The sequence below is a fragment of the Streptomyces sp. NBC_01092 genome (assembly GCF_045039535.1).
Classification (GTDB): domain Bacteria; phylum Actinomycetota; class Actinomycetes; order Streptomycetales; family Streptomycetaceae; genus Streptomyces.
The window spans coordinates 6,086,994-6,200,990 of record NZ_CP108659.1; the positions used below are offsets into that span (position 1 = coordinate 6,086,994).

The 113,997-nt window shown below is 70.1% G+C and carries 104 protein-coding genes and 3 rRNA genes (2 of these 107 running past the window's edge); 64 read left to right on the top strand and 43 right to left on the bottom strand.

Annotated elements, in window-relative coordinates; translation table 11 throughout:
• Both folE and OG254_RS27785 read left to right on the top strand, forming a co-directional pair.
• Positions 1-397 carry the 3' portion of a GTP cyclohydrolase I FolE gene (gene folE / locus OG254_RS27780; protein ID WP_147994920.1) on the top strand. Its footprint begins 209 nt before the window's first position, so 397 of the gene's 606 nt are visible here — the last part of the coding sequence; its start codon lies off the left edge, out of view; it ends in the stop codon at positions 395-397.
• 179 nt (positions 398-576) lie between these two features.
• On the top strand, positions 577-1,458 hold the full coding sequence (locus tag OG254_RS27785; protein ID WP_405586825.1) for a hypothetical protein: 882 nt from the start codon (positions 577-579) through the stop codon (positions 1,456-1,458).
• Between the two features lie 10 nt (positions 1,459-1,468).
• On the opposite strand, the gene OG254_RS27790 is transcribed toward OG254_RS27785, so the two are convergent.
• The 6 genes from OG254_RS27790 to OG254_RS27815 all read right to left on the bottom strand — a co-directional run bounded on the left by OG254_RS27790 (position 1,469) and on the right by OG254_RS27815 (position 6,621).
• Positions 1,469-1,957, bottom strand: coding sequence for a DUF3180 domain-containing protein (locus OG254_RS27790; RefSeq protein ID WP_405586828.1), 489 nt, complete (start codon positions 1,955-1,957; stop codon positions 1,469-1,471).
• A 57-nt stretch (positions 1,958-2,014) separates the two neighbouring features.
• Positions 2,015-2,626, bottom strand: a complete 612-nt coding sequence (gene folK, locus OG254_RS27795; protein ID WP_405586831.1) for a 2-amino-4-hydroxy-6-hydroxymethyldihydropteridine diphosphokinase — start codon at positions 2,624-2,626, stop codon at positions 2,015-2,017.
• The gene (gene folB / locus OG254_RS27800; protein ID WP_405586833.1) at positions 2,623-2,982 is read right to left on the bottom strand and encodes a dihydroneopterin aldolase; all 360 of its coding nucleotides are present in this window, start codon (positions 2,980-2,982) and stop codon (positions 2,623-2,625) included. Before folB ends, folK begins: the two co-directional genes overlap by 4 nt.
• A 304-nt stretch (positions 2,983-3,286) precedes the next feature.
• Positions 3,287-3,790: a nuclear transport factor 2 family protein gene (locus OG254_RS27805; RefSeq protein ID WP_405586836.1), complete on the bottom strand. Its 504-nt coding sequence runs from the start codon at positions 3,788-3,790 to the stop codon at positions 3,287-3,289.
• Positions 3,787-4,689 (bottom strand): dihydropteroate synthase, encoded by a 903-nt coding sequence (gene folP, locus OG254_RS27810; protein ID WP_351198978.1) that lies wholly within the window; start codon positions 4,687-4,689, stop codon positions 3,787-3,789. The genes OG254_RS27805 and folP overlap by 4 nt, the downstream gene beginning before the upstream one ends.
• A gap of 102 nt (positions 4,690-4,791) precedes the next feature.
• A complete protein-coding gene (locus OG254_RS27815; RefSeq protein WP_351198980.1) occupies positions 4,792-6,621 on the bottom strand; it encodes a phosphatidylglycerol lysyltransferase domain-containing protein in 1,830 nt (609 codons plus the stop codon).
• A 257-nt stretch (positions 6,622-6,878) separates the two neighbouring features.
• Here OG254_RS27815 and OG254_RS27820 point away from each other — a divergent pair, with 257 nt between their 5' ends.
• Positions 6,879-7,997: an alpha/beta hydrolase gene (locus OG254_RS27820; protein ID WP_405586840.1), complete on the top strand. Its 1,119-nt coding sequence runs from the start codon at positions 6,879-6,881 to the stop codon at positions 7,995-7,997.
• Positions 7,998-8,141: 144 nt separating this feature from the next.
• Positions 8,142-9,617 (top strand): hypothetical protein, encoded by a 1,476-nt coding sequence (locus OG254_RS27825; protein ID WP_405586843.1) that lies wholly within the window; start codon positions 8,142-8,144, stop codon positions 9,615-9,617.
• A 51-nt stretch (positions 9,618-9,668) separates the two neighbouring features.
• On the opposite strand, the gene OG254_RS27830 is transcribed toward OG254_RS27825, so the two are convergent.
• On the bottom strand, positions 9,669-11,003 hold the full coding sequence (locus OG254_RS27830; protein ID WP_405586846.1) for a PH domain-containing protein: 1,335 nt from the start codon (positions 11,001-11,003) through the stop codon (positions 9,669-9,671).
• Positions 11,000-11,518, bottom strand: coding sequence for a PH domain-containing protein (locus tag OG254_RS27835; protein WP_405586848.1), 519 nt, complete (start codon positions 11,516-11,518; stop codon positions 11,000-11,002). Before OG254_RS27835 ends, OG254_RS27830 begins: the two co-directional genes overlap by 4 nt.
• A 31-nt stretch (positions 11,519-11,549) precedes the next feature.
• On the opposite strand from OG254_RS27835, the gene OG254_RS27840 reads away from it, so the two are divergent.
• Positions 11,550-12,701, top strand: coding sequence for an NADH-quinone oxidoreductase subunit D (locus OG254_RS27840; RefSeq protein ID WP_405586851.1), 1,152 nt, complete (start codon positions 11,550-11,552; stop codon positions 12,699-12,701).
• 80 nt (positions 12,702-12,781) lie between these two features.
• Here OG254_RS27840 and OG254_RS27845 read toward each other — a convergent pair whose 3' ends face one another.
• Positions 12,782-13,774 carry an SAM-dependent methyltransferase gene (locus tag OG254_RS27845; RefSeq protein ID WP_405586854.1) on the bottom strand — a complete coding sequence of 331 codons (993 nt, stop codon included), beginning with the start codon at positions 13,772-13,774 and terminating at the stop codon, positions 12,782-12,784.
• Between the two features lie 118 nt (positions 13,775-13,892).
• Here OG254_RS27845 and OG254_RS27850 point away from each other — a divergent pair, with 118 nt between their 5' ends.
• The 3 genes from OG254_RS27850 (at position 13,893) to OG254_RS27860 (ending at position 16,599) form a co-directional block, all read left to right on the top strand.
• Positions 13,893-15,107: a sensor histidine kinase gene (locus tag OG254_RS27850; RefSeq protein ID WP_351198993.1), complete on the top strand. Its 1,215-nt coding sequence runs from the start codon at positions 13,893-13,895 to the stop codon at positions 15,105-15,107.
• 75 nt (positions 15,108-15,182) lie between these two features.
• Complete coding sequence (locus OG254_RS27855) at positions 15,183-15,854, top strand: response regulator transcription factor (RefSeq protein ID WP_351198995.1); 672 nt, start codon at positions 15,183-15,185, stop codon at positions 15,852-15,854.
• A gap of 52 nt (positions 15,855-15,906) precedes the next feature.
• Positions 15,907-16,599 (top strand): AAA family ATPase, encoded by a 693-nt coding sequence (locus OG254_RS27860; protein ID WP_405586858.1) that lies wholly within the window; start codon positions 15,907-15,909, stop codon positions 16,597-16,599.
• Positions 16,600-16,659: 60 nt separating this feature from the next.
• On the opposite strand, the gene OG254_RS27865 is transcribed toward OG254_RS27860, so the two are convergent.
• Positions 16,660-17,766, bottom strand: a complete 1,107-nt coding sequence (locus OG254_RS27865) for a DUF5937 family protein (protein WP_405586861.1) — start codon at positions 17,764-17,766, stop codon at positions 16,660-16,662.
• A gap of 166 nt (positions 17,767-17,932) precedes the next feature.
• Here OG254_RS27865 and OG254_RS27870 point away from each other — a divergent pair, with 166 nt between their 5' ends.
• A complete protein-coding gene (locus OG254_RS27870) occupies positions 17,933-18,148 on the top strand; it encodes a hypothetical protein (protein WP_351198999.1) in 216 nt (71 codons plus the stop codon).
• Here OG254_RS27870 and OG254_RS27875 read toward each other — a convergent pair.
• Positions 18,138-19,562: a threonine aldolase family protein gene (locus tag OG254_RS27875; protein ID WP_405586864.1), complete on the bottom strand. Its 1,425-nt coding sequence runs from the start codon at positions 19,560-19,562 to the stop codon at positions 18,138-18,140. The two genes, OG254_RS27870 and OG254_RS27875, sit on opposite strands and share 11 nt — an antisense overlap.
• 276 nt (positions 19,563-19,838) lie before the next feature.
• Here OG254_RS27875 and OG254_RS27880 point away from each other — a divergent pair, with 276 nt between their 5' ends.
• The 10 genes from OG254_RS27880 to OG254_RS27925 all read left to right on the top strand — a co-directional run bounded on the left by OG254_RS27880 (position 19,839) and on the right by OG254_RS27925 (position 28,905).
• Positions 19,839-20,777, top strand: a complete 939-nt coding sequence (locus OG254_RS27880) for a Rossmann-like and DUF2520 domain-containing protein (protein WP_147994937.1) — start codon at positions 19,839-19,841, stop codon at positions 20,775-20,777.
• A complete protein-coding gene (gene panC / locus OG254_RS27885; protein ID WP_405586867.1) occupies positions 20,774-21,775 on the top strand; it encodes a pantoate--beta-alanine ligase in 1,002 nt (333 codons plus the stop codon). Before OG254_RS27880 ends, panC begins: the two co-directional genes overlap by 4 nt.
• The gene (locus OG254_RS27890; RefSeq protein ID WP_351199007.1) at positions 21,772-23,481 is read left to right on the top strand and encodes an L-aspartate oxidase; all 1,710 of its coding nucleotides are present in this window, start codon (positions 21,772-21,774) and stop codon (positions 23,479-23,481) included. The genes panC and OG254_RS27890 overlap by 4 nt, the downstream gene beginning before the upstream one ends.
• A gap of 5 nt (positions 23,482-23,486) precedes the next feature.
• Positions 23,487-24,458 carry a carboxylating nicotinate-nucleotide diphosphorylase gene (gene nadC / locus OG254_RS27895; RefSeq protein ID WP_405586870.1) on the top strand — a complete coding sequence of 324 codons (972 nt, stop codon included), beginning with the start codon at positions 23,487-23,489 and terminating at the stop codon, positions 24,456-24,458.
• 7 nt (positions 24,459-24,465) lie between these two features.
• Entirely contained in the window at positions 24,466-25,263 is a 798-nt protein-coding gene (locus OG254_RS27900; RefSeq protein WP_351199011.1) for a type III pantothenate kinase, read from the top strand.
• A 704-nt stretch (positions 25,264-25,967) separates the two neighbouring features.
• Positions 25,968-26,702 (top strand): hypothetical protein, encoded by a 735-nt coding sequence (locus tag OG254_RS27905; RefSeq protein WP_405595225.1) that lies wholly within the window; start codon positions 25,968-25,970, stop codon positions 26,700-26,702.
• A gap of 49 nt (positions 26,703-26,751) precedes the next feature.
• The gene (locus OG254_RS27910; RefSeq protein WP_351200662.1) at positions 26,752-26,931 is read left to right on the top strand and encodes a hypothetical protein; all 180 of its coding nucleotides are present in this window, start codon (positions 26,752-26,754) and stop codon (positions 26,929-26,931) included.
• Positions 26,932-27,167: 236 nt separating this feature from the next.
• On the top strand, positions 27,168-27,749 hold the full coding sequence (locus OG254_RS27915; protein WP_405595227.1) for a BlaI/MecI/CopY family transcriptional regulator: 582 nt from the start codon (positions 27,168-27,170) through the stop codon (positions 27,747-27,749).
• Between the two features lie 9 nt (positions 27,750-27,758).
• Complete coding sequence (locus OG254_RS27920) at positions 27,759-28,322, top strand: amino-acid N-acetyltransferase (RefSeq protein ID WP_147994949.1); 564 nt, start codon at positions 27,759-27,761, stop codon at positions 28,320-28,322.
• Between the two features lie 247 nt (positions 28,323-28,569).
• A complete protein-coding gene (locus tag OG254_RS27925) occupies positions 28,570-28,905 on the top strand; it encodes an Lsr2 family protein (protein ID WP_266682901.1) in 336 nt (111 codons plus the stop codon).
• A gap of 18 nt (positions 28,906-28,923) precedes the next feature.
• On the opposite strand, the gene OG254_RS27930 is transcribed toward OG254_RS27925, so the two are convergent.
• Positions 28,924-29,736, bottom strand: coding sequence for an SCO3374 family protein (locus OG254_RS27930; RefSeq protein ID WP_405586875.1), 813 nt, complete (start codon positions 29,734-29,736; stop codon positions 28,924-28,926).
• A gap of 430 nt (positions 29,737-30,166) precedes the next feature.
• Here OG254_RS27930 and OG254_RS27935 point away from each other — a divergent pair, with 430 nt between their 5' ends.
• Positions 30,167-32,692 carry an ATP-dependent Clp protease ATP-binding subunit gene (locus OG254_RS27935; RefSeq protein ID WP_351200668.1) on the top strand — a complete coding sequence of 842 codons (2,526 nt, stop codon included), beginning with the start codon at positions 30,167-30,169 and terminating at the stop codon, positions 32,690-32,692.
• 71 nt (positions 32,693-32,763) lie between these two features.
• On the opposite strand, the gene OG254_RS27940 is transcribed toward OG254_RS27935, so the two are convergent.
• Both OG254_RS27940 and OG254_RS27945 read right to left on the bottom strand, forming a co-directional pair.
• Entirely contained in the window at positions 32,764-33,399 is a 636-nt protein-coding gene (locus OG254_RS27940; RefSeq protein ID WP_405586878.1) for an HAD family acid phosphatase, read from the bottom strand.
• A 1,330-nt stretch (positions 33,400-34,729) separates the two neighbouring features.
• Positions 34,730-36,649 (bottom strand): NACHT domain-containing protein, encoded by a 1,920-nt coding sequence (locus tag OG254_RS27945; RefSeq protein ID WP_405586881.1) that lies wholly within the window; start codon positions 36,647-36,649, stop codon positions 34,730-34,732.
• Positions 36,650-37,022: 373 nt separating this feature from the next.
• Between OG254_RS27945 and OG254_RS27950 the strand changes: the two genes are divergently transcribed.
• Positions 37,023-37,643, top strand: a complete 621-nt coding sequence (locus OG254_RS27950; RefSeq protein WP_405586883.1) for a M23 family metallopeptidase — start codon at positions 37,023-37,025, stop codon at positions 37,641-37,643.
• Between the two features lie 13 nt (positions 37,644-37,656).
• Here the strand turns inward: OG254_RS27950 and OG254_RS27955 are convergent, their stop codons facing one another.
• Positions 37,657-38,244, bottom strand: coding sequence for a TetR/AcrR family transcriptional regulator (locus OG254_RS27955; RefSeq protein ID WP_405586886.1), 588 nt, complete (start codon positions 38,242-38,244; stop codon positions 37,657-37,659).
• A 118-nt stretch (positions 38,245-38,362) separates the two neighbouring features.
• On the opposite strand from OG254_RS27955, the gene OG254_RS27960 reads away from it, so the two are divergent.
• The 3 genes from OG254_RS27960 (at position 38,363) to OG254_RS27970 (ending at position 40,995) form a co-directional block, all read left to right on the top strand.
• Positions 38,363-39,940 carry an MDR family MFS transporter gene (locus OG254_RS27960; protein WP_405586888.1) on the top strand — a complete coding sequence of 526 codons (1,578 nt, stop codon included), beginning with the start codon at positions 38,363-38,365 and terminating at the stop codon, positions 39,938-39,940.
• A gap of 121 nt (positions 39,941-40,061) precedes the next feature.
• Positions 40,062-40,493 (top strand): helix-turn-helix transcriptional regulator, encoded by a 432-nt coding sequence (locus tag OG254_RS27965; protein WP_351200680.1) that lies wholly within the window; start codon positions 40,062-40,064, stop codon positions 40,491-40,493.
• 55 nt (positions 40,494-40,548) lie between these two features.
• Positions 40,549-40,995, top strand: coding sequence for a VOC family protein (locus OG254_RS27970; RefSeq protein ID WP_405586891.1), 447 nt, complete (start codon positions 40,549-40,551; stop codon positions 40,993-40,995).
• A gap of 10 nt (positions 40,996-41,005) precedes the next feature.
• On the opposite strand, the gene cseC is transcribed toward OG254_RS27970, so the two are convergent.
• The 5 genes from cseC to OG254_RS27995 form a co-directional block, all read right to left on the bottom strand.
• The gene (gene cseC / locus OG254_RS27975) at positions 41,006-42,472 is read right to left on the bottom strand and encodes a two-component system sensor histidine kinase CseC (protein ID WP_405586893.1); all 1,467 of its coding nucleotides are present in this window, start codon (positions 42,470-42,472) and stop codon (positions 41,006-41,008) included.
• A gap of 10 nt (positions 42,473-42,482) precedes the next feature.
• Entirely contained in the window at positions 42,483-43,187 is a 705-nt protein-coding gene (gene cseB / locus OG254_RS27980) for a two-component system response regulator CseB (RefSeq protein ID WP_405586896.1), read from the bottom strand.
• Positions 43,188-43,301: 114 nt separating this feature from the next.
• Positions 43,302-44,036 carry a hypothetical protein gene (locus OG254_RS27985; RefSeq protein ID WP_405586899.1) on the bottom strand — a complete coding sequence of 245 codons (735 nt, stop codon included), beginning with the start codon at positions 44,034-44,036 and terminating at the stop codon, positions 43,302-43,304.
• Positions 44,024-44,563, bottom strand: a complete 540-nt coding sequence (locus OG254_RS27990; protein ID WP_003999062.1) for a SigE family RNA polymerase sigma factor — start codon at positions 44,561-44,563, stop codon at positions 44,024-44,026. The genes OG254_RS27985 and OG254_RS27990 overlap by 13 nt, the downstream gene beginning before the upstream one ends.
• A 311-nt stretch (positions 44,564-44,874) precedes the next feature.
• On the bottom strand, positions 44,875-45,807 hold the full coding sequence (locus tag OG254_RS27995) for an A/G-specific adenine glycosylase (protein ID WP_405586903.1): 933 nt from the start codon (positions 45,805-45,807) through the stop codon (positions 44,875-44,877).
• A 228-nt stretch (positions 45,808-46,035) separates the two neighbouring features.
• Between OG254_RS27995 and OG254_RS28000 the strand changes: the two genes are divergently transcribed.
• Both OG254_RS28000 and OG254_RS28005 read left to right on the top strand, forming a co-directional pair.
• Complete coding sequence (locus OG254_RS28000) at positions 46,036-47,652, top strand: sensor histidine kinase (RefSeq protein ID WP_405586905.1); 1,617 nt, start codon at positions 46,036-46,038, stop codon at positions 47,650-47,652.
• Positions 47,649-48,308: a response regulator gene (locus OG254_RS28005; protein WP_405586908.1), complete on the top strand. Its 660-nt coding sequence runs from the start codon at positions 47,649-47,651 to the stop codon at positions 48,306-48,308. The genes OG254_RS28000 and OG254_RS28005 overlap by 4 nt, the downstream gene beginning before the upstream one ends.
• A 28-nt stretch (positions 48,309-48,336) precedes the next feature.
• On the opposite strand, the gene OG254_RS28010 is transcribed toward OG254_RS28005, so the two are convergent.
• Positions 48,337-48,975: a phosphatase PAP2 family protein gene (locus tag OG254_RS28010; protein ID WP_405586910.1), complete on the bottom strand. Its 639-nt coding sequence runs from the start codon at positions 48,973-48,975 to the stop codon at positions 48,337-48,339.
• Between the two features lie 185 nt (positions 48,976-49,160).
• Here OG254_RS28010 and OG254_RS28015 point away from each other — a divergent pair, with 185 nt between their 5' ends.
• Positions 49,161-49,964, top strand: a complete 804-nt coding sequence (locus OG254_RS28015; protein WP_405586913.1) for a hypothetical protein — start codon at positions 49,161-49,163, stop codon at positions 49,962-49,964.
• A 45-nt stretch (positions 49,965-50,009) separates the two neighbouring features.
• On the opposite strand, the gene disA is transcribed toward OG254_RS28015, so the two are convergent.
• Complete coding sequence (disA, locus tag OG254_RS28020) at positions 50,010-51,134, bottom strand: DNA integrity scanning diadenylate cyclase DisA (protein ID WP_351200697.1); 1,125 nt, start codon at positions 51,132-51,134, stop codon at positions 50,010-50,012.
• Positions 51,135-51,215: 81 nt separating this feature from the next.
• Positions 51,216-52,625 (bottom strand): DNA repair protein RadA, encoded by a 1,410-nt coding sequence (radA, locus tag OG254_RS28025; protein ID WP_405586916.1) that lies wholly within the window; start codon positions 52,623-52,625, stop codon positions 51,216-51,218.
• A gap of 205 nt (positions 52,626-52,830) precedes the next feature.
• Here radA and OG254_RS28030 point away from each other — a divergent pair, with 205 nt between their 5' ends.
• Entirely contained in the window at positions 52,831-54,615 is a 1,785-nt protein-coding gene (locus OG254_RS28030) for a BACON domain-containing protein (RefSeq protein WP_405586918.1), read from the top strand.
• A gap of 74 nt (positions 54,616-54,689) precedes the next feature.
• On the opposite strand, the gene OG254_RS28035 is transcribed toward OG254_RS28030, so the two are convergent.
• Positions 54,690-55,550 carry a hypothetical protein gene (locus OG254_RS28035; protein ID WP_405586921.1) on the bottom strand — a complete coding sequence of 287 codons (861 nt, stop codon included), beginning with the start codon at positions 55,548-55,550 and terminating at the stop codon, positions 54,690-54,692.
• Positions 55,551-55,624: 74 nt separating this feature from the next.
• Here OG254_RS28035 and OG254_RS28040 point away from each other — a divergent pair, with 74 nt between their 5' ends.
• The 5 genes from OG254_RS28040 (at position 55,625) to ilvD (ending at position 60,516) form a co-directional block, all read left to right on the top strand.
• Complete coding sequence (locus OG254_RS28040; protein WP_351200705.1) at positions 55,625-56,557, top strand: Ppx/GppA phosphatase family protein; 933 nt, start codon at positions 55,625-55,627, stop codon at positions 56,555-56,557.
• A gap of 76 nt (positions 56,558-56,633) precedes the next feature.
• Positions 56,634-56,879, top strand: a complete 246-nt coding sequence (locus tag OG254_RS28045; protein WP_405586925.1) for a hypothetical protein — start codon at positions 56,634-56,636, stop codon at positions 56,877-56,879.
• A gap of 158 nt (positions 56,880-57,037) precedes the next feature.
• Complete coding sequence (locus OG254_RS28050; RefSeq protein WP_405586928.1) at positions 57,038-57,862, top strand: sugar phosphate isomerase/epimerase family protein; 825 nt, start codon at positions 57,038-57,040, stop codon at positions 57,860-57,862.
• Complete coding sequence (locus OG254_RS28055) at positions 57,859-58,503, top strand: TetR family transcriptional regulator (RefSeq protein ID WP_405586931.1); 645 nt, start codon at positions 57,859-57,861, stop codon at positions 58,501-58,503. Before OG254_RS28050 ends, OG254_RS28055 begins: the two co-directional genes overlap by 4 nt.
• A gap of 159 nt (positions 58,504-58,662) precedes the next feature.
• Complete coding sequence (gene ilvD / locus OG254_RS28060; RefSeq protein ID WP_405586933.1) at positions 58,663-60,516, top strand: dihydroxy-acid dehydratase; 1,854 nt, start codon at positions 58,663-58,665, stop codon at positions 60,514-60,516.
• 109 nt (positions 60,517-60,625) lie between these two features.
• Here ilvD and OG254_RS28065 read toward each other — a convergent pair whose 3' ends face one another.
• A complete protein-coding gene (locus tag OG254_RS28065) occupies positions 60,626-62,827 on the bottom strand; it encodes a serine/threonine-protein kinase (RefSeq protein WP_405586936.1) in 2,202 nt (733 codons plus the stop codon).
• Positions 62,828-63,009: 182 nt separating this feature from the next.
• Here OG254_RS28065 and OG254_RS28070 point away from each other — a divergent pair, with 182 nt between their 5' ends.
• From OG254_RS28070 to proC, 6 genes are all read left to right on the top strand, one after another.
• The gene (locus tag OG254_RS28070) at positions 63,010-63,354 is read left to right on the top strand and encodes an SH3 domain-containing protein (RefSeq protein WP_405586939.1); all 345 of its coding nucleotides are present in this window, start codon (positions 63,010-63,012) and stop codon (positions 63,352-63,354) included.
• 82 nt (positions 63,355-63,436) lie between these two features.
• On the top strand, positions 63,437-63,940 hold the full coding sequence (locus OG254_RS28075) for an EamA/RhaT family transporter (RefSeq protein WP_405586941.1): 504 nt from the start codon (positions 63,437-63,439) through the stop codon (positions 63,938-63,940).
• Positions 63,941-64,133: 193 nt separating this feature from the next.
• Complete coding sequence (locus OG254_RS28080; RefSeq protein WP_405586943.1) at positions 64,134-64,904, top strand: class I SAM-dependent methyltransferase; 771 nt, start codon at positions 64,134-64,136, stop codon at positions 64,902-64,904.
• A gap of 211 nt (positions 64,905-65,115) precedes the next feature.
• Positions 65,116-65,925: an ABC transporter ATP-binding protein gene (locus OG254_RS28085; protein ID WP_405586946.1), complete on the top strand. Its 810-nt coding sequence runs from the start codon at positions 65,116-65,118 to the stop codon at positions 65,923-65,925.
• Positions 65,922-66,713: an ABC transporter permease gene (locus tag OG254_RS28090; protein ID WP_405586949.1), complete on the top strand. Its 792-nt coding sequence runs from the start codon at positions 65,922-65,924 to the stop codon at positions 66,711-66,713. Before OG254_RS28085 ends, OG254_RS28090 begins: the two co-directional genes overlap by 4 nt.
• Before the next feature lie 122 nt (positions 66,714-66,835).
• Positions 66,836-67,651: a pyrroline-5-carboxylate reductase gene (gene proC, locus OG254_RS28095; protein ID WP_147994978.1), complete on the top strand. Its 816-nt coding sequence runs from the start codon at positions 66,836-66,838 to the stop codon at positions 67,649-67,651.
• Between the two features lie 43 nt (positions 67,652-67,694).
• Here the strand turns inward: proC and trpS are convergent, their stop codons facing one another.
• The gene (gene trpS / locus OG254_RS28100; RefSeq protein ID WP_405586952.1) at positions 67,695-68,723 is read right to left on the bottom strand and encodes a tryptophan--tRNA ligase; all 1,029 of its coding nucleotides are present in this window, start codon (positions 68,721-68,723) and stop codon (positions 67,695-67,697) included.
• A gap of 840 nt (positions 68,724-69,563) precedes the next feature.
• Here trpS and OG254_RS28105 point away from each other — a divergent pair.
• The 12 genes from OG254_RS28105 (at position 69,564) to OG254_RS28160 (ending at position 82,726) form a co-directional block, all read left to right on the top strand.
• Positions 69,564-71,089 (top strand): 16S ribosomal RNA (locus OG254_RS28105).
• Between the two features lie 307 nt (positions 71,090-71,396).
• Positions 71,397-74,517, top strand: a 23S ribosomal RNA gene (locus OG254_RS28110).
• 87 nt (positions 74,518-74,604) lie between these two features.
• Positions 74,605-74,721: ribosomal RNA gene (rrf, locus tag OG254_RS28115) — 5S ribosomal RNA — on the top strand.
• The 16S, 23S and 5S rRNA genes sit together here, the layout of an rRNA operon.
• 60 nt (positions 74,722-74,781) lie before the next feature.
• Complete coding sequence (locus OG254_RS28120) at positions 74,782-75,426, top strand: HAD family hydrolase (protein WP_405586955.1); 645 nt, start codon at positions 74,782-74,784, stop codon at positions 75,424-75,426.
• Positions 75,427-75,519: 93 nt separating this feature from the next.
• The gene (locus OG254_RS28125; RefSeq protein WP_405586958.1) at positions 75,520-76,287 is read left to right on the top strand and encodes a VC0807 family protein; all 768 of its coding nucleotides are present in this window, start codon (positions 75,520-75,522) and stop codon (positions 76,285-76,287) included.
• A 66-nt stretch (positions 76,288-76,353) separates the two neighbouring features.
• A complete protein-coding gene (locus OG254_RS28130) occupies positions 76,354-77,553 on the top strand; it encodes an MFS transporter (RefSeq protein ID WP_405586960.1) in 1,200 nt (399 codons plus the stop codon).
• Entirely contained in the window at positions 77,522-78,694 is a 1,173-nt protein-coding gene (locus OG254_RS28135) for an acetoin utilization protein AcuC (RefSeq protein WP_405586963.1), read from the top strand. The genes OG254_RS28130 and OG254_RS28135 overlap by 32 nt, the downstream gene beginning before the upstream one ends.
• Before the next feature lie 224 nt (positions 78,695-78,918).
• Complete coding sequence (locus tag OG254_RS28140; RefSeq protein ID WP_405586966.1) at positions 78,919-79,734, top strand: phosphatase; 816 nt, start codon at positions 78,919-78,921, stop codon at positions 79,732-79,734.
• A 129-nt stretch (positions 79,735-79,863) separates the two neighbouring features.
• Entirely contained in the window at positions 79,864-80,076 is a 213-nt protein-coding gene (locus OG254_RS28145; RefSeq protein WP_004984898.1) for a helix-turn-helix domain-containing protein, read from the top strand.
• 156 nt (positions 80,077-80,232) lie between these two features.
• Positions 80,233-80,331 (top strand): 30S ribosomal protein bS22, encoded by a 99-nt coding sequence (locus OG254_RS28150; RefSeq protein ID WP_003948845.1) that lies wholly within the window; start codon positions 80,233-80,235, stop codon positions 80,329-80,331.
• 254 nt (positions 80,332-80,585) lie between these two features.
• Positions 80,586-81,647 carry an NAD-dependent epimerase/dehydratase family protein gene (locus OG254_RS28155; RefSeq protein WP_147994984.1) on the top strand — a complete coding sequence of 354 codons (1,062 nt, stop codon included), beginning with the start codon at positions 80,586-80,588 and terminating at the stop codon, positions 81,645-81,647.
• A gap of 14 nt (positions 81,648-81,661) precedes the next feature.
• Positions 81,662-82,726 carry a lysophospholipid acyltransferase family protein gene (locus tag OG254_RS28160; RefSeq protein WP_405586969.1) on the top strand — a complete coding sequence of 355 codons (1,065 nt, stop codon included), beginning with the start codon at positions 81,662-81,664 and terminating at the stop codon, positions 82,724-82,726.
• 281 nt (positions 82,727-83,007) lie between these two features.
• Here the strand turns inward: OG254_RS28160 and OG254_RS28165 are convergent, their stop codons facing one another.
• The 3 genes from OG254_RS28165 to OG254_RS28175 all read right to left on the bottom strand — a co-directional run bounded on the left by OG254_RS28165 (position 83,008) and on the right by OG254_RS28175 (position 86,828).
• A complete protein-coding gene (locus OG254_RS28165; protein ID WP_405586972.1) occupies positions 83,008-84,252 on the bottom strand; it encodes a DUF5667 domain-containing protein in 1,245 nt (414 codons plus the stop codon).
• Positions 84,253-84,503: 251 nt separating this feature from the next.
• Positions 84,504-85,277, bottom strand: coding sequence for an ECF subfamily RNA polymerase sigma factor, BldN family (locus tag OG254_RS28170; protein WP_147994986.1), 774 nt, complete (start codon positions 85,275-85,277; stop codon positions 84,504-84,506).
• Positions 85,278-85,907: 630 nt separating this feature from the next.
• A complete protein-coding gene (locus OG254_RS28175) occupies positions 85,908-86,828 on the bottom strand; it encodes an HAD family phosphatase (protein ID WP_147994987.1) in 921 nt (306 codons plus the stop codon).
• Positions 86,829-86,959: 131 nt separating this feature from the next.
• On the opposite strand from OG254_RS28175, the gene OG254_RS28180 reads away from it, so the two are divergent.
• The 5 genes from OG254_RS28180 to OG254_RS28200 all read left to right on the top strand — a co-directional run bounded on the left by OG254_RS28180 (position 86,960) and on the right by OG254_RS28200 (position 92,727).
• A complete protein-coding gene (locus tag OG254_RS28180) occupies positions 86,960-87,247 on the top strand; it encodes a glutaredoxin family protein (RefSeq protein WP_405586976.1) in 288 nt (95 codons plus the stop codon).
• A gap of 284 nt (positions 87,248-87,531) precedes the next feature.
• Positions 87,532-88,299 (top strand): redox-sensing transcriptional repressor Rex, encoded by a 768-nt coding sequence (locus OG254_RS28185; RefSeq protein WP_405586979.1) that lies wholly within the window; start codon positions 87,532-87,534, stop codon positions 88,297-88,299.
• The gene (locus tag OG254_RS28190; protein WP_405586982.1) at positions 88,296-90,068 is read left to right on the top strand and encodes a glutamyl-tRNA reductase; all 1,773 of its coding nucleotides are present in this window, start codon (positions 88,296-88,298) and stop codon (positions 90,066-90,068) included. The genes OG254_RS28185 and OG254_RS28190 overlap by 4 nt, the downstream gene beginning before the upstream one ends.
• Positions 90,065-91,024 (top strand): hydroxymethylbilane synthase, encoded by a 960-nt coding sequence (gene hemC / locus OG254_RS28195; protein ID WP_405586985.1) that lies wholly within the window; start codon positions 90,065-90,067, stop codon positions 91,022-91,024. Before OG254_RS28190 ends, hemC begins: the two co-directional genes overlap by 4 nt.
• Entirely contained in the window at positions 91,021-92,727 is a 1,707-nt protein-coding gene (locus OG254_RS28200; protein WP_405586987.1) for a uroporphyrinogen-III synthase, read from the top strand. The genes hemC and OG254_RS28200 overlap by 4 nt, the downstream gene beginning before the upstream one ends.
• Positions 92,728-92,799: 72 nt before the next feature.
• Here OG254_RS28200 and OG254_RS28205 read toward each other — a convergent pair whose 3' ends face one another.
• Positions 92,800-94,188 (bottom strand): FAD-binding oxidoreductase, encoded by a 1,389-nt coding sequence (locus OG254_RS28205; RefSeq protein ID WP_405586990.1) that lies wholly within the window; start codon positions 94,186-94,188, stop codon positions 92,800-92,802.
• 197 nt (positions 94,189-94,385) lie between these two features.
• Here OG254_RS28205 and hemB point away from each other — a divergent pair, with 197 nt between their 5' ends.
• The gene (gene hemB, locus OG254_RS28210; protein ID WP_405586993.1) at positions 94,386-95,384 is read left to right on the top strand and encodes a porphobilinogen synthase; all 999 of its coding nucleotides are present in this window, start codon (positions 94,386-94,388) and stop codon (positions 95,382-95,384) included.
• Positions 95,385-95,411: 27 nt separating this feature from the next.
• On the opposite strand, the gene OG254_RS28215 is transcribed toward hemB, so the two are convergent.
• The gene (locus OG254_RS28215) at positions 95,412-95,597 is read right to left on the bottom strand and encodes a hypothetical protein (RefSeq protein WP_405586996.1); all 186 of its coding nucleotides are present in this window, start codon (positions 95,595-95,597) and stop codon (positions 95,412-95,414) included.
• A gap of 316 nt (positions 95,598-95,913) precedes the next feature.
• Between OG254_RS28215 and OG254_RS28220 the strand changes: the two genes are divergently transcribed.
• Together OG254_RS28220 and OG254_RS28225 are read left to right on the top strand one after the other, a co-directional pair.
• Positions 95,914-97,122, top strand: a complete 1,209-nt coding sequence (locus OG254_RS28220; protein ID WP_405586999.1) for a PLP-dependent aminotransferase family protein — start codon at positions 95,914-95,916, stop codon at positions 97,120-97,122.
• Between the two features lie 139 nt (positions 97,123-97,261).
• Entirely contained in the window at positions 97,262-98,095 is an 834-nt protein-coding gene (locus OG254_RS28225) for an arylamine N-acetyltransferase (RefSeq protein WP_405587002.1), read from the top strand.
• Positions 98,096-98,105: 10 nt separating this feature from the next.
• Here OG254_RS28225 and OG254_RS28230 read toward each other — a convergent pair whose 3' ends face one another.
• From OG254_RS28230 to OG254_RS28240, 3 genes are read right to left on the bottom strand one after another with little or no spacing between them, the layout of a single operon-like run.
• Positions 98,106-98,924, bottom strand: coding sequence for a DUF4253 domain-containing protein (locus tag OG254_RS28230; protein WP_405587004.1), 819 nt, complete (start codon positions 98,922-98,924; stop codon positions 98,106-98,108).
• Between the two features lie 36 nt (positions 98,925-98,960).
• Positions 98,961-99,821 carry a DUF2690 domain-containing protein gene (locus tag OG254_RS28235; protein WP_405587007.1) on the bottom strand — a complete coding sequence of 287 codons (861 nt, stop codon included), beginning with the start codon at positions 99,819-99,821 and terminating at the stop codon, positions 98,961-98,963.
• Positions 99,818-100,615, bottom strand: a complete 798-nt coding sequence (locus OG254_RS28240) for a peptidoglycan-binding protein (protein ID WP_405587010.1) — start codon at positions 100,613-100,615, stop codon at positions 99,818-99,820. The genes OG254_RS28235 and OG254_RS28240 overlap by 4 nt, the downstream gene beginning before the upstream one ends.
• Before the next feature lie 319 nt (positions 100,616-100,934).
• Between OG254_RS28240 and OG254_RS28245 the strand changes: the two genes are divergently transcribed.
• Positions 100,935-101,390 carry a peptidoglycan-binding protein gene (locus OG254_RS28245; RefSeq protein WP_405587013.1) on the top strand — a complete coding sequence of 152 codons (456 nt, stop codon included), beginning with the start codon at positions 100,935-100,937 and terminating at the stop codon, positions 101,388-101,390.
• Positions 101,391-101,482: 92 nt separating this feature from the next.
• Here the strand turns inward: OG254_RS28245 and argS are convergent, their stop codons facing one another.
• Positions 101,483-103,237 (bottom strand): arginine--tRNA ligase, encoded by a 1,755-nt coding sequence (gene argS / locus OG254_RS28250; RefSeq protein ID WP_405587016.1) that lies wholly within the window; start codon positions 103,235-103,237, stop codon positions 101,483-101,485.
• Between the two features lie 192 nt (positions 103,238-103,429).
• Between argS and lysS the strand changes: the two genes are divergently transcribed.
• Entirely contained in the window at positions 103,430-105,175 is a 1,746-nt protein-coding gene (gene lysS, locus OG254_RS28255) for a lysine--tRNA ligase (RefSeq protein ID WP_405587019.1), read from the top strand.
• 69 nt (positions 105,176-105,244) lie between these two features.
• Here the strand turns inward: lysS and OG254_RS28260 are convergent, their stop codons facing one another.
• From OG254_RS28260 to OG254_RS28270, 3 genes are all read right to left on the bottom strand, one after another.
• The gene (locus OG254_RS28260) at positions 105,245-106,558 is read right to left on the bottom strand and encodes a DUF2637 domain-containing protein (protein WP_405587022.1); all 1,314 of its coding nucleotides are present in this window, start codon (positions 106,556-106,558) and stop codon (positions 105,245-105,247) included.
• A 166-nt stretch (positions 106,559-106,724) separates the two neighbouring features.
• On the bottom strand, positions 106,725-107,603 hold the full coding sequence (locus OG254_RS28265; protein WP_405587024.1) for a DUF3558 family protein: 879 nt from the start codon (positions 107,601-107,603) through the stop codon (positions 106,725-106,727).
• A gap of 137 nt (positions 107,604-107,740) precedes the next feature.
• Positions 107,741-108,649 carry a DUF3558 domain-containing protein gene (locus OG254_RS28270; protein WP_405587026.1) on the bottom strand — a complete coding sequence of 303 codons (909 nt, stop codon included), beginning with the start codon at positions 108,647-108,649 and terminating at the stop codon, positions 107,741-107,743.
• A 216-nt stretch (positions 108,650-108,865) separates the two neighbouring features.
• Between OG254_RS28270 and OG254_RS28275 the strand changes: the two genes are divergently transcribed.
• Complete coding sequence (locus OG254_RS28275; RefSeq protein ID WP_405587028.1) at positions 108,866-110,059, top strand: RtcB family protein; 1,194 nt, start codon at positions 108,866-108,868, stop codon at positions 110,057-110,059.
• 42 nt (positions 110,060-110,101) lie between these two features.
• Here OG254_RS28275 and OG254_RS28280 read toward each other — a convergent pair whose 3' ends face one another.
• From OG254_RS28280 to OG254_RS28295, 4 genes are all read right to left on the bottom strand, one after another.
• Complete coding sequence (locus tag OG254_RS28280; protein WP_405587031.1) at positions 110,102-110,935, bottom strand: LAGLIDADG family homing endonuclease; 834 nt, start codon at positions 110,933-110,935, stop codon at positions 110,102-110,104.
• A 132-nt stretch (positions 110,936-111,067) separates the two neighbouring features.
• Positions 111,068-111,844, bottom strand: a complete 777-nt coding sequence (locus tag OG254_RS28285) for a tyrosine-protein phosphatase (protein WP_405587033.1) — start codon at positions 111,842-111,844, stop codon at positions 111,068-111,070.
• Positions 111,845-111,886: 42 nt separating this feature from the next.
• Positions 111,887-112,030, bottom strand: coding sequence for a hypothetical protein (locus OG254_RS28290; protein ID WP_405587036.1), 144 nt, complete (start codon positions 112,028-112,030; stop codon positions 111,887-111,889).
• Complete coding sequence (locus OG254_RS28295; RefSeq protein WP_405587039.1) at positions 112,027-112,803, bottom strand: SDR family NAD(P)-dependent oxidoreductase; 777 nt, start codon at positions 112,801-112,803, stop codon at positions 112,027-112,029. Before OG254_RS28295 ends, OG254_RS28290 begins: the two co-directional genes overlap by 4 nt.
• A 103-nt stretch (positions 112,804-112,906) precedes the next feature.
• Here OG254_RS28295 and OG254_RS28300 point away from each other — a divergent pair, with 103 nt between their 5' ends.
• Entirely contained in the window at positions 112,907-113,341 is a 435-nt protein-coding gene (locus OG254_RS28300) for an ester cyclase (protein WP_405587042.1), read from the top strand.
• 27 nt (positions 113,342-113,368) lie between these two features.
• Here OG254_RS28300 and OG254_RS28305 read toward each other — a convergent pair whose 3' ends face one another.
• Positions 113,369-113,704: a YnfA family protein gene (locus OG254_RS28305; RefSeq protein WP_351196907.1), complete on the bottom strand. Its 336-nt coding sequence runs from the start codon at positions 113,702-113,704 to the stop codon at positions 113,369-113,371.
• Positions 113,705-113,862: 158 nt separating this feature from the next.
• Here OG254_RS28305 and OG254_RS28310 point away from each other — a divergent pair, with 158 nt between their 5' ends.
• Positions 113,863-113,997: the 5' portion of a hypothetical protein gene (locus OG254_RS28310; protein WP_405587044.1), read on the top strand. It continues 345 nt past the right edge of the window; 135 of the gene's 480 nt are visible here — the first part of the coding sequence; it begins with the start codon at positions 113,863-113,865; its stop codon lies off the right edge, out of view.

Below are 113,997 nucleotides of genomic sequence, written 5' to 3' on the forward strand. Positions count from 1 at the left end.
GTTCGACATCGGGCATGACGAGATGGTCCTGGTGAAGGACATCGAGATCGTGAGCCTCTGTGAACATCACATGCTGCCATTCCACGGCGTAGCTCACATTGGGTATATTCCGGCCGAAAATGGCAAGATCACGGGTCTATCCAAGCTTGCGCGACTGGTTGAGGTCTTTGCCCGTCGCCTGCAGGTGCAGGAACGACTCACCACTCAGATCGCCGACTCCCTGATGAAGATCCTCGAGGCCCGGGGTGCGATCGTCGTCATCGAGGCTGAGCACATGTGCATGTCGGTGCGCGGAATCCGCAAGCCGGGCGCCAAGACCACGACGTCGGCGGTGCGTGGTCAGCTTCGCGACGCTACGACCCGGGCCGAGGCGATGAGCCTGATACTGGCGCGCTGACCTGATTGTCAGTGGTGCCCGATACCGTCCTTGATCAGTGAGGTGATCGCTGATCAAGGGGGATCGCGGTGGGGTATGGGCTGCCCAGCAAGCAGTTGGTCAGTGTCGTCGGCGGGTGTCGACAGGCCAGGAACGTGGAGGTCGGGTCCAAGCTCTGGACCCTGGATGGGACGCGCACTGTGCAGACGACCGTCGTCGAGGTGTCGGCGGTCAAGGCACGTGACGTCGTCGATGTGGTTACCGACAGAGTGACGTTCACGGTGGCGCCCGACCAGGTGCTGGGTACACCCGACGGGTGGGTGCATGCGAGGGACGCTGGGGGGACCGTTCTCGCCTGGACATACGCACGCAAGCTGCACCGCGAGCGATTGACCATCAAGCCGGGATACGAGTTCGGGTACTTCGTGGGTGCCACGTGCGCCGATGCGACAGTGGGCAAGAACTATGTGTCCCTGGTCGTCAACGAGAAATCCTTCGCCTCGCGTTACGCGGCGTGTCTGACGGCCGCGACCGGCTTACCTGCTCGATTGGAGGCGGTCACTCGCCCCTCCGGGTACTTGCAGCGTGACGTTCCGGGGTTTCGGGTGAGGGTGGTCTCGTCGTATCTCGCCGATCTCATGCGTCAGTACCTCGGGGGCGATGCGCATCACATGCGTCAGCGACTTCCACGAGTGGTTCTGCGAGACATCGACACCTTCGAAGGGTTTCTTGACGGCTACGTCGAGGGCGACGGGTTTCGGCACAAGGACTGGGACGGGCGCACTGTGGTCAGTTCGAATGTGCCGTTCCTCTCGGAACTGGCCCGGATCATCGGTGCGCGGTTCACCCCGCGCCCCACAGGATCGTCCTCCGCGCTCGTCATCACAGACCGATGGCGTGCACGGGGAACGTTCATTGCCGAACAGCACCCACTGGAACTCGCTGAGTCGACCTGGGTCGAGGTCCGCGATGTCCAGCTGCGCAAAGCCGGGGGAGCCAAGCCGTTCACCCTCTACAGCTACCGTCTCGACCCATACCCGGGGTTCCTGGTGAACGGTCACCTCGCCCGCCAGCCCTGGTGAGCCAGGGGCTCTACGCCGTCGGCGCCGCCCCCGCGCCATTGTGTTCGTCGTCCTCCGGGAGTTTGCAGACGCGCTCCAGGAACACCGCTGCCGCTATCACGCCGAGGCCTGCCAGGACTGCGAAGCCGGCGTAGATGGCCTGGTCTCTGCGGGCGGGGACTTCGAGGTGTTCCAGGAGGAAGACGCCCGTGCCGCCGTACATGCCGGCGACGAGGGCGGCCACCAGGGCGCTGGCCTGGCCGAAGACGACCGCGCGGGCGGCCATCAGGGGGTCGACGCCCTTGGCCTCGGGCTGGCGTTCGCGCTGGGCCTTGAGGCGGGCGCGGATCGAGATCGTCGTGGACAGCAGCACCACGGCGATCAGGGCGAGCACGATGGGGGCGGCCAGGGGGACGCTGGGCAGGGTCCCGACGGCGTTCCACAGTCGGGTGCCCGCCCAGGACAGGACTCCGGCGACGATGAAAACGCCGGCCAGCATCCTGATGCGCAGCTCTCTCACGGTGTTTCTTCAGCTCCCCCGGGTGCCCGCGGATTGTGGTCGTCTTGACCTTAACGACTATTCGGGCAGCCGGAGTTCCAGGTCCATGCGCGGCGCCACGCCGGCCCGGGTGACCACGCCGAGCAGCGCGGCGATCGTGCCGCGGCCGGGCAACTGGGCCTCGGGCTCCAGGTCGTGCCAGGGGGCCAGGACGAAGGCCCGTTCGTGGGCGCGGGGGTGGGGGAGGGTGAGCTGCGGGTCGTCGGAGACGACGTCGGCGTAGGCGACGATGTCGACGTCGAGGGTGCGCGCGCCCCAGCGCTCGTCGCGGACCCGGTGGAAGGCCTCCTCGACCGCGTGCGCCCGCTCCAGGAGCGAGGACGGGGGGAGCGTGGTCTTGAGGACGACGACCGCGTTGAAGTAGGAGGGCTGGCTGCCGGGCTCGACGCCCCACGGCTCGGTCTCGTAGACGGGGGAGACTCCCTTGATGCGCACGCCCGGGGTGTCCTCCAGCGCGTCGATGGCGCCCTGGAGGGTCTCCAGCCGGTTCCCCAGGTTGGCGCCGAGGGAGATCACGGCCCGTTTGGGGTTGCTGAGGGTGGTGTCGGCGGCGTCGACCTGCTCGACGACGGAGGCGGGTACCGGCTGTACGGTCGGGTCGCTGGGGCCCTTGATGAAGGGTGCAGTCATACTCGGCTCCGGGTGATGGTGACGGTCACGTCGTCGAAGGGGACCGTGATCGGCGCGTGCGGTTTGTGGACGGTGACCTCGACCTCGTGGACCCCCTCGTGCTTCAGGCAGGCCTGGGCGATGCGCTCGGTGAGCGTCTCGATGAGGTTGACCGGTTCGCCCTCGACGACGGCCACGACCTCCTCCGCCACGATGCCGTAGTGCACGGTCTTCGCCAGGTCGTCGTCCGCGGCGGCGGGCCGGGTGTCCAGGCCGAGGACGAGGTCCACGACGAAGGTCTGGCCCTGCGCGCGTTCCTCGGGGAACACGCCGTGGTACCCGCGGGCCTTCAGGCCGCGCAGCGCGACACGATCCACGCGAATCACTCCTGCAATCGTCGGTGACGGCCGGTCGATGCCGTGTGCGGGCGGCACACCGGCCTCGAACGAATCTACCTGCGGGCACTGACAGGGCCGGGCAACGGGGGCGTGGGCCCGGTCCGGGCCGACAGGATTCATCGTGTGTTTTCCCTGGGGAATCCGGTGGCTCACGGGTTGGTAGCCGCCCCTACCCGCACGCACGTGATTCCAACCACTTCTTGGTCCCGGCGGGGCTCCGCGGGCCTCCTTGCGCGTGGCTCCGGGGGAGTCCCCGTGTAGTCCTTGGGGGTCGCCTACCCACTCAGGACGGGGTCTCGTCGCTGTCGTCCTCGTCGTTTTCGGCCAGAACCGGCGAGGCGTGGTGCGTCCACATCTTCCAGCCCGCGGGCGTGCGCCGGAACACGTTCGTGGCGACGACCAGCTGGCCCACGAGCGGGCCGAGCTCCTCGCCGCCCTCGGGTGCGGGGCCGCCGCTGAGGATGTTCTCGGTGCAGGTGACCACGGCGGTGTCGCCGGTGACGGAGATGTGCACGTCGGTCAGGAAGAACTGGATGTAGTCGGTGTTCGCCATGATGAGCGCGTACGACCTGAGGACCTCGCCGCGTCCGGTGAGCACCGGCCAGCCGGGGTGGACGCAGGAGACCACGCCGGAGTCGGCCGGGTCGTGGTAGGTCTCGTCGACGCCGAGGTCGGACGGGGTGAGCCAGAGCGAGGAGACCTGCTCGAAGTCGCCGCGCTCCATGGCCTCGTAGAAGGCGGTGTTGGCGGCTTCCACCTGCTCGACGTCGGTGTGCGGGGCGCTCACCGGGCTCCCTCGGGGCCGTGTGCGCCGCTGTGCCCGGCGTCGCGTGCCTCTTCGATGGCGCGTGTGACGCGCACCGCGTCCGCCGTGGCGCGCACCTCGTGCACACGCACGGCCCAGGCACCGGCCTGCGCGGCGAGCGCCGACACGGCGGCTGTGGCGGCGTCGCGCTCCCGGGCGGGCGGCGGTGCGCCCTGCGGGCCGGCCAGGACCCGGCCGAGGAACCGCTTGCGGGAGGCGGCGACGAGGAGGGGATGGCCGAGGGTGAGCAGCCGGTCGAGGTGGGCGAGCAGCACGAGGTCGTGCTCGGCGTCCTTGGAGAAGCCGAGGCCGGGGTCGACGACGACGCGGTCGGGGGAGATGCCGCCCTCCAGAACGGCCTCCACACGCGCGTGGAGCTCCTCGACGACCTCGGCGACGACATCGGCGTACACGCCCTTGGCGTTGGCGCCTTCGAGGAAGCCGCGCCAGTGCATGACGACGAAGGGGGCGCCGGCGTCGGCGACGACCGGGATCATCGCGGGGTCGGCGAGGCCGCCGCTGACGTCGTTGACGAGGGCGGCGCCGGCGGCGAGGGCCTGCTCGGCGACGCGGGCGCGCATGGTGTCGACGGAGACCGTGACGCCCTCGGCGGCGAGGCCGCGCACGACGGGGATGACGCGGCGCAGCTCCTCGTCCTCGTCGACCCGGGTGGCGCCGGGGCGGGTGGACTCGCCGCCGACGTCGACGAGGTCGGCGCCCTCCTCGACCAGGGCGAGGCCGTGCTTGACGGCGGACGTCGTGTCGAACCAGCGGCCGCCGTCGGAGAAGGAGTCGGGGGTCACGTTGACGACTCCCATGACCGCGCACCGGTCCCACTGGGGAAGGCCCGTGACGCGGCCGCGTCCGCTGTGCTTGCTCATACGTTCAGCGTAGGCCCAGCAAGGGCCGCGACGTGCCGCGGCCCGAGCGGGAGCCCGGTGGGGGGCGGGCTTCCGCTCGGGCCTGTCACGGGCGTGCGCGGCTCACGCGGCGCGCACGCCCCGTTCGGCCACCCGGTGCGCGCACGGGCGGGCCGGCCTGCGGCGGCGCAGGAAGCGCGGCAGCGGCAGGGCCAGGTTCACGAAGCCTTCCGCCTGCATGGCGGCGATGCCGAGGCGGGGCAGGTCGGCCGAGGCGCGGTAGACCACGAAGCGGGGCTCCCAGCGCGGCTGGAACTTGGCGTTGAACTTGTACAGGGACTCGATCTGGAACCAGCGGGAGAGGAACACCAGCAGGCCCCGCCAGGCGCGCAGCACCGGGCCCGCGCCGATCTTCTCGCCGCGTGCCAGCGCCGAGCGGAACATGGCGAAGTTGAGGGACACGCGCGCGATGTCGAACTTCGGGGCGGCCTGGAGGGCGGCCACGATCAGCAGTTCGTTCATGCCGGGGTCGGCCGCGCGGTCGCGGCGCATCAGGTCGAGCGAGACCCCGTCCGTGCCCCACGGCACGAAGTGGAGGATCGCCTTGAGGTCGCCGTACTCTCCCGGCTCGTCATCGGCCTTGTGGGCGGTGGCGATGAGGCAGTCGCCGTCGGATGGGTCGCCGACGCGGCCGAGAGCCATGGAGAAGCCGCGCTCGGTGTCGGTGCCGCGCCAGTCCTCGGCGGCCTGCCGGATCCGCTCCAGCTCGGTCTCGCCGAGGTCACGGACACGACGTACCCGGGTCTCGTAACCGGCGCGCTCGATGCGCTTGACCATCTGTCGTACGTTGCGCATCGCGCGGCCGGCGAGCGAGAAATCCGGGACGTCCACCACCGCCTCGTCGCCCAGTTCGAGAGCGTCGAGCCCGGTCTCGCGGGTCCAGACCTCGGCGCCGGTCTCGGAGCAGCCCATGACGGCGGGGGTCCAGGAGTGGGCCTTGGCCTCGTCCATGAAGCGCTCGATGGCGCCGGGCCAGGCCTCGACGTCGCCGATGGGGTCGCCGCTGGCGAGCATCACGCCGGAGACGACGCGGTACGTCACGGCCGCCTTGCCGCTGGGGGAGAACACGACGGCCTTGTCGCGGCGCAGCGCGAAGTGGCCGAGGGAGTCGCGGCCGCCGTGCTTGGCGAGCAGGGCGCGCAGCCGGGACTCGTCGTCCTCGGTCAGGGCCGCGGCCGGGTGCTCGGGGCGGAAGGCCAGGTAGATGGTGGTGATCGCGGTGAGCAGGCCGAGGGCGCCGAGGGAGAAGGCGACCGTCCAGGAGGTGTTGCCTGCGTAGTCGACGGGGCCCTCGAAGCCGAACAGGCCGTACAGGACGTGGGTGATGCGGTCCGCCAGGCTCGGGTCGCCGAGCAGGGTCTTCGGGTGGGCGCTGACGATGACCAGGCCGAGGGCGAGCGAACCGGCGCCCATGAGGACGAAGTTGGCCAGCGCGCGCCAGCGGCTGCGTGGGTCGGGCAGCGCCGCGAACTGGTCGCGGTGGCGCAGCAGGGGCGCGAGCAGCGCGAGGGAGATGAGGACGCCGATGATGGAGTGGCGGTACGTGAACTGCGCCACCGCTCCGGCTGGCAGCAGGATGACCGCCGCGCGCCACGCCCGCCGTTTGCAGCGCTTGAGGCCGTGCGCGAGCAGCAGCAACAGCACGCCGGCGCTGAGCGAGAGCGCTGCCGCGAACGGGCCCGTGGAGCCCGGCAGCACCTCGGCGATGGCGTGCATGCGGCTGTGCCGGAAGCGCGGGAAGACGCCGGCGGCGACGTCCAGCAGGCCGACCAGGGCGCAGGCTCTGCCGAGGAGGACGGGAACGGCTTCGGCGCGCGGGCCGCGCAGCACGTGCCGTACGCGGCCGGTCAGGGGCCCCACCTGGCTTGATCGTTGAGGAACCTTGCCCGACATTTCCACATCTGTCCTGACAGACATCGCATCCCATAGTTCTGCGAGAGACCTTGGATCCGGTGCCGATTCGGGCATCCGGCGACATTGCGCCCTCTAGGACGGTGTCTTGAGGGGAGAGGTTCACTCCGCTTCCCAAAACCGTTTCAAAGGCCAAGGAAAGTCCGGGGCAAGCCCTCGCGAAGGAGTGGGGGAGGCGCGGCGTGCGGCAGGTGAGCGCGCCCGTGGTCCGGGCGGAAAGTGTGGACAGGTAACCATCGATGGGTCTCACGAGCGACAAGGTGCTGGCGTTGGCGGTGCTCGCCGCCACAGGGCTGTTCGTCGGCACGGTGTGGCTGTGGCCACGACTGGCGCGGCGGGGCCTGCGGGCCGTCGCCGGCCGTGTCGGGCTGCTGCTCGGCACGCAGTTGGCGCTCTTCGCGTCGGTCGGTCTCCTGGCCAACCAGGCCTTCGGGTTCTACGCCAGCTGGGCCGACCTGTTCGGGCAGGAGAAGGACCAGGGCGTGGTCGTGGACCATGTGCCGGCCGACGGGCCGCTGCGGGTCGTCGAGACGCGTCGGGTGCCGGGTGCGGCGAGCGCCGGCCCGGCCCGGGGCGGTCAGATCCAGAAGATCGACATCGTGGGGCGCACGTCGCACATAGCGACGCCCGCCTACGTCTATCTGCCGCCCGAGTATTTTCAGCCGGAATACCGCACGCGTACGTTCCCGGCGGCCGTCGTCCTCACCGGCTACCCGGGGACGGCTCAGGCGCTGGTGGACAAGCTCGACTACCCGCGTACGGCCGCCCTGCTCACCGCGCAGGGCCGGATGGAGCCGATGATCCTGGTGATGATGCGGCCGACCGTGGCGCCGCCCAGGGACACGGAGTGCGTGGACATTCCCGGGGGCCCGCAGACCGAGACGTTCTTCGCGTCGGATCTGCCCGAAGCCGTGAGCGGCCACTACAGGGTGGGCGGCAATCCGGGCAGTTGGGGCATCATCGGGGACTCCACCGGCGGCTACTGCGCGCTGAAGCTCGCCATGCACCATCCGCGGGTGTACGCCGCGGGGGCGGGACTTTCCGCCTACTACAAGGCGCCGATCGACGCCACGACGGGCGATCTCTTCCACGGCGACGAGGAACTGCGCAATCGCGCGAACCTGTGGTGGTACCTCAAGCACATGCCGGCTCCGGACACTTCACTGCTCGTCAGCAGCAGCAAAGTTGGAGAATCCAACTACAAGGACACGTTGAAGTTCATTGAGCGTGTGAAGGCGACCGGGCTGACCCGGATCTCGTCGGTCATCCTCGAAAGCGGAGGGCACAACTTCAACACCTGGCGGCGCGAGATTCCGGGGACGCTGGAGTGGATGAGCGGACGGCTGGGCGGCAGGTGAGGTGGCCGATCCGGCGTTTTGATCTTGGTTCATGGCCAATTCGGTGGCGTAACTGAATCCTGATGCCAAGTGAACGACTCAGGATGGCTGTCTTTTTACGGGGCGGGGCACCAAGATTCGCCTACGCGCGGTAAGTTTCTGGCCATGCCACGTGGACGTCACCGCCATTCCCCGCCCTTGCACAGGCTGCTGCCCCCGTCGGCGATCGCTGGCGTGTCCGTCGTCTGTGCGCTCGCCCCCTGGGTGTTCACCGAACCCATGGCGCTGCGCGGCCTCGCCGCGGCCGCCGCGGCGACGGCGGTCGTGGGTGGGATCGTCATGCGTCGCTGGGACTCGCAGGCGGGCAAGCAGGTCGCCGACCTCACGCGCGCGCGTGCCAGCGACGAGTGGCGGCACGAGGAGCGGGTCGCCGAACTGGAGGCCGACCTCGACGAGTCGCGCGAGCTGCGGGTGAAGCTGGAGCAGCGGTTGCGGGGCAAGCGGGCGGAGCTCGCCGGGCTGCGCAACGAGCACGCGTCGCTGCTGCGGCGCTATGCCACGGCGGAGACCGAGCGGGCGACCGTCCTGGAGGAGCGCCGGGTACTGGAGATAGAGGCCACCGCGCCTGCGCGGGCCCTGCCGCCGGTGCCGCGTGACGGCGCGGAGGCCGACGCGGCCGCTGCTGCCGAGTCCGCGGAGTCCGTCGAGGAGGCGGGGGCTGTGGCTGCCCCGGCCGAGGCGCAGGACGCCGAGGGTGCGCAGGACGGCGAGGTTGCCGGGACTGCGGACGCCGATGAGGCCGACGACGCCGACGAGGACGAGCCGGTGGGTTCGGGCGTCTTCTCGCCGGAGGGGTCACGGCTGTTCCTGCGGGCCAAGGCCGCGCTGGCGCGGTTCGACGAGGACGGCGCGCCGGTGAAGGGCGAGTCGCCCGAGGAGGAGTCGCCGCGGGGCGAGTCCGCCGAGGACGAGTCCCTGATAGGTGAGCCGCTGACGCGTGAGGCTCCCGAGGACGAGTCGCCGAAGGGTGAGATCCCCAAGGCCGAGCTCTCCAAGGACGAGCCTTCGAAGGACGAGTCCCCGAAGAACGACTTCCCGAAGAACGACCCCCCGAAGGGCGACGGTCCTTCCGGCGGTGAGCCGGTGCAGGACGACTCGGGTGAGGCCGAGGTCCAGGGGACCGCCGGGTCCGAGACGGAACCCGTGCTGGAGGACGACCCGCAGGGGAAGCCCGGGGCGGCCGACGGGCATGAGCACGCGGCCGCCGTCACCCCGGCAGGCGAGGCCGCCACGGCCCGGCCGGCGCTGCCTTCCGCTCAGCGCCCGGCGGGGCACTTCATCGAGCCGACCGCGGTGGCCGTCGTGCCGGCCGCGCCCGTGCGACGTCCGGCGATCGAGGGCGGGTTCGACTTCTTCGGTACGCAGCAGGGCGCGGCGCCGTCCGCGCTGGACTCCGTCCAGAACGAGGACCTCGCCGACGTCGTCGGCCAGGAGGCCCTCGCCCTGCACAAGGCCGAGTCCGAGGCGCAGTTCAAGCCGGCGGGCGAGGAGTCCCGGGGCATCGGCCAGGTCATCGACCTGACGGCGCACGACGAGACCGAGCAGATCGATGTGCAGGGGCTGCGCAGCGCGGTCTCCTGACTGAGCGGGGCCGCCCTCACGAGCGGCCGCTCACGCCATTGTGCGATCCGCTCACGCCATCCATCGGTCCGGCCGGGCATCCCGGCGCCCCGTGCGGGACCGCTCCGCCTGGCCCCGTAGCAGCTCCGCAGCCTCCTCGACGTCCCTCAGGCGGGCGGTGACGGTCTTGTTGGCCCCCGTGTCCACGTGGACGTCGGCAACGCCCCACAGGCGCTCCCAGGGGCCCTGAGCCAGCCGTACGCTCTGGACCTTGGCGTGCGGTACCAGCGCGAGGCTGCGGCGGAAGAGGCCCGAGCGGGCGGCGAAGACCCCGTCCGTGACGGCGAGGCCGTAGCCACGCCACCACAGGGGCACGCACCTGGCCGCACGCCGTGGCGGACGCGACAGGGAGGCCCGGCTCGGGACCGTCACGCCGGGCAGCACGCGCGCGACGACCGACTCGGCCACCTCGCGCGGGGCCACTGGCAGCAGGAGTGAGTTGGATGAGCCGGCCACGTCCAGTTCCACCCGCACCCAGCCGCGTCGTCGCCACAGCAGCGGCTCCACGATCCGTACCGTCTGCACGCGGCCCGGCGGCACCGTCTCGTGGGCGCGGTCGAGGAGGCCGTGGTCGATGCGCAGACCGTCCTGCGACTCGCCCACCGTCCAGTCGTACTCGGCGACGAACCGCCCCACGCTGCTCGCTCCGGCCGCGCCGAACAGGGGAATCGCGGTGGCCAGGACCGTCCACGCGCTTGAGGTGATCAGCCACAGGACGGTCGGTACGACCAGCGCGGCGGCCAGCGTCGCCCAGGTCGCGCCGGTCAGGAGGAGGGAGGTGGCCAGGACCGCCGGGGGCACCCGCAGAAGCTGCTGGGACGGCGCCTCGCCTATCTCGTGCGCCGTCTCGGGGGCGAAACCGGCGGCGCGTGCGAGGAGTTCCGCGCGCAGGGCGCGCGCCTCCTGCGCGCCCAGGAAGGCGAGTTCGTCCTTCTTGCCCGTGCCGAGGACGTCCAGCTTCAGCTTCGCCACTCCCGCCACGCGCGCGAGGAGCGGCTGGGTGACGTCGATCGCCTGGATGCGCTCCAGCCGGATGTGCGCGGTGCGCCGGAACACCAGGCCGGTACGTATGCGCAGTTCCGCGTCGGTCACCGCGAAGTGCGTGAACCACCAGGTGAGGAAGCCGTAAAGGGCGGCCGCGGGGAGCAGTACGGCGACTGCGATCAGCAGGGTGGTCGTGGTCAGCCTGGTGAGCTGGCGTTGCGCCTGGTCCGGGTCGTGCACCGCCCAGCCGATCAGGACGGCCACCGGCGCCCACGCGCGCCTGAGCGGCGTCACGGGATGCAGACGCCGCTCGGTCACCGGCCGCCGCTCGCGTACGGCGTCGTCGACGCCGGGCGTCGTCACAGGCCCGCCGATCGTGCCTCGCCCAGCTCGGTGAGCCGGTCGCGCAGCCGTTCCGCCTCCGCCGGGTCCAGGCCGGGGATCGTGGCGTCGGTCGCGGCGGCCGCCGTGTGCAGCTGCACGCTGGCCAGGCCGAAGTGCCGCTCCACGGGGCCCGAGGTGACCTCGACCAGTTGCATACGGCCGTACGGCACGACCGTCTCCTCGCGCCACAGCACGCCCCGGCTGATCAGCAGGTCGTCGGCGCGCTCGGCGTAGCGCCACGAGCGCCAGTTGCGGCCCAGCATCACCCAGCCCCACGCCATCAGGGCCGGCGGCAGCAGCGCGAAGGCCGCCCAGCTCGGCCCGGCGAGCAGGTTGAGCAGCACGGCCAGGCCGATCGTCAGCAGTCCCAGCCACACCACCAGCAGCAGCCGGCGCATGCGCAGCAGGCCCGGTGGCAGCCCGGTCCACCCTGGCTCGTCCCCCGCCCGCTCGTGCCCCGCCGTTCCCGTGTTCTCCGGGCTCCCCGTCTCCATGAGGCCAGCGTACGTAGGAGAGACTGTGTCCATGACTCCTACGACGGAGACCATGGTCGGTATCGGCGGCGCCGCGGAGAGCACCGACATGGTGCTCAACATCGGGCCCCAGCACCCGTCCACGCACGGAGTGCTGCGCCTCAAGCTCGTGCTGGACGGCGAGCGCATCACCAGCGCGGAGCCGGTGATCGGGTACATGCACCGCGGCGCCGAGAAGCTCTTCGAGGCCCGCGACTACCGCCAGATCATCATGCTCGCCAACCGCCACGACTGGCTGTCGGCGTTCTCCAACGAGCTGGGCGTCGTCCTCGCCGTGGAGCGGATGCTCGGCATGGAGGTGCCCGAGCGGGCCGTGTGGACCCGCACGCTGCTCGCCGAGCTCAACCGGGTGCTCAACCACCTGATGTTCCTGGGGTCGTACCCGCTGGAGCTGGGCGGGATCACGCCGATCTTCTACGCCTTCTCCGAGCGCGAGGAACTCCAGCACGTCATGGAGGAGGTCTCCGGCGGGCGGATGCACTACATGTTCAACCGGGTGGGCGGCCTGAAGGAGGACCTGCCGGCCGGGTGGACCACGCGTGCGCGTGCCGCCGTCGCCGACGTGCGCTCCCGCATGGACCGGTTCGACGACCTGGTCCTCGGCAACGAGATCTTCCGGGGGCGTACGCGGGGCGTGGGCACCCTCACGCCCGAGGCCGTGCACGCGTACGGCGTGAGCGGGCCGATCGCGCGCGCCTCGGGCGTGGACTTCGACCTGCGGCGCGACGAGCCCTATCTCGGCTACGGCGAGCTGGGGGACGTGCTGAGGGTGGTGACGCGCGAGGAGGGTGACTGCCTCGCCCGCTTCGAGTGCCTGCTGGAGCAGACCCACGTCGCCCTCGACCTCGCCGACGCCTGCCTCGACCGGCTCGCCGAGCTGGCGCCCGGGCCGATCAACCAGCGGCTGCCCAAGGTGCTGAAGGCGCCCGAGGGCCACACCTACGCGTGGACCGAGAACCCGCTCGGCATCAACGGCTACTACCTCGTCAGCAAGGGCGAGAAGACCCCGTACCGGCTGAAGCTGCGCTCGGCCTCGTACAACAACATCCAGGTGCTGGCCGAGCTGCTGCCGGGGACGCTCGTCGCGGACATGGTGGCGATCCTGGGGTCGATGTTCTTCGTCGTGGGGGACATCGACAAGTAGGCCGTCGGTCCGCGCGCGGGTTGTCGGTCCGCGCGCAGGCCGTCGGTCCGCGCGCAGGCCGTATGCCCGCGAGTGGGCCGTCAGTGCGCCAGTACGTTTGGAATTCCAACCGGCTGCAGCAGCCAGACGAAGTCCCCGAGGCCGCCCGTCGCCGTCAGCTCGGCGGCCTCGCCCGCGCTCGCCAGGGCTCGTACGTACTCCGCGGGGCGGGTGGAGGCCAGCTCCAGCGGGGGGCGTGCGCCGGTGATGCCCAGGGTGCGCAGGGCGTCGCGTTGGGACAGCAGATGCGCCCCGGGCAGGGCGCACGCGTCCAGCGCGACGTGAGCCGTGATGTCGCACGAACCGTCCGGGACGGGCGCCGTCTCGCGCCCCTCGCGGAAGCCGGTGAGGGTGCCGAAGGGCGGCCGGGCGTGCGCCGTGTGCGCGTAGTCCACGGCGACCGCGAGGCCCCGGTCGAGGGTCGCGCAGGCGGCGGCCCATGCCTCGTCCCGCGGCAGCCCGATCTCGGCCCGCGCCCCCTGCGCATCCCCCAGCGGCCACCACCGCGCCAGCCACTGCGCCTGCGCCCCGGCGACCGGCTCCCCGAGGCGCTCGGTGCCGTCCGCTCGTACGAGGACCTCGCGAGGTACGCCCGCCGAGTCCACCTCCGCGACGTCCAGGGGGACGTTGTCCAGCCACTCGTTGGCGAACAGCAGCCCCGTGATGCGCTTCGGCGGCCGGGGCAGCCACTCGATCCGGTGATCGAGGGTTTCCGGGCGGTCGGCGATCTCCACGGCGCAGGCACGCGTGCGTGCCGCCACCTCGGCCGGGAGAGCCGCCAGCACGCGGGTCACCAGCTCACCCCGCCCGGCCGCCATGTCCACGAGGTCGAGCGACGCGGGCCGGCCGAGGGCCTCGTCCACCCGGCACAGCAGCCGGGCCACGGCCGAGGCGTAGAGCGGGGACGCGTGGACGGACGTACGGAAGTGGCCGGCCGGCCCCTCGGGGCGGCGGTAGAAGCCCTCCGGGCCGTAGAGGGCGGCTTCCGCTGCCGTGCGCCACCCGTGCCACTCGCCCGTCGCCTCCGCTGTCACCGGCCCAGGCTAAGCGCACAGTGGAACGCAGCCTCCACCTTGGGGAGTACGCGCGCCGGGTGCGGATCGGCCCTCCGGTTGACCCCTGCACGCATCTCGCTTCCCTACGCTGGGTTACGTGCAGCGCCTCTACGACTTCATCCGCAGACACCCGACGTGGGTCGACAGCTTCTGGGCCGTCTTCCTCTTCGGGATCTCTGCGGTCACCGTGGCCGTCCGCGACGAGGGCGGGCAGAACTCTCCGGGCACGGACTCGGCGGCGGCCATCATCGTCGTGGTCCTGCTGCTGTGCCTGGTCATCGCGCTGCGCCGGCGTATGCCGGAGAAGATGCTGCTGCTGGCCCTCGGTGTGGGGCTGGCGCAACTGGTGCTGGACGTGGCGACGACGCCCGCCAACTTCGCCTTCCTGGTGATCACCTACACCGTGGCCGCGACCGGCGCACGCTGGGCCTCCTGGCTCGCGCTGGGCGCCGGCCTGTGCGCGGCGCCGCTGGCCCAGCTGCGCTGGCCGGAGGAGGAATCCAGTGCGCTGGGCAACATCGCCCTGGTGATTTTCCTTACGGTGCCGTTCGCGCTCGCCTGGGTGCTCGGCGACTCGATCCGCACCCGCCGCGCCTACTACGAGCAGCTGGAGGAGCGCGCGACCCGGCTCGAAAAGGAGCGCGAGGCGCAGGCCAAGGTCGCGGTCGCCGCCGAACGCGCCCGGATCGCACGCGAGCTCCATGACGTCGTGGCGCACAACGTCTCCGTGATGGTGGTGCAGGCCGACGGCGCCGCCTACGTCCTGGACTCCGCCCCGGACCAGGCCAAGAAGGCGCTGGAGACCATCTCCTCCACCGGCCGCCAGGCCCTCGCCGAGATGCGCCGCCTGCTCGGCGTGCTGCGCACCGGCGAGCACCAGGAGAGCGGCGAGTACGTCCCGCAGCCCGACGTCGAGCAGATCGACGAGCTCATCCAGCAGTGCCGCACCTCCGGTCTCCCGGTCGACTTCAAGGTCGAGGGCACCCCGCGCCCGCTGCCCAGCGGCGTGGAGCTGACGGCGTACCGCATCGTGCAGGAGGCGCTGACGAACACGCGCAAGCACGGCGGGCCGAACGCGGGTGCCAGCGTGCGCCTGGTCTACTTCGACGACGGCCTCGGCCTGCTCGTCGAGGACGACGGCAAGGGTGCCCCGCACGAGCTGTACGAGGACGGCGGCGCCGACGGCCGCGGGCACGGCCTGATCGGGATGCGCGAACGCGTCGGCATGGTCGGCGGCACCCTGGACGCGGGACCGCGCCCGGGCGGAGGATTCCGCATCAGTGCGCTGCTGCCGCTCAAACCAGCACACTGACCTCTGAACCATGCACCTTGTTGACACCTGTAACGGCCCTGTAGACGGATACGAAAGACACGGAAGAGGACCCCGATGGCGATCCGCGTGATGCTCGTCGACGACCAGGTGCTGCTGCGCACCGGGTTCCGGATGGTGCTCGCCGCCCAGCCGGACATGGACGTCGTGGCGGAGGCGGGCGACGGCGTCGAGGCTCTCCAGGTGCTTCGGGAGACCGCCGTCGACGTGGTGCTGATGGATGTGCGCATGCCGAAGCTGGACGGCGTGGAGACCACCCGCCGTATCTGCTTGGAGGAGGATCCGCCCAAGGTGCTGATCCTGACCACCTTCGACCTCGACGAGTACGCCTTCTCCGGGCTGAAGGCCGGCGCCTCCGGTTTCATGCTCAAGGACGTGCCGCCCGGCGAGCTCCTCGCCGCCATCCGCTCGGTGCACAGCGGCGACGCGGTGGTAGCGCCGTCGACGACCCGGCGCCTGCTGGACCGGTTCGCGCCCATGCTGCCGTCCACCGGCAAGGAGCCCAAGCACAAGGAGCTGGAGCGGCTCACCGACCGTGAGCGCGAGGTCATGGTGCTGGTCGCCCAGGGGCTTTCCAACGGGGAGATCGCCGCCCGGCTGGTGCTGTCCGAGGCGACCGTGAAGACCCACGTGGGCCGCATCCTGACCAAGCTGGGGCTGCGCGACCGGGTGCAGGTGGTGGTCCTGGCGTACGAGACGGGGCTGGTCCGGGCCGGCGGGCACGGCTGACGCACCGCGGGGGCGTGACCCCGGCGTGACCGGTGCCCACTAGGGTCTGCGCATGCTCCTGTGGATCAACGGCCCCTTCGGGGGCGGCAAGACACAGACCGCACACGAGATCCAGCGCCGCCTGCCCGGCAGCGTCATCTGCGACCCGGAGCACGCCGGGTTCGGTCTGCGGCGCACGCTCCCGCCCGAACTGCGGGGCAACTTCCAGGACTTGACGTCCTGGCGGCAGGGCGTCGTCGAAGTGCTCGACCTCGCCCTCACCAAGCGCGACGGCGTGGTGATCGCCCCCATGACGGTCACGAACTCCGACTACTTCGCCGAGACGGTCGGGCGGCTGGGCGAACTCGGCCATGACGTACGGCACTTCACCCTCCTCGCCGAGCGGGAGACCGTCCTGAAGCGGCTGCGGGAGCGCGGCTTCGGGCACCTCCTTCAGTACGTCGCCGGGAAGAACCCCGTGAAGAACTCCGGGAAGAGCGCTGGAAAGAGTGCTGGAAAGAGTGCGGGAAAGAACGCCGGGCTGCGCCGGGAGAGTTGGGCCGTGCAGCAGCTCGACCACTGCCTGGAGCGGTTGCGCGAGCCGGAGTTCGCCGAGCATCTGTGGACCGACCACTCGACCGTGCCGAAGACGGCGGACCGCATCGCCGTCCTCGCCGGGCTGCGGCTGCTGCACAACAACGAGGGCGCGCTGCGGACGCGGCTGCGGCAGGCGGGGGTCGGGATCAGGCACATCCGGTTCGACTGACGGTCGCCTCAGGAGAGCACGGTCACCTCAGGCGAGCAGGGTCACCTGAGCAGAGCACGGTCACCTCAGCAGAGCTTCGAGGAGGTCGCTGCCGAGCCGCGCCACTGCGGTGACGTCGAGCTGGTGCAGCACGTACCGCCCCCGGCGGCGGGTGGTGATCAGGCCTGCCTTCTTGAGGACACTCAGGTGCCGGGACAGCTCAGGGGCGGTCATGCCGTGGATCTGCACGAGTTCGCTCGTGGTGTAGGTGCTGCGGGCGAGGTTGCGGCAGATCTGCATCCGCACCGGGTGGGACAGGGCCGTCATCCTCAGGGTCAGCTGGTCGACCGATGGCGGCGCGGCGAGTCCGGGGGAGCCGATCGGGTAGTGCAGCACCGGCTGCCAGCCGTACCGGTCCAGCACGCTCAGATGGGGCCAGCCCAGGCTCGTCGGCACGAGCAGCAGGCCCCCGTCCTTGATGACGATGTGGCCCTGGCGCAGCTTGTCGATGGTGACCAGACCGGTGGCCTCGTCGACGCCGACCGCCGGGGACACCGCGGTCAGCGCCTCGGCCAGCCCCTTGTGCCGCAGCAGGTCGGTCTTGTGGCGGGCATCCGCCGCGAGCTGGTGGCGCAGGCGTGACCAGGCGTCCGCGAAGAACATCTCGTCGCAGTCCTCCAGGAACTGCCGCAGCCAGGCGCGGATGCGCGGCGGATCCTCGACCAGCCGCTGGCTGAATCGCAACTGCTGCGGCCCACGCGCGGCAGCCAGCTCCAGAGCACGCCGGCGCAGCTCCGCGTCGGCCAGCAGGTCGGACGTCTGCGTGGTGTACGGAAGCGCGCAGGTGAACTCCAGGGCCGCGTCCACGAACTGCTCGTCCGTGAGCTTGTCCAGCTGGTCCAGCTCCTCCGCCAGGGTGGCGCCCGGGAGGGTGCTGCGGCCCGGGATGCCGGCGAAGGGCATGAACAGGTCGGAGAAGGTCGTCCGCCACAGGAAGTCGGCCTCGCACATCCGGTCGGCCAGGTGTGAGTCCAGCCGGGCCGTCACGCCCGTCACCCAGCCCTGGAGGCCCGGGTGGTGCCCCGGCTCCGACAGCGCGTGCAGCGCCATGCCGAGCTCGGCCAGGGGCGAGGGCACGACGGCGAGCCTCTCCGGCTGCAGCCCCGCGATGTCGATGGTCACGCTCATGCCCTCATGGTGCACCCCGCCACTGACAACGCGGCCGTCGATTGACGGCGACCGTCAATTCACGCGACGAGAGCGCCGCACCCGGCGCAGCCTGGGACCACCGGGGCAGCCGCGGAGCCCGATCACCCCACGTCATGTCTCCTACGTCCCGAGAAGGCGATCAGCGATGAGCATCACGCAGCAGTACCTCCTCGACACCTACCGAGCCCGCATGCTCGACGAGGCGGCCCCTCCGGCGCCGGGCACCCACGACTGGCAGGTCGTGCGCGAGTTCCGCGACGAGCGGCAGTTCAGGGCCGTCATCGCGGAGCGCCCGGTCCACGGCCGGATACGGCAGGCCCTGGTCCGTTGGCTGCATGCCTGGCCGCGCTCTACCTGGTGATCTCCTCGGTCAGTAGGGCCACGAACCCGGCGACGGCCTCCAACACGTCGTCGGCCGTCCACTCCAGAGCGGCGGCCCGTACGTAGACCTCCGTGAAGGCCAGGCCCGGTGCCTTGGCCTCCCAGCCGTTGGCGAACAGAACGGTCCTCGTCTCCTCGGCGTGCCGGATCGCGGCCTCGGCCACGACGTCGGCGTCGTACGGCAGCCAGACCTGGAACTCGTTCGTGTGCGGCGGCTCGGGGTGAACCCGCATCCATGGCACCCCGGCCGCCGCGAACCCCTCGCGCAGCGCGGCGGCCACCACGCGCGCGTGGGCGACGTACTCGGGCAGCCGGGGCAGCTCCCGCTCCAGGCCGGCCAGGGCCGACAGCGCGGTCGGGAACTGCTGGTAGATCGCGCCTCCGTAGCGGTGCCGCCACGCCTTCGCCTCGTCCACCAGCGTCCTCGGACCGGCGAGCGCCGCGCCGCCGAAGCCGTCGAGGGACTTGTAGAACGACACGTACACGCTGTCCGCCAGGTCCGCGATCTCCTCCAGGGGGCGCCCGAAGTGGACGGTGGACTCCCACAGGCGCGCGCCGTCGAAGTGCACCACCGCGTCGCGCTCCCGCGCCGCTTCCACGACCTCCGTGAGCTCCTCCCACGTGGGCAGCACGAAACCGGCGTCCCTGAGAGGAAGTTCCAGCATCAGCGCCCCGAAGGGCTCGTCGAAGTCCCGTACCTCGGCGGCCGTCGGCAGCCGCGGCTCGCTTGTCACGCGGACCGGGCGCAGGCCGCTGACCTGGCTGAACGCCCCTCGCTCATGGACCTCGGCGTGGGCCAGCGCATGCAGCGCGACGGTCGGGTTCCCGCTGCGGCCCGCCCAGCAGCGCAGGGCCACCTGCTGGGCCATCGTGCCCGTCGGGAAGAACGCGGCGGCCTCCTTACCGAGCAGCCCGGCGGTCTTCTCCTCCAGGGCTTCGACGATGCCGTCGCCGTAGAGGTCCGAGAGGCCGTCCAGGTCGTGCAGATCCAGCTCACGCGCCTCGTCCAGCAGCGCCAGGCGCTCGCGCAGGGTGCCGAAGTAGCCGGGGCGCGCGAGCACGCGCCGCGCGCTGCGGTAGGCGGCGATGCGCCGTTCACGGCGCCGCTTGCGCCGCTCGTCGTCCGACACCGGCTCGGTCGACAATTGCTGGCCGGGTGACGGCTCGTTCCGCGACTGCAGGCTGCGCGACTCTCCGTCCGGGGACTGCTCGTCGCGGGACTGACGGCCGGGTGGCTGCCCGTCCGACGGCTGCCGCTCGGGAGACGCCTCGTCCGGCGACCGCCGTCCGGGCACCCGCCCGTCCGGATCCGCCCCCGCCCGCTGTCCGCCCTGCTCAACCCGATTCCCGCCCCGCTCCACCCGATTCCCGCCCCGCTCCGCCCTATCGCTCATGCCCCGGATCATCCCCCGCGCCCATCCCCGCGAGCACGCGCATTTTCCGCGCTCGCTCTGCGGCGCCTGCCCGCCCACGGGCCCGCGCCGGGTACGTCGGCCCGCGCCGCCCGCACGCCCCTTTCCCGCGCCGGCCCCGTGCCGCGCGCCCGCGTGCGAGGGCGTGGCGAAACCCACAGCCTGTGGACAACCGAACGCCGCTCGAACCAATCGCGTTAACATGACGAGAAATCGTCCGGTACCCCGAGCGGACTGGAACGGGAAGGCCGCCTTCGCGTGAGTACAAGCCAACAGCCAGATCCCAGGGACCGCCCCGCGCGGCTCACCGTCGGTGTCGTCGGCGCCGGTCGGGTGGGCCCCGCGCTCGCCGCGTCCCTCCAGCTCGCCGGGCACCGTCCGGTGGCCGTCTCCGGGGTCTCCGAGGCCTCGCGGCGACGGGCCGAGCGGATGCTCCCCGACGTGCCCCTGGTGCCGCCCGCCGAAGTCCTCGCGCGGGCCGAGCTGGTGCTGCTGACCGTCCCGGACGACGTCCTGCCCGGCCTGGTCGAGGGCCTCGCCGAGACCGGGGCCGTCAAGCCGGGCCAGCTGCTGGTGCACACCTCCGGGCGGTACGGCGCGAAGGTCCTGGACCCCGCCCTGCGCGCGGGCGCGCTGCCGCTGGCCCTGCACCCGGCGATGACCTTCACCGGCACCCCCGTGGACGTCCAGCGCCTCGCCGGCTGCTCGTTCGGCGTCACCGCGCCCGAGGAACTGCGGCTGGCCGCGGAGGCCCTCGTCATCGAGATGGGCGGCGAGCCCGAGTGGATCGCCGAGGAGATGCGCCCGCTCTACCACGCGGCGCTCGCGCTGGGCGCGAACCACCTGGTGACGCTGGTCGCCCAGTCCATGGAGCTGCTGCGCGAGGCGGGCGTGGAGGCCCCCGACCGCATGCTCGGCCCGCTCCTCGGCGCCGCCCTCGACAACGCCCTGCGCTCCGGCGACGCGGCCCTGACCGGCCCCGTCGCGCGCGGGGACGCGGGCACCGTCGCCGCGCACGTCACCGAGCTGCGCCGGCACGCCCCGCAGACCGTCGCCGGCTATCTCGCGATGGCCCGCGCGACCGCCGACCGAGCGCTCGCCCATGGCCTGCTCAAGCCGGAACTCGCCGAGGACCTCCTCGACGTACTCGCGGGCGGGACCACCGGGACCGCCGGCGCCGAGGGAGACGCCCGATGACCACCACCCTGCTGCGCACCGCCGACGAACTGCACGCACGCACGCGTGCCGGCCGCCGCGCCGTGGTGATGACCATGGGCGCCCTGCACGAGGGCCACGCCACCCTGATCCGCACCGCGCGCGCGGTCGCCGGAGCGGACGGCGAGGTCGTCGTCACCGTCTTCGTGAACCCCTTGCAGTTCGGCAAGGGCGAGGACCTCGACCGCTACCCGCGCACCCTGGACGCCGACCTCAAGATCGCCGAACGGGCGGGCGCGGACGCCGTGTTCGCCCCCGCCGTCGACGAGGTCTACCCGGGGGGTGAGCCGCAGGTCCGCATCAGCGCCGGCCCCATGGGCGAGCGACTGGAGGGCAGCTCGCGCCCCGGCCACTTCGACGGCGTGCTCACCGTCGTCGCCAAGCTGCTGCACCTCACCCGCCCCGACATCGCCCTGTTCGGCCAGAAGGACGCCCAGCAGCTCGCGCTGATCCGCCGCATGGTCCGCGACCTGAACTTCGGCGTCGAGATCGTCGGCGTCCCCACCGTGCGCGAGGAGGACGGCCTCGCCCTCTCCAGCCGCAACCGCTTCCTCTCGCCCAAGGAACGCCGCACGGCCCTCGCGCTGTCCCAGGCGCTGTTCGCCGGCAACGACAGGCACGCGGCGCAGGAGGCACTGCGCGCACGCGCGCGTGAAGTGCCCGCCACGCGTGCGCGTGCCGAGGCGCTCAGCGCCATAGGGGAGTCCCGCGCGGCGGCCGACGCGCACGCGGTCGCCAAGGCCCTCCCCGGCGCCGCCGCGGCCGTCCGTGCCGCCGCCCGCCTGGTCCTGGACGAGGGCGCCCGCCTCGACCCGCCGCTCGAACTGGACTACGTCGCCCTCGTCGACCCGTCCGACTTCACGGAGATCGCCGATCACGAGGACGAATACATCGGCGAGGCCGTCCTCGCCGTCGCCGCCCGGGTCGGGACGACCCGGCTGATCGACAACATCCCCCTCACCTTCGGAGCCGCCTCGTGACCAGCACAGGCATACGACTGCACGCACCCGCGCCCGGGTGGTCCATCACCGCGGACGTCGTGGTCGTCGGCTCCGGCGTCGCCGGCCTCACCGCCGCCCTGCGCTGCGAGGCCATCGGCCTGAAGACGGTCGTCGTCACCAAGGCCAGCCTCGACGACGGCTCCACCCGCTGGGCCCAGGGGGGCATCGCCGCGGCCCTCGGCGAGGGCGACACCCCCGAGCAGCACCTGGACGACACCCTGGTCGCGGGCGTGGGCCTGTGCGACGAGGACGCGGTCCGCATCCTCGTCACCGAGGGCCCCGACGCCGTACGCCGCCTGATCGAGACCGGCGCCCACTTCGACGAGTCGGAGGAAGGCGGCCTGGAGCTCACCCGCGAGGGCGGCCACCACCGCCGCCGTATCGCCCACGCGGGCGGCGACGCGACCGGCGCGGAGATCTCCCGCGCCCTCGTCGAGGCCGTACGCGCGCGTGGCCTGCGCACGATCGAGAACGCCCTGGTCCTCGACCTCCTCACGGACACCGAAGGCCGTACGGCCGGTGTCACCCTGCACGTCATGGGCGAGGGCCAGCACGACGGCGTGGGAGCGGTCCACGCCCCCGCCGTGGTCCTGGCGACCGGCGGCATGGGCCAGGTCTTCTCGGCGACGACGAACCCGTCGGTGTCGACGGGCGACGGCGTCGCCCTGGCGCTGCGCGCGGGCGCCGAGGTGAGCGACCTGGAGTTCGTCCAGTTCCACCCCACGGTCCTCTTCCTGGGCACCGAGGCGGAGGGACAGCAGCCCCTGGTCTCCGAGGCCGTACGCGGCGAGGGCGCCCACCTGGTCGACGCCCACGGCATCCGCTTCATGGTGGGACAGCACGAACTCGCCGAACTCGCCCCCCGGGACATCGTCGCCAAGGGCATCATGCGACGCATGCAGGAGCAGGACGCGGAACACATGTTCCTCGATGCCCGCCACTTCGGCGCCGACATGTGGGAGCACCGCTTCCCCACGATCCTCGCCGCCTGCCGCGCCCACGGCATCGACCCGGTCCACGACCCCATCCCGATCGCCCCGGCCGCCCACTACGCCTCGGGCGGCGTACGCACCGACTCCCAGGGCCGTACGACCGTCCCCGGCCTGTACGCGTGCGGCGAGGTCGCCTGCACCGGCGTGCACGGCGCCAACCGCCTGGCCTCGAACTCACTCCTCGAAGGCCTGGTCTATGCCGAGCGCATCGTGGAGGACATCGCGGCCTCCCGCGCGGCGAACGGCCTCCACGCGCGCGTGCCGCACCCGGTGCCGTACCCCGAGACCCCCGAGCACCCTCTGCTGGCCCCCGAGGCCCGCTTCGCGATCCAGCGGACGATGACCGACGGCGCCGGGGTCCTGCGCTCCGCCGAGTCCCTCGCCAAGGCCGCCGACCAGCTCCAGCGACTGCGCACCGAGGCCCGCGACGCCCTCACCGAGAACGGCAAGACGGCCGAGCCCGGCGTCGACACCTGGGAGGCCACGAACCTCCTCTGTGTGGCTCGGGTCCTGGTGGCCGCGGCACAACTGCGCGAAGAGACCCGAGGCTGCCACTGGCGCGACGACGAGCCCGACCGTGACGACGCGACCTGGCGCCGCCACATCGTCGTACGCCTGAACCCGGACCGCACACTGGCCGTGCACACCACAGACACCGCAGACTTCCCCCCGACCCGTCCCCAGGAGCAGTGACAGCAGTGACCACCCCCGACCTTCCCCTCGCCTCGAACGGCGGCTGCGGCGACGACTGCGCCTGCGGTGCCGACGGGGAGTACCTGGAGTGCGGCCTCGACCCCGCACTCGCCGAGCTCCTCGCCGACGCGGGCCTGGACCCCGTCGAGGTCGAGGACATCGCGGGCATCGCCATCCAGGAGGACCTCGCGCACGGCGTGGACGTGACGACGGTCGCGACCATCCCCGAAGAAGCAGTGGCCACGGCCGACTTCGTGGCACGCGAGGCGGGCGTGGTGGCGGGCCTCAGGGTCGCCGAAGCGGTCGTCTCCATCGTCTGCGAGGACGAGTTCGAGGTGGAACGCCACGTGGAGGACGGCGACAAGGTGGAGGCAGGCGAGAAGCTCCTCTCCATCACCACCCGCACCCGCGACCTCCTGACGGCCGAGCGCAGCGCGCTGAACATCCTGTGCCGCCTGTCGGGCATCGCGACGGCCACGCGCGCGTGGGCGGACGTCCTGGACGGCACGAAGGCGAGGGTCCGCGACACCCGCAAGACAACCCCCGGGCTGCGCGCCCTGGAGAAGTACGCGGTCCGCTGCGGAGGCGGGGTCAACCACCGCATGTCCCTGTCGGACGCGGCCCTGGTCAAGGACAACCACGTCCTGGCGGCCGGCGGCGTGACCCAGGCCTTCGAAGCGGTACGAGAAGCCTTCCCGGACCTCGCGATCGAGGTCGAGGTGGACACCCTCCACCAGCTCCGCGAAGTGGTGGACGCGGGCGCGGACCTGATCCTCCTGGACAACTTCCTTCCGGGCGAGTGCGAGGAGGCCGTGGCCATCGTCGGCGGCCGCGCGGCGCTGGAAGCATCGGGCCGCCTGACCCTCGACAACGCCAAGGCGTACGCGGACACGGGCGTCGACTACCTCGCCGTAGGAGCCCTCACCCACTCCTCGCCGATCCTGGACATCGGCCTGGACCTGCGAGCGGCGGAGTAGAACCGGCATGCTGCTCACCATCGACGTAGGCAACACGCACACCGTCCTCGGCCTGTTCGACGGCGAGGACATCGTCGAACACTGGCGCATCTCCACGGACGCCCGCCGCACGGCCGACGAACTCGCGGTCCTCCTCCAGGGCCTCATGGGCATGCACCCGCTCCTCGGCGACGAACTGGGCGACGGCATCGACGGAATCGCCATCTGCGCGACGGTCCCCTCGGTCCTGCACGAGCTCCGCGAGGTGACCCGCCGCTACTACGGCGACGTCCCCGCGGTCCTCGTCGAACCGGGCGTCAAGACGGGCGTCCCGATCCTCACCGACAACCCCAAGGAGGTCGGCGCCGACCGCATCATCAACGCGGTCGCGGCGGTCGACCTCTACGGCGGTCCCGCGATCGTCGTCGACTTCGGTACGGCGACGACGTTCGACGCGGTCAGCGCGCGCGGCGAGTACATCGGCGGTGTCATCGCCCCCGGCATCGAGATCTCCGTCGAGGCCCTCGGCGTCCGCGGCGCCCAACTCCGCAAGATCGAGGTGGCCCGCCCGCGCAGCGTCATCGGCAAGAACACCGTCGAGGCCATGCAGTCCGGCATCATCTACGGCTTCGCGGGCCAGGTCGACGGCGTCGTCAACCGCATGTCCCGCGAACTCGCGGAGGACCCCGACGACGTCACGGTGATCGCGACGGGCGGTCTGGCCCCCATGGTCCTCGGCGAGTCCTCGGTCATAGACGAACACGAACCGTGGCTGACGCTGGTCGGCCTACGCCTGGTCTACGAACGCAACGTCTCCCGCATGTGACTGGGGGCCTGCGGCCCCCAGACCCCCGCGTCGGCCCTGAAGGGGCCTCGTCCTCAAGCTCCCCCAAGCTCTTCGAGCAGGGGGGACCCCCAGACGGGCTGAAAGATGCCGGCCGGCGTCGAGAGGCGAAGCCCCCGCGGGTGGGTGGAGGCTCGGGACGGCGAAGCCTCGGCCTCGGCCGCCGGTCGGGCTGAGATTGCCTGGACCGGCGCTGAGAGAGAAGCCCCCCTGGAGGCGGGGGAACTCGGGACGGCGAGGCCTCGGCCGCCGGACGGCCTGAAGGATGCCGGCCGGCGTCGTAGAGGGACCGTCCCATGAGCGCGCACCGGCGGGCGGAATGGCGCGGTCCCGGGCTGGAACGAACCGTTGGGGACGCGGGGGCAGCCCCTACGCGCCCGCAGTCGCCCACGGCGGCAAGGGGCCGCGTCGGGGGGTGTCCGCCCGCAGTGGCCGGCGTCAAGAAACAGCACCCCTCTGAGGCACAGCAACCGCCGGACCGAGGACGGATACCCCCGACGCGGCCTCGACCCACAAACGGCCCGCAGGCGCTACGCGAACCCCCACCGAAGAGCAACAGGCCGCCGCAGGCACCCCCACCCACCACCCGAGTGTCACCCCACGCCACACCCGCCCCCATATGCCGTGTTTGTCTGATTAGCGCGTATCGTCGGCGCATGCCCACGCCATACGGATCCCGCGGCGGCATGGCGTTCGGCGTGGAGGAGCTGCGTGTGCTCCGCCGCGCCCTCGACCTTGCCCTCAACCCCTGCCCCGCCTCGGCCGAAGACGTCGAGGACTGTCTCCGTCTCGCCCAGTCCCTCGACGAGGCAATGCGCGAGGGCGACCGGATGCGTGCCTTCCTGGTGGCCGACCTCGCCCGCTACCGCGCCGCCCTCCCCGGCACCGCGGCCGGCTACCTCGCCCTCCTCAAGGAGGCCCTCGGCGCCGGCTGCGACCCGACCCCCGACGACCTGGCCGCACTCCGCGCCCTGCATGGCAACCCCACCGCAGCCACCCTCCTCAGCCGCTGCCTCCCCCTCGCCGACCAGGCCCCCCGCACCACACAGGCCACCCCGTCCATCCCGGCGTCCCGTACGCACCTCCAGGCCCTCCCCGGAGGCCTCTGCGCGACCACGCCCACCACCCCGGTGGACCTCCCCGCCCAGGCCGTCGCCGATACGGCCCCCCGGACCACCCCCTGGACCACCCCCCGGACCGCCACCGAGGCCGCCGCCCAGGACCCCGCCAAGCAACCCCGCAAGAAGCCCGCCGAAAAACCGGCCGCCCCGAAACCCGCCCCCGCCCCCGGCCCGGGCTCCGAACCCCCTCCCGGCACCCCGAAACCAACCCGCCCCATCCCCACCCCCGGCGAGGTCTTCCCCCGCCGCAAACCGACCCCGCCCCCCACGACCCCACCCCAACAGCTGGCCGCGGGCTGACCCGCCCCCGGGCGGCCTCACCCCGCACCCCCCTGGCTACCCTGGACGCATGGACTACGTCTCCGCACTCCTCCCGCCGGCCGTCATGGCCGTCTTCTTCGTCAGCCTGATCAGGGTGATCGTGAAGACCCAGGGCGGAGCCAACAAGGCCAAGGAGGACGCGGCCGTGGACGCCGCCCTCGCGCGCGCGGAGGGCGCCCGCCAGGCCTCCGCGCACCGGGACGCCTGAACGACGGCTGCCTGAACGACAGCCGCCTCAACGGCAGTCGCCAGAACGACGGCCGCCCCCACACCGGCGGCACGCTCAACGGCGTACGACTCCAAGCGCCCCGACGCTTTCCGAGTCGTACGCCCTTTTTGTTCTCATTTGCCAGAGAAAGCGCACGTCCGGCAGGCCAACACTCGAAACTCCCACTATTGTGCTGAGTTGTGCCTCGCCCATTGGGAGAACTCGAAGACGCGGTCATGACGCGGGTGTGGAAGTGGAACCGCCCGGTGACCGTTCGAGAAGTCCTGGAAGATCTCCAGCAGGAACGGTCCATCGCGTACACCACCGTGATGACCGTTTTGGACAATCTCCATCAGAAGGGCTGGGTACGCCGCGAGGCGGAAGGCCGGGCCTATCGATATGAGGCGGTCTCCACACGAGCCGCCTACGCCGCCGCCCTGATGAACGATGCCTGGTCGCAGAGCGACAACCCCGCAGCCGCACTCGTCGCCTTCTTCGGCATGATGAGCGAAGAACAGCGCCTCGCCCTGCGGGACGCCGTACGCATCGTCCAGGGGCCGGAAACCGTCGAACCGACACCACCGTCGGATACGCGCGGCGTAACGGGCGCCGATACCGCCGGAACCGATACCGCCGGCGCCGATACCAGCACCGATAGCGACAAGGTCGATACAAGCGGTTCCGAAACCGCCGCCCCGGATACCGCCCGCACCCAAACCCGCCGCCGCCAAACCCCTGGCCGGCATACCGGCTCCGATACCGACCCGGATACCGCCCCCGAGAACCCCGGCTCCGCACAGGAGCCCGGCGGGCGATAGCGTCCGCTCATGTCAGCAGAGAGCCACTCGGCCGAGACCCCCTCGGCGGAGAGCCCAGAACTCACCGCAAAAGCCATCACCGTCCGACGGGCCCGCACCAGCGATGTCCCGGCGGTGCGTCGTCTCCTTGACGAGTACGTCCGCCGTCGCATCCTGCTCGACAAAGCCACAGTGACGCTTTACGAGGACATCCAGGAGTTCTGGGTCGCGGAACGTGACGACAACGGCGAGGTCGTCGGCTGCGGCGCCCTGCACGTGATGTGGGAAGACCTGGCGGAAGTGCGCACTCTCGCCGTGAAGCCCGGCCTGAAGGGCGCCGGCGTCGGTCACCAGTTGCTGGAGAAGTTGCTCCACACCGCACGCTGGCTCGGCGTTCGACGCGTTTTCTGTCTGACCTTCGAAGAGGACTTCTTCGGCAAGCACGGCTTCGTCGAGATCGGCGAGACGCCGGTTGACACCGATGTCTACGCGGAGCTGCTGCGTTCCTATGACGAGGGCGTGGCGGAGTTCCTCGGTCTCGAACGAGTGAAACCGAACACCTTGGGCAACAGCCGGATGCTTCTGCATCTGTGATCGCCAAGGATCCTCCATGGATCCTCAAGGTGTATTCCGCCCGACAGGCCGTGCCCAGGTGCCCTATGTCCGAAACGCGCATGTTTCCGGACGGTGCCCGGGCTGTGGGTCTCTCCCGGGGGTTTGTGTTTTTCCAGCAAAAGCGGTTTGCTTTCCGACGTACTGCAGTACTGCATATAACAGGGGACGGCGAAACGGCGGACGCCGCAGACCCCAGGCCCTCAAGTTATCGATGAAAGGAAATCCGGTGGCACAGAAGGTTCAGGTCCTTCTTGTCGACGACCTCGACGGCGGCGAGGCGGACGAGACCGTGACGTTCGCGCTGGACGGCAAGACGTACGAGATCGATCTCACGACTGCCAATGCGGACAAGCTCCGTGGCCTTCTCGACGCTTACGTGAAGGGCGGTCGTCGTACCGGAGGCCGCGCTTCGGGTGGCCGCGGAAAGGCGCGCGCCGCTTCCGGTGGCAGCCAGGACACCGCGCAGATCCGCGCGTGGGCCAAGGAGAACGGCTACGAGGTCAACGACCGCGGCCGCGTTCCCGCGTCCATTCGTGAGGCCTACGAGAAGGCCAACGCCTGATCCAGGGCAACGCCTGAGCTACGGACAGGCAGTCGGCCCGGCGCACTTGCGCCGCAGCCGCAGGCGGTGGCATTGCGATGCCACCGTGTCCAGCACCCGCACGAGATCGGGGGCGCCCCCACCGCCCCCGAGCGCCGACAACGTCGGCAGCGAGGCCTCGACCTCGCCCCCAGGCTCGGGGGGCCGCAGCCACACGGCGGCCCCCTGTACGGCACCGGAGCGGCCCAGGGGAAGCGGCCGCACGCCGCCGTGCCCCGGCGGCCCAGGACGCCGTACGGCCCCCCTCGACCCGGCGTCGACAGGGCGCCGTACGGATGCCCCGACCGGGCTCGGATCGTCGGCGTGATGCCGTACGACCGCCCCCGGCCGCGCATCCCCGGTGGAATTCCAGGCGGAATACGAGGCGGAATGCCATACGGCCGTCCGCGCCCCGATCGCTCTCGAAGGCAGTGGCGCCTCCATGAGGTCGCCCTCGCCGAGTGCCGTCAGGTCCAGGGGCAGCGCGCCCCACTCCAGCCAGGTCAGCACCCCCGGCACCTCCTGTGCGTCGCCCGCCGCGATCAGCAGCCGCATCCGGTCGTCCCGCACGGCCACCGGGGAGTCCGGCCCCAGATGGCGCAGCGCCGCACGGCCCGCCTCGGCCGGGACGTCCAGGACGTCGAAGCGCAGGCCCACGCGCAGGCTCAGCGGGGATCCGGGGGCGGCGGGCACCACCGGCCAGCCCAGTTCGTTCTCGTACCACCGGCGGACCTGATCGCTCGGATCGAGCGGCCGACGGGGGAAAGGGATCGAGGCGAGGTCCGTGGTGATCTTGGGACGGGTGCCGACCATGCCAAGTGCAACAGCCGAATGGGCGTGCGGGTTACGCTGGGTGTAGTGGCAATTGCGCAGAGTGGCGAAAAAGGGGGCGTGCGGGGGTGTGGGGTGGCGCAAGGTTGTTCGCCCGTAGCGGAGGGAACCGGGGGGCGCGGCATGGAGTGTCTGTCCCAGCGGGTAAGACATCCCTAGTGGGAGGGGGCGACACGCAGGACAGTGAGTCTTACGTTCGCCATCGGCGTAGTGATGGTGAGGGTAACCACCTGGCCTGCGGGAACATCGTCTCGCACCATCGGGTTGGAGCAGATGTCGGCGTTCGGGGTCAGGAGGCCATCGACGGTGTCGGCAGTTGGAATGAGCGGTCCCCGCTTGCGGGACTAAGCTGCGGAAGGACAGGGAGGGGAAGTTCCCCCCACTGCCTGACCGCTCTGAGGAGCGATTAACGATGTTCGAGAGGTTCACCGACCGCGCGCGGCGGGTTGTCGTCCTGGCTCAGGAAGAAGCCCGGATGCTCAACCACAACTACATCGGCACCGAGCACATCCTCCTGGGCCTGATCCACGAGGGTGAGGGTGTCGCCGCCAAGGCCCTTGAGAGCCTCGGGATTTCGCTCGAGGCGGTCCGCCAGCAGGTGGAGGAGATCATCGGGCAGGGGCAGCAGGCCCCGTCCGGGCACATCCCCTTCACCCCCCGTGCCAAGAAGGTCCTGGAGCTGTCGCTCCGCGAGGCCCTTCAGCTGGGCCACAACTACATCGGCACGGAGCACATCCTGCTCGGCCTGATCCGTGAGGGCGAGGGCGTCGCCGCCCAGGTCCTGGTCAAGCTGGGCGCTGATCTCAACCGCGTGCGGCAGCAGGTGATCCAGCTGCTCTCCGGTTACCAGGGCAAGGAGACCGCCACCGCCGGCGGGCCTGCCGAGGGCACCCCCTCGACGTCCCTGGTCCTCGACCAGTTCGGCCGGAACCTCACCCAGGCCGCTCGTGAGTCCAAGCTCGACCCGGTCATCGGGCGCGAGAAGGAGATCGAGCGGGTCATGCAGGTGCTGTCCCGCCGTACGAAGAACAACCCGGTCCTGATCGGTGAGCCCGGCGTCGGCAAGACCGCCGTCGTCGAGGGCCTCGCCCAGGCCATCGTCAAGGGCGAGGTGCCCGAGACCCTCAAGGACAAGCACCTCTACACCCTGGACCTCGGCGCGCTGGTCGCCGGCTCCCGCTACCGCGGTGACTTCGAGGAGCGCCTGAAGAAGGTGCTCAAGGAGATCCGCACCCGCGGCGACATCATCCTGTTCATCGACGAGCTCCACACGCTGGTCGGTGCGGGTGCCGCCGAGGGCGCCATCGACGCGGCTTCCATCCTGAAGCCGATGCTGGCCCGCGGTGAGCTGCAGACCATCGGTGCGACGACGCTGGACGAGTACCGCAAGCACCTGGAGAAGGACGCCGCGCTGGAGCGCCGCTTCCAGCCCATCCAGGTCGCCGAGCCGTCCCTGCCGCACACGATCGAGATCCTCAAGGGTCTGCGCGACCGGTACGAGGCCCACCACCGCGTCTCCATCACGGACGAGGCGCTGGTCCAGGCCGCCACCCTGGCCGACCGGTACATCTCGGACCGCTTCCTGCCCGACAAGGCGATCGACCTGATCGACGAGGCGGGCTCGCGGATGCGCATCCGCCGGATGACCGCGCCGCCGGACCTGCGCGAGTTCGACGAGAAGATCGCCGGTGTCCGCCGGGACAAGGAGTCCGCGATCGACTCGCAGGACTTCGAGAAGGCCGCCTCCCTGCGCGACAAGGAGAAGCAGCTCCTGGCCGCCAAGGCCAAGCGGGAGAAGGAGTGGAAGGCCGGCGACATGGACGTCGTCGCCGAGGTCGACGGCGAGCTGATCGCCGAGGTCCTCGCGACCGCCACCGGCATCCCGGTCTTCAAGCTGACCGAGGAGGAGTCCTCGCGTCTGCTGCGCATGGAGGACGAGCTCCACAAGCGGGTCATCGGCCAGGTCGACGCCGTCAAGGCGCTGTCGAAGGCGATCCGCCGTACGCGTGCCGGTCTGAAGGACCCGAAGCGCCCCGGTGGCTCGTTCATCTTCGCCGGCCCGTCCGGTGTCGGTAAGACGGAGCTGTCGAAGGCCCTCGCCGAGTTCCTCTTCGGTGACGAGGACGCGCTGATCTCCCTCGACATGTCGGAGTTCAGCGAGAAGCACACGGTCTCGCGTCTCTTCGGTTCGCCCCCCGGCTACGTGGGCTACGAAGAGGGCGGCCAGCTGACGGAGAAGGTCCGCCGCAAGCCGTTCTCGGTGGTCCTGTTCGACGAGGTCGAGAAGGCCCACCCGGACATCTTCAACAGCCTGCTGCAGATCCTGGAGGACGGTCGCCTGACCGACTCCCAGGGCCGGGTCGTGGACTTCAAGAACACGGTCATCATCATGACGACCAACCTCGGCACCCGGGACATCTCCAAGGGCTTCAACCTGGGCTTCGCGGCCTCGGGTGACACGAAGTCCAACTACGAGCGCATGAAGAACAAGGTCCAGGACGAGCTCAAGCAGCACTTCCGGCCCGAGTTCCTCAACCGCGTCGACGACGTGGTCGTCTTCCCGCAGCTGACCCAGGACGACATCCTCCGGATCGTCGACCTGATGATCGGCAAGGTGGACGAGCGCCTCAAGGACCGGGACATGGGCATCGAGCTCTCCCAGTCCGCCAAGGAGCTGCTCGCCAAGAAGGGCTACGACCCCGTGCTGGGCGCCCGGCCGCTGCGCCGCACCATCCAGCGCGAGATCGAGGACAGCCTCTCGGAGAAGATCCTCTTCGGCGAGCTGCGCCCCGGTCACATCGTGGTCGTGGACACGGAGGGCGAGGGCGACACCAAGACCTTCACCTTCCGCGGCGAGGAGAAGGCGGCCCTGCCGGACGTCCCGCCGATCGAGCAGGCGGCCGGCGGAACCGGCCCGAACCTGAGCAAGGAGGCGTAAGCCTCACCAGCTCCCCGAGCTGAAAAGGGGCCGGTGCTTTCGAGCACCGGCCCCTTTGGCATGCCGTCGGGCTACGAGAGCTGCCCGTTGTAGTCCGGCAGCTTGTACGTCTTCTCGGCGTGGCCGCCCGACAGGTCGGTGGCGCTGTTGCCGATGTTCGCGATGATCGTGTAGCCCTTGTTCTCGATGTCGGCGCGCTGGGCCGTCTTGTAGTCGGCCACGTTCTTGAACAGGTCGAAGAAGTTGCGCACGTACAGGCCGGAGACCTTGTAGCCGACGTACTTGAGGTTGTAGTCGGTCACCGAGTAGATGATGCCCGGGCGGGCGGTCACGAAGAACAGCGAGACGCCGTGCTCCTGGGCGTACTTGGCGACCTCCAGGGCCGGCTTGTTGGCCGGCTGCGGGTAGCTGAAGCCGAAGTCCGTCTCCAGGGTGGTGTTGTCGATGTCGAAGACGATCGCCTGCTTCTCACCCGGCTTGGTGTTGGCGATCCGCTGCTTCAGATAGGGCAGCGCCTGGTTCATGACCGCCTGGCAGTCCTTCTGCCAGGTGTCGTAGTCCACATCCTCGGCCGCCGCGGTGGCGCCGGCGGTGGTCGAGGTGCTCGCGGCGGTGGCCGCTTCGGCGGGGACTGCGAGGGCCACGAGGGCGGCCGCGGAGACAGTGCCGACCGCGATACGGCGCGCCCAGGGCAGGCGAAGCGTCATGTGGGGGGTCCTCTCACGTCACGTGCGATCTGTTGTTGTCGCGTGCATGTTCGTGGGTGGGGGTGGCGTGAGGGGAACGGTAAGGTTACTGGAGGGTAAGTCGCTAGAGGTGTGCGTCACATGATGCTGTGCATCTGCTTGCGGGTGGGGTGGTCAGTCCTCGGGGTGCGCCTCGGAGGGCGGGTTGAGGCGGAACCGGACGGAGAGTTCGTCGGCGTTGAGAAGCCGTGCGCCCATGGTGTTCACCAGGGTCAGCCGAGGGTGGGTGGCCAGCGGGGCGAGGTCGAGTTCGTCGGCGAAGTACACGTTGAGCGTGGTCATCTCGGGGAAGGCCGTGATGACGTGTCGCAGATCGCCGGGCGACCGGTCGTGGCAGGCCAGGCCGACCGTGCGCACCTTCTCCAGCCGGATGCCCTCCGCTGCGAGGGCCGCGAGCTCGTCGGGGTTCAGGAACAGGTCGGCCAGTTCCGGCAGGCCCGTGACGAACCGCCAGTCCTCGCGTGCCACGGGGGAGTCCAGCATCAGCCGGAGTTGGTTCAGCGAGGGAAACTCGGTCAGCACGGACAGGTCACGCGCGTTCGGAGGCAGGAAGAGGCACTCCAGAGGTGCGCCGGCGAGCGCACGCAGGGTGCTGACGTCCGCGAGACCGGAGAGGCTGTTCAGGACCAGCACCTTCAGCGGCAACCCGGACAGTGACGCGAGGGAGGAGAGCCCCGGACAGTCCCGGAGATGGAGCCGGCGCAGCTTCTGATACGAGCTCAGGAACCCCAGATCGGTGACCGAGTTGTTCCGAAGCTCCAGGTTCGTAAGCTTCCCCTCGTCGAGGGCGGCACGTATCCGGGCCGGGCTGAAGTCGCCGAACAGGGCGACATCGCTGTGGCTCCCGAGGCGGGTGAGCGTGGCGAGCTCTTCCGGCGAATGGACGACGATCTCCGTCCTGGACGCCTCCAGCAGGTGACCGATGATCTCGCCGGCGTACGTTTCGGTGTCGAACCGGTCCCAGTAGAACCCCAGTCGCTCCCGGACCGGACGGCTCTCGTGGGTCCGGTATCGCACGAGGCACGGCAACGCGGCGTCTCCACCGATCAGGCAGGCGCACTCGACGGTGAACATCGCCGCCCCGTCGTCCAGACCCTCCGGCCCCGGCAGCAACTCCAGAACGATCGGCCCCAGATCGGCCGGCGCACGTGCCTCGGCCTGGCTGCGCGGCGGAATCAGCGCCCCGGCCCGCCGCTCCACCTCCGCCCGCACCCCCGGATCCAGCTTCGCCGCATGCTCCAGGCACGCCATGGCCAGCAGATGGAGTCGCCCGCGATGCTCCGGTTCCGCGTCACCCCGCTCGACCAGCCCTGTCAGCAACCGCCCCCGCTCGTCCGCCCGTGCGTGGGCCACCGCCATCCGGATCACGTCCTCCCACTGGTCCAGGTGGCCATGGGCGACGAGGACGTCGAAGTCGCGTTCCTCCACGGCCGCGCGCGCCCCGAGGTGGTCCTGGAAGGTGCGGTGGACGAAGTCCACGGTGCCGGCGGCCGGTTCGCGCAGCAGGCCGCTGCGGACCAGCAGATGCCGCAGGATGTCCTCGGCGGAGCCCTGGGCGGCGACGTACGGCATGGAAGGCAGCAGACGCTCCAGTTGATGGACGGCGTCCGCGCGGTCCATCTCCGCCCGGCCGTTGCGGATCAGCCAGTAGGCCAGCCGCTGAAGCAGCTCGACCTGGGACTCCTCGTCCAGTTCGACGGTCAGGTCGCGTTCCCGGTCCCGGCGTTCCAGGAGCATCGACAGCGCGGCGTCGTACAACGCCTTGCGGCCGGCGCGGCAGGAAGCCCCGGCGTTCGCGGTGCAGGGCGCAGATCAGGGCGCACATCAGCGGGTTGGTCGCCAGGCGGCCGAGGTCCTGCTTGGTGCGCACCGACGACAGCAGAGCCGCGCCCAGGGCCGGGTCGGCGCCCGCCGCCTCGTGCCGGCGCCGGACGAACACCGCGATGTTGTCGCGGCTCATGGGGGAGAGCGTGAGCTCGGTGAAGTCCTGGCCGCCCAGCCACTCGTCCCGTACCGCGGACGGGCGCGAGGTCACCAGCCACAGATTGCCGGGGAACGCGGCGAGGAGGTCGGCGAGCCAGCGCCGGGTGCGGGCCCGTTCCTGTTCGGGGACCTCGTCCACGCCGTCGACCAGCAGCACTCCGCGTCCGGCGGCGAGCACACGGTCCGCCCAGCCGTGCGGCTGGGAGCCGGCCGGCGGGCAGCCGACCGAGCTCAGGAAGTGACCGGGGACGGGGAGGGTGGCGCCGCCCCGGGTGAGGGTGCGAAGGGGCAGTACGAAGGGCACACGGCCCATGAGGTGGGCGAGCTGACCGGTGAGCTCCTCCTGGCGGGCGGTGGTGACGGCGAGCCACTGGACGAGCGTGGTCTTGCCGGACCCGGCGACGCCGCGCAGCAGCACCCGCTCGTGCCCGGCCAGTGCCTGCTCGACGGGCCGGGGCGCGGGCGACGGCTGGACGAGTCCGCCCTGGTCCTCGGGCAGCGCGCGGATCTCACCGGCCCGCGTCGCCGCCAGGCTCAGATACGCCGTGTCGAGCGGCCAGTCCGGGCATTCGTTCAGATCGATGCCGTAGATGGTGAGCCGGCTGTACCTGGTCGCGAGGTAGCGCGCGTACTGCTGCTCGAAGGCCGCGTCCTGCGCGGTGCGCGAGGTCAGGCGCTCGACCAGGATGTCGGTGAGCCGGATCAGCCGGTCGAGCTGCCGGCTCTGCTCGACGAGGGTGCGGGCCACGAAGGTCGAGCGCTGGGTGAAGAAGTGCAGGATGTGCACGCCTGCGCTGTTGAGGAGATGGAAATAGAGGAACGTGGAGTCGTAGCTGAGATCCCTCAGCAGCCGGTTGCCGCCCGCCTGTGTGTACAGCTTGTCGGCCAGCGCCTCGTAGCCGAGCCGTACGGCCTGCAGGTCGTCCAGGTCCAGATCGCCGAGCGCGTGCAGGGTCCGCAGCAGGGCCCGGGCCACCGCTTCCAGCTCTCCCTCGTCCAGCGCTGTCTCGCGTGTCTCGCGCGCCGCCCGTTCCACCAGCTCGCGGACGAGCTTGCGCAACTCCCGGTCGCCGAGCCCCCGCTTATCGCCCCGGAAGGACACCAGCGCCGACAGCCGCACGGGCCTGTCCACCAGCCCGGCACCCGGGCCCTCCTGCACGAACAGCCTCTTCACCAGCGGGCCGACCAGGCCGGACGCGATTCTCGTGCCGATGACCGTCGGGTCCACGCGGCCTCCCCCTGAGTGCCCTCGTAGGCGGAACAGCAGCGTAGTGGCCGTCACATTCCGAGGTCTTCCGATTGCGCTCGGCGGTGACATGCCGCACAGGCGATTTGTCCGTTACTAGCGGGAATAGTGGAAACGCCTCTGGCGGGCAAATCGGACTTTCATTACGAAAACTCGCGGACCATTTTGGCGTTGACGCTGGTTCGTCCGTATTGGGCGCTCTGTCAAGATGCAGGGATTTTTGGTGGGGAGTACTAGCCCTCGTCGTAGTTGAGGGGTTTTGGGGTTGGGGCCGGGCGGGGTTACCAAGGGATGGCCATCCGGCGACCGCATGTGTCGGGTGGTTTTCCCTGTCGTCGTCCCCGTGAGGTTTCGAATGTCCCCGCGCTTCTCGTTCCGTTCGCCCCGTACTTCCGCGTTCCGCACCCGTGCAGCTGTGCTGGCCGCCGGACTGGGGGCCTCGGTCGTGCTGGGCGCCGGAGGCGCGGTCGCTGCTGAGATGACCTCCGCCACCGGTGCTCCCGCCGCCGTCCAGGCCCAGACCGTCGCCGCGAAGAAGGCGACCGCGAAGAAGGCCGTCTCCTGGGTGAAGCCGGTCAAGAAGTACACGAAGTCCGCCAGCTACGCGCAGGCCGGCGGCATGTGGCAGTCCACCCACAGCGGTCAGGACTTCGCCGTCCCGACCGGCACCCAGGTCGTGGCCGCGCACGGCGGCACCGTCGTCAAGGCCGGCGGCAACGGCGCCGGTGACGGTCCCGCGTACGGCAACGCCATCGTCATCAAGCACGGCAACGGGACCTTCTCCCAGTACGCCCACCTGTCGCGCATCGACGTGAAGATCGGCCAGGTCGTCAAGACCGGCCAGAACATAGCCAAGTCCGGCAACACCGGTAACTCCAGCGGTCCGCACCTGCACTTCGAGATCCGCAAGAGCGCCAACTACGGCACCGCGATCGACCCCGTCGCCTTCCTGCGGGCCAACGGTCTGTCGATCTGAGTCACCGAGTCGTTCAGGCGCCCTTGTGCGCCTGAGTGATCAGGCCCGTGGCGACTTCGAGGATGGCCTTGCGCTTCTCCTCGGGGTCGCCTTCGAGGTCCTTCATCACGAACATCCCGGCGTGCATCGTGAACAGGGCGCTGATGCAGCGCACCTGGTCCACCAGATCGGCGTCCGGGTCGATGATGATGTCCCGCATGCCGAGCATGCGGTTCTTGAACGTCTCGCCGATGCTCAGTTCGCGGACGGTCGCCTGGTTCTCCTGCATGAAGCGGAACAGGGGTGACGCGTCGGCCAGGGCCTGGCTGTAGCGCCGTACGATCTCCTGCTTCGTGTCCAGCGTGTGCGGCTGCTGCCTGCCCCACTCGATCAGGTCCTCGATCGGCTGCGTCAGATCCTGAAAGAGGCTGACGATGATCTCTTCCTTGGTCTTGAAGTGGTAGTACAGGGCCGCCTTCGTGACGTCGAGGCGCTCGGCGATCTCCCGCAGGGAGGTCTTCTCGTAGCCCTGCTCGGCGAAGAGCTCGAGGGCCACGTCCTGGATGCGCTGGCGGGTGTTCCCGCGGCGCCGCTGCTTGGTGCCGTCCATGGTGCCACCCATCCTCGTACTCTTGGGCCTTCCAGAAAACTTACTTGACGCCCGGCTAGTTGCGCCCCTACCTTCCTTCAGTGTAAGCAACTAGCCGGGCGGCAAGTAAGTGGCTGGGGGAGTGGGAATCATGGCGGACACACTGGCAGTGGACACAGGACCGGCGGATCAGGCGAAGCAAGCCGATCAGGCCGAGAAGCAGCCGCAGAGCGTACGGGTCGTGCTGCTCGCGCTGATGATCACGATGATGCTGGCGATGCTCGACAACATGATCGTGGGCACCGCGATGCCGACGATCGTGGGCGAGCTGGGCGGCCTGGAACATCTGTCGTGGGTCGTGACGGCGTACACCCTGGCGACCGCGGCCTCCACCCCGCTGTGGGGCAAGCTCGGTGACATGTACGGGCGCAAGGGCGTCTTCATGTCGTCGATCGTGCTGTTCCTGATCGGGTCGGCCCTGAGCGGCATGGCTCAGGACATGGGGCAGCTCATCGGGTTCCGGGCGGTGCAGGGACTTGGCGCCGGCGGTCTGATGGTCGGCGTCATGGCGATCATCGGCGACCTGATTCCGCCGCGGGAGCGCGGCAAGTACCAGGGCATGATGGCCGGCGTCATGGCGCTCGCGATGATCGGCGGGCCGCTGGTCGGCGGCACCATCACCGACCACTGGGGCTGGCGCTGGGCCTTCTACATCAACCTGCCGCTCGGCGTCGTGGCGCTCGCCGCGATCAGTGCCGTGCTGCATCTGCCGAAGAAGCGGGCGCAGGCGCGGATCGACTATCTGGGCGCCGGCCTGCTGACCGTGGGAATCACCGCGATCGTGCTGGTGACCACGTGGGGCGGTACGGAGTACGCGTGGACGTCCGCGCGGATCATGGAGCTCATCGGCATCGGCGTCGCCGCGCTGGTCGGGTTCCTGTTCTGGCAGACCAGGGCCGCGGAGCCGGTGGTGCCGCTGCACATCTTCCGCAGCCGGAACTTCACGCTGATGTCCGTGATCGGCTTCATCACCGGGTTCGTGATGTTCGGCGCGACGCTGTTCCTGCCGCTGTACCAGCAGTCGGTGCAGGGTGCCTCCGCCACGAACTCCGGGCTTCTGCTGCTGCCGATGCTCGGGGCGATGCTGGTCACCTCGATGGTCGCCGGGCGGGTGACCACGAACACCGGTCGCTACAAGGTCTTCCCGGTCGCCGGCAGTGTGCTGATGGTCGTCGGGCTGTATCTGCTGTCGACGATGGACACCGGGACCAGCCGGTTCATGTCCGGGGTGTTCATGGCCGTCGTCGGCCTGGGCATGGGCTGTCTGATGCAGATCACCATGCTGGTCGCACAGAACAGCGTCGAGATGAAGGACATGGGCGTCGCGTCCTCGTCGACCACGCTCTTCCGTACGCTCGGCTCCTCGTTCGGCGTCGCGATCATGGGCGCGCTGTTCAACAACCGGGTGCAGGACGTCATGAGCGAGCGGGCCGGGTCGCTGGGTTCGAAGGTGACCGAGCAGTCGGCGCAGCTCGACGCGGAGAGCCTGGCGAAGCTGCCGGACGCGGTGCGAGAGGCGTACCAGCACGCGGTGTCGTCCGGCACGCACTCGGCGTTCCTGCTGGGTGCCGTGATCGCGGTGCTGTCCCTGGCGGCGGCCGTGTTCGTGAAGGAGGTCCCGCTCAAGGGGGCGGGACCGCAGGCGGAGGTCGTCGCCGACGGCGTCTAGGCCCGAAGGCGGCGGTTCGGCCGCCGTCTCAGTCGCACGGTATGTGGAAGGCCCTCGGGTGGATCGCTCCCCGAGGGCCTTCGCCCTTTCGTTGTCAGTGGTGCGTGCCACCATCGGCTGCATGGACAAGGTGCGGCAGCTGCGGCGGGCCAAGGACGCCATGGACCGGGACTGGGCCGATCCGGGGCTCGACCTGGACGCGGTGGCCGCACACGCGGGGTACTCGCGGTACCACTTCGTGCGGGCCTTCAAGGCGGTGTACGGCGAGACCCCGGGGCAGTATCTGACGCACCGGCGGATCGAGCGGGCCGAGGATTATCTGCGGGCGGCCAACCTGACCGTGACCGAGATATGCCATCTGGTCGGGTTCAGCAGCCTCGGCACGTTCTCGGCGAAGTTCAAGGCGCGCACCGGGCTGTCGCCGAGCGAGTACCGGGACAAGCACGTCGGGCGCGGGGCCGCGCTGATACCGGGGTGCTACGCGATGTGGTGGGCGGGCGGGTTCCCCCAGGGCCCCGGCGCACAGCGCAATTCTGGAGAAGCGGACCGGTGACGCGGCTGCCTACGGTGACGGGGCAGGAGCCGATCGCCGCGAACAGGAGCGCACGATGATCAAGGGACTCAAGATCTCGACCGTCTGGGTACTCGACCAGGACAGGGCAAAGGAGTTCTACACCGAGAAGCTGGGCCTGGAGGTCCGTACGGACATGTCGATGGGTGAGGGCGGCATGCGCTGGCTGACCGTGGGCGCCGGGAGCCAGCCGGACGTCGAGCTGACCCTCATGGTGCCCGGGCCGCCCTCGCTGGACCCCGAGTCCGCCGAGATGGTGCGGAAGCTCGTGGCCAAGGGCGTGCTCGGCGCCGGTGTGCTGACCACCGACGACATCCACGGCGACTACAAGAGGCTCAAGAACCGCGGGGTGGAGTTCCTCCAGGAGCCGCAGGAGCGTCCGTACGGCACGGAGGCGCTGTTCCGCGACGACTCGGGGAACTGGTTCTCGTTCACCCAGCCCCGTGAGGGCGACCTTGACCTGTCGAAGGACTGGTCCTGCTGAGCAGCCGGCCCTACGGCAGCATCGGGTAGCTCCCCGTGTTCGTCGGCGCGTGCTCCGGGAGCCAGAGGACGGCCACCGCGCCCTCCGCCGGCACATGCTCCGGCGCGCCTGCCGGGCGGATGTTGCGGAAGGTCAGACGGGCACCGATGACCCGGGCCTGACCTGCGGCGATCGTCAGGCCGAGGCCGTGGCCGATGCCCGAGCGGTCGCTGCTGCCGGTGCGGAAGCGGCTGGGGCCGTCGGCGATCAGATGCTCCGGGAATCCGGGGCCGTGGTCGCGGACCCGGATGACCCGGCCCTCGACCGTGACCTGGATCGGCGGCCTGCCGTGCCGTGCCGCGTTGGCCAGCAGGTTGATCAGCACCCGCTCCAGGCGCCGCGGGTCGGTCGTGAGCTCCGACTCGTGGACGACCCGCACCTCGATCGCGGGATCCTTGGCGGCGACCCGCCGGCTGACGAACTCGCCCAGCAGGATGTCCTGCAACTCGGCCCGCTCCGAGGCGCTGTCCAGCCGGGCCACCTCCAGGACGTCCTCGACGAGCTTGCGCATGGCCTTCGCCCGGTCCAGGACCAGTTCCGTGGGCCGACCGGGCGGCAGCAGCTCGGCCGCCGTCAGCAGACCGGTCACCGGTGTGCGCAGTTCGTGCGCGATGTCCGCGGTGACCCGGCGCTCCGCCTCCAGCCGCTGCTGGAGCGCGTCCGCCATGGCGTCCACCGCGCTCGCGAGGTCGTCGGTCTCGTCCCGTACGACACCCCCGATGGCGTCCCGCACCCGTACGTCCGGCTCGCCGCTCGCGACCTGGTTCGCCGCGGCCGCCGCCTTGCGCAGCCGCCGCGACAGCTGGCCACCGATGAGCACACCGAGCGCGCTGCCGCCGAGCACCACCGCGATGGAGCCGATGATCATGGCCTGGTCGAGGCGGTTGAGAATGTGATCGCTGCGGTCGGTGAAGCCGGTGCGCAGCGACAGGACATGACCGTTGTTGAGCGGCACGGCAGCCCAGATGTCGGGCGCGCCGCTCGGCGAGTCGGTCACATAGGTCGCCCGCCGGCCCTCCTCGACCTTCACCCGCAGCGCCGCCGGCAGCTCCGGGTCGTCGACCGTGAGATTGGGGAAGTTCAGCCGCTTGGACTGCTCGTAGCTGCGCTGGGCGATCTGGATGCGCTCGTCGGCGAGGTCGCGCGCGCTGTCCAGCATCGAGACCCGGGCCTGGTTATGCACGACGAGGCTCAGGACGACCGCCACCAGCGCGCCGACCAGCGCGATCGCCGCGCTCAGCTTCCACCGCAGCCCCGTACGTATGGCGATACGGCCGCCGCCCGCGCCCCTCACGCGCACGCCCCTGTGACGACCCGCCACCGAACCGGTGAGATTGCCCGCATGGACACCCGTCCCCTGCCCCGCGATCCGCGTGGGATCCGTGAGGCCGACTCTCTGCGCACCGGACGCGGCCGGCCGTCTGAACATCCCCCGCATGCCGCCCCGCTCAGGCCTTCAGCTTGTAGCCGAAGCCACGGACCGTCTCGATACGGTCCTGGCCGATCTTCGTGCGCAGCCGCTGCACATGGACGTCGACCACCCGCGTGTCGCCGCCCCAGCCGTAGTCCCACACCCGCTCCAGCAGCTTGTCCCGCGACAGCACCGTGCCCGGCGCCGAGGAGAACTCCAGCAGCAGCCGCATCTCGGTCGGAGTGAGCGCGACGCCCTGCCCGGCCCGGCGCACCTCCATGCCCTCGGTGTCGACCTCCAGGTCGCCGAAGGTCAGCAGGCCGCCGTTGGCCGCGGAGTCGGCCTCGTCCACCCGGTCCGCGCGGCCCGCGTGCCCGAAGCGGCGCAGCACCGCCCGGATCCGGGCGACCAGCACGGCGCCGTCGAACGGCTTGGTCACGTAGTCGTCCGCGCCCGCCTCCAGGCCCAGCACCACGTCGATCGAGTCGGCGCGCGCCGACAGCATGATCACCGGCACGGTGGACTCGTCGCGGATACGGCGGCACAGGCTGACCCCGTCCAGACCCGGGACCATCACGTCCAGCAAGGCGATGTCGGGCTGGTTCGTCCGGAACGCCTCCAGGCCCGACAGCCCGTCGGGCATGGCGGTGACCGCGAAGCCGTCCCGCTCCAGGGCGAGCTGGGTGGCCTCGCGGATGACGTCGTCGTCCTCGACGAACAGGACGTGGGTCTGGTCTGCCATCCCGGTGCTCTCAGTCCTCGTGTCTCTAGGGGTGCGTCTGATGCTGCTGGGCCGCGCATGGCGCGTCCACTTCAGGGACGCGTGGATCGCCCGATGCGTTCACGGCCGGCGGTCTCAGCCCTCCGGCGCCGCCGGCTCGTCGTCGCCGAGCGAGCCGTAGTCGGTGCGGGTGCTGTACTTCCGGACGAAGCGGTCGGATGTCCACAGGTACGAGAACACGTCCTCGCTGGACGGGTTCGACAGTGCGTCGTCCTTGGCATACACCTGCTTGGTCACCACAAGGTAGCCGCGGTCGATCTCGGCGTAGACCGGAGGCTCCTCCGACTTGAACACATTGCGGTACGCGCCGCTCTGTTCGCGGTACACGTACGAGGCGACGCCGATCTCATCCCCGCAGGACAGGACGTTGACCACGATGTCGTCCGCCGGTCCGCCGGTCAGGTCACCGTAGGACACGTCGATGGGGTAGTCGTCGGACACGCACGGCTTCAGCTCGCGCTTGACCTCCGTCGAGACCACGGGGTCCGCCTTGACCAGCTGGACGGCCTGTTCGCGGCTCGGGACGGCGGAGGCCGAGGCCGTGGCCGACGGTGTGACGGCCGAACCGCCCGCCATGTCGGCGTGGGCGGGCCCCTCGTCACGGGCGCCGGTGCCGCCGGTCGCGCAGGCGGAGGAGAAAAGGGCGAGGGCGACGACCACGACCACCGCCGTGAACGCCGCCTGAAAGGTCCCCCGTACGGGGCCGGGCCCGCGTTGCGCGGAGCCGCCGTCCTCCGAGTCCCCGTCCGTGGCCCTGTCACCCCTGTTCGTGTGCCCGGTGCCGCCCGTCGTCGTGCCTAGGCCGCGCAACGCTCCCGCTCCTCACGCTCCAGCGCGCGTGCGTCCAGATCGCGGCTCTCCAGCTCCTCGCGGAGCCGGGCGAGCGCCCGGTGCAGCGTGCTCTTGACCGTTCCGGCCGACATGCCGAGGGCCGCGGCCGTCTCCTCCGTGGACATCTGCTCCCAGTGTCGCAGCACCACGACGCTGCGCTGCTTGGGAGCGAGCACCTTCATGATGTCCATCAGCAGGGCGCGGTCCGCGTGCTGCTCGGTGGAGTCGTCGACCGAGGCGTCCGGGAGCTGCTCGGTCGGCACCTCCTCCAGCTTGCGCGCCCGCCACCACTCGGTCCGCGTGTTGATCATCACGCGGCGCAGGTAGGCGTCCGCCAGCCGCTTGTCGGCGATGCCGTCCCAGCGGTGGTAGGTCCGCACCAGCGCGGTCTGCAGCAGGTCCTGCGCGTCGACCGGGTCCGGGACCAGCCGGCGGGCGCTGCGCAGCAGCGCGTCCTGCCGGGTGCGGACGTACTCCTCGAACTCGAGCACCTCGCCCTGCGCCATGTTGACCGCCTCCCGATTCCCCGTTCCCGGCCGGCCTGTCGGCCGTCGGTCTCACTGCTTCTGCTTCGTCGTCCCCGTCTGCCGGGTACGGGAATGAAGCTACGGAGGCGTTGTCACGGCGCTGTCCGAAGCAGCCTGCGGCCAGCGCTCGGCTGTCCGTCGGTTATGTAACGGAATCAGGAAACGGACAAAAGGGTCGGGCGGTTGGGATGGCTATGGGGTGATTTGTTGGGGTGCCGGAGCCGCAAAGGCCGTGCGGAGGCTGTGAGTCGTGTGTTGCAGAGGCCGTACGGCTGTGATGTGACTGTGCGTCAGCTCAGCGGCAGCCGGTACAGCCCGCCCGGCAACGGCTCCACCAGTCCGTCGGAGACGAGCCCGTCCAGGGCGCGGGCGCGCTGCACGGGTTCGTGCCACACACGGTCGAGTGCCGCCTGCGGGACGGGCGTGTGGGCGTCGCGCAGCACGGCGAGCAGCTTGCCGCGCACCTGGCGGTCGGTCCCGGCGTACGTCTGACCGCGGCGTGGCGGGCCGTCGTGCTCCGGCTTGCCCGCGAGCCGCCAGGCGCACTGCGCGGCGATCGGGCAGCGCTGGCACGACTCGTTCTTCGCGGTGCACACCAGCGCGCCGAGCTCCATGGAGGCCGCGGCCCAGCGCGACGCGGTGTGCTCGTCGTCGGGGAGCAGCGAGCGGGCGAGCTTGCGCTCGGCGGCCGTGGTGGCGTTCGGCGGGTACTGCACACCGGTGACGGCGCGGGCGATGACACGGCGGACGTTGGTGTCCAGGACCGGGTGCCGCTGGCCGTACGCGAACGACGCCACGGCGGCCGCGGTGTACTCGCCGATGCCGGGCAGCGCGAGGAGCTGGGCGTGGTCGGTCGGTACGTCCCCGCCGTGCCGTTCCGCTATGGCGACGGCGGCGCCGTGCAGGCGCAGCGCGCGGCGCGGGTAGCCGAGCCGGCCCCAGGCGCGGACGGCCTCGCCGGGCGCCTCCTTGGCCAGGTCGGCGGGGCGGGGCCAGCGGGACAGCCACTGCTCGTAGACGGGCAGGACGCGGTTCACCGGAGTCTGCTGGAGCATGAACTCACTGACCATCACACCCCAGGGGCCCGCCTCGGGGCGCCGCCAGGGGAGGTCGCGGGCGTTCTCGTCGAACCAGTCGATGACACTGCTGTGCAGCGGCTGACCGAGAGGGCCGTCGGAGTCGGCGTCGATGTGGGTGTGCGGGGGTTTCGTGGGCGCAGTCATGGCTTTCCGATCCTGCCATGTCGGGGGCGGCCGGGTGGGTAGGCGGCGGATGCCGGTGCGTTGGTCGCTGCGGATCGGGGTGGGCCCGCGGATCCTGGGAGCCTGCGGATCGGGGGGGCCCGCGGATCCTGGGAGCCTGCGGCTGAACTCCTGGCCCGAGTGGAAAGCGCCCCCCACCTGACGATCGGCAGCAGTCTCCCCCCGACCCCCGCTTGTAGCGTCGCCCGGATGGAACGTCCTCGTATATGGCTGGCCGGTCTGCTCTGGGCCGTCCTCGTGTCGCCGGCGCTCACGGCCGACCGACTGGGCCTGAACGAACCGTGGGCCCTGTGGCAGCAGTCGGCCGGTCTGCTCGTGATCGGCGCCGCGGTGACCGTGGCCCGGCGCCAGCCCCTTGCGGCGTTCGCCCTGGCGGCCGGACTGAGCCTGGTCGCCGCCCCCGCCCTGTTCACCGTCTCCTACGGTCCGGCGCTCGGCGTCTTCGCCCTGCTGCTCGGGCTGCGCGCGGCGCGGGCGCGGCCGGCGGTGGTCGTCTTCGGGGCCGTCGGCTGCCTGGGTACGGCGAGGATCGCGCTGATCGGGGTCGATCCCGCGCCGGAGTGGGCGGTGCTGACCGGGACGCTGCTGTTCGGCTGTGTGTTCCCCTGGCTCGGTGGTCGCTACTGGCGCCAGAGCCGTCAGCTGACCCGGGCCGGCTGGAGCCGGGCCATGCGCCTGGAGGGCGAGCAGCGCATCGCCGAGGAGCGGGCCCGGCTGCGCGAACGGACCCGGATCGCGCAGGACATGCACGACTCCCTGGGCCATGAGCTGAGCCTGATCGCCCTGCGCGCCGGCGCCCTCCAGGTCGCCCCCGACCTGCCGGACCGCCACCGCACCGCCGCCGGCGACCTGCGCGCGGCCGCCGCCGACGCCACCGAGCGGCTGCACCGCATCATCGGTGTCCTGCGGGAGGACGACGATCCGGTGCCGGTGTCCCTGACCCCGGCGGGCGAGACCGTCGAGCAACTCGTCGCACGCGCCGCCGAGTCGGGGCTGGCGGTGCGGTGGGAGCCGGTCGCGGGCGCCGCGTCGGACGGCGCCGGCGCACGGGGCGCGGCGCCGGCACCGGGCGGGGTCGCCGAGCGCGTCCTGTACCGGGTGGTCCGCGAGGCGCTGACCAACGCGGCCCGGCACGCCCCCGGGGCCACGGTCACCGTCTCGGCCGTCGAGGAGGCCGACGGCACGACCGTCACCGTGACCAGTGGCGGCCGCCCGGCGGCCGACGGCGGGACGGGCGCCCCCTCTCCGTCCTCCGGCGGCACCGGCCTCCAGGCCCTGCGCGCCGCCGTCACCGCGGTCGGCGGCGGCTTCGAGGCCGGTCCGTACGGGGACGGGTTCCGTGTGCGGGCCCGCGTCCCCGAGCAGGCCGCCACGACACCCCGGCCCGCCCCCGCCCCGTACGCCCCCTTCACCCACGCCCGCCGCCGGGTGGCCCTGGCCCTCGCGGCCTCCGTCGGCGCGGGCGTCGTGCTCGTGGGCGGGGCGTTCGCCTGGTACGCGTACACCGAGACCCACTCGGTGCTGCCGCCCGCGGCCTACGCCGACCTGCGCATCGGCACGTCGGTCCAGGACCTCGCCGGGGTCCTTCCGGACCGGTCCGTGCGCGACGCTCCCGTGGAGCGGGCGCCGGGCCCGCCGCCGCGGGACAGCGACTGCCGTTACTACCGCGCGAGCGGCGAACTCCTCGTCTCCGTCGACCACTTCAGGCTCTGCTTCGACGACGAGGAACGGCTCGTCGCCAAGGACGTCGTCCCGAGAGCCGGCCCGTCCCAACGCCCTTCCACAGATGAGGAGTTCGCACGGTGATCCGGGTACTGCTGGCCGACGACGAGGCGATGGTGCGTGCGGGCGTGCGCGCCATCCTGACCAGCGGCGGTGAGATCGACGTCGTCGCGGAGGCCGGCGACGGGCGGGCGGCCGTCGAGCTGGTGCGGGCGCACCGGCCGGACGTGGCCCTGCTGGACATCCGTATGCCACGGCTGGACGGCCTCGCCGCCGCCGAGGAGATCGCACGGACCGCGCCCGGCACGGCCGTGGCGATGCTCACCACCTTCTCCGAACAGGCTTACGTGGCCCGCGCGCTGGGCGGCGGCGCCACCGGTTTCCTGCTGAAGTCCGGGGACCCCTACGAACTCATCGCGGGCGTAAGGGCAGTCGCCGGCGGCGCGGCCTTCCTGTCGCCGAAGGTGGCCCGGTACGTCATCGACGGACTGGGCGGCGCAGAAGGCCGCCTGGGCCGCGAGGCCGCCGCACGCGCGCGCGTGGCCGAGCTCAGCCTGCGCGAACGTGAGGTGCTCGGCCTCGTCGGCGCGGGCCTGTCCAACCCGGAGATCGCCGCCCGGCTGCATCTCGTCGAGGGCACGGTGAAGGCCTATGTCAGCGCGGTGCTGGACCGGTTGGGCGTGCGCAATCGCGTACAGGCGGCGATCGTGGCGTACGAGGCGGGGCTGGTGGAGTCGTAGCGCCCGGCGCATGCCGTACGGGTCGGGCTCACCGTGTGTCCATGCCGTACGCGGGGACGCGCGCCGGTCCCGGGCCCGTGAACCACCGTACGGGCGGCGCCGACGAGGCCCGCATCGCCTCGGCCAGCCGGATCGCGGGGCGGGTACCGAGCCGTACGGCGGCCATCGCGACCGCCGCGCCCAGGACCAGGCCCGCGGCGACGTCGTGCGGATAGTGCACCCCGACGAACACGCGGGAGAAGGCCATCAGGAGGGCCAGTGGCGCCGTGAGCCGCAGCAGGGCGCGCCCGGTCAGGGCCAGGGCGATCGCCGCGGCGCCCGCGATGGTGGCGTGGTTGCTGGGGAAGGACCAGTCGCCGGGCGGCGGGCAGGCGGCGAGGGAGGGGGCGGCCCGGGCCGTCGCACGGCACGGACGTTCCTCGGCGAAGCCGGACTTGAGCACCTCGCTGCACACGTACGCCGTAGCCGTGGCCAGAGGTGCAAGGACCGCGATTGCTAATGCCCGGGTCGTGTCCTGTCGGGCCCGCCACCAGGCGATGACGAACAGCGCGGCGAACAGCAGCAGTCCGGCCTCCGTCCAAGTCTCGGCCGTGCGCTGTACCCACGTCGGGGTGCCGTGGGCGAGGTCGGTGATGTCGCGATGGAGCTCGCTGTCCCAGAAATCCATGGTCACGGACCGTAGGGGGCAGGCCGATACCGTCACACCCTGCGATCGACAGGTGCCGCCCCTGACGGAAGACAGGAGTGGCGCGGGCGCCGACGGGCGGTTTCCGGGATGATGATCCGGAAAAGTTGTCGTCGGGGCGGCGGGTGGAGCAAGACAGCGCGCCGATCTCTCGTACAGTTTGCGCCGTGGGATCTCTGCGCAATCCGGTCGGGCCGCTTCCCTCCACCATCTACTGGCGGCGGAGGGCCGTACTGCTGTCGATGTGCGCCCTGTTGGCGCTGCTGATCACCTGGGTACTCACCTCGGGCGGCGGAGGCGGCACCAACAACGCGGGCGGATCCGACGGCAAGAATCCCGCGCCCTCGACGATCACGCCGGGCCCTTCGGGGTCGGGGCCGGCGATCAGTCAAGCGCCGGGCGGACGCGACGAGTCGACGGCCGGCGGGGACTCCGGTGGGTCGGGCTCCGGGGAAGGCTCGACCGACGGGGGCTCCGACGGTTCGGGCGGCTCCGGCAGCGGATCCGCGGGCGGCGGCTCGGGCGGCGGTGTCGGTGCGGACGACGCGGTCGCCGACGGCTCCTCGCTGCCCGACTGCGTCTCGGGCCAGATGAAGCTGTCGGTGCGCAGCCTGCACAACTCCTACGAGCCCGGCGAGACCCCCGCCCTGCTGCTGACCGCGACGAACTCCTCCACCTACGACTGCAAGGTCGATCTCGGCCCGAAGAACGCGGTGGTGACGGTCACTGAGGCGGGTTCCGAGGACGACTTCTGGTCCTCCGCCGACTGCCCCAAGGACGCCGCCAGCCTGCGGTTCCGGGTGCCCGCCGACGAAAGCATCACGTACACCGTGAAGTGGGACCGCAAGGCGAGCGCCCCGCAGTGCGCGACGCCCGCCGCCGGTTCGGCCGCGGCGGGGACGTATCTGGTGGAGGCGACGACGCCCGGGTTCGGGACGGCGCAGACGTCGTTCGTCCTGGAGAACGACTGACGGGCCGTACGCCTCGGCGCACGGCCCGGGACTCGACCAGACGTACTAGACGTACCGCTCCAGGATCGAGCTCTCGGCCAGCCGCGACAGGCCCTCGCGCACACTGCGTGCCCGGGCCTCGCCGACGCCGTCCACCGTCTGGAGGTCGTCCACGCTGGCGGCGAGCAGCTTCTGCAGGCCGCCGAAGTGCTCCACCAGGCGGTCGATGATCGCGCCGGGGAGTCTGGGGACCTTGGCCAGGAGGCGGAAACCGCGCGGGGAGACCGCGGAGTCCAGCGCCTCGGGGGAGCCGGTGTAGCCCAACGCCCTTGCCACCGTGGGCAGTTCAAGAAGCTCGGCGTGGGTGAGGGCGTCCAGCTCGTACAGCGCCTCGTCGACCGTGCGGGAGCGCTTGGCCGTCGGCTCGGGGACGTAGTCCCGCACCACGAGCTCGCGCTCGGGCTCCACGCCCGCGATCAACTCGTCCAGCTGGAGGGAGAGAAGGCGGCCGTCGGTGCCCAGCTCCACGACGTACTCGGCGATCTCGGTCGCGATGCGCCGGACCATCTCCAGGCGCTGGGCCACCGCCGAGACGTCGCGGACCGTCACCAGGTCCTCGATCTCCAGCGCTGACAACGTTCCCGCGACCTCGTCCAGGCGGAGTTTGTAGCGCTCCAGGGTCGCCAGGGCCTGGTTGGCGCGGGAGAGGATCGCCGCCGAGTCCTCCAGGACGCGGCGGTGACCGTCGACGTAGAGCGCGATCAGCCGCATGGACTGGGAGACGGAGACGACCGGGAAGCCGACCTGCTTGCTGACCCGGTCCGCCGTACGGTGCCGGGTGCCCGTCTCCTCCGTGGGGATCGTCGCGTCGGGCACGAACTGCACGCCCGCCCGCAAGATCTTCGACAGATCCGAGGACACCACGATGCCGCCGTCGAGCTTGCACAGCTCACGCAGGCGCGTGGCCGTGAACTCGACATCCAGCACGAATCCGCCCGTACACATCGTCTCGACGGTCTTGTCGGAGCCGAGCACGATGAGTCCGCCGGTGTTGCCGCGGACGACGCGCTCAAGGCCGTCGCGCAGCGCCGTGCCGGGAGCCACGGCGCTCAGGGAGGCGCGCATCAGGCCATCGGAACCGGCACTCCCACCGGACTTTCCGGGAGCTGCTGCCCGGTCGTTGGCTGCCACTGCACTCCTCCGGTCGCAGGTTCTGGGGCGCTCCCGTTTCGCACACGCTGTTCGTACGGACGGGCGAGACCAGGGCAAAGTCTACCGGCGGTCCTCCTCGTCCCGTGGGGCCTCTCGCCGACGAGAGCGCGGAAGGACCCGCAGGGCGTCCCCTATGTCGGCCACTTCCAGCACCTTCATGCCCGCAGGGATCTTGCCCGGGTCGCCCGGAACGAGGGCGTGCGTGAAGCCCAGCCGGTGCGCTTCGGAGAGTCTGCGCTGCACGCCCGTGACCCGTCTGACCTCGCCCGCGAGGCCCACCTCGCCGATCGCGACGAGGTTCTTGGGGAGAGGTGTGTCACTCGCGGCGGAGGCCAGCGCGAGGGCTACGGCGAGGTCCGCCGCGGGCTCCGAGAGCCTGACTCCGCCGACCGTCGCGGAGTAGATGTCCCGCTTGCCGAGTGCGCTGATCCGGCCGCGCTGCTCCAGCACGGCCAGCATCATCGAGACGCGCGACGTCTCCAGACCGGACGTCGTACGGCGGGGTGAGGGGATCTGGGAGTCGACGGTGAGCGCCTGGACCTCGGCGACGAGGGGGCGGCGGCCCTCCAGGGTGACCGTCAGGCAGGTGCCCGGGACCGGTTCGTCACGACGGGTCAGGAAAAGTCCGCTTGGGTCGGCAAGGCCCGTGATGCCCTCGTCGTGCAGCTCGAAGCAGCCGACCTCGTCCGTCGTGCCGTAGCGGTTCTTGACGCCTCGCACGAGACGCAGGCGCGCGTGCCGGTCGCCCTCGAAGCTGAGCACCACGTCCACGAGGTGTTCGAGGAGGCGGGGTCCGGCGATGGCGCCGTCCTTGGTGACGTGTCCCACAAGGAGCGTGGACATCCCGCGTTCCTTGGAGACCCGGATCAGGGCGCCGGCGACCTCCCTGACCTGTGCCATGCCGCCGGGCGCACCGTCGATCTCCGGGGAGGCCACGGTCTGCACGGAGTCCATGATGAGCAGCGACGGCTTCACCGCGTCCAAGTGGCCGAGCACGGCGGCCAGATCGGTCTCGGCCGCGAGATACAGGTGGTCGTCGATGGCGCCGATGCGGTCGGCGCGCAGCCGCACCTGGCTCGCCGACTCCTCGCCGGTGACATACAGCGTGCGGTGCTTCTCGCTCGCCGACTTGGCCGCCACGTCCAGCAGCAGCGTGGACTTGCCGACGCCGGGCTCGCCCGCGACGAGGACGACGGCGCCGGGCACCAGCCCGCCGCCGAGCACCCGGTCCAGCTCGGGCACGCCGGTGGGCCGCGCGGTGGCCTGCCGCCCGTCGACCTGCCCGATCGGCAGCGCGGATGTCGTCACCCGCCCCGGCGTCGTCGTACGGACCGCGGGCGCGCCGTACTCCTCGACCGTCCCCCAGGCCTGGCACTCGGGGCAGCGGCCGAGCCACTTGGCCGTCTGCCAGCCGCACTCCGTGCAGCGGTAGGACGGTCGGTCCTTCGTGGTCTTGGTACGGGCAGCCATGCGATGAACCGTAGCCGAGCCCACTGACAACGCCGTGCGGCCGTGCACACGGCGCCTCTTCGGGGGCCTCCCAGGGCCCGGCTCGTCATGCACAAGCCACGGAATCCGGGGTTCCTGTACCCCATTGAGGGATCGTTTCACCCGTACGGATTAAAACTGCTCAAGCAGGAAGAAGGCGCCACCCCGGGCCGCCTACGGTCCACGAATGATGAGCAGCACTCCGGAGACCTCGCCCCGCACCGCCGGCGCGCACAGGGCGCACCGGGAGGCGCGTGATCGTGCGGCGGCGCGTACGTTGGCGCAGCGGCCGCACGCGCGCTACGAGCCTTATCTGGACGGGCTGTTCACCTACTGCCTGTCCGTCCTGTGCGACCACGACACCGCGACCGCCGCCCTCGGCGACGTCCTCGCGCTGGCCGAGCGCCGCGGGCAGCGGGTGCCGGAGACCGCCGCCGACCGGCGGCCCTGGCTGTACGCGCTGGCCCGCTGGGCGTGTCTGCGGGGGCTGGCCGAGGCCAAGCAGAAACGTCAGGGCAGCCACGCCGCGAACCGCCACGGCACGCATCGGCCGACGGGGGCGCGGACCGCCGGGCCGCCCGTCGCCGAGGAGGTCCAGGAGCAGCGGCGCCGCGAACTCGCCCTGCTCGCCTGGCCGGAGGCCGCCGGCACCACCCCGGAGCAGCGCGAGGCCCTCGAACTCGCCGTACGCCACCACCTCGCCGCCCACGAGGTCGCCGCCGTCCTCGGCCTCGACCTCGCCGCCGCCCGCGAGCTGCTCGCCTCCGCCGCCTGCGAGGTCGAGCGCACCCGCGCGGCCCTCGCCGTCGTCGAGACCGGCGCCTGTCCGGGCGTCGCCCGGCTCACCGGCGACAACCAGGTCGTCCTCGGCTCGGCCCTGCGCCGCGAACTCGTCCGGCACGTCGACGACTGCCCGCGCTGCCGCCGTACCGCCGAGCGCGCGATCCCCGGCCGGTGGCCCGGCGCGGTCGTGACCCCCGCCGAGCTGCCCGTCCTTCAGGCGCCCCGCGCGGCCCTGCACATGGCCCTCGCGCACGCCCCACGCGCGCGTGGCGTCGCCGTGCCGCGCTTCGACCGGCGTGGCTTTCCGATGGACCCGAAGGATCGTGCCGCCCGCAGGGACCGGCTACGCGCGCGTGCCGTCACCACGACCGTCGTCGCCACCGTCATCGCCGCCCCCGTCCTCGCCCTGTGGGCCGCCTACCGGGGCACCCCGACCGGTGAAGGCGCCGAGGGCGCCACGGCCAGCGCGAGCGAGGCGCACGACCCCGGCGCCCTCGAAGGCGACGCCGCGCGCGGCGGCTACGAGAACGCCGGCAACGCCAGCACCGCACCCGGCGGCCGCTTCGGCGAGCGCCCCGGCCCGGACGTCCTCGTCGAGGTCGTCAGCGTCAGCGGCGTGCGCGGGGCGAGCGCGGGGAACCTGGAGGTGAGCGCCGACCACAGCGGCGACACCACGCTCGTCACCCTCACCGCGACGGGGCGCACACCGGTGCGCTGGTCGGCGAGCACCGGGGCGCACTGGCTCTATCTGAGCCGGTCGGCGGGAACGCTGGCGCCGGGCGAGTCGTTGACGATCAAGGTGCACGTCGACCAGCTGCGCGAGCCGTCCGGCTACTGGAGCGCGCGGGTGGCGATCGCACCCGCCGGCGCCGTCGTCTCCATCGAGGGCCACGGCAGCGCCCCCAGCCCCTCCGACCCGGGACACGGCCCCGACCCGCTCCCCAGCGATCCGACCGACCCCGGGACGCCCAGCCAGCCGCCGCCCTCGTCCGCCGATCCCGATCCGACGCCGACGAGCCCGGCTCCGTCCGATCCCACGCCCAGCGAGCCGCCGCCGACATCGCCCGATCCGACGCCGTCCGGCCCTTCCAGCCCCTCCGATCCGTCCGATCCGTCCGATCCGTCAGACCCGACGGGCTCGACCCCGCCGCCCAGCGGGAGCGGGGAGCCCAGCCCGTCCGGGCCGTAGGGGCTGGGGCCGTAGGGCCTGGGCGCCGGGTGCGGGTGCGGGTGCGGTGGCGTCGCGCGGCCGGTGGCCGTCGGTCAGCCGGCCGGGTCCGCCGGGTGCGGCGCCAGCAGGGGCAGCTGCGACGCGAGCCGCTCCTCGCACAGCTCGACCAGGCGGTCATAGCCCGCCTTGCCCATCAGTTCCCTCAGCTCCGCCCGGTAGGACACGTACACCGGGTCACCCGCGCCGTGCGCCGAGGTCGCCGACGTGCACCACCAGTGCAGGTCGTGGCCGCCCGGACCCCAGCCGCGGCGGTCGTACTCGCCGATCGACACCTGGAGCACCCGGGTGTCGTCGGGCCGGTCGATCCAGTCGTAGGTCCGCCGCACCGGCAGCTGCCAGCAGACGTCCGGCTTGGTCTCCAGCGGCTCGCGGCCCTCCTTCAGGGCGAGGATGTGCAGCGAGCAGCCCGCGCCGCCCGCGAAGCCGGGGCGGTTCTGGAAGATGCACGAGCCGTTGAAGGGGCGGGTCTGGCGGTCGCCGTCCTCGTCCTCCGAGATCCAGCCGTGCTCCATGCCCTCGTCATGGTGCTGCCAGATCTCCGGCGTGAGCCTCGCCACATGCTCGGCGACGCGCTTCTCGTCGTCCTCGTCGGAGAAGTGGGCGCCCAGCGTGCAGCAGCCGTCGTCCGCGCGGCCCGCCTGGATGCCCTGGCAGCCGCTGCCGAAGATGCAGTTCCAACGGGAGGTCAGCCATGTCAGATCGCAGCGGAAGATCTGCTCGTCGTCCGCCGGATCAGGGAACTCCACCCATGCGCGTGCGAAGTCGAGGCCCTTCTCGTCCGGCTCCGGGGAGCCCTTCGCCGGTTTCTTCGACTTCGTGGCCGCCTTCGCCTGCGAAGAACCCTTGTCGGATTTGGCTGCCTTGTCGTTCTTCGCCTTTTTCGTCTTTGGCACGGGACCAGGGTACGGCGTCCGCACCTGCGACTTCGAGGACAGAGGATCGCCCAGGTGGCAGTAGCGTTCCGTACATGAGACTCGGTGTCCTCGACGTGGGATCTAACACGGTGCATCTGCTGGTGGTGGATGCGCATCCTGGCGCGCGCCCGCTGCCCGCGCATTCGCACAAGGTGGAGCTGCGCCTTGCCCAACTGCTCGACGCCAGCGGGGCCATCGGTCCCGACGGGGTCGACAGGCTCATAGGCGTCGTGCAAGAGGCGTTGCAGGCCGCCGAGGACAAGGGTGTCGAGGAAGTGCTGCCGTTCGCCACGTCCGCGGTGCGCGAGGCGACCAACGCCGACGACGTACTGGCGCGCGTGAAGGCGGAAACCGGGGTTGAGCTGCAGGTTCTCACCGGCGCGGAGGAGGCTCGGCTGACCTTCCTCGCGGTCCGGCGGTGGTTCGGATGGTCGGCCGGGAAGCTGCTGGTGCTGGACATCGGGGGCGGGTCCCTGGAGATCGCCTACGGCATCGACGAGGAGCCGTACGCGGCGGTGTCGCTGCCGCTCGGCGCCGGGCGGCTGACGGCCGGGTGGCTGCCGGGGGATCCGCCGGACTCCGAGGACATCCGGGCACTGCGGCGGCATGTGCGGGCGCAGATCGCTCGGACGGTCGGCGAGTTCAGCCGGTTCGGCGCGCCCGATCACGTGGTCGCGACGTCCAAGACCTTCAAGCAGCTGGCCCGTATCGCCGGCGCCGCGCGCTCCGCGGAGGGCCTTTACACCCAGCGCGAGCTGAAGCGGGAGTCGCTGGAGGCCTGGGTGCCCCGGCTGGCCGGGATGACCGCGGCCCAGCGGGCGGAACTGCCGGGCGTCTCCGAGGGGCGGGCCGGGCAGCTGGTCGCGGGGGCACTGGTGGCCGAGGGCGCGATGGATCTGTTCGGCGTGGAGACGCTGGAGGTCTGCCCCTGGGCACTGCGCGAGGGCGTGATCCTGCGGAAGCTGGATCAGCTGGCGGTGGGGTGACGGATGCGTACGGCCTGTACGGCGCGTCCGGCGACCTGGGGAGGGGCGCCGGCGGCGTCGTAGGGGTGGCGGCGCCGTGAGGTCCGTGGGCTCGCGCTGGGCCGTGGTCCGCGCGCTTGAGGACGGCCCGCGCGTCCACGTCCGGCGAAGGTCCCCGCACCCGGCGATGGCCCCCGCGCCACGCCCGCTGAAGGGCCGCGCCCGGCGACGCTCCCGTGCCCGCGCCGGCGACGCCCCCGCCCCCGCGCTCGGTGACGCCCCTGCCCCTCCGCCCGGCGACGCCCCCGCCCCCAAGGCCGACGCTCCCGCCCGCCCCACGTGAACCCCGCCACACCCCCCACCTCGCACCCCCGCTCCACCCGCCCGCCACCCGCCCGGCATCCGCCCAGTTCGCGCGCCGCCGGCCGGTTGTGAGCCCTCTCGGCGGGCGCCGTGTCATCGGTTCCCCCGCGCTCCGCGCCGCCCCGTACGCTGTCCCTCGTGGCAGAACCAGTGGTGCGCATCCCGGATGCGAAGGTCGCTCTGTCGACGGCCTCCGTCTATCCGGAGTCGACGGCGACGGCCTTCGAGATCGCCGCGCGCCTCGGGTACGACGGTGTCGAGGTCATGGTGTGGACCGACCCGGTCAGCCAGGACATCGAGGCGCTGCGCAGGCTCAGCGACTACCACCGGGTCCCGATTCTCGCCGTCCACGCTCCCTGTCTGCTGATCACGCAGCGCGTCTGGTCGACGGACCCGTGGACCAAGCTCCAGCGCGCCCGGGCCGCCGCCGAGAAGCTGGGGGCGGGCACGGTCGTCGTGCATCCGCCGTTTCGCTGGCAGCGCCAGTACGCCCGGGACTTCGTCGCCGGCATCTGGCGTATGGCGAACGAGACGGACGTGCGGTTCGCCGTCGAGAACATGTACCCCTGGCGCTACCGCGACCGCGAGATGCTCGCCTACGCCCCCGACTGGGACGTCACCAAGGACGACTACCGGCATTTCACGATCGATCTCAGCCATACGGCGACCGCCCGCACGGACGCCGTGCAGATGATCGACCGGATGGGGGACCGGCTGGGGCATGTGCACCTCGCGGACGGGCGAGGGTCCGCGAAGGACGAGCACCTCGTCCCCGGCCGCGGCAACCAGCCCTGCGCCGAGGTGCTGGAGCGCCTCGCCCTGACCGGCTTCGACGGTCACGTCGTCATCGAGGTCAACACCCGCCGCGCGATGTCCAGCGCCGAACGCGAGGCCGACCTCGCCGAGGCCCTCGCCTTCACACGGCTGCATCTGGCCTCCGCGGTGAAGGTGCCCCGGCCGTGACCGACTCAGCCGACGCAGCCGACTCAGCCGACGGCCGGGGCGAGGTGACCTCCCGACGCCGGGGCCGGCCCCCGCGTACCGAGTCCGCCGACACCCGCGACCGCATCCTGGACGCCGCCCGCGAGGAGTTCTCCGAGCGCGGCTACGAAAAGACCTCGGTGCGGGGCATCGCCAAGGCGGCCGGCGTGGACTCCGCGCTCGTGCACCACTACTTCGGCACCAAGGAGCAGGTCTTCGAGGCGGCCGTGGAGGTCGCCCTCGTGCCCGCCCTGAAGGTGCGGGACGCTGTGCTCGAAGCGCCCCTCGACGACGTCGGCGAGCGCCTGACCCGCTTTCTCTTCGGGCTCTGGGAGAACCCCGTGACCCGCAAGCCGCTGCTCGCGATCGTCCGGTCGGCGGTCAACAACGAGGCCGCGGCCACCGTGTTCCGGCGCCTGGTCTCGGCCCAGCTGCTGCGCCGCATCGCCGGCGAGATCGACGCCCCGGACGCGGAACTGCGCGCCGAACTGGCGGCCTCGCAGCTGGTGGGGGTCGCGATGATGCGCTACGTCATCAAGATCGAGCCGATCGCCTCCGCGGACCCGGAGCAGATCATCGCGCGCGTGGCACCCGTCGTGCAGGGGCACCTGACCGGCCGGTGAAGGGGCGGCTCGCTGATTCGCGAGACATTCGTCCCGTATTCCGGACACCTCGTCCCGCCCACTGGATGACCGGCGTACGCTCGTTAGCAGTCAGAAGTCTCTGATCGCAGTACCCGCTGTCCCCCGCAGTCCCCCGCAGTCCTGAAGGAGCGAGCGACGATGCCCGAGCTGAGGTCCCGCACAGTCACCCACGGCCGCAACATGGCGGGCGCCCGCGCCCTTATGCGCGCCTCCGGTGTACCCGGTGCGGACATCGGCCGGAAGCCGATCATCGCGGTGGCGAACTCCTTCACCGAGTTCGTGCCCGGCCACACCCACCTCCAGCCCGTCGGCCGGATCGTCAGCGAGGCGATCAAGGAGGCCGGCGGCATCCCGCGCGAGTTCAACACGATCGCCGTGGACGACGGCATCGCGATGGGCCACGGCGGCATGCTGTACTCCCTCCCCTCCCGCGACCTCATCGCGGACAGCGTGGAGTACATGGTCGAGGCGCACTGCGCCGACGCCCTGATCTGCATCTCCAACTGCGACAAGATCACGCCGGGCATGCTGAACGCGGCCCTGCGCCTGAACATCCCCACGGTCTTCGTCTCCGGCGGACCGATGGAGTCCGGCCGCGCGACCCTCGTCGACGGCACGGTCCGCACGCTCGACCTGGTTGACGCCATCTCCGATGCCGTGAACGACAAGATCTCGGACGAGGACATCCTCCGTATCGAGGAGAACGCCTGTCCGACCTGCGGCTCCTGCTCCGGCATGTTCACCGCCAACTCGATGAACTGCCTGACCGAGGCCATCGGCCTGTCCCTGCCGGGCAACGGCTCGGTCCTCGCCACGCACACGGCCCGCAAGGCCCTGTACGAGGACGCGGCCCGCACGGTCATGGACATCACGCGCCGCTACTACGAGCAGGACGACGAGACGGTCCTGCCGCGCAACGTCGCCACCTTCGCGGCGTTCGAGAACGCCATGGCTCTCGACATCGCCATGGGCGGCTCCACCAACACGATCCTGCACCTGCTCGCCGCCGCCCAGGAGGCGGGCGTTCCGTTCGGGCTTGAGCAGATCAACGAGGTCAGCCGCCGGGTCCCGTGCCTGGCGAAGGTCGCGCCCAACGTCGCCAAGGACCGCACGTACTACATGGAGGACGTGCACCGCGCCGGCGGCATCCCCGCCCTGCTGGGCGAGCTGCACCGCGCCGGCCTGCTCAACGAGGACGTGCACGCCGTCCACAGCCCGTCCCTGTCGGACTGGCTGAAGACGTGGGACGTGCGCGGCGGGTCCCCCTCGCCGAAGGCCGTCGAGCTGTGGCACGCCGCCCCCGGCTGCGTCCGCTCGGCCGAGGCCTTCTCGCAGTCCGAGCGCTGGGAGGCACTCGACGAGGACGCCGAGGGCGGCTGCATCCGCAGCGCCGAGCACGCCTACTCCAAGGACGGCGGCCTCGCAGTCCTCAGGGGCAACCTCGCCGTCGACGGCTGCGTCGTGAAGACCGCGGGCGTGGACGAGTCCATCTGGACCTTCGAGGGCCCGGCGGTCGTCTGCGAGTCGCAGGAAGAGGCCGTCGAGAAGATCCTCAACAAGCAGGTGACGGACGGCGACGTCGTCGTCATCCGCTACGAGGGCCCCAAGGGCGGCCCCGGCATGCAGGAGATGCTCTACCCGACGTCCTTCCTCAAGGGCCGCGGCCTCGGCAAGACCTGCGCCCTGATCACCGACGGCCGCTTCTCCGGCGGCACCTCCGGCCTGTCCATCGGCCACGCCTCCCCGGAGGCCGCGTCCGGCGGCACGATCGCGCTCGTCGAGGACGGCGACCGCATCCGCATCGACATCCCGAACCGCTCGGTCGAGCTGCTCGTCGACGACGCGGAACTCGCCCGCCGCGAGCAGGCGTTGAACGGGCAGTACGCCCCGAAGAACCGCGAGCGCAAGGTGTCGGCGGCCCTGCGGGCCTACGCGGCGATGGCGACCAGCGCGGACAAGGGCGCCGTGCGGGACGTGACGAAGCTGGGCTGACGCGCCTATCGCGTATCGCGGGGGCCGTCTCTTCGGGAGGCGGCCCCTGCGGCTGTCAGCGGCGAGGGCGCCCGCGGGGGCTGCGGTCGTGTCGTCGAGTACGGCTGTTTCACCACTGCGACGGGTCGCGGGCGTCCACGGCGAAGACGGTGCCGTCGGGGGCGGCGGCATGGACGTGGCCGTCGGCGAGCACGGGCTGAGGCAGGTGGGCCGTCACCCGGTCCGAGTCGGTGCCGAGCCGGGGCGGCGTCTGGCCCAGGAGCCTGCCGTCGGCGGCGTCCACGGCGAGGAGTCGGCCGTCGGGAGCGCTGACGTACACATGCCGGCCATCGGCGACGGGCGACGACGTACGGATCACGGACGTCTCCAGGCTCCACAGCTGTCTGCCGGCCTTCATGTCCACGGCGATCAGCGAACCGCCGTCGCCCCCGAGGTAGACCACGTTCCCCCGCACGGTGCCGTGCGCCTGCTGGACCGGACGGGGCAGGGATACGCGCTGCGTGGTCCGGTCGGCGGGGGAGTAACGGATCACGGCCCTCGTGTCGCTGTAGATCCCGTCGACGGAGAGCAGGAAGACCGACCCGTCCGACGCACCGGTGAGCTCCAGCGTCCCCTTCAGCCGCGCGTCCCAGCGCACGTCACCCGTGACCGGGTCCACCGCGGTGACCCGCGTGCTCGAACCGTCGTCGGACATGGTCGCCGTGTACGCCAGCGGATCCTTGGCGAAGGAGACGAAGTTCGGCGCCCGGTGCCCCGGAACCGAACGGTTCCACTTCGTGTCGCCCGAGGCGCCGTCCACGGCGGTGACCGTGCCGTCGGCGCCGGTGAGCAGCAGCATGCCGCCCACGGCCGTCATCCCGCCGTACGCGGGCGTGTTCTGCCGCCAGGCCGCCTTGCCCGTGGCGGGGTCGAGCCCCTCCAGCAGACCGCCCTGAACCGACGACGGGTGCACGAGGCCGCCCGCCACGACCGGTGCCGTGTTCACGGGCGACGGGGCGACGGGGTGGCGCCACAGCAGCCGGCCGTCCGCCGGGTCGAGCGCGTAGACCAGCCCGGTCTGCGAGCACAGCAGCTTGCCCGCACCGTAGGCGCACTGGGGCGTGCCCTTCTTGGGCGCCGGCGCGGCCGTCCACGCGCCGGAGCCGGCCGACGCGGTCCGCGGGCCGTGGTCCTGCGGCGTCGTATCGCCGCCGAGAAGCTGCACCGAGGCCAGCGCGGCGACCGCGGCCAGCCCGACGGCCCCGGCCCCGAGGGCGAGCAGCCTGCGACGCCGACGCTTCCCGGACGGCCGCTCGAACGGGTCTCCGGCTCCTGGCCCGGATCCGGACGCGGCCCCGGATCCGCGCAGAGCACGCGACTTCGACGCCGACGCGGAGTCCGTCTCCGCCCCCGCCCCCGCCTCCGCCCCCGACTCCGGCTCCGGCTTGTGGGGCTTCGCGTCGGTGGCCCGCTGCGCCGGTATGAACGCCTGCGTGTCGTACGACGCCGACACCGACCGCAGTTCCCGCATCAACTCGTCGGGCGTCGGCCGGTCCTCGGGCTCCTTGGCGAGGCAGCGCAGCACGAGCGGCGCGAGATTCGGCGGCAGCCCGGTCAGGTCCGGCTCGTCATGGACGACCTGGTAGGCCACGACGTACGGACTGTCGGAATCGAACGGTCCCCGTCCCGTCGCCGCGTGCACCAGCACGGACCCGAGCGCGAAGATGTCGGCGGCGGGCCCGACCTCCCGGGGCCGCCGGAACTGCTCCGGCGCCATGAACGGCGGCGTGCCGATCAACTTCCCGGTCTCGGTGCGCAGTTCGCTGTCCTTTGGCCGAGAGATGCCGAAGTCGATGACCTTCGGCCCGTCCTCGGCGAGCAGCACGTTGCTCGGCTTCAGATCCCTGTGCACCACGCCGACCCGGTGTATGTCGCGCAGCGCCTCGGCCAGCCCGGCCATCAGCCGCCGCAACTGCCCCGGCTCCATCGGGCCGTTCCGCTTCACCTGGTCGGCGAGGGTCGGGCCGGGGATGAACAGCGTGGCCATCCAGGGCCGTTCGGCCTCCGGATCGGCGTCCACGACGGGCGCGGTGAAGGCCCCGCTGACCTTGCGGGCAGCCCCCACCTCCTGCCGGAACCGCCCCCTGAACTCGGGGTCTCTGGCGAATTCGGCATGCACGACCTTCACCGCGAGCTGCATGCCCGAGGTGCTCCGGGCTAGATGGACGACGCCCATGCCGCCGGAACCCAGATGTGACTCCAGGCGGTAGTGACCGGCGTACTCGGGAAGTTCCGCTTCCGCGCCCGCTCCGGCGTTCTGCTGCGGCGCCATGGGACCACCCCCGTGCTGTTCGTCCGCGCGCGCGACGCACGGAGCCTAGTCGATGACTCGTACGAGACAGAGGCGGCTTGCTAGCCTCCGTGTTCCCAACGCGCACATGTGTGCGTGGCGTGATTTAGGGGAATCAACGGGACCCCATGGCAGGCATGGGGATCAACGGGGGAGGTTCGAACATGTCCACAGACCGCGTCGAAGAGGCCGAAAGAGCCGACGAGACCGGGGGCGGCACGGCACCGGCCGTCACGACGCTGGCCGCCTCGGCCAACGCCCTGCGCTACTACTCGGTCGCGCCGGGCGTCCGCCTGAACGTCCGCCGCGGCCCCGGCACCGGCTACGCCCTCGTCCGTACCCTGCCCGAGGGCGCCAGGATCCCGATCTACTGCCAGACGCCCGGCACGAACGTCTCGGGTCCGTACGGCACGTCGAACATCTGGGACAACATCGCCGACAGCGAGTACGTCGCGGACGCGTACGTCCAGACCGGCAGCGACGGCTACGTCCGTCCGCGCTGCTCCTGATCCGATCCCGGAATCCGATCTCGGATCCGGTTCGCCGGACCCCATACGGAGCCCGCGGCCCGGTCGGAGCCATAATCGACGCGTGAGCGAGAAGAACGGCACCCCGGCCACCCCCGCGGGCTCCTCGGGCCCCCGCCCCGAGCCCCTGCGCTTCTTCGGCACGACCTGGGTCGACCACGACAACCGCTACACCGCCCGCCGCATCGGGGTCGCCGCCGGGTCCCTCGCCGCCGCGGCCGTCTCCTGCCTGGTGCTGCGCTTCGCCTACGAGGGGATCGTGATCGCCGGCCCCGGCAGCTTCGTGACCGTCCTGGTCGTCGCGATGTTCGCGATCTGCAGCGCGCTCGCCTTCCGCCACACCTGGGAGGGCTTCACCAAGCGCCCCGACCCCCACCGCCACGCCAGCCTCCGCGGCCTGCTCACCATCGGCTTCGTCGGCTCCCTCCTCGCCTACTTCTTCCGCTCCCTCATCGAGGCCCCCGGCGAGAAACTCCACCGCGAGGAATACGAGAAGGCCCGCAAACAACACGAATCCCGCACCACCCGCCGCACCGGCAACCCGTCGAAGAAACGCCGCCGCGACTGAGCGCTGCCCTTGGACAGGGGCGCACGGTGCCCAGGCAGACGCAGGGGGCGCACTGCGCAGGTGGACACACGGGCGCACTGGGCAACCGTGGCCGGCGACGATTCCCCGAGCCACGGTCATCGCCCCCCCCTCCCACCGAGCCGCCCCCGCAAAACTCGGTGCACACCACACAAACCAGGGCCACCATGGCCGCATGACCGCCCCTTCCCATTCCGACCGCGCCCGCTCCTTTAACGCCGCCGCAGCCCAGTACGCCGCGAACCGCCCCTCCTACCCACCCGCCCTCTTCGATGCGATCGAGGAACTCGCCTCCCGCCCCCTCACCGGCGCCCGCGTCATCGACATCGGCGCGGGCACCGGCATCGCCACCGCCCTCCTTCACCAGCGCGGCGCCGACGTACTGGCCGTGGAACCCGGCGACGGCATGGCCGCCCAGTTCCGCCACGCCCACCCGGACATACCGATCGTCCGCGGCAACGGCAACACCCTCCCCCTCGCCACCGCCTCCGCCGACTTCCTCACCTACGCCCAGGCCTGGCACTGGACCGACCCCGCCCACTCGGTGCCGGAGGCCCTGCGCGTACTGCGCCCCGGCGGTGCACTGGCCCTGTGGTGGAACACCACCCCGCTCGACATCCCCTGGCACGCCGCGCAGGCGCGACGCATCGAGCGCAGCTTCGGCCTCCACCCCGCCGTCGAACCGAACGGCAGCGGCGCCCGAGCCGCCCAGACCGACCCGACCGGAAAACTCGACTTCATCCGCCGCAAGGTCCGCTGGAGCCGCCGAGTCCCCGTCGACACCCACCTGGCCAACCTCGGCAGCCACTCGATCTTCCTCGTCCACGGCACCGAGGCGAGCACAAGCTTCCTCAATGAGGAGAAGCAACTCCTCCTCACCGAGTTCCCGGACGGATTTATCGAAGAGACCTACGACGTGGACCTCCTCGTAGCCACCACCCCCTGACGCCCACACGCCCTTCATCCCGCTCTCCATTGCCCCTCGCGCCCGCCCTCCACCCGCCCCGGCGAAGGCGGGCGAACCATGCGCCCGGCACCCGACCCCGCGCACCCCCGACCTCGCGCGCCCGGACCCCGCGTGCCCGCGACTCCGCGCACCCTCCAAACGCCCACCTCGGCCCTTGACGCCGCATCCCCACCGGAGCATTATTCATCGCATGATGAATTATTCCCCGGTTCACTCGGTCCGCTCGGACCCTCCCGACGCCCCCGCCATCCGAGCCGAGTCCCTGAACGTCGTACGCGGCCCGCGCCAGGTACTCCGCGACCTCGACTTCACCGTCCCCCGCGGCCAGATCACCGGCCTGCTCGGCCCGTCCGGCTGCGGCAAGACCACCCTCATGCGGGCGATCGTCGGCACCCAGGGCAAGGTCACCGGCACCCTCGACGTCCTCGGCCGCCCCGCCGGCCACCCCACCCTGCGCACCCGCATCGGCTACGTCACCCAAGCCCCCTCCGTCTACGACGACCTGACGATCCGCCAGAACCTCGACTACTTCGCGGCGATCCTCGACCCCGGCCACTCCGCGGCCACCCGGCGCCGGGAGAACGTCACCCGCGCCATCACCGACGTCGACCTCACCAGCCACGCCGACGCTCTGGCCGGCAACCTCTCCGGGGGCCAGCGCAGCCGCGTCTCACTGGCGGTCGCACTCCTCGGCACCCCCGAACTCCTCGTCCTGGACGAACCGACGGTCGGCCTGGACCCGGTCCTGCGCCGCGACCTCTGGAACCTCTTCCACGAGATCGCCGCCTCCCGCGGCGCCACCCTCCTCATCTCCTCCCACGTCATGGACGAGGCCGAGCGCTGCCACCGCCTCCTCCTCATGCGCGAGGGCGAGATCCTCGCCGACGACACCCCGGAGGCCCTGCGCACCCGCACGGGGTCCGAGACTGTCGAGGCCGCCTTCCTGCACCTGGTCGACGAGGCGGTCGCCGCCGCCCGCGCGAAGGAGACCACGCGATGACCACCACCACGAGCCCGACCACCACGCTCCGGCCCGTCCCCACCAGCGCCCTGAGCATCGCCCGCACCACCGCCACCGCCGCCCGGGTCCTGCGCCAGCTCCGCCACGACCCCCGCACCATCGCGCTGATGCTCCTCGTGCCCTGCGTGATGCTGTTCCTGCTGCGCTACGTCTTCGATGGCAACCCGCGCACTTTCGACAACATCGGCGCCTCCCTCCTCGGGATCTTCCCGCTGATCACGATGTTCCTGGTCACCTCCATCGCCACCCTGCGCGAACGCACCTCGGGCACCCTCGAACGCCTGCTCGCCATGCCCCTCGGCAAGGGCGACCTGATCGCCGGCTACGCCCTCGCCTTCGGCACCCTCGCGATCATCCAGTCCGCCCTGGCGACCGGACTCGCCCTCTGGTTCCTCGGTCTGGACGTCACCGGAAGCCCCTGGCTGCTGCTGCTCGTGGCTCTGCTCGACGCCCTGCTCGGCACCGCACTCGGCCTGTTCGTCTCGGCCTTCGCGGCCTCCGAGTTCCAGGCCGTCCAGTTCATGCCGGCCGTGATCTTCCCCCAGCTCCTCCTCTGCGGCCTGTTCACTCCCCGCGACAACATGCACCCCGCCCTCGAGGCCATCTCCAACGTCCTCCCCATGTCCTATGCGGTCGACGGCATGAACGAGGTCCTCAAGCACACCGACATGACCGCCAACTTCGTCCGCGACGCCCTGATCGTGGCGGGCTGCGCCCTGCTGGTCCTGGGCCTGGGAGCGGCGACCCTGCGACGCAGGACGGCATGACCCCCGAGGGGCCGGACCCGGCGTCGCCCGGACCGTCCGCCCACCGGACACGTCACCTCGAAAGGTGGCGCCCGGTGCGAGGATGAATCCGGACGACTCAACCCCCGGAGGACACCCCAGCCATGACCCAGAAAGTCGCAGTCCTCGGCACCGGCAAGATCGGCGAAGCCCTGCTCAGCGGAATGATCCGCGGCGGCTGGGCCCCGGCCGACCTCCTGGTGACGGCCCGCCGCGCGGAGCGAGCCGAAGAACTCCGCACCCGCCACGGAGTCACCCCGGTCACCAATGCGGAAGCCGCCAAGACCGCCGACACCCTGATCCTCACGGTCAAGCCGCAGGACATGGGCACCCTCCTCGACGAGCTCGCCCCGCACGTCCCCGCCGACCGACTGGTCATCAGCGGAGCCGCAGGCATCCCCACCTCCTTCTTCGAGTCCCGCCTCGCCGCGGGCACCCCGGTCGTCCGCGTCATGACGAACACCCCCGCCCTCGTCGACGAGGCCATGTCCGTCATCTCCGCCGGCAGCCACGCCAGCGAAGCCGACCTCGCGCACACCGAGGAGATCTTCGGCTCCGTGGGTAAGACGCTCCGCGTCCCCGAGTCCCAGCAGGACGCCTGCACAGCCCTCTCCGGCTCCGGCCCGGCGTACTTCTTCTACCTGGTCGAAGCCATGACGGACGCCGGCATCCTCCTCGGACTGCCCAGGGACAAGGCGCACGACCTGATCGTCCAGTCCGCGATCGGCGCCGCGACGATGCTCCGCGACAGCGGCGAACACCCCGTCAAGCTGCGCGAGAACGTCACGTCCCCCGCCGGCACCACCATCAACGCCATCCGCGAACTGGAGAACCACGGCGTACGAGCCGCCCTCATCGCCGCCCTCGAAGCCGCCCGCGACCGCAGCCGCGAGCTCGCCACCGGCAGCAGCAACAAGTGACGCCCGGCCGCCCCCTGCCCCAGAGGGCGGCCCAGCGCACCCCTTATACGGTCACCCCGATATCGGCGGCCGCACCCACAGCCGGCAGCAATCCGATCGCCCGATACGCGGCATCCACGGTTGGCCGAGCCATCGCCCGAGCCCGCTCCGCACCATCCCGCAGCACCCCCTCCACATAGCCAGGATCCGCGCACAGCTCCCTGTGCCTCTCCTGCACGGGCCTGAGGACCTCGACCACGGCCTCCGCGGTGTCTGACTTCAAAGCTCCGTACGTTTCATACACACCGCTCAGCTCCGATGGGTTCCCACCCGTACAGGCCGCGAGGATCTCCAGCAGATTCGCCACCCCCGGCTGCGCGGCCCGGTCGTACACGACCTCCCGCCCACTGTCGGTCACGGCCCGCAGGACCTTCTTCCGCACCACGTCCGGCTCGTCGAGCAAATAGACGATCCCCGGACCGGAGTCATCGCTCTTGCCCATCTTCGAGGCCGGATCCTGCAGATTCATGACCCGGGCCGCGACCTGCGGCGGAGTAGCCCGAGGCACCACGAACGTATGTCCGTACCGCTGGTTGAACCGCACCGCCAGATCCCGCGCGAGCTCCACATGCTGCGTCTGATCGTCCCCGACCGGCACCTCATCGGTCCCGTACGCCAGGATGTCCGCCGCCATCAGCACGGGATACGTCAGCAGCGACAGCCGCACACTCCCGCCCCGCGCCCGCTCGCGCGCCGCCTTCTCCTTGTACTGGATCATCCGCCGCATCTCGCCGTCCGTGGCCACGCACTCCAGCACATACGACAGCCGCGCGTGCTCATCCACATGACTCTGTACGAAGACGGTGCACAGCTCCGGATCCAGCCCTGACGCAAGCAACAACGTCGCCGCCTGCCTACTGAGCCTGCGCACCCGCGCCGGATCGTGGTCCACGGTCAGCGCATGCAGATCGACGATGCAGAACAGCGCGTCGGCCTGGTGCTGATCGACGGCCGCCCACCGCCGCATGGCCCCCAGGTAGTTCCCCAGCGTCAGATGCCCGGTCGGCTTGATCCCACTGAAGACCCGCGTCATCTCTTCTCCACCTCCTGGTCGAGACCGCCGTCCCCGGCCGGCCGACCCTCTGGAGGGAGATACGAGAAACGGCCGCCGAGGCGGCGGCCGTTGAGTGCATACGTAAGCACGGCCGCCGTCAGGCGGCCCACCACAGCTGGGTGTACGTACGCGTCGTCATGCGTCCCACAGTACGCCGCCGGGGTGCCACATGGAGTGAAGTTGACACGCCCTGACCCGATCCGTAGTGTTCTCCGAGTTGTCCGACGTGAGCGCCGACTTCGGTCGGTCCCCGGACAGCCACTCCGCAAGTACCAACCACTATTCGACGACAGTCGATCTGTCTGCCGTCGTTTCATTGGCATGCGTATTTAAGGAATGAGGAATCCGCGCTCGACAGAGCGCAGCCCCCGATTAGCTCGGGAGCAGGGAATCCGCTAAAGTCTCACTCGTCGGAACGGCCCAACGGCCGGGAAGACAAACCCCGCTGACTGGGAGTCAGGCCCGAAAGGATCTGATAGAGTCGGAACCGCCGGAAAGGGAAACGCGAAAGCGGGAACCTGGAAAGCACCGAGGAAATCGGATCGGGAAACGGTCTGATAGAGTCGGAAACGCAAGACCGAAGGGAAGCGCCCGGAGGAAAGCCCGAGAGGGTGAGTACAAAGGAAGCGTCCGTTCCTTGAGAACTCAACAGCGTGCCAAAAATCAACGCCAGATATGTTGATACCCCGTCTCCGGCCGGTCTTCCGGTTGGGACGAGGTTCCTTTGAAATAAACACAGCGAGGACGCTGTGAACGGTCGGGCCTATTCCGCCTGACTGTTCCGCTCTCGTGATGTGTGCACCCGATTACGGGTAAACATTCACGGAGAGTTTGATCCTGGCTCAGGACGAACGCTGGCGGCGTGCTTAACACATGCAAGTCGAACGATGAACCACTTCGGTGGGGATTAGTGGCGAACGGGTGAGTAACACGTGGGCAATCTGCCCTTCACTCTGGGACAAGCCCTGGAAACGGGGTCTAATACCGGATAACACTTCCACTCTCCTGGGTGGAGGTTAAAAGCTCCGGCGGTGAAGGATGAGCCCGCGGCCTATCAGCTTGTTGGTGAGGTAATGGCTCACCAAGGCGACGACGGGTAGCCGGCCTGAGAGGGCGACCGGCCACACTGGGACTGAGACACGGCCCAGACTCCTACGGGAGGCAGCAGTGGGGAATATTGCACAATGGGCGAAAGCCTGATGCAGCGACGCCGCGTGAGGGATGACGGCCTTCGGGTTGTAAACCTCTTTCAGCAGGGAAGAAGCGAAAGTGACGGTACCTGCAGAAGAAGCGCCGGCTAACTACGTGCCAGCAGCCGCGGTAATACGTAGGGCGCAAGCGTTGTCCGGAATTATTGGGCGTAAAGAGCTCGTAGGCGGCTTGTCACGTCGGGTGTGAAAGCCCGGGGCTTAACCCCGGGTCTGCATTCGATACGGGCTAGCTAGAGTGTGGTAGGGGAGATCGGAATTCCTGGTGTAGCGGTGAAATGCGCAGATATCAGGAGGAACACCGGTGGCGAAGGCGGATCTCTGGGCCATTACTGACGCTGAGGAGCGAAAGCGTGGGGAGCGAACAGGATTAGATACCCTGGTAGTCCACGCCGTAAACGGTGGGAACTAGGTGTTGGCGACATTCCACGTCGTCGGTGCCGCAGCTAACGCATTAAGTTCCCCGCCTGGGGAGTACGGCCGCAAGGCTAAAACTCAAAGGAATTGACGGGGGCCCGCACAAGCAGCGGAGCATGTGGCTTAATTCGACGCAACGCGAAGAACCTTACCAAGGCTTGACATACACCGGAAAGCATTAGAGATAGTGCCCCCCTTGTGGTCGGTGTACAGGTGGTGCATGGCTGTCGTCAGCTCGTGTCGTGAGATGTTGGGTTAAGTCCCGCAACGAGCGCAACCCTTGTTCTGTGTTGCCAGCATGCCCTTCGGGGTGATGGGGACTCACAGGAGACCGCCGGGGTCAACTCGGAGGAAGGTGGGGACGACGTCAAGTCATCATGCCCCTTATGTCTTGGGCTGCACACGTGCTACAATGGCCGGTACAATGAGCTGCGATACCGTGAGGTGGAGCGAATCTCAAAAAGCCGGTCTCAGTTCGGATTGGGGTCTGCAACTCGACCCCATGAAGTCGGAGTTGCTAGTAATCGCAGATCAGCATTGCTGCGGTGAATACGTTCCCGGGCCTTGTACACACCGCCCGTCACGTCACGAAAGTCGGTAACACCCGAAGCCGGTGGCCCAACCCCTTGTGGGAGGGAGCTGTCGAAGGTGGGACTGGCGATTGGGACGAAGTCGTAACAAGGTAGCCGTACCGGAAGGTGCGGCTGGATCACCTCCTTTCTAAGGAGCACTTCTTACCGAGTCCTTCGGGACGAGGTCAGAGGCCACTACGTCGGCAAACGTTCGACGGTGGTTGCTCATGGGTGGAACGTTGATTATTCGGCACACTTGATCGTCTTCTCCTTCTAGTACTGCTCTTCGGAGCGTGGAACGTTGAGGGGAGCGGGGAGTGTGCCGGGCACGCTGTTGGGTGTCTGAGGGAATGAACTTTCCTCAGTTGCCGGTCCCAGTGAACTCCAGCTTGAGGTTGGGGGTGATGGGTGACTGGTCGTTGTTTGAGAACTGCACAGTGGACGCGAGCATCTGTGGCCAAGTTTTTAAGGGCGCACGGTGGATGCCTTGGCACCAGGAACCGATGAAGGACGTGGGAGGCCACGATAGGCCCCGGGGAGTCGTCAACCAGGCTTTGATCCGGGGGTGTCCGAATGGGGAAACCCGGCAGTCGTCATGGGCTGTCACCCTTGCCTGAACACATAGGGCAAGTGGAGGGAACGCGGGGAAGTGAAACATCTCAGTACCCGCAGGAAGAGAAAACAACCGTGATTCCGGGAGTAGTGGCGAGCGAAACTGGATGAGGCCAAACCGTATACGTGTGAGACCCGGCAGGGGTTGCGTGTGCGGGGTTGTGGGATCTCTCTTTCACAGTCTGCCGGCTGTGAGACGAGTCAGAAACCGTTGATGTAGGCGAAGGACATGCGAAAGGTCCGGCGTAGAGGGTAAGACCCCCGTAGTCGAAACATCAGCGGCTCGTTTGAGAGACACCCAAGTAGCACGGGGCCCGAGAAATCCCGTGTGAATCTGGCGGGACCACCCGCTAAGCCTAAATATTCCCTGGTGACCGATAGCGGATAGTACCGTGAGGGAATGGTGAAAAGTACCGCGGGAGCGGAGTGAAATAGTACCTGAAACCGTGTGCCTACAAGCCGTGGGAGCGTCGGATACGTGCTTGCACGTATCTCGTGACTGCGTGCCTTTTGAAGAATGAGCCTGCGAGTTTGCGGTGTGTTGCGAGGTTAACCCGTGTGGGGAAGCCGTAGCGAAAGCGAGTCCGAATAGGGCGATATAGTAGCGCGCTCAAGACCCGAAGCGGAGTGATCTAGCCATGGGCAGGTTGAAGCGGAGGTAAGACTTCGTGGAGGACCGAACCCACCAGGGTTGAAAACCTGGGGGATGACCTGTGGTTAGGGGTGAAAGGCCAATCAAACTCCGTGATAGCTGGTTCTCCCCGAAATGCATTTAGGTGCAGCGTCGTGTGTTTCTTGCCGGAGGTAGAGCACTGGATAGGCGATGGGCCCTACCGGGTTACTGACCTTAGCCAAACTCCGAATGCCGGTAAGTGAGAGCGCGGCAGTGAGACTGTGGGGGATAAGCTCCATGGTCGAGAGGGAAACAGCCCAGAGCATCGACTAAGGCCCCTAAGCGTACGCTAAGTGGGAAAGGATGTGGAGTCGCACAGACAACCAGGAGGTTGGCTTAGAAGCAGCCACCCTTGAAAGAGTGCGTAATAGCTCACTGGTCTAGTGATTCCGCGCCGACAATGTAGCGGGGCTCAAGCGTACCGCCGAAGTCGTGTCATTGCGATATATACCCCCAACGGGGATCGTGATGGGTAGGGGAGCGTCGTGTGCCGGGTGAAGCAGCCGCGGAAGCGAGTTGTGGACGGTTCACGAGTGAGAATGCAGGCATGAGTAGCGATACACACGTGAGAAACGTGTGCGCCGATTGACTAAGGGTTCCTGGGTCAAGCTGATCTGCCCAGGGTAAGTCGGGACCTAAGGCGAGGCCGACAGGCGTAGTCGATGGATAACCGGTTGATATTCCGGTACCCGCTGTGAAGCGTCAAACATTGAACCAGGCGATGCTAAGTCCGTGAAGCCGCCCTGGAGCCTTCGGGCAAAGGGGAGTGGTGGAGCCGACGGACCAGACCTGTAGTAGGTGAGTGATGGGGTGACGCAGGAAGGTAGTCCAGCCCGGGCGGTGGTTGTCCCGGGGTAAGGGTGTAGGCCGTGCGATAGGTAAATCCGTCGCACATGAGGCTGAGACCTGATGCCGAGCCGATTGTGGTGAAGTGGATGATCCTATGCTGTCGAGAAAAGCCTCTAGCGAGTTTCATGGCGGCCCGTACCCTAAACCGACTCAGGTGGTCAGGTAGAGAATACCGAGGCGTTCGGGTGAACTATGGTTAAGGAACTCGGCAAAATGCCCCCGTAACTTCGGGAGAAGGGGGGCCATGTCCGGTGATCCGATTTACTCGGTGAGCTGGGGGTGGCCGCAGAGACCAGCGAGAAGCGACTGTTTACTAAAAACACAGGTCCGTGCGAAGCCGTAAGGCGATGTATACGGACTGACGCCTGCCCGGTGCTGGAACGTTAAGGGGACCGGTTAGTCATGATTCGTCATGGCGAAGCTGAGAACTTAAGCGCCAGTAAACGGCGGTGGTAACTATAACCATCCTAAGGTAGCGAAATTCCTTGTCGGGTAAGTTCCGACCTGCACGAATGGCGTAACGACTTCTCGACTGTCTCAACCATAGGCCCGGTGAAATTGCACTACGAGTAAAGATGCTCGTTTCGCGCAGCAGGACGGAAAGACCCCGGGACCTTTACTACAGTTTGATATTGGTGTTCGGTTCGGCTTGTGTAGGATAGCTGGGAGACTGTGAACTCTGGACGCCAGTTCAGGGGGAGTCGTCGTTGAAATACCAGTCTGGTCGTGCTGGATGTCTAACCTGGGTCCGTGATCCGGATCAGGGACAGTGTCTGATGGGTAGTTTAACTGGGGCGGTTGCCTCCTAAAGAGTAACGGAGGCGCCCAAAGGTTCCCTCAGCCTGGTTGGCAATCAGGTGTTGAGTGTAAGTGCACAAGGGAGCTTGACTGTGAGACCGACGGGTCGAGCAGGGACGAAAGTCGGGACTAGTGATCCGGCGGTGGCTTGTGGAAGCGCCGTCGCTCAACGGATAAAAGGTACCCCGGGGATAACAGGCTGATCTTCCCCAAGAGTCCATATCGACGGGATGGTTTGGCACCTCGATGTCGGCTCGTCGCATCCTGGGGCTGGAGTCGGTCCCAAGGGTTGGGCTGTTCGCCCATTAAAGCGGTACGCGAGCTGGGTTTAGAACGTCGTGAGACAGTTCGGTCCCTATCCGCTGCGCGCGCAGGAATATTGAGAAGGGCTGTCCCTAGTACGAGAGGACCGGGACGGACGAACCTCTGGTGTGCCAGTTGTTCTGCCAAGGGCATGGCTGGTTGGCTACGTTCGGGAGGGATAACCGCTGAAAGCATCTAAGCGGGAAGCCTGCTTCGAGATGAGTATTCCCACCCACTAGATGGGGTAAGGCTCCCAGTAGACGACTGGGTTGATAGGCCGGATCTGGAAGCACGGTAACGTGTGGAGGTGACCGGTACTAATAGGCCGAGGGCTTGTCCATAGAGGCTCGCGTCCACTGTGTTGGTTCTGAAGCAACGACCGACGTCCCCCCAGGTTTGGGGGGTTTCCGGTCACAGTTTCATAGTGTTTCGGTGGTTATAGCGTGAGGGAAACGCCCGGTTACATTCCGAACCCGGAAGCTAAGCCTTACAGCGCCGATGGTACTGCAGGGGGGACCCTGTGGGAGAGTAGGACGCCGCCGAACAAATTTTGGGAAAGGCCCACGCCATATGGCGTGGGCCTTTCTGCGTTTAAGCTCGAATCTATGCGCTATGACCTGGTGATCTTCGACAATGACGGCGTGCTCGTCGACAGCGAGCCCATTTCCAACCGGCTTCTCGCCGCGTACCTCACTGAGCTGGGGCATCCGACGTCCTACGAGGACTCCATTCGGGACTACATGGGCTCGGCCATGCACCGGATTCACGACCTGGTGCTTGAGCGGACGGGCCGGCGGCTGCCCGAGGACTTCGACGATGTCTTTCATGCGCGTGTGTTCGCCGCGTTCGAGCGGGAGTTGAAGGCCGTGCCCTGTGTGGTCGATGTGCTGGAGAAGCTCGTCGGGGGTGGGGTGCCGTACTGTGTGGCGTCCTCCGGGAGTCACGAGCGGATCCGGGTGGGGCATCGGACGACTGGGCTCGATCGGTTCTTCGAGGACGGGCGGGTCTTCAGTTCGCAGGATGTGGGGCGGGGGAAGCCGGCGCCGGATCTCTTCCTCCATGCCGCGGAGCGGATGGGCGTTGCGCCGGTGCGGTGTCTCGTCGTCGAGGACAGTCCGCTGGGGGTGCAGGCGGCCGTCGCCGCAGGGATGGATGTCTACGGGTTCACCGCGATGACGCCTGCCGGGAGGCTCGGCGGGGCCACTCAACTCTTCTCCGACATGGGCGAGTTGGCTGACCTGCTGGTGTGATGCGGGGCGGTGGTGCGGTGCTGACATTTGTCATGCCGAGGGCTGGACGATCGTTTCTACCCGGGACCCGGCGTCGGCCGCGAAGCTGAGTGCATGACGACGAACACGGGGACCGCCAAGGCAAACAGCAGCAGGAGTCGGAGCGTGCTCCGGAACTTCGGGCCGCTGATCATCGATGTCGCGGTGCCCATCGGGGCGTACTACCTCCTGAAGAACGGCTTCGGGATGAGCACCCTGATGGCGCTCGGGCTGAGCAGTGTCGTGCCGGCCGTGCGGACGGGGTGGGGCGTGTTGAAGTCGCGCGAGGTCAACGGGCTGGCCGCTCTCATCCTGTTCGTGAACGTCATTTCGCTCCTGCTGAGCTTCGTGGCCGGTGACCCGCGGCTGATGATCGCCAAGGACAGCGCGGTCAGCAGCACGATCGGGATCGGGATCATCGTGTCCGTGGTGCTGGGCAAGCCGATGATGACCGCCGGCATGAAGCCCTGGGTGGTGAAGGGGGACGCGGGCCGGGAGGCGGCCTGGGCGCGGCTGCACGCCGGTTCGGCGCGGTTTCGGCGGGCCGAGCGGGTGTTCTCGCTGGTGTGGGGTGTCGTACTGCTCGCGGAGTGTGTGGTGCGGATCGTGGGGGCGTACTCCCTGCCGGTGGACACCATGGTCTGGGTCGGCAATGTGATCATGATTGTCGCCATGGGTGTGGGTTTCCTGGTCAGCGGTGCACTGGGTGCCGGTCCGATGGCCGCGATGGTCATCGCCGAGACCAAGGCGGGGGCGCCGGTGGAGGTCGGTCGGCCCGTCGACGTCGAGTCCCGCCTCGGCTCCGCCAACCTCGGCACGGCCAACCTCGCCCCCGCCAAGTAAAGCTGAGGGGAATTCATCTTTGGCTGGATCTACCCACCGGTACGCCGGGGCCCTACGCTCGCCGCCATGACTCATGTGCTGCGGCGCGGCAGGGCCTCGTTGGCGTTGAGCTTCTTCGCTCAGGGTGTTGCGTTTGCCCTGCTGGTGACCCGGATTCCGGCCATCCAGGACCGGTACGGCGTCTCCGACGCGCTGCTGCCGGCCTTCCTCGCCGCCGTTCCGATCCTCGCCGGCGTCGGCAGTGTCACGACCGAGCGGCTGGTGAAGCGAATACCGCCGAGCCGGGTGCTGCGCTGGTCCCAGCCCGTCGTGCTGCTGGCGCTGCTCGGCGTCGGGGCGGGGGAGCGGATGGTCGAGCTCGGGGTGGCGCTGGCCGCGTTCGGGCTGGCCGTGGGGGCGTTGGACGCCTCGATGAACATGCTCGGGGTGAGCCTGCAGCGGTCGTACGGGCGCAGCATCATGCTGAGCTTCCACGCGGCGTACAGCCTGGGCGGGATCGTGGGGGCCTCGCTGGCGTGGGTGGGGGCGCACTGGGATCTGGCGCTGTTCGTGTCGTATCTGCCGGTCGTCGTGGTGCTGCTGCCGGCTGCTCTGGTGGGGAGTCGGTGGTACGTCGACGGGGGCGCCGGCAAGGAGGCCGTGCCGGAGGGCACGGACGCGAGCGGGCCCGTCGTCTTCAAGTGGCTGTTGCCGCTGTGTCTGGTGATGACCTTCGCCTACATCGGGGACTCGACCGTCTCCAACTGGAGCGCGAAGTATCTCCAGGACGTGCTGGGCAGTTCGGAGCAGATGGCGACAGTGCCGTACAACGTCTACATGGTGACCACGCTGGTGGGGCGGGCCCTCGGGGACTTCGGGGTGCGGCGGTTCGGGGCTGTGGTGGTCGTGCGGGGCGGGTCGCTGGTGGCGGCGGCCGGGTTCGCGGTGGTGGCGTCGGCGCCGGGGGCTTGGATCGGGATGCTGGGGTTCACGCTGGTCGGGGTGGGGCTGTGTGTGCTGGTGCCGCAGACCTTCGCTGCGGCCGGGCGGTTGTTCCCCGGCGCTTCGGATGCGGCCGTCGCGCGACTCAATGTCTTCAATTACGTGGGCTTTTTGATCGGGTCGCCGTTGGTGGGGGCGCTCGGGGACGCGTGGAGCTATCGCGGGGCCATGCTCGTGCCGATGGTGTTGGTGCTGGTGACGCTCGGGTACGCCCGGTCGTTCGCCGCTCAACCGGACCGATACGGTGACGGGCATGAGCGGCCGCGCACAGTTGATGTGGGATGAGGCAGTAACGGGCTATGACTTCGGGCCGGAGCATCCGATGGATCCGGTCCGGCTCGCCCTGACCCGGAGACTCGTCGACGCCTTCGGGCTCGACCGGGAGGTGGAGGTCGTCGCGGCCAAGCCGGCCGGGGAGTCGACGCTGCGGCTCGTCCACCGGGAGGACTACATCGAGGCTGTGAAAACGGCTTCCGTCGAGCCGAGGGCGGCGGACCAGTCGTACGGGCTCGGCACCGTGGACGATCCCGCGTTCGCCGGGATGCACGAAGTGTCGGCGATGATCGCCGGGCAGTCGGTCGGGGCCGCGGAAGCCGTGTGGCGCGGGGAGGCGCTGCACGCGGTGAACTTCGCGGGCGGGCTGCACCATGCGATGCCGGGCGGCGCGTCCGGGTTCTGCATCTACAACGACGCCTCGCTCGCGATCGCGCGGCTGCTGGAGCTGGGGGCCGAGCGGGTCGCGTACATCGACGTCGACGTGCATCACGGCGATGGCGTCCAGGCGGCGTTCTGGGACGATCCGCGGGTGCTGACGATCTCGCTGCACGAGCATCCGCGCACGCTGTTCCCGCAGACCGGATGGCCGGAGGAGACGGGTGGGTCGAGCGCCGAGGGGTCGGCGGCGAACGTGGCGCTGCCGGCCGGTACTGGGGACGCCGGGTGGGTGCGGGCGTTCCATGCCGTGGTGCCGGAGCTGATCGCGGACTTCCGGCCGCAGGTGCTGGTGACGCAGCACGGTGCGGACACGCACTTCGAGGACCCGCTGGCGCATCTGGCAGTGTCGCTGGACGCGCAACGGGCCGTGCAGGTGGCGTGTCACGACCTGGCGCACGAGTACGCCGACGGGAAGTGGGTCGCCCTGGGCGGCGGCGGTTATGCCGTGGTCGAGGTCGTGCCGCGGTCGTGGACGCATCTGGTGGCCATCGCGGCGGGGTGGCCGATCGAGCCCGAGGCGATGATCCCGGAGAGCTGGCGGCAGGAGGTCTTCGCGCGGACGCGGCAGCTGGCGCCGGCGCGGATGACCGACGGACGGTGGCCGGTGGCCTGGGCGGACTGGGAGTCGGGGTACGACCCCGCGGACCGGCTTGATCAGGCCGTACTGGCGGCCCGGCGGGCGGTGTTCCCGCTGCGGGGGCTGCTGCCCTAGCGGCGCCCCGCGCTGCGGGAACAGCGGCCGGGGTTCAGGAGCAGTGGCTCTGCGCGCTGTCGCCGTATATGTCGACGTCGGTCAACTGGCGCTCGCCTCAGACGTGTTGTGGGACCAGGGAGCCCATGGGCGGTCGTGGGCGGGCGCCGTGGGCGTTACGCCAACTGTGCGGTGTTTTCCCGTTCCAGCGGCATTTGCCCGCCCTATCCGTCACCATCGCTGACGTGTTGAGCACCGGCGCCCTCCGCGCCCATCTCCTCGCCGCGCACCTCGCCGGGCCCGTGGCCACCTCACGTGAGGAGAGCCTGCGGAGTTACCGGCTCTTCGCCGCTCGTGACCCGCGTGTGCTGCTCGGACTCGATCCCGAAGGGATCTGGGGGCAGCGCGAACTGATTGCGTTAATGGCAGAGAAGTGTGGTGTTTCGGCCGATCCGAACCATATTTCAGGCCAGGATGTGATCGATCCCGAGCTGACTCTGACCGCTCTGGATGCCTTCGCGGACCGCCTGGCGGCAGTCGCCCAGCGCCGGGCACCCGTCCTGCTCGGCACCGGACATCCCCATCGGCTGCTCGGCTTCTACGCCGCCCTGGCGGACGCGTTGTCGGCGGCGGGATGTGCCGTTCTCACCCCCGCGCATGGTCGCTGTATCGACATAACGACCCGGTTCGGTCTACGCACGTACAACCTTGCCTACGTACGAGGAGTCGCGCTGGTGCGGGAACCCGGCGCCTCGTGCCCCGGTTGTGAGCCCGGCGCACACACGCACTCACCCCTCCCGGTTCGCACCGCGCTGGCGGCCGCGGCGGAGGCCGGCGGGCCCATGCCCGAGCTGGTGATCGGGGATCACGGCTGGGTCTGCGGGGCAGGTCAGCTGGGGTTTGAGGCCATTGGTCCGGCCGATACGAATGACCCCGCGCTCTTTGTGGGGCAGGCCGAGGGGTCCGTGTCCGTCGTCGTTCCACTTGATGACGCTGTGCGGTCTGATTACTACCGGCCGCTTACCCGCTACGTACTCAATCGAGCGTGTCTGTCACAGTAGGTCGCCGATGGCTGCACCTCTTCCCCACTCGCATCACAGGCCCCTACATTGGGGAGTGAGCACGCAGCGACGAAGAGTCACCGGAAGGGGAAGCCGGTGGCCGTCGAGTGCGGAAGGTTCAGGTGTGTCATGGCTGCAGCTGGCGAGAGGCCTCTGAACGAGGTTCAGTTCCTTACCGTGGCGGAAGTCGCCTCGGTGATGCGAGTGTCGAAGATGACCGTGTACCGGCTGGTGCACAGTGGTCATCTGCCCGCGATCCGGGTGGGACGTTCGTTCCGTGTCCCGGAGCAAGCGGTTCACGAATATCTCCGCGAGAGCTACGTGGGGGTGGAAACCGCCTGACGGCAAAGGGCGAGAGGGGATCCTCAGGGCTGTTCAGGATTCCCCCTCGTCCCCTCGATTACGACCTCAGCGCTCGGGCGGGTAGGCTAGCCCCTCGTAGGTCGTATGGGCCCATGGCGCCCAACGCCGAGTGATGAGAAGTGAGCGAGGGTAGTCGTGGGCTCTGTTATCAAGAAGCGGCGCAAGCGGATGGCTAAGAAGAAGCACCGCAAGCTGCTCAAGCGCACGCGCGTTCAGCGTCGCAACAAGAAGTAAGCGGCGCCGCGAAAGCAGCGTGATTGTGGCCCCCCACCACACCGGTGGGGGGCCACACGCGTATCGAGGGCGGTGTGCGAAGGGCCGAACTCTGTGCGTATGCCTGGACCTGCGCCTGACCCATCCGGTCGTACGCAGGGAATTATCGTCACTTCGTGCATTGGGCGGTCATCACAGCGCAACATCGACCCGCTAGGTTGGCCGCACACGGGGAACTCGGCAGGGGTACGAGTGCTGGAAGGAAGGCGCTGATCTTGGGCAAGGTCGTGCTCGTGACCGGAGTGGCCCGTCAACTGGGGGGCCGTTTCGTACGACGGATCCAGCGTGACCCTCAGGTGGACCGGGTGGTCGCCGTGGACGCTGTCCCGCCCGAGCACCATCTGGGCGGTGCGGACTTCATCCAGGCCGACATCCGGCAGCCCACCATCGCGCGGGTGCTGGCGGAGAGCGGCGCCGACACCGTCGTCCACATGGACGTGACCGGAACCGCGCTGGGCAGCGGCAGCCGGACCACGGTCAAGGAGACCAACGTCATCGGGACGATGCAGCTGCTCGGCGCCTGCCAGAAGTCCCCCACCGTGAAGCGGCTCGTGGTCAAGTCCAGTACGAACGTGTACGGGTCGGCGCCCCGCGACCCGGCCGTCTTCACCGAGACGACCCCGCCCAAGTCCCTGCCCAGCGGCGGCTTCGCCAAGGACGCGGTCGAGGTCGAGGGCTATGTGCGCGGGTTCGCGCGGCGGCGGCCGGACGTCGCCGTGTGCGTGCTGCGGTTCGCCAACATCCTCGGCCCCTCCGCGGACACCCCGCTCGCCTCGTACTTCTCGCTGCCGGTGCTGCCGACCGTGTTCGGCTACGACCCGCGGCTGCAGTTCGTCCACGAGGACGACGTGATCGAGGTGCTCCGCATCGCCTCGCACGATCCGGAGCGGGGCACGCTCAACAGCGGCACGTTCAACATCGCCGGCGACGGGGTCCTGCTGCTCTCGCAGTGCTCTCGGCGGCTGGGCCGCCCTACCGTGCCGCTTCTGCTCCCCGCGGTCACCTGGGCGGGCTCCCTGGTGCGTACGCTGGGCATGTCGGACTTCTCACCGGAGCAGATCCGGTTGCTGACCCACGGCCGGGTGGTGTCCACGGACCAGATGCGAGAGACCCTCGGATTCAAGCCGAAGTACACGACGGCGGAGACCTTCGCGGAGTTCGCGCGCAGCCGCGGACCGGGTCTGCTGCCGCCGGAGGCTCTTGCGGGAGCCGTCGACCGGATCGCCACGCTGCCGGTGCTGGGCGGCGGCCACCTCCCGACGCAGAGCGCCAACTGAGGAGCGCATCAACGATGGCGGACGCCAAGGTCATTCCGTTCGACGACGACCGGTCCCGCGGGGGCGCCGTGCAGCGGCCGGCGCGGCGCCGGGGCACGGGGAGTCGGCGCAAGAGCGGTGAATCCGCGCTGGTACGCGAGGTCCAGCCCCTCCCCGGACGGTCCTTCGCGCAGGATGATGTTCCTGTGACACCTGAGGAAGAGCCGCCCCCTGTGAAGCCCCAGGACGACGACGGCGGCGGCGGACTGGAGCGGCGCATCGCGAGCGGTCTGGCCTTCCTGCGCCGCCGCCTCACCGGGGACTACGAGGTCGACGACTTCGGATACGACGAGGAGCTCACCGACCAGGTCCTGATGTCCCTGCTGCGCCCGGTGTACGAGAAGTACTTCCGGGTCGAGGTGAAGGGCGTCGAGAACATCCCGTCCGAGGGCGGCGCGCTGATTGTCGCCAACCACTCCGGCACGCTGCCGCTGGACGGCCTGATGATGCAGGTCGCCGTCCACGACCACCACCCGGCCGGCCGCCACCTGCGCCTCCTCGCCGCCGACCTGGTCTTCGTCCTGCCGGTGGTCAACGAACTCGCCCGCAAGCTCGGCCACACCCTGGCCTGCGCCGAGGATGCCGAGCGGCTGCTGGGGAAGGGCGAGTTGGTCGGTGTGATGCCGGAGGGCTTCAAGGGCATCGGCAAGCCGTTCGGCGAGCGCTACAAGCTCCAGCGCTTCGGCCGCGGCGGCTTCGTCTCCACGGCCCTGCGCAAGCGCACCCCGATCATCCCGTGCTCGATCGTCGGGGCGGAGGAGATCTACCCGATGATCGGCAACGCGAAGACGCTGGCCCGCGTCCTGGGTTTCCCGTATTTCCCGCTGACGCCGACGTTCCCGTGGCTCGGTCCGCTCGGTGCGGTCCCGTTGCCGACGAAGTGGACGATCCAGTTCGGCGAGCCGATCCCGACGGACGGCTATCCGCCGGAGGCTGCCGAGGATCCGATGCTGATGTTCAACCTGACGGATCAGGTGCGGGAGCAGATTCAGCACACGCTGTACAAGTTGCTGGTGCAGCGGCGGTCGGTCTTTTTCTGACGTGCCGGATTCGGCCGCGTGGGTGGTGGCCGGGTGCGGTGAGCCGGCGGACGGAGTCCGGCGCAGCCGTGCGAAGCCCGCGGAGCGGCGCGAGGGCGGCACTGGGAATCAGGTGCGGGAGCAGATTCAGCACAGCTGGATAAGTGGCTGTTGCGGCGGCGGTCGGTCTTCTTCTGAGTTCTCGGGGTGAGTTCTCCGGTCGGAGAAACGTTTGTACGACGATGGGGGCGCCCCTTGTGTGAGGGGCGCCCCCATCGTCGTAAGGCCGATTTCGCAGTGGCCTAGTTCGTGTCCTCGCTGTCGATGCCCAGGCCGGGCAGGAGGCCCGGGAGTAGGGGTGGGAGGGTGACGGCGGGCTCGGTGGTGGGGCTTGGGGTGGATGACGACGAGCCCGAGCTGCCGGTGTCCTTCGGGGGGTCGAGGAGGCCGCCGGTGCTTCCGCCGAGTAGGCCCTCGCCCTCGCTGCCGGAGCTCTCCGCCGAGTTGCTCGGGCGGCTGGAGCGGCCGTCGGAAGTGCCGCTGCCGCCGGCGCTGGGCCTGGCCGACCGGTCGGAACCGGACGTACCGCTGGACGCCGAGCCGGAGCCGCCGCGGTGCTTGCCCTCGCCGTCCTGAGCGGGCTGCTCCGGAAGCAGGGACTGAAGCGGGGCGACCTCTTGGTCTATGGCGTCGAACACCGACGACACCTCGTCACCGACGTCCCCGAGCTGGAGAGGGAGCCGCTCGCGGAGGCTGCCCCAGGCCGCGCGGTGCGAGCGGGAGAAGGTGGAGAGGGCCTGGATGGGGCCCAGGGAGCCCGGGTCGCGCTCGTACGCCTCGCGCAGCAGACGGTGCCCCTCCGCGGCGTCGTGCCGCATGCCGTACAGGGCGCGGCGGATCTCCGCCATCGACTCGTGGTCGAGTTGTCCGCCACGGTCGCGCTCCATCAGCCGCCGCGCCTCGCTCAGCCGGGTGGAGGCCTGGTCGAGATAGCTGCGCCCGCGCTCGTCGTCGCCGTCGGCCAGGATGTTGAGCTTGAAGTCCTCGATGCCGCGCTTGAGGCCGTAGAGGGAGTCGCCGGGCAGGGCTTCGGAACTCGCCGCGGCCACTCCGCCGAAGGCTCCCGCGGCGACACCGACGCTGAGTCCGCCCGCGGTGAGGCCCTTGGCGAGCCGTGAACGCGGCCGCAGTTTCCCCAGCGGGGACGCCCGGTGAGCCCCTCGTGCCCGATCGGAACGCTGCCCCGGCAGGGCGGGCGCCGATTCGACGCCCGTGGTGCCCTCCCGGAGCATGGCCTCCATCGCGGCCACGAGCTGGGCCCGCTGGATCACCTTGACCTCGGGGTCGAGCTCGGGCTTCGGCAGTTCGCCGAGGCCGGCGGTGAGGGCCAACAGGCGCCCTTGCTCGGTGTGTTCCGAAGCAGCCGGTGCCGGTGCCGAGGCATCGGGGTGCTCGGGCTGCTCGGCCGCCGAATCCCGGTCGGGCAGCTCGTCCAGGGCCTGGGCGAAGGCGTTCGCCCGCCGGTGTGCCGATACGTTCGCGATCACTGGCGGCACCTCCTCTCGTGATGACGGTCGACTCCCCAGGGGGTCCTGAGGGTTGCACGCCCTGACCACTTGCACACGATCGAGTGATCGAAGTCGGCCAGGGAGTGACCACAGGGAGCCTGCATCCCGCACAACGAGTGGCGCGGCACTTGGGTTACGGACTGCGGATGAACGGACCGCGAAGTCAACGGACTTTCACCGACGGTGAGTTGGAGGTTGCTCAGAGTGTTGGGTCGGTACCGGGGACGCGTTCAGCGCGCGTCGTCCGGCAGCAGTCGGGCCAGGGTGCGGACGGCCCGGTACTGGAGGGTCTTGATGGCGCCCTCGTTCTTGCCCATGACGCGGGCCGTCTCGGCGACGGAGAGGCCCTGGAGGAAGCGGAGGGTGACGCACTCCTGCTGCTGGGGGTTGAGTCGCCGTACGGCGTCGAGGAGTGCGGCGTTGGAGAGGGACTCCAGGACGGAGTCCTCGGGGGAGCGCTCGACCTCGTTGGCGTCGAGCATCTCGCCGGTGGTCACCTCCAGCCGGAAGCGGCTGGACTTGAAGTGGTCGGCGACGAGGTTGCGGGCGATGGTCACGAGCCAGGCACCGAAGTCCCGGCCCTGCCAGGTGAAGGTGCCGATGCGGCGCAGGGCGCGCAGAAAGGTCTCGCTTGTGAGGTCTTCGGCGGTGGCCTTCCCACCGACGCGGTAGTAGATGTAGCGGTAGACGGTGTCGCTGTACTGGTCGTAGAGCCGGCCGAAGGCGTCGGCCTCGCCGGCCTGTGCGCGTTCGACGAGATCCATCATTCGAGCGCTGTCGCTGTCCGCGGCGGGTCGGCGGGCGGTGGCCGCGCCGGCCGTGCGTCCGCGTCTGCCGACGGCGGCGCCGCCGTCGGCGAGCGCGTAGCACGGGCCTACGGGCACGGTGGTTACGGCGAGGGCGGGGACGGCGTACGCGGTGGGGACGAAGCCGCGCAACAGGTCTTTGACCGTTGCGCGCAGCGTAGCCAGGCCCGAGGCGTCAACCCCGACGTGTGGGTACACGGGACTCCCAGAGGCAGAGCTTCCATCACGTGCAGTGCGGGACCGTTCACCCGTCGTAGCGACGGAGGGGTACCGGTTTGCGTCTGAGGAGAATAACGCTTCGTGCAGGCACTGCTACGCCCAGTTGCTCAAATCACCGATTGCGTCTCTTCTGTAACCGATTGACGCCCGTTCAAGTGCCTGAGAGTGACCGTTTGTTGATCGAATGCTTCCGTGTTCCGGCTTACTCCGGGGCGTGTTGTGGCCGTGTGCAGCCAAGGGGACTGGACAGGGCGTTGCGGGGGTATGGGGTGCGGATTGGGTTGGTGGCCCGGGCGTGCCTCAGGGTTCGAACCTTTTCTCGCCTCCGCCGCCCCTACCCGTCCCTCCCCCAAGCTCTTCGAGCAGGGGGGACCCCCAGGGGGCTGCCGCCCCCGGACCCCCGCTTCAGCCCGAAGGGCCTCGTCCTCAAACGCCGGACGGGCTGAAAACATGCGGGACGGCGCCGAGAGGTGGTGCCCCCAACGCCGGACGGGCTGAAGGATGCGCCTGCCGGCGCCGAAAGGTGGTGCCCCCGCGGGTGGGGCTTGGGACGGCGGGACCTCGTCCTCGGACGGCGGACGGGCGGCTGCGGGGGTGTGTGGGCTCGTCCTAGCGGCGTCGGCGGTGCAAGGCGATTGCTGCTGCTGTGCCGCCTGCTACCGCGCCTACGCCTGCTGCTGCCGGGATGCCTACCTTCGCTGCCTTTCGGCCGGTGCGGTAGTCGCGTAGGCGCCAGTCCAGGCGGCGGGCGTGTTTGCGGAGTTTGGTGTCCGGGTTGATGGCGTAGGGGTGGCCGACCAGGGAGAGCATCGGGATGTCGTTGTGCGAGTCGCTGTAGGCCGCGCAGCGGGAGAGGTCCAGGCCTTCCGCCGAGGCCAGGGCGCGGACCGCCTCCGCCTTTGCCGGGCCGTGGAGGGGCTCGCCGACCAGCTTGCCCGTGTAGACGCCGTCCACCGACTCGGCGACCGTGCCCAGCGCGCCGGTCAGGCCCAGGCGGCGGGCGATCACTTGGGCGATCTCGACCGGGGCCGCCGTGACCAGCCAGACCCTCTGGCCCGCGTCCAGGTGCGCCTGGGCCAGCGCGCGGGTGCCCGGCCAGATGCGCTCCGCCATGTACTCGTCGTAGATCTCCTCGCCGATCGACATCAGCTCGGAGACTCGGTGGCCCTTGACGATGGAGAGGGCGGAGTCGCGTGCGTCCTGCATGTGTTCCGGGTCCTCGACACCGGCCAGCCGGAACCACGCCTGCTGCCAGGCGAACCTGGCGAGGTCGCGTGTCTCGAAGAACTTCCGTTTGTACAGGCCCCGGCCGAAGTGGAACAGCGCGGCACCTTGCATCACGGTGTTGTCCAGGTCGAAGAAGGCCGCGGCCTTCTCGTCGCCGAGCACCGGGAAGTCCGGCTCGGCCTCCGAGACCTCCGTCGCCTCCTGCGAGGACTTGCGCGCTGCCTCCGCCGAGGCCTCGCCAGCCAACACGCTCCGCGCCGTGGCGGAGCGCCTACGGGGAGTGAGCCATCCAAGAGCGGCCATGACCGTGAGCATAGCCAGTTTGTTCGGTGCTACCGGAGTCGAGAGGTTTGGAGGTTGTGAACTCTCCGCGACCGCGCAGTTAAACAGTGTGGTCGGGCGACGGCCGGTGATCCGCGCGCCGGCGCGCGAGAATGGCTGACATGAGCCCCCTGTTTCGTCGCGCCACGGCCAAGCCTCCGCAGGACCGTCTCGTGACTCTCATCGGCAAGCCCGACTGTCATCTGTGTGATGACGCACAGAGCGTTGTCGAGAGGGTCTGCGGCGAGCTGGGGGTTCGGTGGGAGGTGAAGGACATCAATCAGGACCCTCAACTGCACGACCAGTACTGGGAACAGATCCCTGTGGTGCTGGTCGACGGGGCGCAGCACACCTTCTGGCGTGTGAACGAGGATCGCCTCCGCAAAGCACTGACCGAGTAGTCCAAAGTCCTCCGGAAACGGCTTAGGATCGATGGCGACTTGGTCTCGGGGGCGGGCATCGTTGAGGAGTGTGTGCGGTTTTGCCCCCAAGAGTTGAGGAACGGTGGTGCGTATGCGCCGGTTCCACACCAGTGCGCCGGGCGTGCGTGAGCCCGGTCACGTTCGGCGGGCAAATCGGACACCATCTTTGTGCACGCGTTCACAAAGACATAGCCTGCATTCGACGGGGCGGTCATGTAGGGACGTGTGACCGCCTACAGCCCCGCTCTACCCGCAGGAGCACCGTGGCAACTGGCCGAACTCACCGACCGGCGACCCGTAGCCGAGGGATTCCCGAGGCCACCGTCGCCCGGCTTCCGCTGTACCTCCGAGCCCTGACGGCACTGTCCGAGCGCTCGGTACCCACGGTCTCCTCCGAGGAGCTCGCGGCCGCCGCGGGGGTCAACTCCGCCAAGCTGCGCAAGGACTTCTCGTACCTCGGGTCGTACGGGACGAGGGGTGTCGGCTACGACGTCGAGTATCTCGTCTACCAGATCTCCCGCGAGCTTGGGCTGACCCAGGACTGGCCGGTTGTCATCGTCGGTATCGGTAACCTCGGCGCCGCCCTGGCCAACTACGGCGGGTTCGCCTCCCGTGGGTTCCGCGTGGCCGCGCTCATCGACGCCGACCCGGCCATGGCCGGCAAGCCCGTCGCGGGGATTCCCGTGCAGCACAGCGACGACCTCGAGAAGATCATCGAGGACAACGGTGTGTCCATCGGTGTCATCGCGACGCCCGCCGGTGCCGCCCAGCAGGTCTGCGACCGGCTCGTGGCCGCCGGTGTCACGTCCATCCTGAACTTCGCGCCGACCGTGCTGACCGTCCCTGACGGCGTCGACGTGCGCAAGGTGGATCTGTCGATCGAGCTGCAGATCCTTGCCTTCCACGAGCAGCGCAAGGCGGGCGAAGAGGCCCACGCCGACGGCGCCGGACCGGCCGCCGTCACCCGCGACTCCGATGAATCCGCCGACCAGGGGCCCGACGGGGACGTACCCGCCGTGATGCCGGCATGAGTCTCCTCGTCGTGGGGCTGAGCCACCGCAGCGCCCCGGTCAGCGTTCTGGAGCGGGCCGCGCTGAGCACGGACGCCCAGATCAAGCTGCTGCAGGACACGGTCGCAGCCGAGCCGGCCACCGAGGCCGCGGTGCTCGCCACCTGCAACCGCATCGAGCTGTACGCCGACGTGGACAAGTTCCACGCCGGGGTCGCCGAGCTGTCCACGCTGCTCACCCAGCACAGCGGGGTGGGGCTCGACGAGCTCACGCCCTATCTGTACGTCCACTACGAGGACCGGGCCGTCCACCATCTGTTCTCGGTGGCCTGCGGGCTCGACTCCATGGTCGTCGGCGAGGGGCAGATCCTCGGGCAGATCAAGGACTCCCTCGCCAAGGCGCAGGAGCTGCACAGCGCCGGGCGGCTGCTGAACGACCTGTTCCAGCAGGCCCTGCGCGTCGGCAAGCGCGCCCACTCCGAGACCGGCATCGACCGCGCCGGACAGTCCCTGGTCACCTTCGGCCTGGAGCAGCTGGCCGAGGGCGGTGACGTGCAGGACTGGGCCCGGGGTAAGAAGGCCCTGGTCATCGGTGCCGGTTCGATGTCCTCCCTGGCCGCGGCCACGCTTGCGCGGGCCGGGGTCGCCGAGATCGTGATCGCCAACCGCACCCACGACAGGGCCGAGCGCCTCGCCGAGATCCTGAACGCGGCCGACGACACGGACGTGCTGGCCCGCGCGGTACCGATGGATTCGGTGCCGGTCGAGCTGACACGTGCCGACGTCGCCGTCTCCTGCACCGGCGCGACCGGCCTCGTCCTCACGGCCGAGGAGATCGCCGCCGCGGTCGAGGGCCGTACCGGTCGGCCGGTCGCCTTCGACGAGGAGAGCGGCAGCGGTCGTACGGCCGACAAGGCGCCCGCCCCCAGGACGCACGCCGACTCCGCCGACGTACGGCAGACCCCGTTGCCGCCCACCAGCGTCGGCACCGACGAGAACTGTCCGCTGGACCTCGCCGCCGTGCAGGGAGGTTTCTCCGTGCACGGGGAGGCCGCCGTCGCCGGTATGGACGCGGCCACCCTGGAGCAGCACGCGACCTGGGCCGCGGGCAGTGCCGTCGACCGCCGCGAGGCCGCCCGGCGCAGCCCCGAGGCCGACGCCGAGCTGATCACCGCGCTCGCCGCGACGGTCGCCACCGTCGGCCGGATCCCAGAGCGCCGCAAGCCCGAGCCCGTCGTCGAGGTGCCGCGCCCCGCGCCGGCCTTGTCGCTGCTCGACCTCGCCATGCCGCGCGACATCGACGCCGCCGCGCACCGGCTGGCCGGGGTGCGGCTGGTGGACATCGAGTCGCTGGCGGAAGCTTCCGCCACCGGGTCCGATCAGCGCACTTCGTCCGCGACTCCGATGGCGGCCGACGTCGACCAGGTCCGCCATATCGTCTCCGACGAGGTCGCGGCCTTCGGCGCGGCGCTGCGGGCCGCGCACATCACGCCCACCGTCGTCGCGCTGCGCACGATGGCCGCCGATGTCGTGGCGAACGAGATCGCCCGTCTGGAGGGCCGTCTGCCGGGCCTCGACGCCAAGCACCGCAGTGAGATCACGCAGACCGTGCGGCGCGTGGTCGACAAGCTGCTGCACGCCCCGACCGTCCGGGTCAAGCAGCTCGCGGCCGAGCCCGGCGGCGCCGGGTACGCGGACGCCCTGCGGACCCTGTTCGACCTCGATCAGGAGACGGTGGCCTCCGTCTCCCGCGCCGAGGACAGCACCGAGAAGAACCGAGGCCCACGATGACTCAGCAGGCACTACGGCTCGGCACCAGGCGCAGCAGGCTCGCCATGGCCCAGTCCGGGCAGGTCGCGGACGCCGTGCGCCAGGTGACCGGACGGCCCGTCGAGCTCGTAGAGATCACCACGTACGGCGATGTCTCACGCGAGGCCCTCGCGCAGATCGGCGGCACCGGCGTGTTCGTCACCGCCCTGCGCGACGCGCTGCTCAAGGGCGAGGTCGACTTCGCCGTGCACTCGCTGAAGGACCTGCCGACCGCGCAGCCCGAGGAGCTGGCCCTGGCGGCCGTCCCCGAGCGCGAGGACCCGCGCGACGTGATCGTCGCGCGCGACGCCCTCAAGCTCACCGACCTGCCGCGCGGGGCGCGCATCGGCACGGGTTCGCCGCGCCGGATGGCGCAGCTGAACGCGTACGCGCGCAGCCACGGGCTGGACATCGAGACCGTCGCGATCCGCGGGAACGTGGATACCCGGATCGGGTACGTGCGCGACGGCGAGCTGGATGCGGTGGTGCTTGCTGCGGCCGGGCTGCAGCGCATCGGCCGTATCGACGAGGTGACCGACTTCCTGTCGGTCGACACGGTTTTGCCCGCCCCCGGCCAGGGGGCACTGGCGATCGAGTGCACCGCGGACAACGCGGACCTCATCGCCGCGCTCGGGGAACTCGACGACCCGTTCACGCGGGTCGCCGTGACCGCCGAGCGCTCACTGCTCGCCGCCCTGGAGGCCGGCTGCTCCGCCCCTGTGGGCGCGCTGGCCGACCTTTTGGCCGACGGGCAGATTGTCAAGGAAATGCGCCTGCGGGGAGTTGTCGGCACGACCGACGGCACTCGCATGGTGCAGCTGTCCACCACCGGTCCCGTGCCCGAGACGCACGACCAAGCGCTTGCGCTCGGTCGCGAACTCGCTGACGAGATGCTTGCCCAGGGCGCGGCCGGTCTGATGGGGGAGCGAGCACAGTGAGCCCCACCACCCTTCCCGCCGGCCTTGAACACGGGCACGTCACCTTCCTCGGTGCCGGACCCGGGGATCCGGGGCTACTGACTCTGCGCGCCGTCGAGGCGCTGGCGAGCGCCGATGTACTGGTCGCCGAGCACGAAGTGCTCGACGTGGTACGCCGGCACGCCAGATCAGGCGTAGCCGAAGTGCACACGGACACGGGTCCCGATGCGGACACCGTCCCGGGCACAGGCACGCCTCAACTAGCGGTAGTTGACGGCGCGTCAACGACCGCTGGGCTACCCGCGGTGCGGGATGCCGCACATCTTGTCATGGAGGCCGCACGCGGCGGCAGGCGGGTCGTACGTGCGGTGTCCGGGGATCCCGGGCTGGACACGTACGCCACCGAGGAGATGCTCGCGTGCGCCGCGGCGGGTGTGCCGTTCGAGGTCGTGCCGGGTGTCGCGGCGGCCGTGGGCGTGCCCGCGTATGCCGGCGTGCCGTTGCGCGACGCGCAGGGCGCGGACGTCCGGTTCGTGGACGCGCGCACCGCGTCCGACCGGTGCTGGACCGAGGTCGGGGCGTCGGACGGCACGGTCGTCGTCTCCACGACGCTCGACGGCATCGGTGCGGCTGCCGGTGAACTGGTGTCGGCGGGGCGCAAGCCCGATACGCCGATGACGGTGACCGTCGCCGGTACCACCACCCGGCAGCGGACCTGGACCGCGACCCTCGGGACCATCGCCCAGACGCTGAAGCAGGCCAAGGTGCTGCCGTCGCCCGAGGGCGGGCGGCCGGTGATAGCCGTGGTCGGTGAGCGTTCCGCCGCAGCACAGCGCGACCAGTTGTCGTGGTTCGAGTCCAAGCCGTTGTTCGGCTGGCGAGTGCTCGTTCCGCGTACGAAGGAGCAGGCGGCTTCGCTCTCCGACCAGTTGAGGTCGTACGGGGCCGTGCCGCACGAGGTGCCGACGATCGCCGTCGAGCCGCCGCGGACGCCTCAGCAGATGGAGCGGGCCGTCAAGGGACTCGTGACGGGCCGTTATGAGTGGATCGCGTTCACCTCGGTGAATGCCGTGAAGGCCGTGCGGGAGAAGTTCGAGGAGTACGGGCTCGATGCCCGGGCGTTTGCCGGGATCAAGGTCGCCGCGGTGGGGGAGCAGACCGCGAAGGCGCTGATCGCGTTTGGTGTGAAGCCGGATCTGGTGCCCAGTGGCGAGCAGTCGGCCGCGGGGCTGCTGGAGGACTGGCCGCCGTACGACCCGGTGTTCGACCCCATTGACCGGGTGTTCCTGCCTCGGGCCGATATCGCCACGGAGACTCTGGTCGCCGGGCTCATCGAGCTGGGCTGGGAGGTCGATGACGTCACGGCCTATCGGACCGTGCGGGCCTCGCCGCCGCCGGCGGAGACGCGGGAGGCGATCAAGGGGGGTGGCTTCGACGCCGTTCTCTTCACGTCGTCCTCCACCGTGCGGAATCTGGTGGGGATCGCCGGGAAGCCGCACAACGTGACCGTGATCGCCTGTATCGGGCCTGCCACGGCGAAGACTGCTGAGGAGCATGGGCTTCGGGTGGATGTGATGGCTCCGGAGCCGTCCGTGCACAAGTTGGCCGAGGCGTTGGCGGACTTCGGGATGCGGCGGCGGGCTGCTGCTGTGGACGCCGGGGATCCGGTTACTCGGCCCAGTGAGCGGCGGCCGGGGGCTCGGCGGCGGCGGTCCACGACGTAGGTGTGTGACGGGGGGTGGGGGCGCGTGCCGGGAGGGTGTTTCGCCCCCGCCGCGCCCCCGCCGCCGTTACCCTCAGTCGCTGCCGACCGTGTGGCCGAAGCTGAGCAGGTTGGCCGGGTCGTAGGTCGATTTGTCCTTGCGTAGGCGGTCCAGGGTTTCCGGGGTCCAGGCTCGGGCTCGGTCCTCGGTGTTGCCCGGGGTGCCGTGGAGGTTGATCATCGTGTGGCCCGTGCCGTACGGGGACATCGCTTCGTGCAGGGACGTCGTCGCCTGCTCTATGGCTTCCGCTGTCGGCGGGGTCGTCAGGACTCCCACCGTTTCCAGGATGTAGCTCGCGTCCCGGGCGCAGATCGCGTCCTCCTGGCGGGCGGGGCGGGCCAGGGCGCCGCCCAGGTGGCGGAGCTCCACCATGAGGATGGGGTAGTCGGGGACCTCGGGGCCTGCCTGGGACAGGAACGTGCGCAGGGCCTCGGGGGTGAGGTCGCGCAGCAGGGCGCAGGACTCCCGCGCGGGGAGGGGGTCCTGCGGCTCCATGTGGATGCGGTCCAGGGCCGTGTACGGCATCTCCTCCACCGTGTCCACCGTCACCGGCGCCGCCGCGCGGATCGGGGCCAGCAGGCGTTCCCCTTCCGCCGGGTCCGAGGGCCAGGCGATGGCGACACGGGCCCAGAAGCCGCCGCGCAGCGGTTCGGGGATCTCCGGGATCGGGGGCAGCCGCAGCAGGGTGAAGGCGCTGCACATCTCGTCGGGCAGGGTTCGCGTCCAGTCGGTCCAGGTGCGCAGCACGGCCTCGGCGTGCTCGCCGGGGTAGTAGACGCCGCCGCCCAGGATCGTGGTGAGGGGGAGCAGGTCGCAGGTCATCGACGTGACCACGCCTACGTTGCCCTTGCCGCCGCGCAGTGCCCAGAACAGTTCCGGCTCGTGGTCGGGGTCGGACTCGCGCAGGGTGCCGTCGGGTGTGGCCACCTGGAAGGAGCGGACCAGGTCGGAGGCGTAGCCGTAGGTCCGGCCGAGGACGGGGAGTCCGCCGCCCAGCGTGTAGCCGACCGCGCCGGCGTCCGTGGACGTGCCGGCGAGCGCGGCCAGGCCGTGGGGTGCGGCCGCCTCCAGGACGTCCCGCCACTTGGCGCCGGCCGCGACCGTCGCGAGGCGCTTGGCCGGGTCGACGCGTACGTCCGTCATGCGGGCCGTGTTGATCAGCAGGCCGTGGGAGATCGGGAAGTTCGCTCCATGGCCCGTCGCCTGGACCGCGACCGGCGTACCGGTGGCCGTCGCCCAGCGCAGGGCCGTGACGATGTCATCGGCGCTCGTCGCGCCCACGACCACCTCGGGCGTGTGCAGGGCGGCCAGGTTGAAGCCGGTGACCTCGTCGGCGTAGCCGTCGTCGCCGGGGCGCAGCACCGGGCCGTGGATCTCGGAGAGGGCGAACAGGTCGGGCGTGTTGCGGTGGGTAGCGGTCATCGCGTCCTCCGTGGCGCGTGTACGGAGGGGCCTTGCGGGCGGGGGCTCGATCGAGGCCCTTGGGGTCGGCCGTTCGGGGCTTGTCTTCAGGATGGACCCGGGGCCGTGCGCGGCGCATGCGGGGCCGTCGTCGGCGCCTCGGCGTCCCGACGGCCAGTCGGCAAAGGTGCTGCCGGGGCGGGCGTAGCGTAGGTGGCATGACGACGTACGGATCCTTCCCCGGCACGCGGCCGCGGCGTCTGCGGACCACTCCCGCCATGCGGCGCATGGTCGCCGAGACCCGGCTGCACCCCGCCGACTTCATCCTCCCGGCCTTCGTGCGCGAGGGCGTCAGCGAGCCCGTGCCGATCGCCACCATGCCGGGCGTCGTCCAGCACACGCGGGACAGCCTGAAGAAGGCGGCGCTGGAGGCCGTGCAGGCCGGGGTCTCCGGGATCATGCTCTTCGGGGTACCCGAGGAGGAGAAGAAGGACGCCCTCGGGACGCCGGGCACGGATCCGGACGGGATCTTGCAGGTCGCCCTCCGGGACGTACGGGCCGAGGTCGGCGACGACCTGCTCGTCATGTCCGACCTGTGCCTCGACGAGACCACCGATCACGGGCACTGCGGTGTGTTGGACGCCGAAGGGCGCGTCGACAACGACGCCACCCTGGAGCGCTACGCCGAGATGGCGCAGGTGCAGGCCGACGCCGGAGCCCATGTCGTGGGGCCCAGCGGGATGATGGACGGGCAGATCGGGGTCGTCCGTGACGCGCTCGACCAGATCGGCCGCGAGGACGTCGCGATCCTCGCCTACACCGCCAAGTACGCCTCCGCCTTCTACGGGCCCTTCCGTGAGGCCGTCGCCTCCTCCCTGAAGGGCGACCGGAAGACCTATCAGCAGGATGCGGCGAACGCCCGGGAGGCGCTGCGCGAGCTCGCCCTCGACCTGGAGGAGGGCGCCGACATGGTGATGGTCAAGCCGGCCGGGCCCTACCTCGACATCCTGGCGCGGGTCGCCGACGCGGTGGACGTGCCGGTGGCGGCCTATCAGATCTCCGGTGAGTACTCGATGGTCGAGGCCGCCGCCGAGAAGGGGTGGATCGACCGCGACCGGGCGATCCTCGAGACGCTGACCGGCATCAAGCGGGCGGGTGCGCGCAACATCCTCACCTACTGGGCGACGGAGGCCGCGCAGAAGCTCGGCCGCGCCTGATCCGGTAGCGGGCCGACGCGGGTCCCGTCAGCGTCCGTCGGTCGCCGGTGGCGTCGTGGGCGCCGGCTCCGAGGGGCTGGTCGGGGTCGACGGGCCCTCGTCGCGCAGGCCCTGGCCGTCCTCGCACGCGGTGAGCGTGAACGCGGCGACCGCCACCAGCGTGGCGGCGAGCAGCCGGGCGCGGGAGCGAGGGGGGTGTGCGGACGCGGACATGGTGCGGCCCTCTCCATAGGTGGGGTTGGGGTCGGACCCCAGCCTGCGTGATCATCCGCCCCGTCCGCCACCGTCGGCGCTGAATTCGGGACGCCCGAGCGGCGGGACGGCCGCTGACCTGCGGGGACGGCAGGTCCCGACGGCTCGGCGCGGGACGCGGGAAGCCGTGCGAACCGGCGGGCGGGCCCTGTGTACGGCCCTGTGTACGGGACAGTGGGGTCCGTATCCCGGAAAGTCGCTTGTAGAGGGCACACAGTTCTCTAGGCTGCCCGGCACGAGCCGTCGCCCTCGTCGCCGCAGCCCAAGGAGCCGTGTCATGACCGTCACCGAGCCCGCGCCCCGACCCGCCCCGGCCGCCCTGCCACCGCTCGCGGCGCGGACCGGCGCCGTCGGCGGATCGCCCGTGCGGGACATCCTCGCCGTCACCGCCCGGCCCGAGGTCATCAACTTCGCGGGCGGGCTGCCGGCGCCGGAGCTGTTCGACCGGGACGGCATCGCAGCCGCCTTCCGGGACGTCCTCGCCGAGACCCCGGCGCAGGCCCTTCAGTACTCCACGACGGAGGGCGAGCCGAGTCTGCGCACCGGACTCGCCGCCCGCGTGTCGGCGCGCGGACTCGCGACCGACGCCGACGACCTGCTCATCACCACCGGCTCCCAGCAGGGGCTGGCGCTCCTGGCCACCGCGCTGCTGGACCCTGGTGACACGGTCCTGGTCGAAGACCCCTGCTACCTGGCGGCACTTCAGGCGTTCGGCCTCGCGGGCGCCCGGGTCGTGGCCGTGCCCGGCGATGCGGACGGCGTGGATCCGCAGGCGCTGGAGGAACTGGTGGCGCGGGAGCGGCCGAAGCTCTTCTACACCGTGCCCACCTTCCAGAACCCGACCGGCCGGACCTTGCCCGCCGAGCGCAGGGCGGCCGTCGCGCAGGCCGCCGCCCGGCGCGGGGTGTGGATCGTCGAGGACGACCCGTACGGCGAGCTGCGGTACGAGGGCGAGCGCGTGCCCTGGATCGCCTCGTACCCGGGCGCCGAGGACCGGACCGTGCTGCTCGGCTCCTTCTCCAAGGTGATGGCCCCCGGCCTCCGGCTGGGCTGGCTGCGCGCCCCGGCCGCCCTGCGGCGGGCCTGCGCGGTCGCCAAGCAGGCCGCCGACCTGCACACCCCGACCGTCAACCAGCTCGCCGCCGCCCGCTACCTCGGCGCCCTCGACCCACACGTGGCCCGGGTCAGGGACGTCTACCGCGAACGCCGCGACGCCATGCTCGCGGGCCTGCCCGGGGCCCTCCCGGAGGGCTCGGCCTGGAACCGTCCCGAGGGCGGCATGTTCCTGTGGGCCCGCCTGCCCCAGTCGTACGACACGACGGCCCTGCTGCCGCAGGTCGTGCGGCACGACGTCGCCTACGTGCCCGGCGCGCCCTTCTACGCCGGTGAGCCCGACCGGTCGACGCTGCGGCTGTGCTTCGTGACGCAGACGCCGCGGGAGATCGGGGAGGGGCTGCGGCGGCTGGGGGAGGGGCTGCGGGCCTAGCGCCTGCGGGCCCAGGGCCTGTGGCTCGCCGGCCTGGGGTCCTGGAGCCCGCGGGCCCGCGGGCCTAGGGCGAAGGGTCCAGGGCGGGTCGGGCCGTGGACGGCAGACGGGGACCGGCCGGTGTTCCTAAGGTGAAGCCATGTCCGACAGCTTGCGGTTCGATCTCGACGCGTACCTTCGGCGGATCGGTTGGGAGGGGGAGCGGCGCGCCGACGTGGCGACGCTGCGGGGAGTGCACCTGGCGCATCTGCGGGGCATCCCGTTCGAGAACCTGGACGCCCTCAGGCGCATCGCCCCGTCCCTCGACCCGGCCGACCTGATGGCCAAGCTGGTGCACAGCCGGCGCGGCGGCTACTGCTACGAGCACAACTCGCTCTTCGCGGACGCCCTGGAGGCGCTGGGCTTCGAGGTGACCCGGCTGGGCGCACGCGTCGTCGTCGGAGCCGACCGCATCGAGAGCCGGCCGCGCACCCACATGGCGCTGCTCGTCCGGGCGCCCGGCGACCCGCAGCCGTATCTCGCGGACGTCGGCTTCGGGGCCATCGGCGCGCTGCTGGAACCGGTGCCGCTGACCGCCGGTGTCGAGTTCCGGGACGCCGAGCGCCGGCACCGGCTCGCCCACGCCCCGCACCACGGGCCGCTCGAACTGTGGCTGCTGCAGGCCCACGACCGGGCGAAGGACGAGTGGGCCGACCAGTACGCCTTCACCCTGGAGCCGTTCGAGAAGCCCGACTTCGAGGTCATCAACTGGCACATCGGCACCAACCCGCGCTCGCCCTTCACCCAGCGTGTCTACGTCCAGAGCCTCACCGCCGAGCGTCACCTGCTCCTCAACGGCCGGCTCCTCACCGAGACGCGGGCGGACGGCACGGTCGTCGAGCGCGAGGTGACGCGGGAGGCGCAGGCGCGTCGGCTGCTGGCGCGGGAGTTCGGGATCGACGCCCCGGAGGGGATGACGCTGCTGCCCGCGTGAGGGCGGGCCGTCAGTCCCACCAGAAGTGCCAGGCCGGCTGGTTGAGCAGGCGGTTCTCGGCGTAGGCGCGGATGTTGGTGTCGTGGCTCTGCAGGATGTTGTCCGGGCAGAACGCGAAGTGCTCGGCGGCGACGGCCTCCGCCTCGGCCAGGGTGTCCGGCGGGAACGCCACGGAGACCAGGAGGTGGTCGAAGCCGAGCGCGACGACCCGTATGCCGAAGCGGTCCTCCCAGGAGCGGAGCACCGCGCAGAGGCGGGCGGTGTCGCCCTCGTGGTTCACCGGGCCCGTCCAGCCGATCGCCGCCGGAATGTCCGCGCTGCGGCGGGCCGGGACGAGGGCGAGGCGGGGGTCCTCCAGCAGGCTGCCGCTGTCGATCAGGGAGTCCGCGATGTCGGCGGCCACCGCTTCCGGGTCCACGGGTTCCGGGTCCACGGAGTCGGCGGCTGAAGCGGGGGCGCCGGCCAGGCCGGGCCACTCCTCCTGCGTCTCCCCGGCCGCGTATTCGTCCCAGAGCTCCGCCAGGATCTCGTCGGCGTCGTGATCTCCCGGGTACGACATCTCGTCCGGCATCAACTCCCAGTCCTGCGGGCCGCCATGGCGGCCGCCCGCGTCGACGACGACCGGCAGCAGGCCGGCGGTCCGCCGGGCCGGGGTCAGCGCGGCCCATGCGCCCGGCTTCGCCCGTCCGTCGGCGAGCCACAGCAGCGGCTCGTGCCACGGGCCCTCCGCGGTCTCGTCGAGGAGCCTTCCCGGCGGGAGTTGGAGGCCGAGAGCGGCACCGGAGGGGTCGCTCGTGAGCTTCGGCAGAGGGTTCGGAAGTGTCGCCATGACCGTGACTTTAGGGGGCGGCACTGACAACTCACTTCACCTCACCACTGTGCTGTCGAAGCACTCCGTACCGCCCCCCTCCGCCGGGTGGAAGCAGGCCCGCACCACGGTTCCGGGGCGGGCCGCGGTCATCGGGGTGTAGACGTAGGAGTCCGCGTCGACGCCGTCCCGGATCTCCGCGCTGCGGACGCCTCCGGCACGGGCCTTTCCGCCGTCGTCGCCGTGTGCCGACATCTCCAGCCGGTCGCCGACGCGTGTCCCCCACATCCGGGCCCAACTCGTCCCGCACTCCTGGCTGTAGCGCAGCTCCAGCCAGGCGCCGGTGGCGGTCCGGTACGAGGCGAGGGTCTCCGGCGCCGGGGCGCACTTCATGTGCATCGGGCTCTTGCCCTCGCAGACCTCTCCCCGGCAACGCGGCTCGACCGCGGACGCGGGCGGTGACAGCGACGCACGCGGCTCGCCGTCCCGGTGCGGCAGCAGCAGGACCACCGCGGCAACGCCCCCGACGGCCACCGCGGACACCGACGCGAGCACCGCGACGAGCGTCGCGCCGCGGTGGACGTCCCTGGCGTCGGCGGTGGCACCAGCAGGCGGGGCCTCCTCAGGAGGAGGTGGGGTCGGCGGCAGGATGCGCGGTCCCTGCGCCGTCCGTCCGCTCCCCTCCGACTCCGCGATCTCCCACAGGGCCACACAGCGCCCCTCCGGCTCGCCGGCGAGTCGGCACAGCTCCTGCACCGCGTCACGCGGAGGGAGCGTGCGGCCGTTGAGATAGCGGTCCCAGGACGACTTGCTGAACGCGGTCTTCGCCGCGAGCCCGGCCAGGCTCAGACCGGTGCGGCCCTTCAACTCCAGCAGCGCGGCGGCAAGTCGGGCCCGTTCCGGCGACGGCGCCGTCATCGCCGTAGGGCCTTCCAGGTGTGCGGCCCGATGATGCCGTCCATGACCAGCCCCGCCCGCTGCTGCGCCTGCTCGACCGCGCGTTCCGTCACCGGACCGAAGATCCCGTCGATCCCGCCCGGCGAGAAGCCCGCCCGACGCAGCAGACACTGCGCCTCTGCGACCTCGGGCCCCGCGTGGCCGTTCGCGAGGATGGCGCCCCGGGTGCGGCTGATGCCCGCGTACCAGCGGTCGTCGATCCGTTCGAGGAGGCAGGTGTACGTCGGTGCGGGCGGCCGCGAGGCCGGCGGGGACGCCGACTTGGCGGTCGCGGCGAGGGGAGCCGTCGGGTGTGCCACGTCGCCGTCGCGGCCGCTCAGCCGTACGACGAGGAGGGCGGCCGTGGAGACGGCCAGGACCAGCGCGACGGCCCCCGCGACCAGGGCGACGCGCAGCGAACGGCTGGTGGGGTGTCCGTGGGCGGCTGCATCGTCGAGGAACTCCGGCTCCGCGACGGTCACTTCCGGTACGGCCGCCTCGGCCCGCCGGTTCCCCCACGCCTCCGCGGCCACCTCGTGCAACGCCAGTAACCGCGTCGGATCCTCGTCCACGGCCCGGGCCAGCGCGTCGACGGCCTCGCGGGGCGGGAGGGATCTTCCGCCCAGATACCGCTCCCACGACTTCTGGCTGTACCCCGTCCGCGCCGCCAGCTGCCGCAGGCTCAGCCCGCTGTGGTCCTTCAGCCGGCGCAACCGCACCACCAACTGCCGTACACGCGGATCCAGCTCCGCGGGCAGCGCTGCCCAACGCGACATGTTCCCCCCATTCGCGTTCACGGTCCGGGCCCGCGGTCCGTGGTCAGCGGCCCCCGTGCCCCCGCCGCATTCTGCATCAGCATCCACGGGCCGCACCGGAAGTTGGTTCCGACACGGGTACGGAATCGGCCACCGCCCTGTCACAGGCGTCCCGCCGTGCCGTCCCGACGGGAGGTATCCGTGCAGGTCAGCGAGTGGGACATCCCGCCGTGACGTCACTTGTGCGGCAACTGTGGCAACCGTCGCCGCCCGCCGCGCACTCTCGTCTCACCAGCCGGCGGCAGGCGCCGCCACCCGAGCCAGAGCGAGAGGGAAACACATGCGACCGAACATCTGGACGAGGACCCTCGTCAGCGTCAGCGCCGTCGTGGGCCTTGCCGCCGCGGGCCTCGCGACCGCGGGCACCAGCTTCGCCGCGTCGGACGCGAGGCCGGCCGTGCGCTCCGACGTCGGCGTCCTCGCGGTGAACAACCTCGGCCTCAGCACCACGGAGGCCCGCTACGTCCAGTGCTGGATCCAGGACTACTGGGGCTACACCGGCGCCCTCGACGGGCAGCTCGGCACCAACAGCTGGAAGGCGCTGCAGCGCTGGCTCAAGGCGCACTGGGGCTACAACGACAACATCGACGGGATCGTCGGCCCCAACACCATCAAGGCCCTGCAACGTGACCTGAAGGCGCACCACGGCTACACCGGCGCGATCGACGGCATCGCCGGATCGGGCACCAAGGCCGCGTTCAAGGACTTCGCGGCCGACTCCAAGCAGTACTGCTGAGTCGTCTGAGTCGTCTGAGTCGTCGCCCCGACATGGCCGCGGCCCGTCCTCGCCGCGGGGGAGAGGACGGGCCGCAGCGTCACGTCAGGCGCTCAGAGCCGCTCGGGCGTCCGGATGCCCAGCAGGGCCATGCCCTGGTGCAGGGTCCGGGCCGTCAGGTCGCACAGGAACAGACGGTTCTGCACCTGCTCGGGCGTCTCGGCCTTCAGCACCGGGCACTTGTCGTAGAACGACGTGTACAGCGACGCCAGCTGGTACAGATACGCGGCCAGCTTGTGCGGGGCGTACTCCGCGGCCGCCTCGAAGACCGTGTCGCCGAACGCGTCCAGGTGCAGACCGAGCGCCCGCTCCGCCGCGTGCAGTTCCAGCTCCGGGTGCGCGGCCGGCTTCGTGTCGCCCGCCTTGCGCAGGATCGACTGAATACGGGCGTACGCGTACTGGAGGTAGACGGACGTGTCGCCGTTCAGCGACACCATCTGGTCCAGGTCGAACTTGTAGTCCCGGTTCGGCGACGTCGACAGGTCCGCGTACTTCACGGCGCCGATGCCGACCTGCGCGGCCCGCTCCTGGATCTCGGCCTCGGTGAGGTCCTGCGCCTTCTCCCGTACGACCTCGGCCGCCCGCTGCACCGCCTCGTCCAGCAGGTCCTCAAGCCGTACGGTCTCGCCCTCACGCGTCTTGAACGGCTTGCCGTCCGCGCCGAGCACCGTGCCGTAGCCCATGTTGTGCGCGGTGACCTCGTCGGTCAGCCAGCCCGCGCGGCGGGCCGCCTCGAAGACCATCCTGAAGTGGAGGGACTGACGGACGTCCACGACGTAGAGCAGGGACGTGGCGTGCAGGTCCTGGACCCGGTTGCGGATCGCCGTCAGGTCGGAGGCCGCGTAGCCGAAGCCGCCGTCCGCCTTCTGCACGATCAGCGGGACCGGCTGGTCGTCCTTGCCGCGGATCTCGTCGAAGAACACCACGAGCGCGCCCTCGGAGCGCACCGCGACACCCATCTCCTCCAGGAGGCGGGCGGTCTCGGGCATGCCCTCGTTGTACGCGGACTCGCCGACGATCTCGTCCTCGCGGATCTCCATGTCCAGCTTCTCGAAGACCGAGTAGAAGTAGACCTTCGACTCGTCCACGAACTGCTGCCACAGCTCCAGCGTTTCCTTGTCACCGGACTGCAGGGCGACAACCCGCTTACGGGCCCGCTCCTTGAACTCCTCGTCCGAGTCGAAGACCGCACGCGACGCCTTGTACACCCGGTTCAGATTGCTCATCGCCTGCTCGCCGTCGACGTCGGCCGCGGGGGCCAGCTCGCCGGGGTTCTCGAACAGGTACTGGATGAGCATGCCGAACTGGGTGCCCCAGTCGCCGATGTGATGCCGGCCGATCGTCTTCTCGCCGGTGAAGTCGAGCATGCCGCGCAGGGCGTCGCCGATGACCGCCGACCGCAGGTGACCGACGTGCATCTCCTTCGCCACGTTCGGCTGGGCGTAGTCGACGACCGTGATGCCCGCGTTCTCCTTCAGCGGCACGCCGAGGCGCTCGCCGTCCGCGTGCCGCGCGGCGAGGTTCTCGGTGATCGCCCTGTCGGCGATCGTGATGTTGAGGAAGCCGGGGCCGGAGACCTCGACGTCCTTGATCACGTCACCGGTGACGATGTTGCCGACGACCTCCGTCGCCAGCTCCCTCGGGTTCGACTTGGCCTTCTTGGCGAGGGCCAGGATCCCGTTGGCCTGGAAGTCGGCCCGGTCGCTACGTCGCAGGAGCGGGTCCGCGTCGGCCTCCGGCCGGGTGGCCGAGAGGGCGTTCGCGAGGCGCTGCTGGACTTGAGCGGTGAGCGACGTGACCGAAGCCATGGGGTGGGAGCCGTTCTCCTCGTGGGATGGGTAGACGTCGCCAGTATCCCATGGGGGGTAAAGGCGTTTTTTGCGGCTGCGGGCCGGTGGGGCCGGTCGCGCAGTTCCCCGCGCCCCTTTGAGGCGGCTGCGCCGCCTAAACTGGGTGCGCAGCTGAATTGACCGTACTGGCTGCCCTGGAGAAAGAAGGACGTGCCGATCGTGGCTCAGAGCACCGAGACCACCGACTGGGTCTCCCGTTTCGCGGATGAGGTCATCGAGGAGTCGGAGCGTCGGGCCCCGGGCAAACCGGTCGTCGTCGCGTCCGGACTCTCTCCCTCCGGGCCCATCCATCTCGGCAACCTGCGCGAGGTCATGACCCCGCACCTGGTCGCCGACGAGATCCGGCGGCGGGGGCGCGAGGTACGGCACCTGATCTCGTGGGACGACTACGACCGCTACCGCAAGGTGCCCAAGGGCATCGCGGGCGTCTCGGACGAGACCCACCTCCAGCACATCGGCAAGCCGCTGACGTCCGTGCCGGCGCCCGAGGGGTCGGCGTACCCGAACTGGGCCGAGCACTTCAAGGCGGCCATGGTCGAGGCGCTGGCCGAGCTCGGCGTGGAGTTCGACGGGATCAGCCAGACCGCGCAGTACACCTCGGGCGTGTACCGGGAGCAGATCCTGCACGCCATGAAGCACCGCGGCGACATCGACGCCGTACTCGCCCAGTACCGCACCAAGGCGAAGGGCGGCGCCAAGAAGTCGCAGAAGCCCCTCGACGAGGCCGAGCTGGAGGCCGCCGAGGGCTCCGGCGCGGCGAGCGAGGACGACGGCAGCCTCGGCTCCGCCGGGTACTTCCCGTACAAGCCCTACTGCGGCAACTGCGAGAAGGACCTCACCACCGTCACCGCCTACGTCGACGACACCACCGAGCTGACGTACACCTGCAACGAGTGCGGCTTCTCCGAGACCGTCCGGCTCAACGAGTTCAACCGCGGCAAGCTGGTCTGGAAGGTCGACTGGCCCATGCGATGGGCCTACGAGGGCGTCATCTTCGAGCCCAGCGGCGTCGACCACTCCTCGCCAGGTTCGAGCTTCCAGGTCGGCGGCCAGATCGTCGGGATCTTCGGCGGCAAGCAGCCCATCGGCCCCATGTACGCCTTCGTCGGCATCAGCGGCATGGCCAAGATGTCCTCCTCGCGCGGTGGGGTGCCCACCCCGGCCGACGCGCTGAAGATCATGGAACCGCAGCTGCTGCGCTGGCTCTACGCCCGCCGCCGGCCCAACCAGTCCTTCAAGATCGCCTTCGACCAGGAGATCCAGCGGCTCTACGACGAGTGGGACAAGCTCGACGCCAAGGTCGAGGACGGCTCCGCGCTGCCCGCCGACATCGCCGCGCACTCGCGCGCCGTGCGCACGGCCGCCGGTGAGCTGCCGCGCACGGCGCGCCCGCTGCCGTACCGGACGCTCGCCTCCGTCGCCGACATCACCGCCGGCCACGCGGACCAGGCGCTGCGGATCCTCTCCGAGCTGGACCCGCACAACCCGCTCGGCTCGCTGGACGAGGCCCGGCCCCGGTACGACAAGGCCGAGGCGTGGATCAACACGCAGGTGCCCGCCGACCAGCGGACCATCGTGCGCGAAGAGCCCGACGGCGAACTGCTGAAGTCCCTCGACGAGGCGTCCCAGCAGTCGCTGCGGCTGCTGCTCGACGGCCTCGCCGAGCACTGGTCGCTCGACGGGCTGACCCACCTCGTGTACGGCGTGCCCAAGGTGCAGGCCGGGTTCTCCGCGGACGCCACGCCCAAGGAGCTGCCGGCCGAGATCAAGACCGCCCAGCGGACGTTCTTCGCGCTGCTGTACCACCTGCTGGTCGGGCGGGACACCGGACCGCGACTGCCCACGCTGCTGCTGGCGGTGGGGCAGGAGCGGGTACGGCGCCTGCTCGGCGAGTAAGCCGCACGGGAAAGGGGCCCTCGGTCGAGGGCCCCTTTTTCGTGCTCTTCGTGCTCTTCGTGCTTCGGTTCAGGCGATGTGGTCCTCTTCCAGCTCCGCGTTGTAGAGCTTCGTGAACCGGTTGACCATGCGCTTGGCCTCGTCAGGCAGGAGCGCGGCGCCGAACTCCGCCTCCACGTTCTCGCTGAACTCGCGCGGGGTCGGGTAGCCCGTGCCACCGATCGACTTCTTGAAGACCTGGTAGTAGTCCTCCTCGGACGGGTCAGGGCGCTCCGGAGGACCGCCGCCCTCGCCGAGCTGGCGGGTGCGGTTGGCGGTCACCGGGATCGGGAAGGTGCCGGTGTCCTCCGGAGAGGGCTCCTGGGCGGGCGGTTCCTGCTGGAACTGGTCCTGGTACTGCTCGGCCCGCAGCTGCTCCTGGTACCACTCCTCGTAGTGCTCCTGAGGGTCGTACGTGGCGCTGTAGCCGCCCTGGTACTCGACCTGCCGGGGAGTGTTGAACCAGTCCTGCACATACTCCTGTTGCTCCGCGGCGGACGGGCCCGCCAGCTCAGGGCGCTGCTCCCCGGCCGGTGCCGTCCGCTGCTGCGGGACGGGCGCCGCACCGGTGGCGGCCGGCGTCGCCAGGGCGGCCGCCTCGGCCGCGGGATAGGCATCCAGGACCGGCTGCGGCGCCGGCGGCAGCAACGCGGGCTCGATGCCCGCCGCCGCCAGCCCCGCCGGAGCCGTCTGCGCCAACGGAACCCCGTAGCGCGCCAGACGCAGCGGCATCAACGACTCCACCGGCGCCTTCCTGCGCCACGCCCGGCCGAAGCGGGAACGCAGCCGGGCCTGGTACACCAGACGCTCCTGCTCCAGCTTGATGACCTGCTCGTAGGAGCGCAGCTCCCACAGCTTCATACGGCGCCACAGCAGGAACGTCGGCAGCGGGGAGAGGAGCCAGCGCGTCAGGCGCACGCCCTCCATGTGCTTGTCGGCCGTGATGTCCGCTATGCGGCCGATCGCGTGGCGGGCCGCCTCCACGGAGACCACGAACAGGATCGGGATCACGCCGTGCATGCCCACGCCCAGCGGGTCCGGCCAGGCCGCCGCGCCGTTGAAAGCGATCGTCGCGGCCGTCAGCAGCCAGGCCGTCTGACGCAGCAGGGGGAACGGGATGCGGATCCAGGTCAGAAGCAGATCCAGGGCCAGCAGCACACAGATACCTGCGTCGATGCCGATCGGGAACACATAACTGAAGTTCCCGAAGCCCTTCTGGATGGCCAGCTCTCGGACGGCCGCGTACGAGCCGGCGAAGCCGATGCCGGCGATGATCACGGCGCCGAACACGACCACGCCTATGAGAACGCGGTGCGTTCGAGTCAGCTGCGGTGGCGCGGCCACTCGTATTCCCCTCCCCTTGCGTGTTGTTGCGCGCAACAGGGTGGCACATCCATACGGCGTACGTTCCTCCGGTACGGCGCGAGCCCGGCCCACGAACGGGCCGGGCTCGAACAAAGGGCTTGGCTGAGCTGCGCGTTGTGACCCAGCGGCGAGCCGGGTGTGACAGTCAGCTCTTCTTCGCCGCTGACTTGGAGGGGGAGGCGGAGGCCGCCTTCGACGGGCTCGACGAAGGGGACTTCGAGGCCGACTTCGAAGGGGTGCCGCTCGGCGTGCCCGCGCTGCCCCCGTCGTTCGCCCTGCCCACCGCGGCCACGACCTCCTTGACCGCCTTCTGGGCCAGCTTGTTCAGGGAGTCCGCGCTCGGAGTCTTCTCGCCGGCCAGACCCGCGCCGTTGTAGTCCAGCGTCACGACGACGTTCTCGACCCGCGCCACGACCGTCTCCTGCTTGAAGGAACCCTCCTTCTTCTTCAGGTCGTAGCGCACCGCCGTCGCCTCGTCGCCCACCCCGGCGACCGGCGCCGACTTCAGGTTCTTCGCACCGGACGCCGACTTCGCGTCCCGCACCTGAGTCTCGTAGTACGCCTGCGCCAGCTTGTCGCCCGAACCACGTGTGACATCGGACTCGAAGCGCAGCAGGGAGACGTTGAGCCAGCGGAACTGCGAGCCCTTCACGCCGTTGTTGTCCAGGCTGCTCCAGGAGCAGGAGGCGCGCGTCGAAGCCTCGTCGGACGAGCCCCGCTTACCGGACTTGGCCTGCGGGACCAGGTCCTCCAGCGTCTTCTTCGCCAGCACCTTGCACGGCTCGGGAAGCGACTTGTACACGGCCGCCTGCACCGTCGGCGACGGGCTCGCCGACTCGGACGCCGACGTCTTCGTGCTGCTGTCGGCCGCCTTGTCGTCCGAACCGGAGTCCGAGGAACAGGCCGCGGCGACCAGCATCACGGGGACGACACCCGCGCAGACAAGGGCGCGGCGCAGGCCCCTCGCCCGCTGCTCGCGCTGGTCACGCCGGTCATGTTGGTCTCGCTCTGCAACTCGCTGCATGGTTCCTTCACTCATGACTGACACTCGTGGTTCCTGCGTTCGGATCGGGTCCGAGGGGCCACGGTACGCGGTGAAGAAGCTGTGTGGTCTCGTTTCGGTTACGTCGCACAAGGGCGTGGAGGTGTGAACGAGGAGCGCTAGTCCGACAGCGCGTCAGCCAGTTGCGCGGCCAGTTTCTGGGCCCTGTCCTGCATTTCCTCGCTGTCCGGGACCGTGCCGACGGTCGCCGGCTGCTCCTCGTACTCGATGGTCACGATCACGTTGGACGTGCGGAACGCCACAGTCACCGTGCGCTGCTGAGCCGTCGAACCGGAGCTGGCGAGCGCGTCGTCGAGGAACGCCTCGTCGCCGACGTCGTCCAGCACACGGGGCTGGAGTTCGGCGGACGCCGCGCCGTCGGTGGACGCGGACGCAGAAGGGGAGGTGGAGGACGAAACGGACGGGGACGCGGAGTTCGAGGCCGAGGAGGAGGGCGAGCCGCTCGGGCTGCCGCCGGGGCGGGTGGACGGGCCGGTCGACGGGTCGGTCGACGGGTCGTTGGTCGCGGAGCCCTCCGTGCCCTCCGTGCCCTCGGTGTCGCCGTCCGAACTCGTCGGCTCGGGAAGGTCCGCCGCCTCCTGCCGCGTCGCGAAGAGCTCCTCCGCCTCGCTGTCGTCGCTGACCGCGGTGTCGTACGACACCACACGCTCGAAGTCGACGGTGAGGTGGTCGGTCGCGTCGGCCGACTCCACCTTCCAACGGCAGCCGACCTTGCGGTCCGTGTCATAGGTGAGCGTCGGCGTGCCCTCGTACGCCTTCTCCTGCTGGTCGGCGTCCGTGAGCTCCTGGATGCCGGGCAGGAGCGAGTCGAGCGTGTCCTCGCCGACCACGCCGCACGGCTCGGGCAGCGTCCGGTACCGGCCGGGCTCGGCAGGCGCCGCCGCCGTGCCGGAGTCGCCGGGGTTGGAGTCGTCGGCCGTGCCGCCGCTGTCGGAGCTGCCGGTGCAGCCTGCCAGCAGCGCCGCGAGGAGCGCGGCGACGCCGGATACGTAGGCCTTCCGCTGCACGGTCAGGCTCCTCTCGACGGTGACTGGATGGTCGGTCCGCTGCCGGTCTCTCAGTGTCCCCGCTGGTTAATCGCTTGCCGCGCGGGGGCGCCCACTGGAGACAATGTGTATCGCACGCACTGCCGTGGACGCCGGTCCGTTGTCCTTTTTCATCGACCTTGGCGCCGGTTTTGCGATTTCAGGCTTGTGTTTTGTTTCCGGGGGATTGAGGACGATATGTCGTACGTGGAGATGCCGGGCGCGAAGGTTCCCATCCGTATGTGGGCCGACCCGGCGACGATCGAGGGCTCCGCACTGCAGCAGCTCCAGAACGTCGCGACCCTGCCGTGGATCAAGGGCCTCGCCGTGATGCCGGACGTGCATTACGGGAAGGGGGCGACGGTCGGGTCCGTCATCGCCATGCACGGGGCCGTGTGTCCGGCGGCGGTCGGGGTGGACATCGGCTGCGGGATGTCGGCGGTCAAGACGTCCCTGACGGCCAACGACCTGCCGGGGGATCTGTCCCGGCTGCGGTCGAAGATCGAGCAGGCGATTCCGGTGGGGCGGGGGATGCATGACAGTCCCGTGGACCCGGGGCGGCTGCACGGCTTCGCCACTGGTGGGTGGGACGACTTCTGGGGACGGTTCGACGGGGTCGCGGAAGCGGTCAAATTCCGTCAGGAACGTGCGGGGAAGCAGATGGGGACGCTTGGCAGCGGCAACCATATGATCGAAATTTGTCTCGATCAGTCAAATTCGGTTTGGCTCATGCTCCACTCCGGGTCCCGGAACATCGGTAAGGAGTTGGCGGAGCACCACATCGGTGTCGCTCAGAAGCTCCCGCACAACCAGGGTCTCGTGGACCGTGATCTGGCGGTGTTCGTATCGGATACTCCGCAGATGGCCGCGTACAGGAACGATCTGTATTGGGCTCAGGAGTACGCCAAGTACAACCGCGCGATCATGATGGGGCTCCTGAAGGATGTGATCCGCAAGGAGTTCAAGAAGGCGAAGCCGGCCTTTGAGGCGGAGATCTCCTGCCATCACAACTACGTGGCCGAGGAGCGGTACGAGGGCATGGACCTGCTGGTCACCCGCAAGGGTGCGATCCGCGCGGGCTCCGGTGAGCACGGAATCATCCCCGGCTCGATGGGCACCAGCTCGTACATCGTGAAGGGGCTCGGGAACGAGAAGGCCTTCAACTCGGCTTCGCATGGTGCGGGTCGGCGCATGAGCCGGAATGCCGCGAAGCGTCGCTTCACTGTGCGGGATCTTGAGGAGCAGACGCGGGGCGTCGAGTGCCGCAAGGACACAGGTGTCTTGGATGAGATTCCGGCTGCCTATAAGAACATCGATCAGGTGATGGCGCAGCAGCGCGATCTCGTTGAGGTCGTGGCGAAGCTGAAGCAGTTCATCTGCGTGAAGGGCTGACGGGCGAGGGCCCCGGTGAAACTGGGGCCCTCGTTCAATTGGTCATTGGTCGCGTGGCAGGCGGACTCGGCCGGTGCGCAAGCGCCAGAGCCGCATGTAACAGCTCTGCTCGGTCCTGCCGAGTTCCGTCGCCGCTGCCGCGTCATTGTTCAGCCTCAGCAGTACGCGGTCCTCCCATTCCTCCCAGCGGCGACGGTCGGGTGCGATCCTCATGTCGGCTGGGCGGATCCAGGCGGCGAGTGAGTCTGCGGCTGTTCGTTTCCGTTCCAGGGACAGGCAGCCCGGGTAGTAGAGGTGTTCGCTCAGAGCCTGGGCGGCCTCCGTCCAGTAGAGGATGTTGTAGATGTCGTCGCGGGCATTGCGCTTGATGGTGCGCTCGACTCCCGTGATCTTCACGGCGTAGCTGGACAGGTAGGCGCCGATCGCTGTGCTGGCCGTCGTGAGTGAGATAAAGGGCAGGCCTTGTCGTGTGTATCCCACTGAGCCGTCGGCATCGATAACGCCGCGCAGGTAGTCGCGGTCTGAGAACTCGACGCCTGGCGGGGTGATCGTCTTGGACTTGCGGCCGTACGGCAGGCCGAGTTCGTTGAGCTTGGTCCTGGCTTCGAGGGAGCACAGTCTCCAGACCACCGAGTTGTGAGTCTTGGCGAAGTTGGTCGACCGGGTGCGCTCGGTGATGCTGCTGTAGTACGGCGTCAGCTTCTGGAACCTGCGCAGAAGTTCCACGTCGCGGGCGTTGATCTCGACCGTTAGGCGCCCCTTTTGCCCCGCGCCTTTCGCCAGGTGCCCGTCCGCCTGCAAGAAGCCGAACATGTACGCGTACTCGGGGACCGTGAGGTCCATGAACTGGTGAACGCTAGGCTCGCAGTCAGCCATCAGGAAGCTGTTCCTCCCTTGCTGGTCAGGCCCTCGGATCGGGACCGGCATCCCGGCCGGGGGCCGTCATTTTGATGTTGTGGCGCGAGCCTAGATCGCCAGTTCAGCCTCCGTTCGGGTGATCGATGACGTTCACTCCTGTGAGTTACGCGGGCGTTCACGCCGTTTCTCAAGCAGGGCGCTGCGGAGGGCTGTCGAGAGGGCCCTCGGGTCCAGGGACAGGGCCTCGGAGACGTAGCCCTCGATCGAGCCGTAACGGCTCGTCAGGTCTGCCAGGAACAGGCGCAGGGCCGCTGCCGGGGCTCGGCCGAAGCCCAGCCAGGTGGGGGCGCGGCCGTTGTTGCGGAGCTTCCAGTCCGCGAGGAGGGCGGGAGCCGCACGTTCCGTGAGGGTGAAGTCCTCGATGATCGTGGGCTCCGGTACTCCGAGGAGGCCCAGGACCAGTGCCGCCAGCAGGCCCGTGCGGTCCTTGCCCGAGGCGCAGTGGAAGGCCAGGGGGGTGTTCGACTCCGCTGCCTTCGCCACCAGTTCCAGCGCGCTGCGGATTTCCTTCGTGCCGTCCTGCGCCACCTCCATGTAGCGCTCGGCCAGATACGGGCCGGGGTCCACATCGGGCGCCAAGGCCGCCTGGTTGTACGGGCGGTGCTCGATGCTGAGGTTGTGGTAGGTGAACGACGGGTGGTCCGGGATACGGCCGTTGTTCTCGATCTCCCACGGGTAGCGCAGGTCGATGACCGTGCCTATGCCCAGGGAGCGGAAGCGGGACCAGTCCGCGGTGCCCTCGCTCAACTTGCCCAGGGAGTCCGTGCGGTAGAGGCGGCCGGGGCGGACGCGGTGGCCGTCCGTCGTCGGATAGGCGCCCAGGTCGCGGAAGTTGTGCAGCGCTTCGAAGGGTATGTGTCTGTCCACGGACAGTGACCCTAGGCGGTCACTGTCCCCGGTGCCTGTGGGCTACTTCGGCGCGTGTGTCACCGCGTAGATCATCACGAACGCCACGATGTGGATGCCGAACAGGAAGTAGCCGAGCCACCACCACATCTGGCGTTCGTTGTGGGGGTCCTTGGGCTCGGGGCTGTCGGGGTCGGGTGGGGTCACAGGTCCCTGTGCACCTTCGTGTTGGACGCCTGGGCGCGGGGGCGGACGACGAGGAGGTCGATGTTGACGTGGCTGGGGCGGGTGATCGCCCAGGTGATGGTGTCGGCCACGTCGTCGGCCGTCAGGGGATCCGCCACGCCGGCGTAGACCTTGGCGGCCTTGGCCTCGTCGCCGCCGAAGCGGGTCAGGGCGAACTCGTCCGTCCTGACCATGCCGGGCGCGACCTCGATGACGCGGACCGGGCGGCCGACGATCTCCAGTCGCAGGGTCTCGGCGAGGACGTGGGCGCCGTGCTTGGCGGCGACATAACCCCCGCCGCCCTCGTAGGTGCCGTGGCCGGCCGTCGAGGAGACGACGACCACCGTGCCGTCGCCGCTCGCCTCCAGTTGAGGGAGGAGGGCCTGGGTGAGGTTCAGGGTGCCGATGACGTTCGTCTCGTACATCGTGCGCCAGTCGGCGGGGTCGCCGGTCGCGACCGGGTCGGCGCCGAGTGCGCCGCCCGCGTTGTTGACGAGGACGCCGATCGTCTTGAAGGCCGTCGCGAACTCGTCCACTGCCGCGCGGTCCGTGACGTCCAGCTGGTACGCCGCCGCCGAGTGGCCGGCCGCGTTGATCTCCTCGGCGAGCGCCTCGATGCGGTCCTTGCGGCGGGCGGTCAGGACGACCCGGTAGCCGGCCGCGGCGAGCTGCCGTGCCGTGGCGGCGCCGATTCCGCTGCTCGCACCGGTGACGACGGCGATGCGGGAGGCGGCGGACGGTGCGGCGGTGGCCATGGCTGCTCCTCGTGCGGTTCGAGTCGAGAGACTGTCCGGCCAGGATAGGCGGGCGGTGCGGTGGGACAATGAGACGGGTGATCCCCAAGCCAGGAGGTGGATCATGGGACAGGCACGTGAGGTCATGGATCGGCTCACCGCGGCGATCACGACGGCGGACTCCACGACCATCGCCGAGCTCTACGCGAAGGACGCGGTCGCCGTCACCCCGGACGGCGGGGAGCTCCACGGGCGGGACGACATCGCCGAGTACTGGCGTCAGATGACGCAGGCGGTCCCGGACGGCACGTACGAGTCGGTGCACGCGTACGAGGTCGGTAACACCGCCATCGACGAGGGCGTCTTCAGCGGCCGCAACACCGGGCCGATCCAGTTGCCCTCGGGGGAGACGCTGCCCCCGACGCAGAAGGAGATCAGGATCCGTGGGGTCGATTTCGCCACGGTCGACGCGGACGGGCGGATCGTCGACTACCGGCTCTACTTCGACGAGATGGAGTTCATGGGGCAGCTGGGGCTGCTGCCCGACGAGCCGTCCTGAGCCCGGCCGCGGCCGCCGCAGCCGGTGTCAGTTCCCTCGCGGCGCGTACATGATCACCGCCATGCCCGCGAGGCAGATCAGCGCGCCCGTGACGTCCCAGCGGTCCGGGCGGTAGCCGTCGGCGACCATGCCCCAGGCCAGCGAACCGGCGACGAAGACGCCGCCGTACGCGGCGAGGATCCGGCCGAAGTTCGCGTCGGGCTGGAGTGTGGCGATGAAGCCGTACGCGCCGAGCGCCATGACGCCGGCGCCGATCCACAGCCGGCCGCGGTGTTCGCGTACGCCCTGCCAGACCAGCCACGCGCCGCCGATCTCGAAGAGGGCGGCGACGACGAAGAGGGCGACGGAGCGCAGGACCAGCATGGTGATCAGCCTTGCATGCCGCCGTCGAGGGCCATCGGGCACCTGTGTCCCCGTGTCACCGGTGTCACCTGTGTCCCCGTGTCACCTGTTGGACGGCGCCTGCCGGGCGCCGTGCGTGGGATACATCGCTACGACCACATGGAGTGAGGAGCGGCGATATGCGGCGGATGCGGGTTGCTGCGGTGTGCGGTGCGGCCGTGGCGACGGCGGTCGGCGGGGCGGTTCCGGGCGCCTGGGCGGTGGGCCGGCCCCAGGCGGATCTCGCCTATCACGGTTCCGCCGACATGGTCGCG

Coding starts and splice junctions, on each gene's coding strand:
- folK (WP_405586831.1), bottom strand. CDS start 2,626: ATGACTGCACCCTTCATCAAGGGCCCCAGCGACCCGACCGTACAGCCG.
- folP (WP_351198978.1), bottom strand. CDS start 4,689: ATGAGCAAGCACAGCGGACGCGGCCGCGTCACGGGCCTTCCCCAGTGG.
- OG254_RS27815 (WP_351198980.1), bottom strand. CDS start 6,621: ATGTCGGGCAAGGTTCCTCAACGATCAAGCCAGGTGGGGCCCCTGACC.
- OG254_RS27820 (WP_405586840.1), top strand. CDS start 6,879: ATGGGTCTCACGAGCGACAAGGTGCTGGCGTTGGCGGTGCTCGCCGCC.
- OG254_RS27825 (WP_405586843.1), top strand. CDS start 8,142: ATGCCACGTGGACGTCACCGCCATTCCCCGCCCTTGCACAGGCTGCTG.
- OG254_RS27835 (WP_405586848.1), bottom strand. CDS start 11,518: ATGGAGACGGGGAGCCCGGAGAACACGGGAACGGCGGGGCACGAGCGG.
- OG254_RS27840 (WP_405586851.1), top strand. CDS start 11,550: ATGACTCCTACGACGGAGACCATGGTCGGTATCGGCGGCGCCGCGGAG.
- OG254_RS27855 (WP_351198995.1), top strand. CDS start 15,183: ATGGCGATCCGCGTGATGCTCGTCGACGACCAGGTGCTGCTGCGCACC.
- OG254_RS27860 (WP_405586858.1), top strand. CDS start 15,907: ATGCTCCTGTGGATCAACGGCCCCTTCGGGGGCGGCAAGACACAGACC.
- OG254_RS27865 (WP_405586861.1), bottom strand. CDS start 17,766: ATGAGCGTGACCATCGACATCGCGGGGCTGCAGCCGGAGAGGCTCGCC.
- OG254_RS27870 (WP_351198999.1), top strand. CDS start 17,933: ATGAGCATCACGCAGCAGTACCTCCTCGACACCTACCGAGCCCGCATG.
- OG254_RS27875 (WP_405586864.1), bottom strand. CDS start 19,562: ATGAGCGATAGGGCGGAGCGGGGCGGGAATCGGGTGGAGCGGGGCGGG.
- panC (WP_405586867.1), top strand. CDS start 20,774: ATGACCACCACCCTGCTGCGCACCGCCGACGAACTGCACGCACGCACG.
- OG254_RS27900 (WP_351199011.1), top strand. CDS start 24,466: ATGCTGCTCACCATCGACGTAGGCAACACGCACACCGTCCTCGGCCTG.
- OG254_RS27905 (WP_405595225.1), top strand. CDS start 25,968: ATGGCGTTCGGCGTGGAGGAGCTGCGTGTGCTCCGCCGCGCCCTCGAC.
- OG254_RS27910 (WP_351200662.1), top strand. CDS start 26,752: ATGGACTACGTCTCCGCACTCCTCCCGCCGGCCGTCATGGCCGTCTTC.
- OG254_RS27915 (WP_405595227.1), top strand. CDS start 27,168: ATGACGCGGGTGTGGAAGTGGAACCGCCCGGTGACCGTTCGAGAAGTC.
- OG254_RS27920 (WP_147994949.1), top strand. CDS start 27,759: ATGTCAGCAGAGAGCCACTCGGCCGAGACCCCCTCGGCGGAGAGCCCA.
- OG254_RS27930 (WP_405586875.1), bottom strand. CDS start 29,736: ATGGTCGGCACCCGTCCCAAGATCACCACGGACCTCGCCTCGATCCCT.
- OG254_RS27935 (WP_351200668.1), top strand. CDS start 30,167: ATGTTCGAGAGGTTCACCGACCGCGCGCGGCGGGTTGTCGTCCTGGCT.
- OG254_RS27940 (WP_405586878.1), bottom strand. CDS start 33,399: ATGACGCTTCGCCTGCCCTGGGCGCGCCGTATCGCGGTCGGCACTGTC.
- OG254_RS27950 (WP_405586883.1), top strand. CDS start 37,023: ATGTCCCCGCGCTTCTCGTTCCGTTCGCCCCGTACTTCCGCGTTCCGC.
- OG254_RS27955 (WP_405586886.1), bottom strand. CDS start 38,244: ATGGGTGGCACCATGGACGGCACCAAGCAGCGGCGCCGCGGGAACACC.
- OG254_RS27960 (WP_405586888.1), top strand. CDS start 38,363: ATGGCGGACACACTGGCAGTGGACACAGGACCGGCGGATCAGGCGAAG.
- OG254_RS27965 (WP_351200680.1), top strand. CDS start 40,062: ATGGACAAGGTGCGGCAGCTGCGGCGGGCCAAGGACGCCATGGACCGG.
- OG254_RS27970 (WP_405586891.1), top strand. CDS start 40,549: ATGATCAAGGGACTCAAGATCTCGACCGTCTGGGTACTCGACCAGGAC.
- cseC (WP_405586893.1), bottom strand. CDS start 42,472: ATGCGGGGGATGTTCAGACGGCCGGCCGCGTCCGGTGCGCAGAGAGTC.
- cseB (WP_405586896.1), bottom strand. CDS start 43,187: ATGGCAGACCAGACCCACGTCCTGTTCGTCGAGGACGACGACGTCATC.
- OG254_RS27990 (WP_003999062.1), bottom strand. CDS start 44,563: ATGGCGCAGGGCGAGGTGCTCGAGTTCGAGGAGTACGTCCGCACCCGG.
- OG254_RS27995 (WP_405586903.1), bottom strand. CDS start 45,807: ATGACTGCGCCCACGAAACCCCCGCACACCCACATCGACGCCGACTCC.
- OG254_RS28000 (WP_405586905.1), top strand. CDS start 46,036: ATGGAACGTCCTCGTATATGGCTGGCCGGTCTGCTCTGGGCCGTCCTC.
- OG254_RS28010 (WP_405586910.1), bottom strand. CDS start 48,975: ATGGATTTCTGGGACAGCGAGCTCCATCGCGACATCACCGACCTCGCC.
- radA (WP_405586916.1), bottom strand. CDS start 52,625: ATGGCTGCCCGTACCAAGACCACGAAGGACCGACCGTCCTACCGCTGC.
- OG254_RS28030 (WP_405586918.1), top strand. CDS start 52,831: ATGATGAGCAGCACTCCGGAGACCTCGCCCCGCACCGCCGGCGCGCAC.
- OG254_RS28040 (WP_351200705.1), top strand. CDS start 55,625: ATGAGACTCGGTGTCCTCGACGTGGGATCTAACACGGTGCATCTGCTG.
- ilvD (WP_405586933.1), top strand. CDS start 58,663: ATGCCCGAGCTGAGGTCCCGCACAGTCACCCACGGCCGCAACATGGCG.
- OG254_RS28065 (WP_405586936.1), bottom strand. CDS start 62,827: ATGGCGCCGCAGCAGAACGCCGGAGCGGGCGCGGAAGCGGAACTTCCC.
- OG254_RS28070 (WP_405586939.1), top strand. CDS start 63,010: ATGTCCACAGACCGCGTCGAAGAGGCCGAAAGAGCCGACGAGACCGGG.
- OG254_RS28080 (WP_405586943.1), top strand. CDS start 64,134: ATGACCGCCCCTTCCCATTCCGACCGCGCCCGCTCCTTTAACGCCGCC.
- OG254_RS28085 (WP_405586946.1), top strand. CDS start 65,116: ATGATGAATTATTCCCCGGTTCACTCGGTCCGCTCGGACCCTCCCGAC.
- OG254_RS28090 (WP_405586949.1), top strand. CDS start 65,922: ATGACCACCACCACGAGCCCGACCACCACGCTCCGGCCCGTCCCCACC.
- proC (WP_147994978.1), top strand. CDS start 66,836: ATGACCCAGAAAGTCGCAGTCCTCGGCACCGGCAAGATCGGCGAAGCC.
- trpS (WP_405586952.1), bottom strand. CDS start 68,723: ATGACGCGGGTCTTCAGTGGGATCAAGCCGACCGGGCATCTGACGCTG.
- OG254_RS28120 (WP_405586955.1), top strand. CDS start 74,782: ATGCGCTATGACCTGGTGATCTTCGACAATGACGGCGTGCTCGTCGAC.
- OG254_RS28125 (WP_405586958.1), top strand. CDS start 75,520: ATGACGACGAACACGGGGACCGCCAAGGCAAACAGCAGCAGGAGTCGG.
- OG254_RS28130 (WP_405586960.1), top strand. CDS start 76,354: ATGACTCATGTGCTGCGGCGCGGCAGGGCCTCGTTGGCGTTGAGCTTC.
- OG254_RS28135 (WP_405586963.1), top strand. CDS start 77,522: ATGAGCGGCCGCGCACAGTTGATGTGGGATGAGGCAGTAACGGGCTAT.
- OG254_RS28145 (WP_004984898.1), top strand. CDS start 79,864: ATGGCTGCAGCTGGCGAGAGGCCTCTGAACGAGGTTCAGTTCCTTACC.
- OG254_RS28160 (WP_405586969.1), top strand. CDS start 81,662: ATGGCGGACGCCAAGGTCATTCCGTTCGACGACGACCGGTCCCGCGGG.
- OG254_RS28175 (WP_147994987.1), bottom strand. CDS start 86,828: ATGGCCGCTCTTGGATGGCTCACTCCCCGTAGGCGCTCCGCCACGGCG.
- OG254_RS28180 (WP_405586976.1), top strand. CDS start 86,960: ATGGCTGACATGAGCCCCCTGTTTCGTCGCGCCACGGCCAAGCCTCCG.
- OG254_RS28190 (WP_405586982.1), top strand. CDS start 88,296: ATGAGTCTCCTCGTCGTGGGGCTGAGCCACCGCAGCGCCCCGGTCAGC.
- hemC (WP_405586985.1), top strand. CDS start 90,065: ATGACTCAGCAGGCACTACGGCTCGGCACCAGGCGCAGCAGGCTCGCC.
- OG254_RS28205 (WP_405586990.1), bottom strand. CDS start 94,188: ATGACCGCTACCCACCGCAACACGCCCGACCTGTTCGCCCTCTCCGAG.
- hemB (WP_405586993.1), top strand. CDS start 94,386: ATGACGACGTACGGATCCTTCCCCGGCACGCGGCCGCGGCGTCTGCGG.
- OG254_RS28215 (WP_405586996.1), bottom strand. CDS start 95,597: ATGTCCGCGTCCGCACACCCCCCTCGCTCCCGCGCCCGGCTGCTCGCC.
- OG254_RS28220 (WP_405586999.1), top strand. CDS start 95,914: ATGACCGTCACCGAGCCCGCGCCCCGACCCGCCCCGGCCGCCCTGCCA.
- OG254_RS28225 (WP_405587002.1), top strand. CDS start 97,262: ATGTCCGACAGCTTGCGGTTCGATCTCGACGCGTACCTTCGGCGGATC.
- OG254_RS28230 (WP_405587004.1), bottom strand. CDS start 98,924: ATGGCGACACTTCCGAACCCTCTGCCGAAGCTCACGAGCGACCCCTCC.
- OG254_RS28235 (WP_405587007.1), bottom strand. CDS start 99,821: ATGACGGCGCCGTCGCCGGAACGGGCCCGACTTGCCGCCGCGCTGCTG.
- OG254_RS28240 (WP_405587010.1), bottom strand. CDS start 100,615: ATGTCGCGTTGGGCAGCGCTGCCCGCGGAGCTGGATCCGCGTGTACGG.
- OG254_RS28245 (WP_405587013.1), top strand. CDS start 100,935: ATGCGACCGAACATCTGGACGAGGACCCTCGTCAGCGTCAGCGCCGTC.
- argS (WP_405587016.1), bottom strand. CDS start 103,237: ATGGCTTCGGTCACGTCGCTCACCGCTCAAGTCCAGCAGCGCCTCGCG.
- OG254_RS28265 (WP_405587024.1), bottom strand. CDS start 107,603: ATGCAGCGAGTTGCAGAGCGAGACCAACATGACCGGCGTGACCAGCGC.
- OG254_RS28275 (WP_405587028.1), top strand. CDS start 108,866: ATGTCGTACGTGGAGATGCCGGGCGCGAAGGTTCCCATCCGTATGTGG.
- OG254_RS28280 (WP_405587031.1), bottom strand. CDS start 110,935: ATGGCTGACTGCGAGCCTAGCGTTCACCAGTTCATGGACCTCACGGTC.
- OG254_RS28295 (WP_405587039.1), bottom strand. CDS start 112,803: ATGGCCACCGCCGCACCGTCCGCCGCCTCCCGCATCGCCGTCGTCACC.
- OG254_RS28300 (WP_405587042.1), top strand. CDS start 112,907: ATGGGACAGGCACGTGAGGTCATGGATCGGCTCACCGCGGCGATCACG.
- OG254_RS28305 (WP_351196907.1), bottom strand. CDS start 113,704: ATGCTGGTCCTGCGCTCCGTCGCCCTCTTCGTCGTCGCCGCCCTCTTC.